We start from the raw sequence: 93,929 nt of genomic DNA on the forward strand, positions 1-93,929 counted from the left end.
GCACTCATCGACAGCGGGTGGTGGGACGCCTTCTGGGTCGTCGCCGCGTACTCGGTGCTCAACTTCATCATCCAGTCGATCATCCAGCCCAAGTTCACCGGCGAATCGGTCGGCGTCACCCCGTTCATGTCCTTCCTGTCGCTGCTGTTCTGGTACTGGGTGCTCGGCTGGATGGGCGCGCTGCTGGCGCTTCCGGCGACGCTGCTGCTCAAGGCCCTGCTCGTCGACGCTGATCCAAAGGCGCGCTGGATCAACAATCTCATCGCCTCGGACCTGTCGACGGGCTCGGGCCTGCCGGTCACCCGCTATCGGCGCAGAACACTGGAGCCGTCCCGTGCAGTGGTGTTCAGCAGCGGGCTCGGCCGCGACTCGGATGCGGCGACCTCCGACCCGTCCGCGGATGTGACGGCGACGGGTCCGGCAGCAGTCGGCCCGGCGGTGTCCGATGATGCAACGGCAGTGAGCCCGGCGGCGTCCGATGCAACAGCCCCGGGTCAGGCCGCACGAGGAGCCGAAGGAGACGCGCGCACCCTGTGATCGGCGCCATCTTCAGGGTTAGCATGACGTATGGCAGAAATCGTTGAGATCCATCCTGACAACCCGCAGCCGCGCCTCATCCGCAAAGTCGCGGAAGTGATCTCCGCCGGCGGGCTCGTCGTCTACCCGACCGATTCGTGCTACGCCCTCGGCTGCGCCCTGGGGAACAAGAAGGGCATCGAGACCATCATCCGCATCCGGAAGCTGGATTCGAAGCACCATTTCACCCTCATGTGCCGGGACTTCGCACAGCTCGGACAGTTCGTCATCGTGGACAACGCGGCCTTCCGCACGATCAAGTCGCTGACGCCGGGTCCGTACACCTTCATCATGAAGGCCACGAAGGAGGTGCCGCGGCGGATGCTGCACCCGAAGAAGAACTCGGTCGGGGCTCGGATCCCACAGAACAACACGGCGCTGGCCCTGGTCACCGAGGTCGGCGAGCCGATCCTGTCGTCGACCCTGCTGATGCCGGGCGACGACGACCCGCTGACGCGTGCCGATGAGGTGCGCGACGCGATCGGCAACGACGTCGATCTCATCGTCGATTCGGGCACCCCGGGAGTCATCCCGACGACAGTCGTCGACTTCACCGAAGGCCACCCGGTGGTGCGGCGGGTCGGCGCAGGCGACGTCTCACGGTTCGACACCATCGAGGCAGGCTGATCCGCTCACTGCAGATCGGATGACCGGGGCAGACCCAGCGCGTTCGTCCACAGCACCGATACTGTTCGGATGAGGTCCTCACGGCTGTCCTCCGACTGATAGCGAGCGTCGGGGACATCGACAAAGAGGTGGAAGCACAGCCTGCTCACCATCGCCGACAGCGCCTGAGCGAGGAGGTAAGGGTCCAGACTCGGGTCAACATGGCCCTGCTCCTGCAGCTCGGAGATGCTGCGGGCATTCCGTTCGAAGAAGGCTCGGGCCCGTCTGAGGCGCAGCTCGCGGATGCTGGCGTCCACGTGCGACACCTGGTCCATCAGGGCCATGAGATCGGCGTTCTCCTGGTAGGCCTCGATGTACTCGCGGTTGGCGCGTTCGATCCTGGCAACCGGATCGAACGGCTCCGCGCCGGGCGCCTGTGACGTGAGCATTCGCTCCTGGGCGCCCTCGATGATGGCGGTGAGCACGTCCTCGCGATTGCGGAAGTAGGTGTACAGGGTCCCGGTGGAGCAGCCGGCGCGCTCGGTGATGTCCGAGAGCTTCGTCTCGAAGTAGCCCTTCTCCGCGAACACCGAACGGGCGGCGGCGATGAGGGCGGCACGCGTCCGCTGGCCCTTGCTTCCGATCGGCACCGCCTCGGGCGGTCGATGCTCGGGGCGGCGGGGGGAGGAGCGCTCGTTCATCAACTGGTCCTTCTCGCAGGCCGGGCAGGGGCGGCTTCGGACTCAGCACGCCTGCGGGTCTCAGGAATTGACGCCGGTGTCAGATTCGCTGGGTCCGAGTCTGCCGATCGACGGGCGGGGTGTCAACGACTCGTCGTGATGACGAGTCGGCGAACCACTCGGGCACTGGCACAATGAGTGAACGATTGTTTGGCTCGACTTGAAACTGAATCCGATCTCAACTATGAATGGGTGGTGAGTTCGGTCACAAGGACGTCTCCGAGCCGACTGGAGGAGCCACATGGAAGTACGCGAGAAGACAGCCGTCGTCACTGGAGCAGCCAGCGGGATCGGCCGCGCAGTCGCGACGGCGCTTGCCGCGCGCGGCGCCCGCGTCATGGTCGCCGACATCTCCTCGGGGGTGCACGACGCCGGAGCGGAAATCGGTGCGGCCGCGTGGCAGGGCGATGTCTCCGCCCCGGACGGAATCCGGGACCTGCTCGCGGCTGCGGAGGCGCAGCTGGGACCCGTCGACCTCTACTTCGCCAACGCGGGAATCATCGGCCCTCCCGGGCTCAGCGGCGACGAGGCGGAATGGGATCGGGCGTTCGACGTCAACGTGCGCGCCCATATCCGCGCCGCGCAGCAGCTGATTCCCGGCTGGCAGCAGCGCGGGGAGGGCTACTTCGTGTCCACCGCCTCGGCGGCCGGACTACTGACGCAGATCGGGCAGGCCGCCTACTCCGTGACCAAGCACGCAGCGATCGGCTTCGCCGAGTGGCTCAGCGTCACCTACGGCGACGACGGGATCCGAGTCTCGTGCCTGGCGCCGATGGGCGTCAACACCCCGCTGCTGCGCGGCGGGGAGACCGCGGACTCGGACGCCGATCGCACCGCGAACCGGGCCGTCACCTCCGCCGGCAAGGTGCTCGAGCCCGCCGACGTCGCCGACGTTGTGATGGCCGCCGTCGAATCGGAGACATTCCTCATCCTGCCGCATCCCGAGGTGCTGGAGATGTACCGCATGAAGGGCTCCGACTACGACCGCTGGCTGCGGGGAATGCGACGCTACCAGCGCACCCTCGCCGAATCCGCTGCCCACTGAACCCCAGGTTTCCCACACAACAGGAGTGATGATGTTCGAAGAGACCGAGCGCGCCAAGAAGTACCGCGAGGACCTGCTGGCCTTCATGGACGAGTGCGTCTACCCGGCCGAGCCCGTCCACGACGAGCAGATGGCCGCTGCCCCCAGTCCTCACACCCAGCCCCAGATCCTCGAGGATCTCAAGGTCGAGGCGAAGAAGCGGGGGCTGTGGAATCTCTTCCACCCTCACCCGGACTGGGGACCGGGGCTGTCGAACCTCGAGTATGCGCCGCTGGCAGAAATCATGGGCCGCTCGATCCACCTCGCGCCGGAGGCCACCAACTGCAACGCGCCCGACACGGGCAACATGGAGGTCTTCACCCTCTTCGGCACCGAGGAGCACAAGGAGAAGTACCTGAAGCCGCTGCTGGAGGGCACCATCGCCTCCGGCTTCGCGATGACTGAGCCGGCGGTGGCCAGCGCCGACGCCACCAACATCGAACTGCGGATGGAGAAGGACGGTGACGGCTACGTCCTCAACGGGCGCAAGTGGTTCACCTCGAACGGGATGCACCCGTTCATCAAGGTCCTCATCGTCATGGGCAAGACGGATCCCAATACGGAGACGCACCGCCAGCAGTCGATGATGGTCGTGCCGATCGACGCTCCCGGCGTCACCGTCGAGCGCAACCTCTCCGTCTTCGGCTACCACGACCGTGAAGGCCACGCCGTCGTGAACTTCGAGAATGTCCGCGTCGAGGCCAAGGATGTCCTCAAGGGCGAAGGCGAGGGCTTCGCGATCAGCCAGGCGCGCCTCGGGCCCGGTCGCATCCACCATTGCATGCGCGCCATCGGGCTTGCCGAGCGTGCTCTGGAGCTGCTGTGCCGGCGCGCCGAGGAGCGCGTCCTGTTCGGCTCGAAGCTGTCCGAGAAGGCCAACATCCAGGACTGGATCGCCGAGTCCCGGGTCGAGATCGACCAGGCCCGCCTGCTCACCCTGCACGCAGCGGACATGATGGACAAGGTCGGCAACAAGGAGGCCCGCACCCTGATCTCGGAGATCAAGGTCGCGGCACCCCAGGCCGCACTCAAGGTCATCGACCGCGCAATCCAGGTCCACGGTGGCGGCGGCGTGACCGCCGACTTCCCGCTGGCCGAGATGTACGCCCACGCCCGCACGCTGCGGATCGTCGACGGGCCGGACGAAGTCCACAAGATGTCGATCGCCCGCCGCGAGCTCAAGAAGTACCGCACCGCCTGATCTCGGCCGCCGGCGCCGCACGCGCCGGCGGTCCCACCCACACTTCCCGTTCGACCTCAAGGAGAACAGACATGACCCAGCGCACTGCGATCGTCACCGGCGGCGCACGCGGAATCGGAGCGGCGATCAGCGAGCGCTTCGCCGCCGACGGCATGAAGGTCGCCGTCATCGACCTCAAGCAGGAGGACGCGGCCGAGGTCGCCGAGCGCATCACCGCCGCCGGGGGAGAGGCGCTCGCGATCGGTGCTGACATCACCGACGAGGCCTCGGTCGACAAGGCCGTCGGCGACGTCGCGGAGAAGCTCGGCCCGCCCACCGTGCTCGTCAACAACGCCGGCATCATCAAGGACAACATGCTGTTCAAGATGACGGCCGCGGAGTTCCAGGCCGTGCTCGCAGTCCACCTCACCGGCAACTTCCTCGTCACCAAGGCCTGCCAGCAGCACATGGTCGAGGAGAAGTTCGGGCGGATCATCTCGATGTCGTCGACCTCGGCGCTCGGCAACCGGGGGCAGGCGAACTACTCGGCCGCCAAGGCCGGGATCCAGGGCATGACCAAGACCTACGCCATCGAGCTCGGGAAGTTCGGGGTGACGGCGAACGCCATCGCACCCGGCTTCATCGAGACCGACATGACCCGCGCCACCGCCGAACGGATCGGTATGTCCTTCGAGGACTTCACCGCGGGAGCCGCAAAGCAGATCCCGGTCGCCCGCACCGGCAAGCCCGAGGACATTGCGCACGCCGCATCATTCCTGGCCAGCGAGGGCGCAGGCTTCGTGTCCGGTCAGGTCATCTACGTCGCCGGAGGGCCGAAGAATTGAGCACCGAGCAGCAGCGCATCGATGATGCAGTGGCGGCCGCGGCCGCCGCGACGACGGATGCCATGAACGACTCCGAGCGCTACGGGGTCCTCTACGATCACGGTCTCGCCTGGGTGAACTTCCCGGAGGGCTGCGGCGGGCTCGGCGTCTCGACCAGTCTGCGCGAATACGCCGCCCAGCAGGTCGCCGAAGCCGGCCTGCGCACACCGCCGCGCGGCAGCAACACCATCGGCTTCGGCATGGCCGCCCCGACCATCGTCACCTACGGCACTGCCGAGCAGAAGCTCATCCTGCGCGACATCTACACTCTCGATACGATCTTCTGTCAGCTCTTCAGCGAGCCGGGCGCCGGATCGGATCTCGCCGCAGTCGCCACCCGCGCCGTCCGGAATGGCGACGGGTTCCGCGTCACCGGGCAGAAGGTGTGGACCTCCGGTGCGCAGAACGCCGACATGGCGATCCTCGTCGCGCGCACCGACCCGAGCGTGCCCAAGCACCAGGGCCTGAGCTACTTCCTGCTCGACATGCACGCACCGGGAGTCGAAGTCCGCGGACTGCGGCAGATCACCGGCGAGGCGGAGTTCAACGAGGTCTTCCTCACCGATGTCGAGGTGCCGGAGGCCAACCTGCTCGGCGAGCTCGGCCAGGGCTGGAAGGTGGCCAACACGACGCTCAACAACGAGCGCGTGGCGATCGGGGGCGGCACTCCTCGTGAGGGCGGCATGATCGGCGTGGTCGCCGGTGCCTGGCGCGCCAACCCGGAGTACCGCGACCCGCTGCTGCACGACGAGCTCGTCCGCCTGTGGGTCGAGGTCGAGGTGGCGCGGATGATGGGGGAGCGGCTGAGCCAGAAGCTCGCCGCCGGCCAGCCCGGACCCGAGGGGTCGGGCGCCAAGCTGTCGTTCGCGCGCAACAACCATGAGCTCACCGGTCTGGAGCTGCAGATGACCGGGGTCGACGGGCTGCGCTACGACACCTATGCGATGCGCCGACCGAGCGAGTACTCGATGATCGGGCGCATCCCCGGATACCGCTATCTGCGCGCCAAGGGCAACTCCATCGAGGGCGGCACCAGCGAGATCATCCGCAACATCATCTCCGAACGAGTCCTCGGGCTGCCCGGTGAACACCGGGTCGACAAGGACGTGGCATTCAAGGACCTGCCGAAATGACTGATATCGATCTGCTGCCCCGCGAGCACGAAGAGGACCTGCGTGCCAGCGTCCGCCGACTGTTCGAAGCCGAATCCAGCGCGGAATTCGTGGCCGGACTCTACGACGATCCGACTGCGGACACCTCGAAGCTCGACCGCGCCTGGGCTCAGGAACTCGGTCTTGCCGCGCTGCTGGTGCCCGAGGAGCTCGGTGGAGCCGGCGCCTCGGCGTCCGAGGCGGCCGTCGTGAGCGAGGAGATCGGACGGGCCGTCGCCCCGGTCCGATTCCTGTCCTCGGCGGTGCTGGCCACAACGCTCGCAGTGCATCTCAAGGCCCAGTCGCTGCTCGCCGGGCTCACCGCTGGTGAGCGCTTCGCCGCGATCGCGTTCCCCGCGACCGCCGCTCGGATCGACTCCGGCATCGAGATCGCGGTGGAAGGCGGCAGCGCGACCGTGAGCGGCACCGTGCCCGGCGTGATCGACGGCGTGGGAGCGGACGACTACCTGGTCGTCGCGGGCGAGGGCGTCGACACCGTCGTGGTGCGGGTCTCTGCCGAGCACGTGCAGGCGGAGCCGTTCCTCGGCTTCGACCAGAGCCGCCAGCTCGCCGACCTGAGCTTCACCCACGCGCCGGCCGAAGTCCTCGGCCACGGGCTGGACGCCGCCGCTGCTGTCCGCGCGGCGGAGATCCTGGGACGCACCGTGCTGGCGGCCGAACAGGCCGGCCTCGCTCAGCGCGCCTTCGATCTCACGCTCGAGTACGTCAAGGGCCGCCGCCAGTTCGGCCGGACCATCGGCTCCTTCCAGGCGGTCAAGCACCGCCTGGCCGACCTGTGGCTCGAGGTGTCCCAGGCCGGCGCCGCTGCCATCTTCGCCGCGCGCACTGCCGCTGCCTCCGAGGCAGGGGAGGAGCTGCCGGACGAGGCCGAGCTGTGCTCGCTGGTGGCGGGGTCCTACGCCTCCACCGCAGCCGTCCACGCCGCCGAGGAGGCCGTGCAGCTGCACGGCGGAAACGGCATGACCTGGGAGTACCCGCTGCACCTCTACCTCAAGCGGGCGAAGGCCGACGAGCAGATCCTCGGGCACTCCCGGCGCCAGCGGCAGCAGCTCGCGCCGCTCATCGATCTGCCGACGGCCTGAGCCGGCTGTTCCGGTCGTCTGCCGACCGCACCACCACCGACCCCCTGAACACGAAGGACTGAGATGACAGACGCAGTGATCGTTTCGACAGCGCGCACGCCGATCGGCAAGGCCTATCGCGGCGCATTCAACAACACCCAGGCGCAGGAGCTGGCCGGGCACGCGATCAAGCACGCCGTCCAGCGTGCCGGGCTCGAAGGCGGCGAGGTCGAGGACGTCATCCTCGGCGCGGCGATCCAGCAGGGCAGCCAGGGCGGCAACGTCGCCCGGCAGGCGCTGCTGCGGGCGGGTCTTCCCGTCACGGTCTCCGGGATGACCATGGACCGCCAGTGCTCCTCCGGCCTGATGGCGATCGCGACCGCCGCCAAGCAGATCATCCACGACGGCATGGACATCGCCGTCGGCGGCGGTGTGGAGTCGATCTCCCTGGTGCAGAACGACAAGGCCAACAACTACCGCGCGCAGGATCCGTGGCTGGTCGAGCACATCCCGGAGATCTATCTGCCGATGCTCAACACCGCCGAGGTGGTCGCCGAGCGGTACCAGGTGTCACGCGACGCCCAGGACGAGTACGCATTCCAGTCCCAGATGCGCACGGCCGCCGCGCAGGCGGCGGGCCGGCTCGACGACGAGGTCGTGCCGCTGCCCTCGGTGCAGATCGTCGTCGACAAGGCGACCAAGGAGACCTCCGAGCAGGAGGTCACCTTGACGAAGGACGAGGGCAACCGCCCGCAGACCACGCTGGAGGGGCTCACCCAGCTGCAGCCGGTGCTCGCGCCCGGAGTGGCCTCGCAGAACCCGACCGTCACGGCCGGCAACGCCTCGCAGCTGTCGGACGGCGCCTCGGCCTCGGTGCTGATGTCGGACGCGGAGGCCTCCCGCCGCGGTCTCGAGCCGCTGGGCATCTACCGGGGAATCGCTGTGGCCGGCTGCGGGCCGGAGGAGATGGGGATCGGGCCGGTGTTCGCGATCCCGAAGCTGCTTCAGAAGCACGGACTGACGGTCGATGACATCGGACTCTGGGAGCTCAACGAGGCCTTCGCGGTGCAGGCGCTGTACTGCCGCGACCGGCTCGGCATCGACCCGGAGAAGTACAACGTCAACGGTGGCGGCATCTCGATCGGCCACCCCTACGGCATGACCGGCGCGCGCCTCGTCGGCCACGCCCTCATCGAGGGCCGGCGGCGCGGCGTCAAGTACGTTGTCGTGACCATGTGCATCGGCGGCGGCATGGGCGCCGCCGGCCTGTTCGAAGTGGCCTGACCCGGCCCACCGCGGGACAGGGCGAAACGCCCTGTCCCGCACCCGACGGTGCGCCGAGCACCTGCGGGCGACCATCACAGCGACGTGAAGGACGAGGAACATGAGCTTTTTCGACGAACGACCCTGGCTGCAGACTGCCGCCGCCGGCGGGCACGAGGTGCTCCTCGAGCCGATCGAGGAGACCACCACCCTGGCGCTGTTCGACCGCGCTGTCGAGAACTTCCCCGACCGGCCGGCCATCAAGTACTACGGCTTCGAGCCCACCTGGCGTGAGCTCGACAGGATGACCGACGCCTTCGCGGCCTACCTGGTCGATCAGGGATTCGAGGCGGGCGACCGGCTGGGCGTCTACCTGCAGAACGTTCCCCACTACTCGATCGCGGTCTTCGGCGCCTGGAAGGCCGGCGGCATCGTCGTCCCGCTCAACCCGATGTACCGCGACGAGCTCGACCACGTGTTCTCGGATGCCGAGGTCAAAGCCCTCGTGGTCTCCGCCGCCGCCTATCTCGACCGGGTCCGGCCCCACGCCTCGGGCCTCGAGATCGTCGTCACCTGCAACGAGAAGGACTATCAGGTCGACGGGGACGACCGGATCTTCGGGAAGTTCCAGGATTCCTACGACACGGGCCGCTCCGACTTCGCCGCCGTGGTCGAGCAGTACGCCGGCAAGTCCGCGCCCGCCCCGCAGCTGACCCCCGATTCGGCCGGCATCATCGGATACACCTCGGGCACCTCCGGCCGGTCGAAGGGCGCGGTCATCACCCACCGCGGGCTGTCGGTCAACGCCCAGATGCTGCGCGACTACCAGGGCTTCGACGAGACCGCGACGATCTTCACCCTCGCCCCGGTCTTCCACATCACCGGATTCGTGTGCCAGTTCCTCGCGGCCGTCGCCTGCGGGGCGGCCCTGTCGATGAACTACCGGTTCGAACCGGGTGCGGCCCTGTCGACCTTCCGCACCGACAGACCTCAGTACATGGCGGGCCCGGCGACTGCCTACATGGCGCTGCTGGCCCACCCCGACTTCACCTCGGACGCGTTCGACTCCTTCACCTCGATCATGTCCGGCGGTGCGCCGCTGCCGGAGGCGATCGTGGCCAAGTTCGAAGAGCGCACCGGCCACTACATCGGCCAGGGCTACGGCCTGACCGAGACCACCGCGCAGTGCGTCGTGGTGCCCCGCCACCTGCGCGCCCCCGTCGACCCCGACAGCGGAAACCTGTCCTGCGGGCTGCCGCTGTCGAGCGTGATGGTCAGGATCCGCGACGAGAGCGGCACCGAGGTCGGCCCGAACGAAGTCGGTGAGATCTGCGTGCGCGGCCCGATGGTGTCTCCGGAGTACATCAACAATCCCGAGGCGACCGCCTCGGAGATCCCCGACGGGGAGCTCCGGACCGGTGACGTGGGCTTCATGGACGAGGACGGCTGGGTGTACATCGTCGACCGGAAGAAGGACATGATCAACGCGTCGGGCTTCAAGGTCTGGCCGCGCGAGGTCGAGGACGTCCTCTACACCCACCCCGCCGTCCTCGAAGCAGCTGTCGTCGGCGTGCCGGACGAATATCGCGGTGAGAGCGTCGTCGCGTTCGTGAGCCTGCAGCAGGCCGCGCAGGTGACGGAGGAGGAGATCATCGCCCACTGCCGCGAGCACCTCGCCTCCTACAAGGCACCGCGCCAGGTCAACTTCATCGATGCCCTGCCCAAGACCGCCTCGGGCAAGATCCTGCGCAGGGAGATGCGCAGGGTGGGAACCGAGCAGGCAGCGCCGCAGCCGGCAGCGACCGGTCCGGCCGACCCCGGCGAGCAGGCATGAGCGGTTCGACTCGGACATGAGAACGCTGCTGGTCGCCAACCGCGGAGAGATCGCGGTCCGCATCATCCGCACCGCCGAGGACATGGGACTGCGGACCGTGGCGGTGCACCCGGCCGACGACGCCGACAGCCTGCACGTGCACCTCGCCGACTCCGCGGTGGAGCTGCGCGGCGTCGGCTCGCAGGCCTACCTGGACATCCTGCAGCTCATCGCCGCAGCGGTCGAGGAGGGCGCCGATCTCATCCACCCGGGCTACGGCTTCCTCGCCGAGTCACCCGAGTTCGCCCGCGCCTGCCACGAGGCGGGTCTCGGCTTCCTCGGGCCCTCTCCCGAGGCGCTCGAGCTCGCCGGGGCGAAGACGGCGACGAAGGAGCGAGCGGCCTCCCTGGGCATCCCGGTCCCGGAGTCGACCGGCGTCCTCGAATGCCCCGAGGACGCCCTCCGGCTGCTGGCGAGGCATCCGGCAGGCATCGCGATCAAGGCCGTAGCCGGGGGCGGCGGGCGAGGCATCGCCCTGGTGACCGATCCCGCGGAGGTGCCGGCCGTCATCGACCGCTGCCGGACCGAGGCGGAGCGCGGGTTCGGAGACGCCCGGGTGTTCGCCGAGACCTGGCTGCCCCGAGCCCGTCACATCGAGGTCCAGTGCATCGGCACGCCCGACGGCGTGCGCGTGCTCGGCGACCGGGACTGCTCCCTGCAGCGCAGGCGGCAGAAGGTCATCGAGATCGCACCGGCACCGGGCATCTCCCCCGAACTGCGGCGTGACCTGCGCCACGCGGCCGAGAGGCTGCTCGATTCGATGCACTACGTGTCGCTGGCGACGGTGGAATTCCTCGTCGACGGCGATGACTGGGTGCTGCTGGAGGTCAACCCCCGCATCCAGGTGGAGCACACCGTCACCGAGGCGGTCACCGGGCTCGATCTCGTCGCGCTGCAGATCGCACTCGGGCTGGGGGAGGAGCTCTCCGAGCGCGGACTGCCCGAGGCGGACTCGATCCCCGAATCGGGAGTCGCCGTCGAGGCACGCGTGTGCGCCGAGACCGTCGGCGCCGACGGCACTCCGGCTCCGAGCGCCGGCACGCTGGAGCGCCTGGATCTGCCGACCGGGGCCGGCATCCGCATCGACACCTGGGTGCGCAGCGGTGTCGAAGTGGGCACCCTGTACGACACGCTGCTGGCCAAGATCATCGCGCACGGCCCGGACCTCCCGACGGCGCGGCGCCGCCTGCGGGCCGCTCTGCGGGAGTTCAGCGGTGCGGGAATCGAGTCGAACGCCGACTTCCTCGCCGCAGTCCTCGAACTCTCCGGCTCCCGGGAGGGGGATGCGGCGCCGCACACCCGGTGGCTCGACGAACACCTCGGCGAGGTGCGTGACCGCCGCATCGCGCTCGCCGCGGAGCGGGCAGCGGCAGATGGTGCCGCGACGGGCGCCCGCGGCGGCGAGCACACCGAACCCGCGATGCGGGGCCGGGGCGGGCAGGCCGGTGATCCACGGGGCAGTGGGAAGCACCGCGCGTCGGGCAACGGCAGCAGCGGGGCGGGGATCGCGCTGCGACCCGGCGAGGAGCTGGTCCCGGCGCCCCTGAGCGGCACTGTCGTGTCCCTCGACAGCCGACCCGGTGAGCTGGGGCTCATCGAGGCGATGAAGATGCATCACCCGATTCCGGCCCCGCCGCACTCGCACGCGCGGCCGCTGGTCGAACTCGGACGCACGGTGACCGCCGGTCAGCCCGTGTTCGCTGTCCTGACCTCTGACACCGGCGCGCAGGCAGCCGCCGCCGGCGAGCAGCTCGCCCACCCGCTGGTCGATGAGGTCATCGAGCGGCACGAACAGGTGCTCGACGCCGCCAGACCGGACGCCGTGGCGAAGATCCGCGAGCGAGGGCGCAGGACCGCGCGGGAGAACCTGGAGGACCTGCTCGTGCCGGGCACATTCGTCGAGTACGGCCCGCTCGTGATCGCGGCCCAGGCGGCCCGCCGCCCCCTCGCCGATCTCATCGCGCGCACGAGCGGTGACGGGCTGATCGGCGGCATCGGAATGGTCGACACCCCGAGCGGCCCCTGCGAAGCAGTGGTGATGAGCTACGACTACATGGTGCTGGCCGGCACCCAGGGGTCGCGCAACCATGACAAGACCGACCGCCTCATCCAGCTCGCCGGAGCGAAGGGCCTGCCGGTCGTGCTGTTCGCAGAGGGCGGCGGTGGACGGCCCGGCGACACCGATCGCGCTCCCGGAGCTCACCTCAAAGTGCACACCTTCGCTGCGCTGGCAGCACTCCGGGGCCGGGTCCCGCTCATCGCCATCGCTTCCGGCCGCTGCTTCGCCGGCAACGCCGCCCTCGCCGGCCTGTGCGATGTCATCATCGCGACCGAGGACGTCAACCTGGGGATGGGCGGCCCGGCGATGATCGAGGGCGGTGGCCTCGGTCGGTGGGCTCCCGAGGACATCGGACCCGCTCACGTCCACACCGCCAGCGGAGCGATCGACGTCCTCGTGGCCGATGACGCCGCCGCAGTCAGCACGGCTCAGCAGTATCTGGGCTATTTCGCGCCTCATCCCGCTGCCGACGCCGAGGCGCCGGACCCCGAGCTCGCCCGCGCAGCAGTGCCCGGCGACCGATTGCGGGCCTACGAGATGCGTGCGGTCATCGGCAGCGTGGTGGATGCTGGCAGCTTCCTCGAGCTGCGGGCGGAGTACGCTCCCGGTGCGATCACCGGGTTCGCCCGGGTGAGCGGCCGGCCGATCGGCATCATCGCCAATGACAACCACCACCTCGGCGGGGCGATCGACGTCGACGCCGCCCGCTCCTTCGTCGAGCTGCTCGAGGTCGCCGAGTACCACGGGCTGCCCGTGGTGTCGTTCGTCGACACCCCGGGCTTCATGGTCGGACCGGAAGCCGAGCACGAACCGGGGGTGAAGACCTTCGGGCGGCTGTTCACCACCGGAGCCGGGCTCACCGTGCCGTTCGGCGCGGTGATCGTCCGCAAGGGCTACGGACTCGGCGCGATGGCGATGACTGCGGGATCCTTCGCCGCCACGCGGTTCACCGTCTCCTGGCCCAGCGGCGAGATCGGACCGATGGGGCTCGAAGGAGCCGTCAGGCTCGGGTACGCGAAGGAGCTGGCGACGATCGACGACCTGCAGCAGCGCGAGGCCCGTTACGAGGAGCTCGTCGCCGCCTCGTACGAGCAGGGCAGGGCGATGACCGCGGCGATGCTCTTCGACGTCGACGACGTCATCGACCCGGCCGACACCCGGAGGTGGATCGCCACCCTGTTCTGACGGCCGGTGAGCGCTGTTCCGCTGGGCAGCGCTCATCCGCTGGACGGCACACGTCCGGTGGCCGGCACTCGTCCGGTGGCCGGCACTCGCTGCTGCCGACCGAAAGCTCTCGCTCGGCGGCAGCCGGGGGAAGTATCGTCGGAGCATGGACCTTCCGCTGCTGCCGCCGGTCGCGCCGATGCTGGCCAAGTCCGTCAAGGACGTGCCGGACGGCGAGTACCTCTACGAGCCCAAGTGGGACGGCTTCCGGGCCATCATCTTCAAGGACGGTGACGACGTCGAGATCGGCAGTCGCAACGAGCGCCCCATGACGCGGTACTTCCCGGAGCTGGTCGAGAGCCTCCGCGCGCAGCTGCCCGAACGCTGCGTCGTCGACGGCGAGATCGTCATCATCGCCGACGGCCGGCTCGACTTCGAGTCCCTTCTCCAGCGCATCCATCCCGCCGACTCGCGAGTCCAGCTGCTGGCCCGGGAGACGCCTGCGTCCTTCGTCGCCTTCGACCTGCTCGCCCTCGGCAGTGAGGACCTCACCGGCCTGGCGATGGCAGAGCGGAGGAGTCGGTTGACGGACGCGTTCGGGACGGCGCGCGGGCCGATTCACCTCACCCGGGCCACCCGAGACACCGCAACCGCTCGCGACTGGCTCGATCTCTTCGAGGGCGCGGGCCTCGACGGCGTCGTCTCCAAGCCGCTGAGCCTCACCTACCAGCCGGGCAAGCGGCTCATGCTCAAGACGAAGCACGAGCGCACTGCCGACTGCGTGCTCGCCGGCTTCCGATGGCACAAGTCCGGCGGCGTCGTCGGCTCCCTGCTCCTCGGCCTCTACAACGAGGAGCGCCGCCTGCAGCACGTCGGAGTGGCCTCGTCGTTCTCGATGAAGCGGCGCGGGGAGCTCGTCGTCGAACTCGATCCGCTGCGCATCGCGGACGGCGAGGACCACCCGTGGGCCGACTGGGGAGACGCCGCCGCTCATGAGAAGGATCGGCTCCCCGGGGCGCAGAGCCGGTGGAACGCAGGCAAGGACCTGTCCTTCGTGCCGCTGCGGCCGGAGCGGGTCGTCGAGGTCGCCTACGACCACATGGAGGGCACGCGCTTCCGGCACAGCGCCCAGTTCCGCCGCTGGCGACCGGACCGGGAGCCGGAGTCGTGCACCTATGATCAGCTCGAGGAGCCGATGAAGTTCGACCTCGCGGACGTTCTCGGCTGAGCGGCGACCGGCCAGCGCCGCCGGAGCCTCCTCGGATCCGAGCCAGCTGACCGTGTCGGGGCGACGGCCGGGTCGGGGTTGCGGGCGGAACCGGCGGGGCGGGCCCGCGAGGCTGCTGGCTAGGATGGTGCGCATGCGTGCACTCGACCGGGACATCCTGGGACTGGCTGTCCCCGCGCTCGGCGCACTCGCCGCGGAACCGCTGTTCCTGCTGGCCGACACGGCGATGGTCGGCCACCTGGGGCCGTCCGCGCTCGGAGCGCTCGCGATCGCGTCGACCATTCTGCAGACCGTTCTGGGCCTGATGATCTTCCTCGCCTATGCGACCACTCCGCGGGTCGCCCGCAGACTTGGTGCGGGGGACCAGGCGGGTGCGATCAGCGCAGGATTCGACGGGATCTGGCTGGCGCTCATCACCTCGGCGGTCCTGCTCGTCGTCGGCCTGCCGTTCATCGACACCGCGGTGGGCTGGTTCAATCCCACCGCCGAGGTGGCAGCCGGCGCGGTCGGCTACCTCACCATCTCGTGGTGGGGGCTGCCATTCATGCTGACCGTGATCGCGGCCACCGGTCTGCTCCGCGGACTGCAGGACACGCGAACGCCGCTGTACGTGGCAACCGGGGGCTTCCTCGCCAACATCGGACTCAACGCCCTGTTCATCTACGGCCTCGAGATGGGGGTGGCAGGCTCCGCACTCGGGACCCTCATCGCCCATGTGGCCATGTGCTCGATCTACCTGGTCATCGCCGTTCGAGCCGCGCGGCGGTTCGGCGCCGGACTGCGACCCGACTGGCGCGGCGTGCTGTCCTCGGCCCGCACCTCGGGCTGGCTGCTGCTGCGCAACGGCTCCCTGCGCGCTGCCATGATCATCCTCGTCGTGCTCGCCACCGGTCTGGGCACTGTGCAGCTGGCGGCGATCCAGGTCATCCAGACGCTGTTCAACGCGCTGGCGCTGGTGCTCGACTCGCTGGCGATCGCCGGTCAGGCGCTCATCGGGCTCGAACTGGGGCTGCGGCGGCGAGATCGGGTGGCGGCGATCAACCGACGCCTCATCCAGTGGGGGATCGGGTTCGGAATCGTGGTTGGAGCCCTGCTCGCCCTGGTCTCGCCGGTCCTCGGCCGCGTGTTCACCCAGAACTCCGAGGTCGCCGGCCTGATCACGGGCCTCGCGCTGATTCTGGCAGTGGGAATGCCCTTGGCCGGGTACGTCTTCACCCTCGACGGCGTTCTCATGGGTGCCGAGGACTCGCGGTACCTGGCCGTCGCGCAATTCGGCGCCCTGCTGGCGTACTGCCTGCTGCTGGCGGTGGTCTTCCGAACATGGCCCAATGTCCACGTGCTGTGGGCGTGCTTCGGCATCGGCTTCGTCGCCTGGCGGGCGATCGGGCTGGGCTGGCGGGTGCGCAATGACAAGTGGATCATCCGCGCCGAGCAGCGCACCTGACCAGAACATCGATCCGGACCGCGAACCGCTTGAAAGGAGTGCCGAGATGAGAATCATCCCCGTACCCGCCGATGCCGAGGAGCTGCTGCTGCCGTTCCTGCAGCTGTGCGTCAACTGGTCGATCGACCGGCCACACCTCGATGTCGATGCCATCCGGGCCGACGACCAGCTCCTCCGCTATGTCACCGACTGGGGAAGGGACGGCGACCTCGGCGTAATGGCGATCCCCGACACCGCGCCGGGTGGCATTGCGCCCGGTGACACTGCACCCGGCGCCGCTGATGCTGCGTCCGCTGATGCGGCCGACGGTCCGCACGGCCGGTCAGCAGATGCCAGCGCGCCGGCCGCGCCGGCAGGTGCGGCATGGATCCGCATCTTCGCCGACGATCCCGGATTCGGGTGGGTCTCCGATTCGATCCCGGAGCTGTCGGTCGCGGTGCTCCCCGAACACCAGGGCGAGGGCATCGGCCGGCGCCTGATCTCGACGCTCATTCAGATGGCGCGACTCTCCGGAGTCGAGGCGATCAGCCTCGCGGTCGAAGAGGGCAACGGCGCGCGTCATCTCTATGACGAGCTGGGGTTCGTCGCGGTCGGCAGCAGCGGGAACTCCGTGGTCATGCTGCTCGACCTCGCTCCGGAGGCCTGATTCCCGGCCATCGCAACCAGTCGGTGATCGCCAGGAGAAGGTCGTGAATCGCGCGGGCGGGACGCGGGATTGCCGGTGATTCCGACGCGCGATCGCGGACGTCAGGGCCTCAGCCGAGACTGAACGGCATCCGAACCGCCTGCTGGGTCATGGCAGGTCGCGAACCGCCTGCTGGGTCACGGCAGGTCGGGGAGCTCCCGCTCGAACAGCCAACCATGGAGGACATCGGCAACCGGTCGAGCGCACACGTTCTCGGCGTGGATCAGGAACGTGTCGGTGCTCACCGTCCCGAACCGGTTCTTCTCGGTCCACGAGCGCAGGATCCGGAAGAAATCGTCGTCTCCCGTGAAGCTTCGCAGCGCGTGCAGCGCCAGCGCTCCGCGCTTGTACACCCGGTCATCGAACATGTCCTCAGGTCCTGGGTCGGTGAGCACGATGTCCTGGTCCTCGCGCGCAAGTCGGGAGTGGGCGGCGCGCGCCTGCTCGTCGGCGCTGTCCTTTCCCGCGGCCTCGGACCACAGCCACTCCGCGTAGCAGGCGAAACCCTCGTTGAGCCAGATGTCCGACCACTGCGCCGGAGTCACCGAATTGCCGAACCACTGGTGGGCGAGCTCGTGGGCGACGAGGCGTTCGGCCTCCCAGTCGTCAACCAGGTGGTTGGGGCCGAGGATCGACAGGGGCTGGGATTCGAGCGGGATCTCCAGCGGGTCATCCGTGACGACGACCCCGTAGTGGCCGAACGGGTAGTCGCCGAACAGCGATTCGAAGGTGTCCATCATCGCATGCTGCTTGGCCAGCGCCCCCTGGGCGCGCTGCCACTGGGACTCCCCGCAGGCCAGCATCAGCGGCACCCGTGAAGGGGGATGCGAACCGCTGTCGACGCGCCCCGACCGGTACTGACCGATCTGCACGGTGGCCAGGTAGGTGGTCAGCGGCTGGGCCGACTCCCAGGTCCAGGCAGTCCGTCCCGCCTTCCGCGTGGTGTTGACGAGCTCACCGTTGGAGATCGCCATGTATTCGGATTCGACCAGGATGGTGCAGCGGAACGTCGCCTTGTTGCTCGGGTGGTCATTGCACGGAAACCAAGTCGCCGCCCCGTTCGGCTGCCCCGCGACGAGCACGCCGTCCTCGAGCTCCTCCCATCCGACATCACCCCAGGTGCCCATCGCCGGTCCCGGGTTGCCCGAATAGTGGATGTCGAAGGTGATCTCCTCGCCGGCGGCGAAGCACTCCTGGGCTCGCACCACCAGCTTGGACCGGTGCATCCGGAATCGGTGGCGCCGGCCGTTGACGAGAACCCTGCTCGCCGCGAGCCCGATGAGATCCAGCTCGATCGCCTGAGCGTCCTCGAGCACGCGTCCGCGCAGCACCGCGTGACCGGCGAGCCGGTTGGGATTGATCTTGTAGTCGAGGTGGAGATCGTAGTGGTCGATCCGCACCGCTGCGGTGCCGGATGTGGGGGTGTAGGCGTCGAGTTGGCTCATCTGGCGGGTTCGGATCCTCACGGGTTCGGCTCGGCGATCGGGGTCTGCCGGATGGGCGGGGCGTCCGGGGCAGGCGGATTGGCCAGACTCGGGTCGGGCTTCAGACTTGACTGCGGCATCGGCGTGGGGCCGGCGACCGGGTCGCGCAGCGGCTGCGTCGAGGTCGGTTCAGCACCCGCCGGGCCGACTGCGTCTTCGGAACCCGAGCCCGAGGCGGTGTCCGAATCAGGGTCCGCATCGGAGCTCCCATCTGTGCCAGGGACGGTGTCCGAGTCGGGGCCTGCGCCCGAACCGGGTTCGAACGAGCTTTCGGGCAGCGCCGGGGCGTCGACCCACGGCACCACGGGATTGCCCGAGAAGTACGAGTCCGCGGGAACGTACTCCCCGCGCATCACCAGCGAGGCCGGACCGACGGTCGCTGCACGGCCGAGCTCCGCAGCCGGGAGGATGACGCTGTTCGGGCCGAGAGTCGCGCCCTCGCCCAAGGTCACCGTTTCCAGCGACATGACGCGATCGTGGAACAGGTGCGTCTGCACGACGCAGCCGCGGTTGACGGTGGAGTTGTCCGCAAGGCTCACCAGATCGGCTTCCGGCAGCCAGTAGGTCTCGCACCACACCCCGTGGCCGATCCGCGCACCGAGCGCGCGCAGGTACCAGACGAGAGCCGGCGTTCCGACTGCCGTGCGGGTGAACCAGGGCGCGGCGATGAGTTCGACGAAGCAGTCGGCGACCTCGCTGCGCCAGACGAAGGAGGACCACAGGGGGTGCTCACCGGTGTGGATCCGCCCGACGAACAGCCACTTCGCGATTACCGCCACCCCTGCGGCGACAGCCCCGGCCAGCATCATCACGAGTCCGGACAGGACGGTGATCAGCAGCGCGGGCACCACGCTGCTGATCCCGGCAGGAACGGAGGGGAGGGCATCAACGAGCTGTGACCCGAGCTGGAGCAGCCATTGCAGGGCTGCGAACACTCCCACAACCATCGCGCCGGCGGCCAGCACCGCGAGGATCCGGAGAGTCTCCCACGTTCCGCGCAGCACCTTCAGCCGGGTCGGCGGGTCATAGGTCAGGGATTCGTCCGCCGCCACTTCGGCGCGGCGCAGCTCGACCGGCGGTGAGCCGATCCACGAGCTGCCCTTCTTGGCCTTCTGCGGGGCGGCCGAGAGCACCGCGACGAGCGAGTTCTTGCGGACGCGACGTCCGGCGGCGGCCATGCCCGAGTTGCCGAGGAATGCTCGCTTTCCGACCTTGGCGCGTCCGATCCGCATCCACCCGTGGCCGAGCTCGTAGGAGGCGACCATGGTGTCGTCGGCGAGGAACGCACCATCGGCGATCTGGGTCATCTTCGGCACCAGCAGCACGGTGGAGGCCTCGACGGCGCGGCCGACCCGGGCGCCGAGGATGCGCAGCCACACCGGGGTGATCATGCCGGCGTAGAGCGGGAACAGCAGATCGCGGGCCATGTCCATGATCCGCTCAGTCGCCCAGACACGGTAGCCCATGGCTGACCGCACCGGGTGCAGTCCTTCCACCAGCCCGACAGCCAGGGTGCGCACCGCGATCACGATGAGCGCAGCGGTGAGCACGAACCAGACCGCAGCCAACAGCGGGGCCCAGGCCAGCAGCTGCAGGGGGGCGGCGAACACCTCGGGCCCGGAGACCGCGACCATCAGCGCCAGCGCGGGCACTGCGGCGAGATAGGGGATCGCCGCATGGAGCAGCGACCCCACCGCGTAGAGCAGGAACGGTGCCCGGCGCCGCTTCGCGGGCGGATCCGGCCACGTCTTCCTCGCCTTCCCCTGGCGCACCGCCGGGGATCCGGAGAAGACCTGATTCTTGCCGACCTTGCCGGTGACCGCAGACCCGGGCTCGACCTGGGCGCCCGCTCCGATCCTCGTTCCCGGCATCAGGGTCGAGCGGGCGCCGACGGTGGCGAACTCGCCGATGTGGATCTCGCCGATGCGCAGCAGATCACCGTCGACCCACCAGCCCCGCAGATCCACTTCCGGCTCCACCGCAGCACCTTCGTCCAGCGTGAGCAACCCGGTGACGGGCGGAATCGTATGCAGGTCGACATCCCGGCCGATCCGGTTGCCCAGCAGCCGCGCGTACAGGCTCACCCAGGGCGCCGAGGCGACGGAGACGGCGGCGGCGAGGTCAGCGATGTGCTCGGCCAGCCACAGGCGGATGTGCACGCTGCCCGAGCGCGGATAGACGCCGGGCCCCACGTTCCTCAGCAGGGTGCGGGCAGCGAGCGCGGAGATCAGCATCCGTCCCCAGGAGGTGACGAACACGAGGTAGAGCACGATGATCAGCCACCAGGGAGTGCTGATCGTGGGCGCGCCGAAGAACGCCGCCACGTTGCAGAGCACCAGCGTCAGCACCACCCAGCGCATCGCCGAGAGGATGTGGAGCGGAACTCCGAGCAGCGTCTGCAGGACTTGCATGGAGCGCCCGGTGCGCCGGACCCGCCGGGGTCGACGGTGGACGTTCTGGGGCGCGTCCGCGCCCGTGCACTGCTCCACCAGGGCGCCGAACCGGGGATAGGCGTAGATGTCGCCGACGGTCACCGAGTGGTGCCGGGCCCGGAGCCGGGACACGAGCTGGGCGGCGGCCAGCGAGCCGCCGCCGACGTCGAAGAAGTCGGTGTCCATCCCCGGGGCGGCGCCGAGGACTGCCGTCCACTGCTCGCCGATCCATTCCGCGTGGGCCGGCAGCGGCTCTGCGGAGTCGCCGGCGCTCAGCGAGGTCAGCGGCCAGGGCAGAGCATTGCGGTCGACCTTGCCCGAAGTCTTGGTGGGCAGCTCGTCGACGACGGCGAGGCGGGGGACGAGCGCGGGTGGCAGCACCTCGCGCAGCCGTTCGGTCCACTCGTGGATGAGATCCGACTCCGGCCGGTCGGCGGACTCCGGTGATGCGACGAGGTAGCCGATGAGCAGCTGGGTGCCGCTCGGGGTCGACTTCACCGCCGCGGCTCCGCCGGCCGCTCCGGGCAGCGCCTGCAGCGCGGCGTCGACCTCCCCGAGTTCGATCCGGCGGCCGCCGAGCTTGACCTGCTCGTCGGCACGGCCGACGAAGAGCATGCCGGCCGGATCGTTGACGACGAGGTCGCCCGACCGATAGGCCCGCTCCCAGCCCAGAGTGGGCATCGGCGCGTACTTCTCGGCGTCCTTGACGGGGTCGAGATAGCGGGCCAGGCCCACGCCGCCGATGATGAGCTCGCCGGTCTCGCCCTCGGCGACCGGCACACCGGCCGAGTCGACGACGGCCAGGTCCCAGCCGTCGAGCGGCAGGCCGATACGCACCTCGCCCTGGCCCAGCGGCGCCGCACAGGCGACGACGGTGGCCTCGGTGGGACCATAGGTGTTCCACACCTCGCGCGTGCCGTCGGAGAGCCGCTGCGCGAGCTCCGGCGGGCAGGCCTCACCGCCGAAGATCAGCAGGCGGACATTGTCGAGGGTCTCCGACGGCCACAGAGAGGCCAGCGTGGGGACGGTCGAGACGACCGTGATGTTCCGCTCCGACAGCCATGGCCCGAGGTCCATGCCGGACTTCACGAGCGAGCGCGGTGCAGGAACGAGGCAGGCACCGTGGCCCCAGGCCAGCCACATCTCCTCGCAGCTGGCGTCGAAGGCGACGGACAGGCCGGCGAGCACGCGGTCGCCCGGCCCGAGCGGCTCGTCCTGGCAGAAGATCCGTGCCTCGGCGTCGACGAAGGCGGCGGCCGACCGGTGGGTCACTGCGACGCCCTTGGGCTTGCCGGTCGAACCGGAGGTGAAGATCACCCAGCAGTCATCGTCCAGACCGGGGGCGCGCAGTGCCGGCGTCCGGTCGAGCGGTCGGTCCGTGTACCGGGTGACCGTGGGGCCATCGGTGACGACGGCGGCCACGGCGGCCTCCTCGAACACCGTGCGCGCTCGCTCATCGGGATCGTCGACATCGACGGGGACGTAGGCCGCGCCGACCATGAGGATCGACAGGATGGAGACGTACAGGTCGACGGTGCCGCTGGAGACCCGCACCCCGACCTTGTCGCCGGGGCCGACTCCGTGTTCGGCCAGCCGCAGCCCGAAGTCGCGCATCGCCGGCAGCAGCTGTGAGTACGTCAGAATGTGAGTTCCGTCGTCGATGGCGGGAGCGTCGGGATAAGACGCAGCCATCTCCAGGACGATGTCGATGAGAGTGCGCGCCGGCGGGGCGAGATGAGCCCCGGGGAACTGCGGAGGATACGTTGTCACAGGCCTTCAGTACGATCGTGGTAGCAGTGCGATGCGGAAAAGTTGACCTTTGGATGATAGTCCGAGTTTATGAGTTTCTCCGGGGAAGAGGTGGATCCGCAGGTGCTGTGGTCGTGTCGGATGGGCGAGGAGGCCGCCGCGGTCGTCCGGGACCTGGTCGTCGAATCCCGGCGGGTGCTCCCGGGTTCCGTCGAGGTGCTGCACGAGCGCGGAGTGCCCGAGGCGAGGCTCGGGGGCGTTCGGATCGAGGTGTCGATGGCGCGCAGCCACGGGTATGTCGCCGCCTGTGCCGCGCCCGACTCCTCGGTCGGCTGGCTGGGAATCGACGTCGAAGCCGTCGAGCCGTTCCTCGCCTCGGGGACCCGGGCCTCGGACTTCGCCGGGGTCGCCTTGGGGCCGGCGGAACTGAGCTGGTTCAGAGCGGCGGCGGGCGCCTCGGAGACCCAGCGGCTGCTGTGGCTGCTGCGCACCTGGGTGCGCAAGGAAGCGGTGCTCAAGTCGATGCACACCGGACTCGACACTGCTCGCGGGGGACTGGCGCCGAGCGCGGTCGCCCTGAGCGCGCCCTGGGAGAGCGCCGCCTGTCTCAGCCACCCGGACCTCACGGTGACCGACCTGTTCAGCGACGCGCACGGGGACGCCGTCATCCTCGCCGCCGCACAGAACCCTGCCGCCGCTCGTCCGCCCGCGAGGCCTGTGGACGGAGCAGCACCCGGCTGAGTCCGCTGAGCAGGCTGCGCCGTTCCCCCTCCATCCTGCCGGCCTGCCACGGAGCCGGATCGGTCAGCGGCAGCGAGCCGGACCTCGCTCCCAGGTCATCGGCGATCGCGTCGCCGATCCGAGCACACGCCTGCTCGCTGAGCCCGGTGTCGAGCACCGCGTTCCAGTAGTGGACGACCTCCCGGTGGTAATTGTGCCCGAAGCCGCCCGGCAGCTTCACGGATCGAGGCATGTCGGAGGTCAGCTGCCAGAACGTGATCCACGGCATCCAGTGCACGGCCGAGCTGACGTCGGTCCCGCGCCGCTCCTCGAGCCAATCCGGCCGGCGCCAGATCAGTCGCGGCTCCCACCACACGATCGGATCCGAGGCATGCTGGGCGTAGACGATCCGGGGAGACTCCCACTGCGGGTACGGCTCTCCGTGGGCGGCGGTGCGCAGGTCCGCAGGACGACTGACGAACCGCACGCGGTCGCCGCGGCCCACCACCGGCAGGATCTCGGGGGAGAAGCTGCGCCGGTCAGCTGTGAGCTGGGCGTGGATCCGCGTGGTCCGCGGGGTTCCGGTCCACACCGCACCGTCGATGCCGGCCTGCATGTGCTCGGAGCTGCGGAACGCGCCGTGCCCGCCGAGAGCACCCAGGGATTCTCCGGCCAGGTAGATGCGCGGCCGACGCTCGGCGGGGCAGCGTGCGATCCGCTCGGAGACCGCTCGGAAGAGCTCTCGGGAGGCGTCCTGGGCCTGCCTGCGGTGGATGAGGAACGCCAGCCACGAGCCGGCGAAGCTGTACTGCACGGCGGCCGTCGCACACCTTCCGCCGGTGAGGTATTCGAATGCCTCGACCGACCATTGGGGAATCCAGCCGGAGCCGGTGTTCGTCACCAGCAGGATCGCGTCCCGCTCGAACGCGCCGGCCCGCTCGAGCTCAGCGACTGCCGCATTGGCGGCCTCGGCGAGGTCGGGATGCCCGAGTCGGCCGATGAAGACCCGGATGGGCGTCTGCGTGGACAGTTCGACGCGCTCAGCGCAGCGGCCCTGGACGGCGGACAGCACCTCGGTGATGCGTGCGGCGCGCGGTCCGGCACTGACGAAGCCACGACCGTGATACCCGAGGGTGGCGAAGGGCTCGAAGGATGCCCGCGACCCGGTGCGCTCCGGTTCGGGCGGGGCGGTGCTGATCGACGGTCGCGCGAAGTCCGAGATCACGGCCTGGCTGCCGATCCGGTTGAGCGTCGAGGACAGCACCGAGCGCCAGGTGTAGGCGATCAGCCCGAGGACTGCGGTCGAGAGCACCGCCTCGGGCAGGAAGGGCAGGCGGCGGCGCAGCCTCCGCACGGCCAGCTGCCGGCCGCTTTCGGTGAGGGCCAGGAGAACGTCGATCGCCAGCCACCCGGCGGCCCCGACCACGTAACCGGCCAGCTGCTGCCGCGTCGTGTCGGAGTGGATTCCGGTGAGACGGCCGATCTCGGTCTGCCTGACCATCGAGCGGTCGAGCGCCACGGTGGTGCCGGTGACCGCCGCGGCGAGGATCAGGGTGTTGGTGCGCCAATGGAACTCGGTCTCCTCCGGAGGGCGCGTCGGCAGGCTCACTCGACGCCTGCGGCGCAGCGGGGAGAGGAAGGACTCGACCGCCTCGGCGATCTTCTGGCCTGCGAAGGCGTTGGCGGCGACATTCACCGCCGTCATCCACCAGGTGCGGGGAATCAGGCTCGGACTCAGTGCGGCCCAGGACGCTGCATGGGCGGCAGCGGCCGAGATCCTCTTCACGCGATCTCCTTCTCGCCAGGGACGTCTCCGCTCACTGTAGCGAAGCGCGCGGACGCGTTCCGCAGCGCTGCCATCGGACTCCGCGACCCGTGCCGCTATCCTCGGAGACCATGGAGACGAGAATCCACGAGGCCGCGAAGCGGCTGCAGCAGGCGGCGAGGACGGGCCGGCCGTGCATGCCGGTCCGTCACATCCCGGATATGACACTGGAAGACGCCTATGCGGTCCAGGAGCTCATCATCGCCGCGCTCGAGTCAGCGGACAACCCGCGGGTCGGGCGCAAGATCGGCCTGACGTCGGACGCGGTCCGGGCGCAGCTCGGGGTCGACCAGCCCGATTTCGGCGTCCTGCTGGCGGACATGGAGGTGCCCGAGGGGGAATCGCTGCCGTGGAGGCGGCTGATCGCCCCGCGGATCGAGGCGGAGATCGCGTTCGTGCTCGGCGCCGATGTCTCCGACACCTCGCCCGAGGCGGTCGCCGAGGCCGTCGATTACGCGGTGCCCTCGTTGGAGATCGTCGACAGCCGGATCGCCGGCTGGGACATCGGGATCGTGGACACGGTGGCCGACAACGCCTCGAACAGCCTGTTCGTCCTCGGCTCTGCCCGCCGAAGGCTGTCCGACTTCTCGCCTGTGGCCGCAGTGATGACCTTGCGGCGGAACGGCGAGATCGTCTCGGAGGGCACCGGGGCCGATTGCCTCGGTGATCCGCTGCGCTCGCTGACCTGGGTCGCTGCGCAGGCCGCCGACCACGGCCGGCCGCTGCGAGCCGGTGAGGTGATCCTCACGGGAGCGCTGGGACCGATGGTCCCGATTGCGCGGGGTGACGAGTTCTCCGCAGAGATCAGCGGCCTCGGCGCGGTGAGCGTGAGAGCCTAGCGATGGGCAGGCCGCGGGGGACCTCGCCGACGACATCGGCCTGGTGCTGCCTGACCGCGGCATCCCCCAACCGCAGTGGGCGTCCGGAACTTAAAAAATCCCGGAGCCGCAGGGCGGTTCCGGGACGAGCAGTCGGGCTAGCGGGATTCGAACCCACGACCTCTTGACCCCCAGTCAAGCGCGCTACCAAGCTGCGCCATAGCCCGATCGCATCGCGGTGAGGCGAAACGATCCTGGACCACTGTATACCTGCTTCTGCAGGCGAGCAAAACGGCTCGCGGCGCCTGTGGCACGATAGAAGCCCGTGTGGTCCCGCGAACCCTGGGGGAGGAGGAGAGCATGGCCGATGATCACCGAGATCGCCGCCGGGCGCGTCGATTCGCTGAGCGTCGGATCACCTCCCGCGAGTACGACCGGCCGCGCCAGTCGTACTCGTCATCCCTGCTCGAGTCCCTGTGGAACCGCACCCCCGAGCCGGACTACGCCATCGCGGCACGGAACCGGCAGCCGCGGACCAAGGCCTCGAAAGCGCGCTCCGGTGCGGCGGCCATCGTTCTCGGCGTCGTCTTCACCGCCTCGGCCGTGCAGGTGCTGCGCACCGAGCAGACCCAGCGGGGCACGACGGAATTCCTCCTCGAGCAGATCGAGACCCAATCCGCAGCGAACGAGGAGCTCGCCATCGAGAACGAACGGCGGATCGCGGAGCGCGCCGAAGCTCAACAGGCGGTGCTGAGTCCTGAGGAGGCGCAGAAGCTGACGGCGGTGGCGATATCGGCGGGTGCCGAGGAGCTCAGCGGACCGGGCGCGGTCGTCACCCTGCAGGACCGGCAGCAGGCTCGTGGGGACGGCGACCCGCGCGCGCTGGCGGGCACGGAGAACGCGGTGCAGGACACAGATCTGCAGACCGTGGTCAACGGGCTCTTCGCGCTCGGCGCGGAAGGCGTTGCCATCAACGGCCACCGGCTGACCAGCTGGTCGGCGGTGCGCGGGGCGGGCAGCGCGATCCTGGTGAACTATGACCCCGTCGAACCACCGTACGAGGTGGTCGCAGTCGGCTCGGAACAGCTCGGCGAGGAATTCCTCGACTCACCGACCGCCGACTACCTCGCCACCCTGCGCTCGGAGTTCGGGATCGTGACCGACGTGAGCAGCGAGGAGACCTCGATTCCCGCCGCCGAGGTGAGCGCGCCGCGCTATGCCGCGCCCGCCGACCAGGAGGATCTGCTGTGATCGCCATCATCGGGCTCATCATCGGGATCGTGCTCGGCATCATTCTCGACCCCTCGGTTCCCGCGGCCATCCAGCCCTACCTGCCGATCGCGGTGGTGGCGGCGCTCGATGCGCTCGCCGGCGGCCTGCGCGCCGTGCTCAGCGGCAACTTCGATGACCGGGTCTTCGTGATCTCGTTCTTCTCGAACTCGCTGGTCGCCGCTCTCATCGTCTTCCTCGGGGACAAGCTCGGTGTCGGCTCTCAGCTGTCGACCGGCGTCGTCGTGGTCCTCGGCATCCGGATCTTCACCAACGCCGCGGCGATCAGAAGGCAGCTGTTCCGCGCATGAGCGATGCAGAGGACCCCCGGCCCGACGCGCCCGATCAGCAGCGGCTGCGGACACGACGTGAGGCGATGGCACAGGAGAGGGCGGCCGAAGCATCCCCCGGTGAGTCGGATGGCGACCGAGGCGGGCGGCAGCGGACGACTCCGGGGCCCAATCCGGAGCCCGAGGACTCGGGAACGCGCGAACAGTCATGGCTGCGGCTGAAGTCCGCGCTGGTGCCCCGGCTGGGGCGCTCACAGCTGTTGGCTGCGATCCTGTGTGCGCTCCTCGGCTTCGCCCTCGTCGCTCAGATCCAGCACACGGAGGACTCCGGGCTGGCCACTCTCTCCGAGCGCCAGCTCGTGCGGGTCCTCGACGACGTCGACGATCGCAACGAGCGACTGGAGGCCGAGGCCGCCCAGCTGGCCCGGGACGAGGAGGAGCTGCAATCGGGAAGCAATCAGCGCGAGGCGGCCCGGCAGCAGGCGCAGAACCGGGCCGAGGCGCTGTCCGTCCTCGCGGGCACCGTGCCCGTCACCGGGCCCGGCGTCGAACTCAGGATCGCGGGATCGCCGGGGACGATCACCTCGACGAACCTGGTTGCTCTCGTGCAGGAGCTCAGGGACGCCGGTGCCGAGGCGATCGAGATCAACGGCGTCCGGATCGTGGTCGACACCTACTTCACGGAGGGATCCCGTGGGGACCTCTTCATCAACGACGAGCCGGTCAGCCTCCCGATCACGATCACCGCGATCGGGGACTCCGAGACGCTGGCGACTGCCATGCGCATCCCGGGGGGAGTGGGCGACACCATCGAGCAGCGGGGAGGTGAATTCACGGTCACTGCCCACGACGCCGTCGACATCGACAGTGTCGTCCCGCAGGTGACCGAGGAGTAGCGGCTGCAGTCCGGCAATGGGTACTCCGGGGCAGACTCGGCGCCCCGATGTCCTGCGCGGTGCTCGAGCGGTTATGCTGGTCTCACCACGTCGAACAGCAGGAGAAGACATGGCCACCTTGAACTACCCGGCTGATCTGAAGTACTCGCGCGACCACGAGTGGGTTGCCGAGACTCAGGATGATGCTGTCGTCCGAGTCGGAATCAGCGATTTCGCGCAGGACTCGCTCGGTGACGTCGTCTTCGTCGACCTGCCCGAAGTCGGTGACACGGTCACCGCTGACGAAACCTGCGGCGAAGTCGAGAGCACGAAGAGCGTCTCGGACGTCATCTCCCCGGTGAGCGGAGAGATCGTGACGGTCAATGACGACATCGTCGACGGCCCGGACTCCATCAACAGCGACCCGTACGGCGCCGGATGGCTGTTCGAGGTGCGGTTGAACGATTCTGCTGAGCTCGATGCGCTGATGGACGCAGAGAGCTACAAGAGAGAAGTCGAAAGCGAGGGAGCCTGATGTCGCAACAGCACCGTCCGGGGAACAACTCCGGAGAGCCGCAGGCCCCCTGGTACGGCGGCGAGGAGTCCGCGCAGGCCCCGAAGACCTTCCCCTTCGCCTCGCTGGAGCCTGACGATGGCCCCCAGGACGCCCAGGCCGGAACGCAGGGGCAGCCCTACGGCTCCCAGGGCCAGCCGTACGGGTCTCAGGGCCAGCCGTACGCTTCGCCGAACCAGCCCGCCAGCTTCCAGGGCCAGGGGCAGGGGCAGCCGTACGAGCAGCAGGCGCAGCCCTACGGCCGACCGGCACCGGAGCCCCAGCACGGGCAGCAGGGATACCCGCAGACCCAGGTCAACAATCAGCAGACTCAGTCCTACAAACAGCAGTCCGATCCGTATTACGGCCAGCCGCAGCACGGTTCCCAGGGGCAGAGCTACGGCCAGGCACCGTCTCATCCGGATCAGCAGCAGCCCGAGTCCGGCGGCTGGCATCAGCAGCCCGGACAGCCGCACTCCGGCCAGCCGCAGCCCGGTTCACAGGAGCAGTCCTACGGGGTCGATCGCGGAGCTCCGCGGCATGCTCGGCCGGCGGACGGCCGGACCGCCCAGGGCCAGCAGCCGTTCCACGGAGTCCTCGATCCGCACACCGGCGAGATCCACCCGGTTCCCGACCTCGAGAACCTGCAGGAGACCGACGCCCTGCTGATCGTGGTGTCCGGTCCGGATGCCGGGGCCCAGATCCTGTTGGACACGGACGTGGTCACTGTGGGACGCAGCCCGAATGCCGACATCTTCCTTGACGACGTCACTGTCTCCCGCAAGCACGCAGAATTCGTGCGGACTCCCTCGGGCTTCACCCTGCGGGACACGGGCTCGCTCAACGGCACGTACGTCGGGCGTCAGCTCATCGACTCGATCGAGCTGCAGAACGGCGCCGACGTGCAGATCGGCAAGTTCAGGATGATCTTCCAACAGCGTCCGCGTTCAAGCTGAGGCCGCGGAACTCTATGGCACGAATCGAAGTCGAGGTCGTCGGAGTCCGGATCGAGCTGCCTGCGAACCAGCCCATCCTGCTGCTCAAGGCGGTCAACCTGCCCCAGTACCTGCCGATCTGGATCGGTGCGGCCGAGGCGAACGCGATCGGCATCGCCCAGCGGGGCCTGACACCGCCGCGGCCGCTGAGCCACCACCTCATGGTCGACATCGTCGAGGCGTATGGCGACTCCCTGTCGGAAGTCTTCATCTCCGGCCGAGAGCACCACACCTTCCTGGCAGAGCTCCACACCGAGGGTGGTAAGGTGATCTCCGCCCGTCCGTCGGACGCGGTGGCGATGTCGCTCATCGCCGAATGCCCGATCTACGCCGACGAAGACCTCATCACCGAGAGCGGAATCGAGGCGCCGGCACCGGACGAGGAAGAAGTCGCGCAGTTCCGCGAGTTCCTCGATCACGTGTCGCCGGAGGACTTCGAAGGGCGCTCCTGAGGTCCTGGCGAATCCCATCTTCCAATCATTTCAATCGCAAAACCAGGTGAGAATTCGTGAGTCTGAATATCAGTCGTGTGTACGAAGCAGCGGGGCACGCAGAGGCCAGCGCCGAGACCGTGGAAGGTCTCGACGCGTGGCGCGGGATGAATCCTCAGCAGCAGCCGACCTACACCGACCCGGCGGAGCTCGCGGAGGTCCTGGAGCGGCTGCGGTCCGTGCCGCCGCTGATCTTCGCCGGTGAGGCGGACCAGCTCAAGGACCGCATCGCCGCGGCCTCCCGGGGCGACGCCTTCGTGCTGGCAGGGGGTGACTGCGCGGAGTCGTTCGCGGACGCCACAGCCGACAAGATCCGCAGACGAGTGCAGACCGTGCTGCAGATGGCAGCTGTTCTCACCTACGGTGCATCCGTGCCGGTGGTCAAGATCGGTCGGATGGCCGGCCAATTCGCGAAGCCCCGGTCATCGGATATCGAGACCCGCGACGGCGTCACGCTGCCGTCCTACCGCGGGGACATCGTCAACGACCATGAGTTCACCGCGGAGGCTCGGCGCCACGATCCGCACCGGCTCCTGTACGCGTACCAGGTGTCATCCTCGACGCTGAACCTCATCCGCGCGTTCACCACCGGCGGCTTTGCCGATCTCCGCCTGGTCCACGAATGGAACCGCGGCTTTCTTGCTTCGAACCCCAACTACCATCGCTACGAGCAGCTGGCGCGCGAGATCGACCGCGCACTCAAGTTCATGGATGCCTGCGGCGCCGACTTCGATGCCATTCGGTCGGTGGAGTTCTTCTCGGCGCACGAGGCGCTGCTGCTCGAGTACGAGCGGGCTCTGACCCGCATCGACTCCCGCACAGGCGATCCGTACGACGTGTCGGGGCACTTCCTGTGGATCGGCGAGCGGACTCGGCAGCTCGACTCGGCCCACGTGGATTTCCTGTCGCGCGTGAAGAACCCGATCGGAGTCAAACTCGGGCCCACCGCCACAGCGGCGGAGGCCCTGGCCCTTGCCGACAGGCTGGACCCCGAAGGCGAACCGGGCCGGCTCACCTTCATCACCCGCATGGGTGCCGGAGTGATCCGCGAACGCCTGCCCGTCCTGCTCGCCGAGATCGGCGATCGGCTGCCGCAGGTCACGTGGGTCTGCGACCCCATGCACGGCAACACCATCACCTCGAACACGGGCTACAAGACCCGGCGGTTCGAAGATGTGATGGGGGAGGTCGCCGGATTCTTCGACGCGCACCACGACGCGGGCACGATCCCGGGCGGCCTGCACATCGAGCTCACCGGCGACGACGTCACCGAGATCCTCGGAGGCGCCTCGGAGATCGACGAGGAGGGCCTGCGGCGGCGCTACGAGACGCTGGTCGACCCGCGCCTCAACCACGACCAGTCCCTCGAGATGGCATTCCAGGTCGCAGAGCATCTGGCGGAGCACCAGAGGACTCACGGCTGAACATGATCGATCTGCGCTCGGATACGGTGACCAGGCCGTCGCTCGGGATGCGAAGGGCGATGGCGGAGGCAGAGGTCGGCGACGACGTCTACCGCGAGGACCCCACCGTCAACTCCCTGGAGGAGAGGACAGCGGAGCTGCTCGGTCACGAAGCGGGACTGTTCTGTCCGAGCGGATCGATGACCAATATGCTGGGCATCGCAGCTCAGGTTCCGCGCGGGTGGGAGGTGCTCGCGGAGTCGCAGGCGCACATCCTGCGCGCGGAGTGCGGCGGGCACGCAGCCCTGGCCGGAGTCACCTCGCGCACGTGGGTTTCGGCTGATGGCACCTTCGACGCTTCGCAGGCGCTGTCGCTGGTCAGCCGTCCGCGCGGCTACAACCAGGTGGGGACGGCAGTCGTGTCGGTGGAGAACACCCACAACTTCGGCGGCGGCAGGATCGCCGACTTCGAGCAGCTGAGCATCCTGCGCAGCCGGACTCGCGAGCTCGGAGTGCGGGTTCACGTCGACGGTGCCAGGCTGCCCAACGCGTCCGCGGCGACCGGCATCAGCCTGTGCGAGTACGGCCGGCTGGCGGATTCAGTGTCGCTGTGCTTGTCGAAGGGGCTCGGCGCCCCTGTCGGCAGCGTCCTCGTCGGCTCCACGGACCTCGTCGAAGAGGCTCGCAGCCTGCGCAAGCGCTACGGCGGCGGTATGCGTCAAGCCGGAATCCTCGCCGCGGCCGGCCTGTGGGCGCTCGGCCACAACGTGGGTCGGGTCGCCGAGGACAATGCCGGCGCTTCCGCGATCGCTCACAGGATCGCCGAGGTCGATCCGACCGTCGTGGATCCGCAGACCGTGGAGACGAACATCGTGTTCCTCGACCTGAGCTCGACCGGGCTCGACGCCGAGGCGTTCGCCGCGTCCGCTGAGGCCGCGGGCGTGCGCGTGTCGGTCATGGGGGAGACATCGGTGCGCATCGTCACCCACCTCGATATCAGCGCCGACGACGTGCGGAGAGCCGGCGAAGTGCTTGCCCGGTGTGTGAGCGAGAACGCCTGAGGCGATCTTCCCGACTGAGAGGCGCGCTCCTCCCGACTGAGGAGATCGACCTTCTCGTTCCGCTGGAGGTTCGTCCCTGTCCCGGTCAGGAACTCAGCCCCGGTCTGGAACTCAGCTCTCGTCCTTCGCCTGCGCGTCGTCGGGCTTGTCCTCGTCCTTCTTGTCGTCTGCCTTCGCGTCCTTCTTGTCGTCGGCCTGCGCCGGCTCCTTGCCCTTCGAGACCTTGAGGATGACGAGCTCCCCGGGGCTGGTCTCAGCCTTGCCGCGCGGATACTGCGAGACGACTCGCCCCTTCTCGACCGAATCGTCGAATACCTCTTCCTTCGCGACCAGGAAGCCCAGGCGGGTGAGCTTGCCGAACGCAGTGTCGTACTCCAGCCCGGTCACGATCGGCACAGTCACCGGTGCGACGCCCTTGGAGACCACGATGTCGACGGCAGTTCCCTTGGTGACCTGATCTCCGGGCCCCACCGACTGCGAGATCACCACACCGTCAGCGACCGACCCGGAGTGCTCTCGGGAGACGCTGCCCACGGTCAGCCCTGCTGCTTCGATCGCGTCGCGCGCCTCGTCCTCGCTGCCCCCTGTCACGTCCGGCGTGCCGAACAGCTCCTCGCCCTTGGAAACCAGGATCGTGACCACCGCATCGGGCGCCAGCTCGGTCCCCGGGCCCGGTTCGGTCCCCACGACCCGTCCGGCGGGCACTGAGGTGTTGAAAACTTCCTTGGTGCGGATATCGAAGCCGGCGTCGGCGATGGTGCGGGAGACGTCCTGCTGGTCCTTGCCGACGGTCGACCCCGGAACCTCCGCCACGGGGTCGGTGCCGACGGCGAACCCCCAGCCGACAAGACCGAGCGCGACTGCGGCGCTCACGACACCGGTCAGCCGCTTGCGCTTCCGATGAGGGTGGGCGGCCGTCGCCCCGGACGAGAGGTGCCGGGTGCCGCTGCCACGGGAGGACCTGGGCGGCGCCCCGGCAGAATTCGCAGCGAGCGTCTCCTCGTCGCGGGATTCGCGAGACTCGGAGGCCTCACCCGCGGTGCGGCGTGCGGAGTCATCCCGGCCGAGAGCGGCCTCGTCATCGTCGGCCGGTTCGGAGTCGGCGGACGCGGCGCCGGCCGAACCGGCCCCTGCATTTCCGGAGGAGTCGCTGCGAGCGCCCGATCCAGCACCCCGAGCACCTCTCAGATACGGGATCTCATCGGTGCGGGCCTCGGGTTCCTTGGGCTCCAGTCGCTCCGGATCCTCGTCGACGACGATCGTGGCGGTGAGCACTGCCTGGCCCGTGGCGGGCACCTCCTGGTCGGAACCCCAATCGAGTTCGTCGTCGGTGAGGGAGGTGCGCGCCTCGGCCAGCGCTGTCCTGAGGGCGGTGGCAGACTCCGGCCGGTCATCGGGATTGCGGGAGGTCGTCCACAGCACGATCGCGTCGAGGAGGGGGCTGATCCCCGATGCCGCCTCCGACGGCGCCGGCACCGTATCGTGAACGTGACGGTAGGCCACCTGAATGGGCACCTCATCCGTGTAGGGCTGGCTGCCTGTCAGCATCTCGTAGAACATGATGCCGAGGGTGTAGAGATCGGTGCGGGAGTCGGCGCCGGTGCGCGTCACGAGCTCGGGAGCGACGTATCCGACGGTGCCGATGAGTGTCTTGGTGGTCGTCGCGTTGGTGACGGAGCGCGCCAATCCGAAATCCGCGAGCTTGATCTGGCCGTCGGTGCCGAGGAGGACATTGTCGGGCTTGAGGTCGCGATGGATGATTCCGACAGCGTGGACCGCCTCGAGCGCGGACAGCACGGCGTCCATGACGACGATCGCCTGCCGCGGGGTCAGCCGACCGCGGTGTCTGAGCTCCCTGCGCAGCGTGACGGATTCCAGATACTCCATGACGAGGTACACGACGTCGCCGTCGCGGCCCTGGTCGTGGACGGCCACCAGGTTCGGGTGGCTGAGCCTGGCCGCGTTGATGGCCTCGCGGCGGAAGCGCTCGACGAAGGACTCGTCAGCGGTGAGGTGCGCGTGCATCACCTTGATCGCGACCTCGCGATCCAACCGCAGGTCGGTGCCGCGATAGACCATCGCCATCCCGCCTCGGGCGACCACGGAATCCACTCGGTAGCGATGGTCGAGGACGACGCCGAGCAACGGGTCCTTGAGAGTCATCATGAGTTCTGCCCCTGTGCTCGGAAGCGTTCCTTGGTCACCTGGACGTTGCGCACGTAGCGCTGGGTGTCGGCGTAGAGCCCGTTCTCGCGCACCGAACCGAGTCCCTGGTAGTACCCTGCAAGCGCCTGCGACTCGGATTCGGCGTTGCGCTTGAGCCAGCGGAGGATCGCGACCCCGGCAACGATGTTGTCCTCTGTGTCGAGGAGATCCAGTTCGCGTCCCGTCAGGTTCTGCGCCCAGTCTCCCGAATCGGGGATCACCTGCATGACGCCGATGGCATTGGCCGGAGAGACGACGCGCTGATTGAATCCGGACTCCTGCTGGGCGACCGCCAGTGCGAGGCTGGGGTCGACACCCATCTGGCGGGCGGTGGCCCGCACCAGGTCCTTGACCTCGTCCTTGGACGGGGCGCTCCGCTCCAGCAGGATCTTCTTGTTGATGCGGGCGGCGCGGTGGACGTCCTCGGGGTATTCCCGGCCCTCGAAGCTCTTGGGCAGATAGGGCAGGTCCTCGTCCTCCGGAACGGGCGGACGACTGCTGGTGGCACCCGACCCGGAGAGGGCAAGCACCTCACCTTCGCGGATCACCGTCGAACTGCCCATCGCGTTGGCCTTCTGCAGGTCCGGAACGGTCGTTCCATGCGCCCGGGCGATCGAGGACAGGGTCTCTCCTGCTCGAACACGATGACCAGCTGGTGCCGTCGGCGCGCTCTGCTCCGGCAGGGACAGGATCTGTCCGGGCCTGATCGTCGCCCGACCGCGGAGGTTGTTGAGTTCGATGACGGCCGGGGCGGAGACCCCGTGCGCTGCTGCGATGGAGATCACGGTGTCGCCGGCCTTGACCCGGTAGGTGCGGCCGCCATGGGACACCGGGACGGCGTCCGTGGTCGTCCCCGAGGTGAAGCCGGGGCCATCGGCATGATCTCCCGGCAGCCGCTGCTGCCGGTCGTCGTCCGGGATGCTGCTGACATCCTCGCCCGCGGCTGATCCCGCAAGGAGCGCAGCGACCATCAGCGGAGCGGACGCGGCCGCGGCAGAGTACGCGCGGCGGGCCCGAGGCGACGTGGGACGCTTGGCTGTTTCACTCATGCGATGACCTGCAGTTCGTAGGGGGAAGGCAATCTGCGGATTACGTCACAACCAGCCTATCGGGGAGTCTGCTCATCGCAGTCGAGCGTGCGCGTCCGGCGTGTCGGGTCTAATCTGGTCAGGTGACCAATTCACTGAATCTCGTAGACGATTGGCTGACCCTGCCCGATATCGCTGATGCGACTGATGTCGGAATCTCCAAGGTCCGCCGCTGGGTCGAGGATCGCGCGATCGCCGGAATCAAGCACGGCAGTCCGAGCGTCTTCCAGGTGCCGGCCCTGTTCCTCAAGGAGGACGCTCCGGTGCCGCACCTCAGAGGGACCTTGGTGCTGCTCGCGGATGCAGGATTCGATGACGACGAGGCGATCGTCTGGCTCTTCACTCCCGACGACTCCCTGCCCGGCCGGCCGATCGACCTCCTGCGGGAGGGGAACAAGGGCGAGGTCCGGCGCCGCGCTCAGGCGCTCGCCTTCTGAGGTTCGGGAACCGAGCTCACGCGGTCCGGCGGGTCAGCCGCATAGCGTAATCGGCGAGGACTGCTCGATCCGCCGAGGACAGACCGAATTCCGCCAGGCGGTCGAGCGCCGCGTGAGCCCTGGCCATCTCCACGTCGATCTCGGCTTCGAACGCGGCCAGCGCGCCGGTTGAGCGCATGAGATCCTTCATCCGCTCGATCTCCGAATCCGACAGATCAGCCGCGCCCAGCCGGTCGGCGAACCAGGCGCAGGTTCGCTCGTCGAGCCGCGTCAGCGTATTTCCGACCAGGACCGTCTTCTTACCCTGCCGGAGGTCGTCGCCCGACGGCTTCCCGGTGATCGAGGGGTCCCCGAAGACCCCCAATTCGTCGTCCCGGAGCTGGAATGCGCGCCCCAGAGGAAGTCCGAACTCCGACAGCAGCGTGAAGAGTCCGGCGTCCGCTGCTCCCAGGGCCGCACCGAGCAGCAGCGGCTGCTCGACCGAGTACTTCGCTGATTTGTACGTCAGCACCTCGTGGGCACGATCGGCGATCTCAGCCGCGTCGACGGCGGCGGCCTGCAGCCGGATGTCGAGGAACTGGCCCACCATCACATCACGGCGGAAGTCGTCGTGCCGGCGCACCGCCTCGGGGTCGGCGATCCTGTCCAGTCCGGAGGCGGTGTAGATCTCCTCGCTCAACGATAGGCACAGATCACCCGCGATGATCCCGGCACCCACCCCGTACAGCTCGGGATCACCCTGCCATCCGCGCTCCCGGTGATCGGCGCGGTATGCGGCGTGGATGGCGGGCCGCCCGCGCCGGGTGTCGGAGTCGTCGATGATGTCGTCGTGGATGAGGGCCGCGGCATGGAGGAGCTCCACCGAGGTCGCCGCGCGGGCGATGCCGGGGTGCTTGCGGGCGTCTCCTCCTGCCAGTTCGAATCCCCACCAGGTGACGAGGGCTCGGATGCGCTTTCCGCGGGCGGTGAATCGTCGGATCGGCTCGATCAGCTCGGCGGCCGCCGGTGAGATCCCGCCGAGTCTGCCCGCGAGCCCTTCAAGATACTCGGCCAGCACGGTGTCGACCCGAGCGATCACGTCCTCGGGAGGGGTCAGAGCAGTCACCTGTTGACCACGCCGCCCACGGTGATCAGGCGCGCCGATTCGTCCTCGGGATCAGGACCGATCGACACGGAGACCGTCTGATTGTCCTCTTCCGCGTGGAAGGCCTGGGTCGTGACCCCGTCGCGATTGTCCGCTTCACCCACTGCGGCGAAGCCATGGCCTTCGAGCGATTCGGTGTAGAAGTCGAGGATCTCCTGCTCGTTCGCGCCGGTGCGCATCACAAGAGCTGCCGAGACCTGATCCTCACCGGGGGCGGGTTGATCGCCCTCGTCCTGGTCCGAAACCGGTTGGTCCGGGTCGTCGCCCTCCTGCTGTTCGGCCTCTTCGCCGTCGGCCGGCTCCTGCGCCGCGCCTGCGGTGCCGGAGCCCATGGAGGAGGACACGATCTCGCTGTCCGGGAACTGCTCGATGACTTCGGGGAAGCCCGGAAGCAGCTCCCCCTGCGTGGTCTGGACGTCCGGCTGCTCGTCTCCGGCTCCCTCGTCCTCGCCGCCGGTGGTCTCCGGGGCCGAGGCGGCGGGCGACTGCGGAGACTCCTCGGAGTCCTGCGGCTCCGGGGCCGTGCAGGCGGTGAGTACTGCTGCTGCCGCGATGCCGGCGGCGACCAGCGCAAGGCGTTGTATCATGCACTCCAGGGTACCGGGCGGGGGTGACATGAGTCGAAAGCAGCTGTCGCGCTCGGGGGGAGACCTCAGCGCGCTGGGCACCGACGACACGGGGTGCAGGATCCTCCATCTCGACATGGACGCCTTCTTCGTCTCGGTGGAGCTCCTCGATCGCCCCGAGCTCATCGGCGTTCCGGTGATCGTCGGTGGCAGGGGCGGCCGCGGGGTGGTGGTGTCGGCCAGCTATGAAGCCCGCGAGTACGGAGTCCATGCGGCGATGCCGATGGCACGCGCTGTCCAGCTCTGTCCGCAGGCCGTCGTGATCCCGCCGTCCAAGGGCCGCTACAGCAAGTACTCCCGCCAGGTCTTCCAGACCGTGGCCGAGGTCACCGACGACTACGCGCAGGTCAGTGTCGACGAGGGATACGTGGACGTCGGTTCGGCTCTGCGGCGTCTCGGACGACCGACGCAGATCGCGATCGCCCTGCGCTCCCGGATCCGGGAGCGCACCGGGCTGACAGCGTCGATCGGAGTCGCGGACAGCATGGTGGTGGCCAAGCTCGCGTCGACGCGGGCGAAGCCGGACGGATTGCTGGTCGTCCCCGTGAAGTCCGTGGCCGGTTTCCTGCGGCCGATGCCCGTGGAGGCGCTGCCCGGCGTGGGCCCGAGGACTCAGGACACTCTGGCCCGCTACGGCATCCGCACCATCGGCCAGGCGGCCGACGCGGACCCCGCATGGCTGCAGCGGGTGCTCGGCTCGATGGGGGCCACCGTGCACCGGTTCGCTCACGGGAAGGACGGCCGAACGGTGCACTCGACCGCGCGCGACCACACCATCAGCGCGGAGCACACGTTCCAGCACGATGTGTCGGTCCTTCCCGAGCTCGAGCGCGAGCTGCTGCGCCTGGCCGACACGGTGGCGTACCGGTTGCGGGCCGAGGGCAAGGCGGCAGGGGGAGTGGGGCTGAAGTACCGGCTGGCCGATTTCACCACGCTGTCGCGATCCGTCACCCTGACCGCTCCCACTGATGTTGCGGCGGAGCTGCAGGCTGCGCTGCTGCCGGCGCTGCGCACCCTCCACGGCACCAGTGCTCAGCCGGTTCGCCTGCTGGGGCTGCGCGCGGGCGATCTCATCGACTTCGATGCCGCCGGCAGGCAGCCGACTCTCGACCAGCCGGACCGGTCTCCCCGAGAGGCCGAGCTGGCGCTGGATGCGGTGCGCCGCAGGTTCGGAATGCAGGCGATCTCCCAGGCCTCGCTCCTGCGGGGGCCGGGACCCGAGGGAGGCGGCTCCGAGGGCGCCGACCGCGATGCCCACGGCGGTGAGTGAGCCGCGTCTCAGCAGGGCACTCGACCAGCGCGGTCCAGGGCTGGACGGTTCGTCAGAGATTCCGTCGAATCCCCCTCCCGGTATGCGTCCGGAGAGGAGAGAGGACTATGATAGTGGTACTCAGTCGTCCGCGTGCTAGTAGGGGGAATCGGCATGCCGCTCTCGGAACATGAACAACAGCTGCTCGACCAGCTCGAGAAGCAACTCCGCAGCGAGGATCCCCGGTTCGCGCAGAACATCACGCAGCCGCGTCCGGTGGGGCCGGGTTCCCTGTCGGCCAAGCGGTTCGTCGGCGGTGTCCTTGCTCTGATCGTCGGTGCGGCAGTTGCGGTAGCTGCGATCTACTTCCTTCCCGTTCCGTGGAACGCCATCGGCGGTGTTCTCGGATTCGCCATCATGGTGGCCGGTGGGTACTGGGCCATCGCCGGAAACGACAAGCCCTCCGGTGTTGATGTTCCGAAGCCAGGTTCTGCCAAATCCGGTGCGGCTGGGCCGGACAAGTCTCCCGGATTCATGAACCGGATGGAGGAACGATGGGACAAGCGGCGCCGAGGTGAGTGATTCGCCTCGACGCCGGTTCCCCATGACTTCGGCCCGCTGAGCTCGTCTCAGCGGGCCGAATCACATTCAGGCCGCCCGCCGGCTCAGGACTCCCTGCGATCCACGGCTTCGGAACGCACGGGTTCTCGGGACGAACCGGCGCACCGGGACGTCCAGGGCCGTCGGGGCGAACCGGCGCGTCGGTTCGAATCGGGCTGGTTCGAACCGGGTCTCAGCGAAGGCCGAACACGCTGGCCGGCCACAGTCGCGCAAGCAGAGCCCCGCGTCGTCCCGCCTGCTGGGCCAGCCCCTTCTGCAGCTCCTGCAGGGCGGTCTGCACCTCGCCTCTGTCGAGTGCGGTGCGCACGGTCCCCGCATACCGCGACTCGTCCACCGATCGGCCGACTTGGTGCAGCCCGGAGCCTGCCTCCGGGGCGATCCGGCTGAGGTTCTCGACGTGCTCGCGCACCGTGATGGTCGGGGCCAGACCCGCGCCATGGTCGAGCGCCAGCGCCCGCACCTCCTCCCACACTGCCTCGGGAGCCAGCGGTTCGCGCAGCCGACGCCCTCGCTGGCCTCGGCGGATGAGAGCCGGCAGAGCCAGCAGCACGAGGACTGCGAGCGCGACGACCCCGATCCAGGTCCAGGCGATCCCTGCCGCAGTCTGCGAGTCGGCAGCCTCTTCGGACTCCTCTGCGGCTTCGGCCTCGTCAGCGGATGCCTCGGGTCCTTCCGTCGGCGTTTCCTCTGTCGGAGTGGGGCTGGCCGTCTCCTCGGATTGCGCAGCCTCCGCGTCGGTCCAGGGCGGAGGATCTCCCGCCGGGCCTCCGGGCGTCGGCTCGAAGCGCACCCAGCCGGCACCCTCGAAGTAGAGCTCCGGCCACGCATGAGCCTGATTGATGCGCACTTCGTAGCTGCCGTCCCCGGTGGACGTGCCCGCTGCGAACCCCACGCCGATGCGGGCAGGGATCCCCAGTGTGCGGGCCATCGCCGTCATCCCTCCGGCGAACTGGACGCAGTACCCGCGTTTCTCCAGCAGGAAGTCCGCGAGTGCGCTGCCCGAGGCCTCCGGGGGAGCGTCGAGGGAGTACTCGAACTCCCCGGATCTGAAATAGGACTGCAGGGCGGTGGCCTTGTCCCATTCGGTTGCGGCCCCGGCAGTCACGTCATCCGCGGTCTCCGCGATGAGGTCGGGAGTGTCGTCCGGGAGCCGAAGGTAGTCCTCGAATTCCGTCGCGGACACCGGTTCGGCACTGCGCAGGGTCTCGACCGACGGCTCGATGGACAGGTAGTCGACGGAGTACTGGGCCTCCGCAGTGATCTCGCCGTTGCCGACGATCGTGAGTGTCTCCGGATCGTAGATCCACCGCCTCGACAGCCCGTCGATCCCCTGCGGGGCGTACGGCGTGGGCAGATGCTGCTGATCAAGGTCGGCGATATCGAATTCCGCGGCGCGATCGACAGTCCGGGTATCGGCGGTCACCCCCGGTGGAGTCGGGAGGCCTTCGACTGCGACCGCGAAGGGGTCGATGTCGAACTCCGCAGGCATCCACGTGGTGCCGTCGAACTCGCTGACGGAGGTCAGCCGGATGGGCGGGGCCAACGGGTCGTCGCTGGTGTAGGTGAAGGCGAGGGCGTCGCTGTCGGAGGTCAGGTCCGACTTCAGATCGAGGAAGGGATTGACCACGGTGAGATCGCCCTGGGGATTCTGCGCCCGATCCGGTCGCATCGACACATCCGGCAGCAGCACCGGAAGCCCGACGCCGATAGCGAGTGCCAGGGCTCCGGCGAGCACTGCTGTGGCCGGTGATCGCAGGTGCGCGGTCTCGAGGTAGGACGACAGCATGAGCAGCAGGAACGCCGCCGCGATCGCGGCGAAATGCCACCAGGCGAGCTCCCGGGGCGCCAGGAGCACAGGCACGATGTACACCAGCAGAAGCAGGATCCCGGCGACCTTCGGGGCCCTGATGTCCGTCACCAGGCCGTCGACGAGCATGGTGATGAGGCCGAATCCCGCCGTCAGGATGGTACGGAACCCTGGTGTGCTCGGCGCGGGAGCGGTCGTCTGATAGATGTCGTCGATGCCGTTGGCCAGCTGCGCGAACAGCTCGGTGAAGGAGGCTCCGGTCGGGAGCACCCCGCCGGCGAGGGTATGGGGCACACCCAGATACACCGCGGCGAGCGCTGCGACCACGAACTGTGCGGCGACCGTCATGCCGCTTGCGCGCAGCACCGGGACGGATCGGAACAGGGCACCGGTGACGACCACCAGCGTGATCATGACGATGACCTGGACGAACCACTCGGTGTCGGAGAACACTGCGGTCAGACTTACAGCCGTCAGCAGCATCGCGACGTACACGATGAGCGACGGCAGCCAGACCGCTCGGGTGCGCGGTGCGGGTGCAGTCGAGGACGCTTCGGGTCCGGCGGTCATCGGCTTCTCCTTGCGCTCCGCGTCCAGGTGTCCGGCAGGGCAGGTGATTCTCCGAACAGCTCGGAGCCCAAGCCTGCCGCCTCGGGCACTTCCTCGGCGACGAGCCGGCGCCTCGGGGTCTTGCGTGGCAGTTGGGAGCTGACCTGGTCTGCGCGTGCGCTCGTCTGCGCGCAGATGACGGCCTCGACCACGGCACCCAGTCGGGCCAGCTCGTCAGGCATCGCTGGTGATCCCGGCTCGTAGCGAGCGGATGCCAAGCGCAGCATGTCCTCGCCCCGCTTCCCGGAGAGGATCGTGCGCCGTCCGGAGGTGTAGAAGAGCAGGTCGTAGCCCGCGCGGAGGTAGGAGCTCGCCACTGAAGCGGCCCCGGAGATCAGCAGCTCCGTCGCCGGTCCCGAGAACTCGCGGACTCCGGTGTCGAGGATCACGGCAACGAAGGGCGTCTCCTCCTCGGCTTCCTGACGCACCATGAGCTCGCCCACCCGAGCCGTCGATGCCCAGTGGATGTGCCTGAGGTCATCACCTGGCACGTACTCCCGGGTGTGGAAGTCGCGGCTCGTGTCGCCGCGGACCAGTTGGGGGCTGTCGCTGAGGGGTCGCGCCGCACCAGCACTGCGGGGGGCCCTGACCGGTTGGATGGGGGTCGACACCGCCACGGAGTACTCCGAGTGGGCCGTCTTGGTCACGCCGGTCAGGCCGAAGGGCCCGGCGACGACGGTGCGCACGGACCGGAGCCCGCTCATGCCGCGGTGGCGGGGGAGGAATTCGGCATCGACCGAGACCTCTGCACCGGCCGTCATCCCGGGGACGTGTGCGACGGCGGTGTCACCGAATCCGTCCTGGGGCTCCAGAATGAGTTCGAACGGCCCGACTGGCAGCGGAGAGCGGTTGGTCACCGTCGTGCGGATCTCGAGCGCCTGGCCCACCTCGGTGACGGGTACCCGCTCGACGCGCCGAGTGCGTGCCTCGAGCGAGGCGGCCAGGCGGGCGCCGGTGAAGAAGGCCAGCGCCAGACTCAGCCCGACGAGCATGATGAGCAGGATGCCGGCCGGCAGGAGGCCGGGCAGCGCGAACCGGTAGGCGGCGATGCACAGGGTCACGCCGGCGATGAGGAAGACGATTCCGGAGGTCGTCAGGCGCATCAGCGGACTGGGGTGCGGGCGATGATCGCGCGGATGATGTCGGCGGAGACCTGCGCATCGTCGTGGTCCTTGGGGATCACCCGGTGGGCCAGCACATCCACTGCGAGCGCTTGGATGTCATCCGGCGTGACGTAGGAGCGACCGTTGAGGACTGCCAGCGCCTTCGCGGCCCGCAGCAGCTGCACCCCGCCTCTCGGAGAGGAGCCGAGCGCCACGGCGGGATCCCGGCGGGTGGCCTCGAGCAGCGCGACGACGTAGGTGCGCAGCTCCGGGGTCGCCGTGATGTGGCGGACGATCTCCCGTGCTTCGAGGATCTCCGCGAGCGAGGTGACGGGCCGCAGGCTTCCCAGCGGGTCGTGGTCGACGTGGTGGTCGAGCAGACCGATCTCGGCCTCAGCGCTTGGGTAGCCGATCGAGATCCTGGCCATGAAGCGGTCGCGCTGGGCCTCCGGCAGGCTGTAGGTGCCTTCCATGTCGATCGGATTCTGGGTTGCGACGACCATGAAGGGGTCCGGCATCCGATAGGTCGTGCCGTCGATGCTCGCCTGTGACTCCGCCATGCATTCGAGCATCGCGGACTGGGTCTTGGGGGAGGCGCGGTTGATCTCGTCGGCGATCACGATATTGGCGAACACCGGTCCGGCCCGGAACTCGAACTGGCGGCTCTCCTGGTTGAAGAGACTCACACCGAGCACGTCTGAGGGAAGCAGGTCCGGAGTGAACTGGATTCTGCGGACGGATCCGTCCACCACGCGACCCAACGACTTGGCGAGCAGGGTCTTTCCGACGCCGGGCACATCCTCCAGCAGCAGATGTCCGCCGGCCAGCAGGGCGAGGAGGGCGAGTCGGACAGCGTGGTCCTTGCCGTCCAGGACCGAATTCATCGCGGTGCGGGCCGCACCGGCGATCTGCTGGACGCGTGCGATCGCAGGCTCTGCGACGACGGCGCCGGCGGCGGTCGCGCCCGCCGGGTCGGCCGGCTGCGCGGGGGAGACGGTCGGATAAGCGGCGGACCGCGCCGCTCGGCGCGAGGTGGGCTGGGATGCATCGCTCGGCAGACTCATCTGCCCATTGTCTCGCAACCCGTCTGCGTACTCCACTTCCCGTGATCGCCATCTCCTGCCGCCGGCCTGCCCGCTCGGGCGGCAGCTCGCTCCACTTGGCTCCCCACTTCGCTCCACGCGGTCGCTCCACCTGACTCCACACGGTCGCTCCACCTGACTCCACACGGTCGCTCCACCCGACTCCACGCGGTCGCTCCACTTGGTTCCCCACTTCGCTCCACGCGGTCGCTCCACTCCGCTCCCCGGTGCCCTCCTCGGGCCGGATCCAGGCCCTCTGCAGGGCCGAATCGCGCCGTACCGAGCCGGAATCCGCGCCCCGCCCCCTCCCGGGTGAGCCCGCGACGGAAAAAATCCCCCACTTCTCACCACAGCGCTCACCAGGGCAGATGCTTGTTTGACCCAGCATTTCCGGCGTTGTGGGGTTGTCGGTGGTGCAAAGTGGAGTACAGTGGGGGCCATCGGAGCCGATTGGGGTTTCGAAGGGGGTGAGACGCCATGTTCCTGGGCACGCACATGCAGCGGCTCGATGACAAAGGCCGTCTCATCCTGCCCGCGAAGTTCCGTGAGGAGCTCGCGAACGGTTTGGTCATCACCCGGGGACAGGAGCACTGTCTCACCCTCTTCTCGACCCGGGAGTTCGAGACCGTTCACGAGCAGATGAGAGCAGCTCCGATGACGAGTAAGGAGGCCCGTGACTATCTGCGTGTGTTCCTGTCGGGAGCTTCGGCCGAACAGCCGGACAAGCAGGGGCGGATCACCATTCCGCAGATCCTGCGTCAGTACGCCTCGCTCGACCGGGACCTGGCTGTGATCGGAATGGGAAACCGCGTCGAGATCTGGGACGCCGCGACCTGGGAGCAGTATCTGGCCGAACGAGAGCAGGAGTTCGCCGAGCGCACCGACGAGGTGATTCCCGGCGTGATCTGAGAACTCGGTCGAGATCCTCGCCCGCCGCCGGTTTTGGGGCACTTCCCCGGTTCCAAAGCCGAACGGTCCTGACACTCTTCCCCGGTGCCAGGGCTCGGGCGGGCGAGGTTCTGGATCGAGTGGCAGATCACAGGCAGCAGAACGGACAGACGAGAGGAGGAGGCCGTGGACGATCATCCGGACGGGCACGTGGAGGAACCCCTGCATGTGCCGGTGATGCTTGAGCGGTGCGTGGAGCTGCTGGGTCATGGCGTCACCGCCGCGCGCGAGCTCGGTCTGCCTCCGGTCATCATCGACGCCACGCTCGGAATGGGCGGCCACAGCGAGGGTATCCTGCGCGAGTTCCCCGACGTCCGACTCATCGGCATCGATCGCGACCCCCAGGCCATTGCCGAGGCGTCAGCCCGCCTCGCATCCTTCGGGGAGCGCTTCACCGCCGTCCATACGACCGATGACGCGCTGCCCGAGGTGCTCTCCGCCCATCGGATCGAGCGCATCTCCGGGGCGCTCTTCGATCTCGGCGTCTCGTCCCTTCAGCTCGATGAGGACGAGCGCGGCTTCAGCTATTCGCGGCCCGCGCCGCTGGACATGCGCATGAATCCGCAAGACCCCCTGACGGCGGCCGACGTGCTCAACAGCTACAGCGAGTCGGAGCTCGCCCGCATCATCTCCGAGTACGGCGAGGAGCGCTTCGCCCGCAGGATCGCACGCATCATCGTCACCGATCGCGGTGAGCGCCCCTGGAGCACGTCCGACCAGCTGGCGGACATGCTTCAGCGGGTCGTCCCCGATTCCAAGTCCGCGCGCAAGCGCTCGCACCCGGCCAAGCGCACCTTCCAAGCGCTGCGGATCGAGGTCAACCGCGAGCTGGAGATCCTGGAATCAGCCCTCCCGGCGGCGCTGCGCGCCCTGCACATCGGCGGAGTGGTGGTCGTCGAGTCCTACCAGTCCCTCGAGGACACGATCGTCAAGCGGATCTTCCGCTCCGGCACCACCTCGGCGGCTCCTCCCGAGCTGCCGATCGTCCCCGACCACCTGCAGCCCTGGCTGACCGACCTCACCCGGGGTGCGGAGAAGGCCGACACCGCCGAGATCGAGATCAACCCGCGGTCCGCCAGCGTGCGGCTGCGGGCCGTCGCGAAGACGAAGGAGCAGCCGGCATGAGCCCAGTCGCACAGGCCGTCGAAACGGCGCCGGTTCGAAAGCACAGCACGGCACCCCTGCGGGGCAGCGAGGCGGCCCGGCTGCGCCTGGTCGTGCCGGAGATCGCGCGACGTCGGCTGCCGTTCTCCGCGGTGTGCATTCTCGCCCTCGTCATCGGAATCCTCGGGGTGCTGCTGCTGAACATCTTCATCTCCCACAGCACGTATCGAGTCGAGCAGCTGACGATCGAGCAGGACCGTCTGCACTCGGAGCGCGATCAGCTGACAGAGGACATCTCCTACCGCGAGAGTCCGCAGAACATCGCGGCCGCCGCCGAGGAGCTCGGGCTGGAGCGCGACCTGACACCCGAGTACATCCGGCTCTCCGATGGAAAGATCATCAGTCCCGGAGAAGTTCCGGGGAACACGCACAGAAATCCGGAAACCGTCCCGGGCCCGCGCGCCGATGCACGTCAGGACGTGCGACCGAACCTACGATCGGACGAGAAGCTGCCCGCGGTGGGCGGCGGGTCGGAGGAGATCCCGGCCCCCAGCCAGCGCAGTCCCGAATGAATGCGATGTGAGACCCAGGTGATCCCGGCGAGCTCGGCGAGGAAGTGGAATGACGACAGCGACACCGCAGCGCAGGAGCCGCTCGCGCTCGTCGGCTGCACCAGGGGTTCAGCAGGGCACACGTCGACAGGCGAGCAGCCGCAGACAGCCTGACCCCGCCCACCGGACAGGCAGGGGCACGGAGCCGAGCACTCGTCGGAAGCCCACGGCACGACGCGCTCCGCATGCCCGGTCGTCGGCCGGGGGCGGCAGCGGCCCGGTTCGCCGGAGACCCTCCGGACCGCCTGACCCACGGCACCGGATGCGGTGGCTGATCGTGGCCACCGCTGCGATATTCGTGATGATCACCGGCCAGCTCGTGGCCATCCAGGGCATGGACACCATGAGCCTGGCCCAGCAGGCTCTCGACTCCCGCCTCGTGACCAAGCCCCTTCCTGCCTCCCGCGGCGTCATCACCGCCGCGGACGGCACCGTCCTCGCCGACAACGCCATGCGGTACCGACTCGTCGTGGACCAGCAGAACGTGGCGCGGTTCAAGGACGACAGCGGAAATCTCATCGGCGCCTGGGGCGCGGCCGAAGCGATGGCGGGTCCGCTCGACACCGAACCCGGACTCCTGCTGCCGAAGCTCGCCGGCGACAAGCTGTGGAACCCGGTGGCCGACGGGGTCACCGCAGAGGTGTGGCACGAGATCGACGAGCTCGACATCCCCGGCGTCAGCGTCGAGGAGTACGCCATCAGGTCCTACCCGGCAGGGGCGGTGGGTGGCAACCTGCTGGGCTTCGTCGGATCCGACGGCCAGGCGCTGGCCGGACTGGAGCTGGAGTACGGCGAATCGCTGCAGGGCCGTGACGGCGAGCAGCAGTATGAGCGCGGCCTGTCCGGAGACATGATCCCGCTGGGCGACAACAACGTGACCCCGGCACAGAACGGCACAGGCCTGCAGCTGACGATCGACCCGACGATCCAGTACTACGCCCAGCAGGCGATTGCGGACCAGGTCAAGAAGCACGATGCGGAATGGGGCTCGATCGTCATCGAGGACGTGGGGACCGGCCGCATCATCACCGCGGCGGAGGCGCCCAGCGTCGATCCCAACAACCCCGGCGCAGTCGATGCCGAGGACCGGGGCTCGCGCATCTTCACCGGCATGTTCGAGCCGGGTTCCACCGCCAAGATGATCACGGCTGCGGCCCTCATCGAAGAGGGGCTGGTGACCCCGGAGACCGAGTTCATCGTGCCCGACACCTGGAAGGCTCCCAACGACGAGGAATTCCGGGACTCGAGCACCCACGATGATCAGAAGCTCACCTTCGCCGGCATCCTCATGAACTCCTCGAACACCGGCACCCTCCTCGCCGGCGACGAACTCTCCCTCCAGCAGCGCTACGACTACCTGCGGGCCTTCGGCTTCGGTCAGGACTCCGAGATCCCGTTCCCCGGAGCGACCGGCGGCATTCTGCATCCCTACCAGGAATGGGACGGGCGCACGAAGTACACGGTGATGTTCGGCCAGGGCATGTCCGGCACTGCGCTGCAGACCACCTCGGCGTTCGCCACCATCGCCAACGGCGGAGTGCGCATGCCTCAGCAGCTGGTCTCCGGAATGATCGACGACTCCGGCAAGGTCACCCCGGCGCCCAACGGCTCCGGCACCCGCGTCGTGTCCGAGGACACGGCCGCCCAGGTGATGTCGATGCTCGAAGCCACTGTCGTCGAGGGTACTGGCGGATCCGCCGCGATTCCCGGGTATCGAGTCGGCGGCAAGACCGGCACCTCTCAGGCTCCGGCCGATGAAGGAGGCGGCTATGACGGCTACACTGCTTCTTTCGTCGGTGTGGCTCCTGCGGAGGATCCGAAGCTCGCGGTCTCGGTGACCCTGCAGCGGCCTCGCAAGGGCTACTACGGTGGGTCAGCGGCAGCTCCCGTGTTCTCGGATGTCACAGGGTTCGCCCTGCGGCACCTGCGGGTCCCGCCGTCCACCGCGAAGCCGACGCTCCCGCCCGAGAAATGGAAGTAGATGCTGATTGCCGACCTGGCGCTCGACGCCGACATCCGCGTGCTCGGGGACCCGCAGGTTCCCGTGACCGGGGTGTCCCTGGACTCGCGTTCCGTCGAGCCGGGATTCCTCTATGCGGCGCTGCCCGGCGCCAATGTCCACGGAGCGCAGTTCGCGGCGCAGCTGATCGCGCGCGGCACCCGCGCGATCCTCACCGACCCGCCGGGGCTGGAGATGATCCGACAGGCAGCGCCGCAGACCGGTGAGACCACCGCGTACCTGGTTGCGGAGAATCCGCGGGCGCACCTGGGCGCGATCGCGGCGCAGATCTACGGCACCGACCCCGCACATCCCGTGCTGCTGGGAATCACCGGAACCAACGGCAAGACGACGACCGCGTACATGCTCAACGGCCTGCTGACCGCGCTGGGCCGGACCACCGGGGTGATCGGCACCATCGCCACCCTCATCGCCGGCACGGAGCAGCCCAGCGTGCGCACCACGCCCGAGGCGCCCGAGCTCCATGCGCTGCTCGCCCGGATGCGGGCGGCCGGCGTCGACTCGTGCGCGATGGAGGTGTCCTCCCACGCGCTGGCCCAGCATCGGGTGGACGGCGCGCGCTTCCGGGTCGCCGGGTTCACGAACCTGACGCAGGATCACCTCGACTTCCACGGCACGATGGAGGAGTACTTCCGGACCAAGGCACAGCTCTTCACCCCGGCCTTCTCCGATTCCGGGGTGATCGTGCTGGCAGACCACTGGTGCCGCCGCCTCGCTGCCGAGGCGGAGGTTCCGGTGGTGACGATCAGCACCGACCCCGGGGATGCTCCCGACTGGCTGGTGACGATGCAGGACCTCGGACGGTTCACCTTGGCGGGCCCGGCCGGAGTGCAGCTGGCAGGGACGTCACCGCTGCCGGGCGACTTCAACGTCATGAACACAGCGCTGGCGCTGGTCATGCTGGAGAGGGCGGGGACTTCGCCGGCAGACCTCGCGCGGTGCGCCGGCTCCTTCGAGGCCCCGGTTCCCGGGCGCATGGAGGTCATCAATCCGGCCGACCCACGGGCGATCGTCGACTACTCGCACACGCCCGACGCCATCGAGCAGGTGCTCGCCGGCCTCGACGAGGGCACCGGACCGCTGGTCATCGTGTTCGGCGCAGGGGGCGATCGCGATCGCGGAAAGCGCCGCGCCATGGGTCGGGCCGCCGCGCGAGAGGCCGATGTGGTGATCATCACCGACGACAATCCGCGCTCGGAGGACCCGGCAGAGATCCGCGCCGCGGTCCTCGCCGGCATCCGCGATGCGATCGCCGACGGCAGCGCCCGGACGCGCGCCGCCTCGGTCCTCGAGATCGGCTCCAGGTCCGAGGCGATCCGCACCGGCATCGACCTCGCAGGCAGCGGGGGGACCGTGGTGATCGCCGGCAAGGGGCACGAGACGGGGCAGGAGATCGCCGGCGTGAAGCATCATTTCGACGACCGCGAGCAGACACGCAGCGCGCTCGCATCGCGAGGGTCCCACACCGGACCCGGTAGAGTTCAGGATTGATATGAAGCAATTTGCAGCGCACGAGGTGGCGACAGCCCTCAAAGGCGAACTCTACGGAATCTCTCCCGACACACTGCTCACCGGGGGAGTCGTCACCGACTCCCGGGAAGTCCAGCCCGGCGACGTCTTCGTGGCCCGCCGCGGCGAGACCGCCGACGGCCTGGACTACGCTCCGGCGGCCATCGAAGCCGGTGCCTCGCTCATCATCGCGGAGGCGGTGCCGACCGTCGACGGGGAGCATCTGCCGTCCCTGCACGTGGCCGATGCGACGGTGGCGCTCGGGCAGCTGGCCCGGCTCAGCGTCGAGGCGCTCCGGGAGACCGGCGAGCTGACCGTGATCGCGATCACCGGCTCGGCCGGCAAGACCACGGTCAAGGACCTCACCGGTGATCTGCTCGCCGGCCACGCTGAGACGGTGTGGCCGCCCAACTCCTACAACAACGAGGTCGGCGTCCCGCTGACGGCGCTGCGCGCGTCCGAGACGACCCGCTTCCTGGTGCTCGAGATGGGCGCCCGCTCGATCGGCAATCTCAGCTATCTCACCTCCCTGGTGCGGCCGGACATCGCCGTCGAGCTGGGGGTGGGCACCGCGCATTCCGGAGTCTTCGGCTCGCTGGAGAACACTGCCCGCGCCAAGGCCGAGCTCGTCGAGTCGCTGGTCGAGGGCGGATGGGCGGTCCTCAACGCCGACGACCACCGGGTCGCGGCGATGCAGGAGGTGCTGGCCGCAGGCGTGAGCACGCTCTGGTTCAGTAGGGAGGCGGAACCCGAGCGAGAGCCCGCTGTCCGCGCAAGCGGCATCCAGGCGCACGCCTCGGGCCGCACCTCGTTCACCCTCCATCTCCCCGACGCCGAACCCGCACCCGTCGAACTCGCACTCCTCGGCGAGCACCACGTCGCGAACGCGCTGGCAGCTGCTGCGGTCGCCCACCTGTGCGGCATCCCGGCCCGCTCGATCGTGACCACGCTGGCGACCTCCGGAGCGGCCAGCCGGTGGCGAATGGAGCTCATCGACTCACCCTCGGGCATCACCGTGCTCAACGACGCCTACAACGCCAACCCGGATTCCATGCGCGCCAGCCTCAAGACGCTGGCGGCGATGGGACGCGGCGACGACACAACAGGTCCCCGCCGCACTTTCGCCGTCCTCGGGGAGATGCTCGAACTCGGCGAGGACTCGGTGGAGGCCCACGACTCGATCGGGCGGCTGGTGGTCCGCCTCAACATCGGACGGACGATCGTCGTCGGCGAGGGAGCCAAGCCCATCTTCCAGGCCGCGAACCTCGAGGGCTCATGGGGCAACGAGGCCGCGTGGGTGCCCTCGATCGCCGAGGCCCGCGAACTGCTCCAGGCCGAGCTGCAGCCCGGGGACATCGTGCTGTTCAAGTCCTCTCGGGACGCCGGCCTGCGGTACCTGGGCGATGAGATCGCAGGGGTGTCGGGGGCGCAATGATCGCAGTCGTCATCGCGGCGTGCCTGAGCCTCGTGCTCACCCTCGTCGGCACTCCGCTCCTGATCCGCGTGCTGGTCAAGCGCGGCTACGGCCAGTTCATCCGGGACGACGGCCCGGCCTCCCACGCCACGAAGCGGGGGACCCCCACCATGGGCGGGGTCGTCGTCATCGGGGCCACGCTCATCTCCTACTTCCTGGCCCACCTGCTCACCGGATCGCTGCCGACCGTGTCCGGCCTGCTCGTGCTGTGGCTGGCGGCGGGCCTCGGCGCGGTCGGCTTCATCGACGACTACATCAAGGTCTCCCGGCAGAGATCCCTGGGACTCCGGCCGGCGGGCAAGCTCATCGGACAGGGCTTCGTCGGCATCAGCTTCTCGGTGCTGGCCCTCCAGTTCCCCAATCAGTACGGCCAGACGCCTGCGTCGACAGCGATCTCGTTCGTCAGGGACACCAGTGTCGACCTCGCCTTCGCGGGCACGCTCGTCGGGCTGGTCCTGTTCGTCCTCTGGTCGAACCTCATCGTCACCGCAGTGTCGAATGCCGTGAATCTGACCGACGGGCTCGACGGTCTGGCTGCCGGGGCCGCCTCCGTGGTGTTCGCCGGCTTCGTCATCATCACGACCTGGCAGTCGACCCAGAACTGCGACCTCATGAGCCAGGCCCGGCAGGGCTGCTACGAGGTCCGCGATCCCCGCGACCTCACGATCGTGGGCGCCGCGATGGCGGCAGCCTGCATCGGATTCCTGTGGTGGAACGCCTCACCGGCCAAGATCTTCATGGGCGACACCGGCTCGCTGGCGATCGGCGGTGCCATCGCCGGGCTGGCGATCATGTCGCGCACCGAGCTGCTGCTGATCATCATCTGCGGTCTCTTCGTCATCATCACCCTGAGCGTCATCATCCAGGTCGTCTCCTTCAAGCTCACCGGCAAGCGGGTATTCCGGATGGCGCCGCTGCAGCACCATTTCGAGCTCCGCGGGTGGGCGGAGGTCACGATCGTGATCCGGTTCTGGATCATCGCCATCCTCTTCGTCGTCGCAGCTGTCGCGCTGTTCTACGCCGAGTGGGTGTCCCATCTTGACTGATGCCGGACTGCCGCCGATCGTGTCGCCGGGCGCCGAGCCCGTCGGCTATCCCCACGCCGAGGCGATCCCGGCCGCGCTGCACGGACCCACCTCATCACTGGCAGGTCTGACGATCCTCGTCACCGGACTGGGCGTGTCCGGGTATCCGGCGGCCGTTCACGTGGCGGAGCGCGGTGCCGAGGTGATCGTCGTCGACTCGGACACCGCCCGCGACCTCTCCGAGCGCGAGGCGATCCTGCGCGTCTTCGACGTCGACATCCGGCGCGGCGACGAACACGTCGCGGACATCCCGTGCAGCCGCTCGGGCAGGACTCCGGACCTGATCATCACCTCCCCGGGATGGCGGCCCGATCAGCCTCTCCTGGCGGCCGCGGACAGGGCCGGGATCCCGGTCATCGGAGAAGTCGAGCTGGCCTGGCGCGTGCGGGGAACCAACAGCGCGCCGTGGCTGGTGGTGACCGGAACGAACGGCAAGACCACCACCACGTCGATGCTCGCCGCCATGCTGCAGGCCGCCGGTCTGCGCGCGCGGGCCTGCGGCAACATCGGCGCACCGCTGCTGGAGGCCGTCCTCGACCCGGAGGCCGATGTGCTGGCGATCGAGCTGTCGAGCTTCCAGCTCCACTGGCAGTTCTCGATGTCCGCCCACGCCGCGGCCGTGCTCAACATCGCAGATGACCATCTCGATTGGCACGGAGACCGCGACTCCTACATCGCGGACAAGGCGAAGGCCTACTCGAACGTGGCGCGCGCCTGCGTCTACAACGTCGCCGACCCGACGACCCGCACGATGGTCGAGGACGCCGAGGTGATCGCAGGTGCCCGGGCCATCGGCTTCGGCACCGGGATCCCGCGTCCTGGGGAGTTCGGGCTCGTCGACGACGTCCTGGTCGACCGCGCGTTCGTCGCGGAGCGACGAACCTCGGCGGCCGAGCTGGCCTCGACCGCCGACGTCGCCGCCGCCTCCGGCAACCCTGATCGTCCCGCCTCGCCCCACCAGGTGGCCAATGCGCTGGCCGCGGCCGCGCTGGCACGGTCGCTCGACGTGCCGCCGATCGCGATCAGAGATGGTCTGCGTGCTCACACCACCGGCGGGCACAGGCTCGAAGTGGTCGGCGAGAGCGGCAGGATCCAGTGGATCGACGATTCGAAGGCAACCAATCCTCACGCCGCGGATGCGGCGCTGTCGGCGTTCGAATCGGTCGTGTGGATCGCGGGCGGCCTGGCCAAGGGGGCGCGCTATGACGAACTCGTGGCCGCTCACGCGCACCGGCTGCGCGCGGTCGTGCTCATCGGGACCGACCGGCAGCCGCTGCGCCGTGCACTGGGCGAACATGCCCCCGGGGTGCCGGTCCACGAGATCGACGAGATCGACGATGCGGAACTGCCTGCTGAACTGCGGGGCGCCGAGGTCATCGCCGAGGCAGTCGGTGCGGCCGGAACGTGGGCGCAGGTGGGGGACACAGTGCTGCTGGCGCCGGCGGCGGCGAGCATGGACCAGTTCCGGGACTACGCCTCCCGCGGCGAGCTGTTCGCAGAAGCGGTGTCGACATATCTGGAGGGCTGATGGGCTTCCTCGGAATTCCCACGCGCAGCTCCGAACCACGCGTGCGCCGGACCACGCCGGAGGACTTCATCCGCTCCGGCAGCGGGGTCTGGGCGTCGGTTCGGCGGCTCCTCGAGCTGCCCGTGACCAGCTACTACATCGTGCTGTTCGCCACTCTTGCGCTCACCGCGCTCGGGTTGATCATGGTCCTGTCCGCGTCGTCGATCGTCTCCTACGACGGGGGAGAAGGGTCGTCATTCACGCTGTTCAATCGGCAGCTGGTGTTCGCGCTGATCGGGCTGTTCATGATGTTCACCCTGTCCCTGGCGCCGTTGCGGTTCTGGCGATTCATCGCCGGACCTGCGATCATCCTCGGAATGCTGCTGCAGGTGCTCCCGTTCATCCCGGGTCTGGGACAGACGGTCAACGGCTCGACCAGCTGGGTCGAGATCGGCGGCGTCCAAGCTCAGCCCGCGGAGTTCGTCAAGGTGGCGCTGGCGCTGTGGCTGGGCGTGTTCCTCGCGAACAAGGCCACCAAGCTGCACAGCATCAGGGAGCTCATGCCTGCGGTCGCCGTGCTCGGGATCGTGCTGGGCTTCATCCTCTACGGCCGCGATCTGGGCACCGGAATCATCATCATGGGGCTGGCCCTCGGCGCGCTCTTCGTGGGCGGGGTGCCATGGAGATACTTCTTCGCCGCCCTTGCCGCGATCCTCGCCGTCGTCGCAGTGATGGTGCTGACCAGCGCCAATCGGATGGCCCGCATCAAGGCGATGTTCACCGGCGGCGACTCGGCGCAGATGGACGCGCTGGGGCAGCATTGGCAGTCGAACCACGGACTGTTCGCCCTGGCCTCGGGAGGCTGGTTCGGCGTCGGCCTGGGGGCCAGCCGGGAGAAATGGTCCTGGCTGCCGGAGGCGCACAACGACTTCATCTTCGCCATCATCGGCGAGGAGCTGGGGCTTGTCGGCTCCTTCATCGTGATCCTGCTGTTCCTGGTGCTCGGCTACGGACTGATCCGGATCCTCATGCGCACCGACGACCGCTTCGTCCAGGCGACCACTGCCGGCGTGTTCGTGTGGCTGATCGGGCAGGCCGCCGTCAACATCGGCGTCGTCGCCGGTGTGCTGCCGGTGATCGGGGTGCCCCTGCCCCTCGTCTCCTATGGAGGCTCGGCTCTCATCGCCACCCTGATCGCCGTCGGCATGATGCTGTCCTTCGCGCGCGCCGAGGCGGGGGCGCTGGAGGCGATGCGCGCCCAGTCGAGCCGAGTCCGCCGGTCCCTCGCAGTCCTTGCCCGCCGTCCCGCCCGCAGAAAGTGAAGAGACCTCAATGCCCCTGACAGTGCTGCTCGCCGGTGGCGGGACCACCGGTCACATCTCGCCGATGCTCGCGATCGCCGAGGACCTGCGTCGGCGAGAACCGGACAGCGAGCTCATCATGCTCGGAACCGAGGAGGGCCTCGAGACCACACTGGTCCCCGCCGCCGGCTTCGAGCTGGTGACGATCGACAAGGTGCCGGCTCCCCGCAGGCTCGATGCCTCTCTCCTCCGGTTCCCCGGTCGGCTGCTGGGAACCGTGAGGGCGGTGTCCCAGCTGATTCGCAGCCGCGGAGTCGATGTCGTCGTCGGTGTCGGGGGCTATGTGTCCACTCCCGCATATCTGGCCGCCAGACGCGCCGGCGTCCCGATCGTCATCCACGAGGCGAACGCGCGGCCCGGGCTGGCGAACCGCCTCGGCGCTCGGCTGACTTCCCCGGAGCTGATCGGCTACACCTTCGCCCGCACGCCGCTGCCCGGCGAGCACGTCGGCATGCCGATGCGCGAGGGCATCGAGGCCGTCGACCACCGGGACTCGTCTGCACGGGCCGCAGCCGCTGCCCGGCTGGGTCTCGACCCGAAGCTGCCGACCCTCGTCGTCACCGGTGGGTCACTCGGAGCACAGGCGATCAACGAGGCCTGTCGCGACGCGATGCCCGATCTGATGGCCGCGGGCTGCCAGATCCTCCACATCACCGGCCGGGGCAAGGGCGAGGAACTCATGGCGGCCGCGCGCGAGCACCGGGACTATCACGTCGTGGACTACGTCGACGGGATGGAGAACGCGTATGCCGCGGCCGATCTGGTGATCTGCCGCGCAGGCGCCGGGACCGTGGCCGAGGTGACCGCGGTTCGAGTTCCGGCCGTCTACGTGCCGCTGCCGATCGGCAACGGCGAGCAGCGCCTCAACGCCGCCGACGCGGTCGATGCGGGGGCAGCACTCGTCATCGACAATGCGGACTTCACGGGCGACGCCGTGCGCTCGACGGTGATTCCGCTGCTCGGCGACGAGCAGCGGCGGTCGGCGATGACGACTGCCGCTGAGAACATGGACTTTCCGCGCTCGGCGGCGCAGACCATGGTGCAGAAGGTGTATCGCGCCCTCGAACGACCCCTTCCGCCGCTGCCGTCCGGCGCCCCCACTCCGAATCACTCCGGTACCGCCGCCGGCGCTGCCGACGCCGCCGGTGCTGCCGGTGGTCGGGAACGCGTCGATCCCAGCCAGGAACGAGGACAGGAATGACAGACACCATCCCCAGAGCCGAGGAGCTCGGCCGCGTCCACTTCATCGGCATCGGCGGTGCAGGAATGTCCGGGATCGCACGCATCATGCTCATGCGCGGCATCCCGGTCAGCGGATCCGATGCGAAGGAGTCCAGCGTCGTGACGACCCTGCGCGCCCAGGGCGCGCAGGTCAGCATCGGGCAGCGTGCCGAGAACATCCGGGATGTGGACACCGTTGTCGTGTCCTCCGCGATCCGGGAGTCGAACCCGGAACTCGCCGCTGCCCGCGTCCGCGGCCTGCAGGTGATCCACCGGTCGCTGGCGCTGGCGTCCCTGATGGTGGATCGGCGGGCAGTGGCGGTGGCGGGCACCCACGGCAAGACCACGACCACGTCGATGACGACGGTGGCGCTGCAGGCGTGCGGCGCGGACCCGTCCTTCGTCATCGGGGGAGTGCTCACCGCGACCGGCACCAGCGCCCATGAGGGCACGGGGGATGTGTTCGTCGCGGAGGCCGACGAATCGGACGGCTCGTTCCTGCTCTACCGCCCGACCGTGGGAGTCATCACCAACGCGGAGCCCGATCACCTCGACCACTACGGGACCTGGGAGGCAGTCCGCGAGGCCTTCGTGGAGTTCTGCGCCCACGTCGGCGAGCAGAACGGGACGATCGTGGCCTGCGCGGACGACCCCGGTGCGCGGGAGATCGCCGAGCAGGCCGGGCAGACCGGCACGCGGGTCCTGCTCTACGGCCAGGCGCCCGAATCCGACGCCCGCATCGTCGGCTTCCGAGAGGGCGCCTCGGGCGCGGAGTTCAGCATCGAGCTCGACGGCCAGGTGCACGGCCCGATCAGCCTGCAGCAGCCGGGGGCGTACAACGCCGCCAATGCGACGGCCGCCGTGTGCGTCGCCCACGAGCTCGGGCTGTCGGTCACCGCTGCGATCTCCGGTGTCGAGTCCTTCGGCGGGACTCGGCGCCGCTTCGAGCTGCGCGGAGCGGGTCGCGGCGTGCGGGTGTACGACGACTACGCTCACCATCCCACCGAACTCACGGCGGTGCTGACCGCGGCGTCCTCGGTCGTCGATCCCGGCGGTCGAGTCCACGTGGTCTTCCAGCCGCATCTGTTCTCCCGCACCCAGAACTTCAAGGCCGAGTTCGGGACAGCCCTGGGCATCGCCGACGAGGTCGTGGTGCTCGACGTCTACCCCGCCAGGGAGGACCCGATCCCGGGGGTGACCGGTGCGATCGTGGCCGCCGAGGTGCCGCACGACAACGTCGCATTCCTCCCCTCGTTCGCCGATGTGGTGCCGTACGTCGTCGACCGAGTGCGGCCGGGAGACGTGGTCATCACCGCGGGGGCCGGCGACGTCACCCTGCTCGGGCCGGAGATCGTGGCAGCGCTCAGCACCGCATGACCACGCTCAGCCTCAGCGATCGCCTCGCGCAGCGCCGCCGCAGGAGGATGCTGCGATGGGGGATCGGCGCCGCCGTCGTCGCAGCCCTCGCGGCGCTGCTGAGCGTCGCGTGGTTCACCCCCGTGCTCGAGCTCAGATCCGTCGAGGTCACCGGCGGTGAGCTCACCGATCCGGAGGAGGTTCGGGAATCAGTGCTCAGCGCGCACGCCGGCACGCCGCTGCCGCGGATCCGACTGGGTGCGCTCGAGGGGCAGCTGCTCGACGACTATCCCAAGGCCGCCGAGATCCGGGCACGCTGGTCGGGTCCGAATTCCCTGCGAATCTCGGTCACCGACCGGCGGCCTGTGCTCGCCGTTCCTGATGCGGGTCGCTGGGACCGCTACGACGGCGAGGGCAACAGGATCGACAGCGTCACGGCGGAGCCTGAGCTGCCGGTGCTCGAGCTCGATGGTGTCGTCGACATTCCGGCTGCGATCACCTCCGCGGTGCAATTCATGGCAGCGGTGCCCGAGGCGGAGAGGGCCAATATCGTGTCGATGACTGCCGGCTCCCCGGAGGACCTGCGCATCGTGTACCTCCATGAGGAGGACGAGGTCACCATCGTCTTCGGTTCGCCGGAGGACGCCGCCCGGAAGTTCGAGGTCGCGCGAGCCCTGCTGGGCACCGGCCCGAAGACGATCGACGTGTCCGTTCCGGAGGTGCCGGTCACGAGCTGAGCCAGGGCCGGCTGTGAGGAGCGGCGGGCTGAGGAGCGTAGAGTGGGCGCGCAGGAACATCGCGAGACAACATCGCGAGACGCCGGCGTCGCGGTGAGACGAAGGGGACACACCATCTGCAGTGGTTGCACCGGGCGCTCGATAACCATAGCGTCTCTCACAAAGGCACAATCGCCAGTAGCCCAGTAGGGCCTGATGCGTCGAAAGAGGAACCGACTTGGCTGAATTCCCACAATCCGGAGCTGACATCAAGGTCGCCGGTACCGGCGGCGCCGGTGTCAATGCCGTGCAGCGGATGATCGATGTCGGGCTGCGCGGTGTCGAGTTCATCGCGATCAACACCGACGCCCAGGCGCTGCTGCTCTCGGAAGCAGACCTCAAGCTCGAGATCGGCCGTGATCTCACCCGTGGCCTCGGCGCAGGAGCCGACCCGGAGATCGGCCGCAAGGCCGCGGAGGACTCCGAGGAGGCGATCCGCGAGGCGCTCGAGGGCGCCGATATGGTCTTCGTCACTGCCGGCGAGGGCGGCGGCACCGGCACCGGGGCGGCCCCGGTCGTCGCGCGGATCGCCCGGTCCCTCGGGGCGCTCACGATCGGTGTGGTGACCCGCCCCTTCACCTTCGAGGGCCGGCGCCGATCCGCCCAGGCGGAGTCGGGCATCGCAGCTCTGCGCGAAGAGGTCGACACCCTCATCGTGATTCCCAACGACCGGCTGCTGTCGATCTCGGATCGCAACGTCTCGGTCATCGAGGCCTTCCAGTCCGCGGACGAGGTGCTGCGATCGGGCGTGCAGGGCATCACCGATCTGATCTCGACCCCGGGCATGATCAACCTCGACTTCGCGGACGTGAAGTCCGTGATGCAGGACGCCGGCACTGCGCTCATGGGAATCGGCTCCGCCGTCGGAGAGGATCGCGCCGTGCAGGCTGCGGAAGCCGCGATCGCCTCGCCGCTGCTGGAGGCGAGCATCGAGGGCGCCCACGGTGTGCTGCTGAGCATTCAGGGCGGCTCCGACCTCGGTCTGTTCGAGATCAACGAAGCCGCCCGGCTGGTCCAGGAAGCTGCTCACCCGGAGGCGAACATCATCTTCGGCACCGTCATCGACGACAACCTCGGAGACGAATGCCGGATCACGGTCATCGCCGCCGGATTCGACGCACCGATGGCCGGCGACCGCCCGGAGCCGCTGGCCGCACGCCCTGCGGCCGTCGAGCCGGAGCCTGTGCCGGCCCGCACCGAGGTCGAAACCGAGCAGCCGCTGTCGGCGGGCTACCAGGAGCCGACTCCGCTCCGCCCGGTCGCGGAGCAGGAGGTTCCCGCCGCGCTGCCGGAGGAGCGTGTAGCCCGCTTCGACAACAGCGATCTCGACATTCCCGACTTCCTCAAGTAGTAGGCGGTTCAGCAGTGCTCGCCAGTCGCTTCGTCCTGCCGGGGGAGCACTTCGTCGCCAATGCCGCCTTCACCGATCGGAGGGGCGGCTACAGCAGCCAGCCCTTTGCGTCATTCAACCTGGCCCACCACGTGGGCGACGACGAGGCGATGGTCGGGGCCAACCGCAGCATGCTCGCCACGGTGCTCGGGCTGCAGGCGGACCGGCTCAGCTACGTGTCCCAGGTCCACGGCACCGACGTGCACGAGGTCACGGTCTCAGCCGGCGCGGCTTCGCTGCCCCGGGAGACCGTGGTCGCCGACGCGCAGCTGACCACCACCCCGGGCGTCGGCCTGGTGGTCCTGGTGGCCGACTGCACACCGGTGCTGCTGGCAGACGTCCGGACCGGCGTCATCGCCGCAGTCCACGCCGGACGCAAGGGCATGGCCGCAGGAATCGTGCACAGGACGGTCGCGGCGATGCGCCGGGCAGGCGCCGACGACATTCGCGCGGCCATCGGGCCGGCGATCTGCGCGCGCTGCTATGAGGTGCCTACAGAGATGCGAGCCGAGGTGGCGACTCACGAGCCCGTGACCGCCTCGGTCTCGCGGAAGGGCATGCCGGCACTGGACGTGCCCGGAGGCGTTGCGGAGCAGCTCAGCGCCGAGGGAGTCGTGCTCGAGCACTGGGATGACCGGTGCACCTTCGAGGACGCCGAGCTGTTCTCCTACCGCCGCGACGGAACCACGGGACGCTTCGCCGGCGTCGTGTGGTTCGATCGTCGCTGAGGAAAACGCCTCCGACACGCCCGCGCGCCTGGTCCGATCCGACCGGCGCCTGCGATAGCTTCGAAGATGAGGGAAACCCGCTGCGGCCTGCTCACCGTCCGCGGCATCACCAGAGCCACAAGGAGACGATATGTCCGCTCTCAAGAAGATCGGCACCTATCTGGGCTTCGTCGAGGATGACATCGACGAGCCCATGCCGCGGAAGGCGCACGACCGTGATGAATACGTCGACGAGTACGAAGACGAAGACTTCGGCGACGACATCGAGGATCAGGTGCCGGCCGCGGTGACCCCTATCCGAGCGTCCGTCCGTCCCGTGGAGCACGCCCCTGTGTCAGCAATGCAGCGCATTCAGACGATCCACCCCCGCAGCTACAACGACGCGAAGGCGATCGGCACGGCGTTCCGGGACGGGATTCCCGTGATCATGAACCTCTCGGCGATGGACGAGACCAACTCCAAGCGCCTCGTGGACTTCTCCGCCGGACTGATCTTCGGGCTGCGCGGCTCGATCGAGAAGGTCACCAACAACGTCTTCCTGCTGACTCCTGAGAACATCGAGGTCACGAACGAGAGCGAGGCCGCTGCGGACACGCAGGCGAGCTTCTTCAACCAGAGCTGAGCTTCGAACTCACTGAATGTAAGGGTTTCGGTTCGGGTTTCCTGAGGACGGCGGTCTACTCTAGTGGGTAGGTCGCCGTCGGCAATTCATCGAAAGAGGTTCGACTTCCTCGTGAGTATCATCTTCTATCTGCTCGGCACGCTGGTGGGACTGTACGTCTATGTGCTTCTCGCCAGGGTCATCATCGACCTGATCCAGGTCTTCTCAAGGCAGTGGCGTCCGACCGGAGTGATCCTCGTGATCTGCGAGTTCGTCTACACCCTGACCGACCCGCCGATCAGGTTCGTGCGCCGGTTCATCCCGCCGCTGCGGCTCGGACAGATTTCGCTGGACCTCGGGTTCATCGTCGTGTTCATCCTGGTGCAGATTCTCTCCGGTGTCCTCTTCACCCTCTCGCACTCATTCGCGTGAGTCCGGATTCCCAGCTCGCCACCGCAGATTTCAGCGGCGTGCTGACCGTTTCAGCGGTGAGTCGACTGCGGAGTGTCGTCCCTGATCACGGGACAACCCGACTTGCGGTGGGGTATGGTGTGTGCGATCCCTGTCGTATGGCAGAGTTGTAAAGTCAAACATTGTCGACCGAAGGTGGCCTCATGGCGCTTACGCCTGAAGACGTAGTAAACAAGCGGTTCCAGCATGTGAAGTTCCGCGATGGGTACGATCAGGACGAGGTCGACGACTTCCTCGACGAGGTGGTTGTCGAGCTTCGCCGTCTGTACCAGGAGAACGACGAACTCCGTCAGAAGCTCTCCGCCTGCGAACAGCGTGTCAATGAGCTTTCGCAGGGCGGCGCGTCTCGGGCCACCCAGCAGTCGCCGGCCGTCGACGCCGATGCGACCCAGGCGATGCCCGCGGCAGTTCCCGCCAATGAGCCCAAGCAGGATCGCCAGACCTCTGAGCCTGCACAGACGCCTGCTTCGCCTGTCGTGGCCCCGCAGGCGCCGACGACCCCTGCCGCCTCGGCCCCCGCCCCGCAGCCCAAGCGCGAGGAATCGGTGCAGCCTCCTGCCGCGTCCGGTGCCGGGAAGTCCGGCGGGCCGAATATCGCCGCCGGCGGACAGGACGCCACCGGTCTGATCCAGCTCGCTCAGCGCCTCCATGACGAGCACGTTGCAGAAGGCGAGCGCAAGCGGGATCAGCTCGTCAGCGATGCCGAGAAGAAGGCATCGCAGATCGTCGGAGATGCTGAGCGCAAGCGTGACGACACTCTGCGGCATCTGGAGTCGGAGAAGGCCAACCTCGAGCGGGAGATCGACGGCCTGCAGAACTTCGAGCGCCAGTACCGCACCCGCCTGAAGAGCTACCTGACGGATCAGCTCCGCGAGTTGGAGAATTCCGGCTCGCTGGCCCCGGAGAGCCTGGGCGGAAACAAGCTGGGCAACAACTCGTCCCCGTCGATCTGACACCGCGGGCCCCTCTTCCGGCCGCCACCGCCGGAAGAGGGGCCGGAGTGGTGTTCGCTCGACATCCGCACCTCAGAGGCGCCGAGACCACGCGATGGTCGGCGCCTCTGCGGCGTCTGAGCGGGGAGTGCGCTCCTGAAGGTCTCGTCCGCGGCGCAGCTGCGCCCCTACTAGACTGTGAAGCCGACCCTGCACCACCGCCGATGAAACAGGAGACCCAGCACCAGTGAGCTCTGCACCGACGACCAGGAGGCGATCCGTCCTCATCGGAGTCCTGTTCGCCATCGCCGTGGTCGTCGTCGTCATCGATCAGGCGACCAAGCAGATCGCGATCGTCCTGCTGGAGGGGCGACCGGCCATCCCCGTGCTCGGAGAGCTTGCCGGGTTCACCTTCTACCGAAACCCCGGTGCCGCGTTCGGGATGGGGGAGAACGCCACGTGGCTGTTCGCCGTCATCGCGGTGGCCGTCTTCGTCGGGATTCTGATCGCCATGCGTCGACTCGGGTCACGGATCTGGGCCTGGGGTCTGGGGCTGCTGCTGGGCGGACTCACGGGCAACCTCATCGATCGACTGTTCCGCCCGCCGGGATTCATGCACGGCGCTGTCGTCGACTTCATCGATCTCAACTTCTTCATCTGCAATGTCGCAGATATCGCCATTTCCGCAGCCGCTGTGCTCATCGTGCTGGCCACGCTTCGCGGAATCGGCCTCGACGGCAGCCGGGACGGCGACCGCAGAGAATCCAACGACCTGGACGCGAAGGAGCAGGTATGACTGAACGGTCGATCTTCGTTCCCGAAGGTCTTGAGGGCGAGCGGGTCGACACCGCGCTGAGTCGGCTCCTCGGACTGTCGCGCTCGGCAGCCGCGGCGATGGCGGCTGCCGGCGATGTGCAGGTGGACGGAGTGATCGTCGGCAAATCGGATCGGCTCACCAGCGGATCGCGGATCGACGTCGTCATGCCCGAACCGGACAAGCCCCTGGAGATCGTTGCGGAGCCCGTTCCGGGGATGAGGGTGATCCACGACGACGCGGCGCTCGTCGTGGTCGACAAGCCGGTAGGCGTAGCCGCACATGCGGCCGCCGGGTGGGACGGTCCGACCGTGATCGGCGGGCTGGCCGCTGCGGGCTATGGCGTCGCGACCTCAGGCGCAGCCGAGAGACAGGGCATCGTCCACCGGCTTGACGTGGGCACCTCCGGGGTGATGGTGGTCGCGAAGGGGGAGCACGCCTACAGCGTGCTCAAGCGTGCGTTCAAGGAGCGCACTGTCGCGAAGACGTACCATGCGCTCGTCCAGGGCCTGCCCGACCCTGTCGTGGGAACCATCGAGGCGCCTATCGGACGGCATCCGCGCCGAGACGGTCTCTACGCGGTGCGCTCCGAGGGCAAGCACGCGGTCACCCATTACGAGGTTCTGGAGGCCTATCGCTCTGCATCCCTGGTCGAGGTGAATCTGGAGACCGGGCGAACCCATCAGATCCGCGTTCACATGGCCGCGACGAAGCATCCCTGCTGCGGCGATCTCCCCTACGGAGCGGACCCCGTGCTGGCCCGGAAGCTGGGGCTCGACCGCCAGTGGCTGCACGCGGTGCGGCTGGGCTTCACCCACCCGGAATCAGGCGACTGGGTCGAATTCGAGAGTGAGTACCCGCAGGATCTGCAGACCGCACTCGATCGGCTGCGGTCAGCCCAGGGATGACAGGCGATGATCCGACGGGCGCGGCGGAGTGACATGCGCGGCGGCGGGCCGAACTGAGCGGCCGAGGGGACCGATGTCCGAATGGGCAGATGTGCTTGGGCACACACTGCGGTCGGGCGTCGAATGCGCCGAACCTCCGCAGCGTCTGCCCCTGCCGCTAAGGTGATCTGAGCGTGGAATTGTGGAGGGAAATCACTCGTGGTGACCGATGACTTCGTGCATCTGCACGTGCACACCGAATACTCGATGCTCGACGGCGCCGCCCGAATCGGCGACCTCATGGCGGCGGCCAAGGAGATGGGCATGCCCGCCATCGCCACCACCGATCATGGGTACCTGTTCGGCGCATTCGACTTCTGGAGTCAGGCGACGAGCGCCGGGATCAAGCCGATCATCGGTGTGGAGGCGTACGTCACCCCGGGTACAGCGCGCACCGACAAGACCCGGGTGAAATGGCGGACCGACGAGAGCCAGCGCGGGGACGATGTGTCGGGCGGCGGCGCCTACACCCATATGACCCTGCTGGCGGAGAACAACACCGGCATGCAGAACCTGTTCCGGGCGTCGTCGACCGCGTCCCTCGACTCAGCGTTCGGCAAGTGGCCGCGGCTCGACAGGGAGCTGATCGAATCCCATTCGGAGGGACTGATCGCCACGACCGGGTGTCCCTCCAGCGAGATCCAGACCCGCCTGCGACTCGGCCAGTACGACGAGGCCGTCAAGGCTGCCTCCGAGTACAGGGACATCTTCGGCGCCGGAAACTACTACTGCGAGATCATGGACCACGGTCTGTCGATCGAGCGCCGGGTGATCAAGGATCTGCTGCGCCTGGCCAAGCAGCTCGACCTGCCGCTGGTCGCGACGAACGACCTCCACTACACCCACGAGTCGGACGCCAAAGCACATGAGGCGCTGCTGGCGATCCAATCGGGCTCGAAGCTCATCGAGCCGACGTACGACCAGGGTGGCAGCCGGTTCGCATTCTCGGGTTCGGGCTACTACCTCAAGTCGGCGGCGGAGATGCGCTCGCTGTTCAAGGAGATGCCGGAGGCCTGCGACAACACGCTCGAGATCGCCGAGCGGTGCGAGGTCTCCTTCGACACCTCGGCCAACTACATGCCGAAGTTCCCCTGCCCGCCCGGCGAGGACGAGAACTCCTGGCTGATCAAAGAGGTCGACAAAGGACTGCACTTCCGCTACCCGGGCGGAATCCCCGACGCGGTTCGTGCGCAGGCCGACTACGAACTCGACATCATCATCAAGATGGGATTCCCGGGCTATTTCCTGGTCGTGGCCGACTTCATCAACTGGGCGAAGGACAATGGCATTCGCGTGGGTCCCGGCCGCGGTTCCGGAGCGGGCTCGATGGTGGCCTACGCCATGCGCATCACCGAGCTCGACCCGCTCCAGCACGGCTTGATCTTCGAACGCTTCCTCAACCCCGACCGCGTGTCCATGCCGGACTTCGACGTGGATTTCGATGATCGCCGCCGCGGCGAGGTCATCGACTACGTGACGCGGAAGTACGGGTCCGAATACGTGTCGATGATCGTCACCTTCGGGACCATCAAGACCAAGCAGGCGCTCAAGGACTCCGCCCGGGTTCTCGGCAAGCCGTTCTCGATGGGCGAGCGGCTGACGAAGGCGCTGCCGCCGGCAGTGATGGCCAAGGACATCCCACTGGCCGACATCGAGGATCCGCAGTCCAAGCGCTACGGCGAAGCCGGTGAGTTCCGCGAACTGATCCAGTCGGACCCGGAGGCCCGCGAGACCTTCGAGACCGCCAAGGGCCTGGAAGGCCTGAAGCGGCAGTGGGGCGTTCACGCCGCCGGCGTGATCATGTCCTCGGAGCCGATCATCGACGTCATCCCGATCATGCGCCGCTTCCAGGACGGCCAGGTGATCACGCAGTTCGACTACCCGACCAGCGAGGGTCTCGGCCTGATCAAGATGGACTTCCTGGGGCTGCGCAACCTCACCATCATCTCCGACGCGCTTGCCAACATCGAGCTCAACCGGGGCGAGACGCTCGACCTGGAGAACCTCGGGCTGGACGACGAGGAGTCGTACAGGCTGTTGGCCCGCGGCGACACCCTGGGCGTCTTCCAGCTCGACGGCGGCGGCCTGCAGAGCCTGCTTCGCCTCATGCAGCCGGACAACTTCGAGGACATCTCGGCGACCCTGGCTCTGTATCGACCGGGGCCGATGGGCGCCGACTCCCACACCAACTACGCGCTGCGCAAGAACGGCCAGCAGGAGATCACACCGATCCATCCGGAGCTCGAGGAACCGCTCAGGGAGATCCTCGACACCACCTACGGTCTGATCATCTACCAGGAGCAGGTGATGGCGATCGCGCAGAAGGTGGCCGGCTACTCGCTCGGCCAAGCAGATATCCTGCGGCGGGCGATGGGCAAGAAGAAGAAATCCGAGCTCGACAAGCAGCGGGTGGGCTTCTTCGGCGGAATGGCGGAGCGGGGCTTCTCGAAGGAAGCCGCTCAGTCGCTCTGGGACATTCTGCTGCCATTCTCCGACTATGCCTTCAACAAGGCCCACTCCGCCGCCTACGGCGTGGTGTCGTACTGGACGGCCTATCTCAAGGCCCACTACCCCGCTGAGTACATGGCCGCGCTCCTGACTTCTGTGGCCGACAACAAGGACAAGCTCGCTGTCTACCTGAACGAATGCCGCAATATGCGCATCACCGTGCTGCCGCCCGACGTCAATGAGTCGGCGCAGAACTTCACTCCGGTGGGGACCGACATCCGCTTTGGCATGGGAGCGGTCCGCAATGTCGGCGCGAACGTCGTCGAGGGAATCGTCGGGGCTCGCACTGAGAAGGGCGCGTTCACCTCGTTCAACGACTTCCTCGACAAGGTGCCCAGTCACGTGTGCAACAAGCGGACCATCGAATCCCTCGTCAAGGCGGGTGCATTCGATTCGCTGGGGCACTCCCGCCGCTCTCTGGTCGAGGTCCACGAGGAGGCCGTCGACTCGGTGATCGGCGTCAAGCGACAGGAGGCGGCAGGGCAGTTCGATCTGTTCGCAGCACTGGGCGGAGCGGACGATTCGGAGACGAGCTTCTCGGTCACGATCCCCGACCGGCCCGAATGGGATAAGAAGGAGAAGCTGGCATTCGAGCGCGAGATGATCGGGCTGTACGTATCCGACCACCCGCTCAATGGGCTGGAGGGGATCCTGCACAGCGAAGCCGAGATCTCGATCGCCGAGCTCGTCGACCCGGAGAACTCGCGCCCCGACGGATCTTCGGTCAAGATCTGCGGCATGATCACCCAGGTCCTGCGCAAGGTCTCGAAGAACTCCGGCAAGCCCTATGGCATCGTCACCATCGAAGACCTCGAGGCCAGCGTGGAGGTGATGTTCTTCGGCGACGTCTACGAGCCGATCGCCACGCTGCTGGCCACCGATCTGGTGATCACGGTGACCGGCAGGATCCGGCGCTCCGATGATCGGCCCACATCCCTGATGGCGCAGTCGATGACGATCCCGGACGTCACGGATCCCGCCGATCGGCCGCTGAACATCAGCATGCCGGTCGAGCGATGCACTCCCGACCTCGTCGAACAGCTGCGTGAGATCCTGATCGCCAACTCCGGATCCACCGAAGTCCACCTCAACCTCACCCAGCCGGGACGCAGCATTGTGATGCGACTCGATCACAGTGTGAGGGTGAGCCCGGGCCCCAGCCTGTTCGGTGATCTCAAGGCGCTCTTGGGAGCGCAGTGCCTTCAGGCTGCGGGCGCGGCGATGTTCTGACTGCGCCGCAGTCGAAACCAACGTGCCGGTCCTGGCGGTCGGCCGCCCGGGCCGTCGAACTAGAATGAACGGGTGATGAACTTGATGAACCGCCTCGACTTCCGCACGACTCCGCTGGACCGCCGCACGCTGCGCAGTTCCGTTCCCCGCGTTTCCGTCGACATCTCCGACGCCGTGGCAGCTGTCGGCCCGCTGATCACTGATGTGCGTGAGCGCGGGCGCACAGCGGTGCTGGAGTATACGCGACGGTTCGACCAGGTGGAGCTTGAGTCGGTGCGCGTTCCGGCCGAAGCCCTCGGGCGTTCGCTCGCTGAGCTCGACCCGAACATCCGCGCCTCGCTCGAAGAGTCGATCGCCCGGGCTCGGCGAGTGGCTGCGGCCGACCGCCGCGAACCGTCGACCACCGAGTTCGACGGCGACGGCACGGTCACGACGCGCTGGCTGCCCGTGGACCGCGTCGGACTCTATGTGCCGGGCGGACTGGCGGTCTACCCCTCGACAGTGGTGATGAATGTGGTCCCTGCCCAGGAAGCAGGCGTACCGTCCCTGGCCATCGCGTCGCCACCGCAATCGGACGGTCTGCCGCATCCCACGGTGCTGGCTGCTGCCGCTCTGCTCGGCGTGGAGGAAGTCTGGGCGATGGGCGGGGCGCAGGCCATCGCGGCGCTTGCGTACGGCTTCGACGACGGTGAGGACCTGGAGCCCGTCGACCTGATCACCGGGCCGGGCAATGCCTACGTGGCCGCGGCCAAGGCGACTGTGCGGTCGGTGGTCGGCATCGACTCGGTGGCAGGGCCGACTGAGATCATCATCCTCGCTGACGACACTGCAGATCCCGGTTTCGTCGCTGCTGATCTGATCAGCCAGGCCGAACACGATCCATTGGCTGCGGCGGTCCTGGTGACGGACTCCGAGCAGCTCGCCACGGCAGTGGAGAGCCAGCTCGCGGTCCAGGTGCCGGCAGCGGAGCACGCCGAGCGCATCACCGAGGCGCTGTCGGGCCAGCAGTCGGGCATCATCCTGGTAGCCGACCTCGACGCCGGTGTGGCAGTGCTCAATGCCTACGCCGGCGAGCATGTGGAGCTGCTCGTGCGCAACCCCGAGGCGGTCGTGGATCGAGTCACCAGCGGCGGCTCGATATTCCTCGGCTCCCATTCCCCGGTCGCCCTCGGAGACTACTGCTCGGGTTCCAACCATGTGCTGCCCACGATGGGAACGGCATCACACGCCTCAGCGCTGGGCGTTCAGTCGTTCCTCAAGGGGAGCCAGATCATCGACTACCCCCCTGAGGCGTTGCACAAGGTGGCCGATCACATCATCAGCCTCGCGAACGAGGAGGCGCTCCCCGCGCACGGCGCGGCAGTCGCCATGCGCTTCGGCACTGAGGAGGGCGTTCGCTGATGCACTGTCCGTTCTGCCGGCATCCTGATTCGAGAGTGGTCGACTCGCGCATCTCCGAGGACGGGTCCGCGATCCGTCGCAGGCGCCAGTGTCCCAGCTGCATGCGCCGATTCACCACCATGGAGCACACGAGCCTGTCGGTCATCAAGCGCTCCGGAGTCTCCGAGGAGTTCTCCCGGCAGAAGGTCATCGCAGGAGTTCGCAAGGCATGCCAGGGCCGCCCGGTGGGGGAGGACGACCTGGCGAAGATGGCCCAGCAGGTCGAGGAGAAGATCCGCAGCCGGGGCGTGGCCGAGATCGACGCCGATGAGGTGGGCCTGGCGATCCTGGAACCGCTGCGGGAACTCGACCAGGTGGCGTACCTGCGATTTGCCAGCGTGTATCAGGGCTTCGATTCGCTGGAGGATTTCGAGTCGGCGATCGCCTCACTGCGGGCCGAAAGGGATTCGGGGCAGGACAGCCGGAAGTCCGATCCCGCGGGCTGACCGAGCTTGGCACATGACCGTCGGGTCGGTATATGATGGTGTCTGCGCACCTAGTGCGCCCGCCGCCGGTGGCATCGGAGGGGAAGCCGACGCCACCGGCGGTTTTTCAATTCAGTTTTCTCCTCATCTGCGAACGGCCGCCCCCGCGTCGAGGAACGGGCTGAGCACAGACGGTTCCACTCCGACCACTCGCAGTCGGGACGTCGCTCGTGTCAGCGCCACGTAGAGTTCGCCGATGCCCCGCGTATCGCCGGCCGGCGCGATTGCTGCCGGCTCCAACACGATGACACCGTCGAATTCCAGTCCCTTCGCCTCGAACGGCGACAGCACCGCGACCGTGTGGTCGATTCCGGCCGGGCCGCGTCCGAAGTCCACGTGCTGGGCGTTCGACAGCGCATGTTCGACGAGCTCGACATGAGCAGGGGTGGCGATGACCGCGATCCGGCCGCCGCCGATCGCTGCGAGCTCTTCACCGATCACATCGGGAAGCGCAGCGGATGCCGCAGCGAGGTCGGGCATGACATCGATCTTCGGATCCCACGACCCTTCCCTCACCGGCTCCGGTACGCGCAGGCCGGGGAAGTAGGTCGTGAGCAGGCTGTTCGCCAGGGTCATGATCCGTGCCGGCGTCCGATAGGAGACGCTGAGCTGCTCCAGGCTGAAGCGATCGCCGACGTGCGGCTGGAGCACTGATTGCCAGGTCCGACCGCTGTCGACGGTCGTCGCCTGCGCCAAGTCACCCACGAGTGTGGCCGACTTGCTCGGCACCTTGCGGAACAGCAGGCGGAGCTGCATCGGACTGAGCTCCTGGGCCTCGTCGACCACGAGATGGCCGTAAGTCCACTCTCGGTCCTCGGCAGCGCGCTCGGCGACGGTCAGGCTCAGCTCGCGAGATGCATATCGCTGCGCCAGCTGCTCGGCAGAGACCATGTCCCCGGTGCCGGTCATATCCAAGACCGCCTCGGCATACTCGATCTCCGCGGTGTCGCGGTCGGGAGCCGCCGCTTCCCAGGGTCCGATGAGTTCGGCCACCTCGTCGAGAAGGGGAACGTCCTCGACGGTGAGCGGCGAGCGTCGGTTGCGGCGCAAGCGGGCCATCTCCTCGAACGAGAGGATTCCGTCGGCGGCAGCCACCAGCTTCTGCGGTTTCGAGAACAGCGCGTCCAGCACGCCCGAAGGTGTCAGAGGCAGCCAGCACAGGTTGACGGCGACCTTGACGTCGCGGGAGTTCCGCAGGTCCTCGAGCAGCTCTGGCAGCTGCTCGTCCGTGCCTGCGAGTCCCTGCTGCTCGGCAAGCAAGGGAACGAGCTGCTTGAGCAGGGCGCTGACGAAGGTGTCGCGAGCCTGGTTGTGAGGGTTGCCGGTCCTGCGGGCGCGCTCCCGCGCCTGCTTGACCATCGCCGGGGTCATCACAATGGTGTGGCGGCCGACCACCAGCTCCTGGCTCTCCTTGGGCACGCGCTGGTAATTGCGGACGGACTTGGCGATGACCTGCACCATTCGCAGGTCGCCCTTGATCGCGGCCGTCGTGTCACGGTCGTGGAGTGTGGTCTCGAAGCCGGGCATGAGCTGGCCGGGAGTCAGAAGCACGGCACCGGTCTCGCCCAGCGACGGCAGCACCTGCTCGATGTACTTGAGGAAGACCGGCGAGGGGCCGACGAGCAGAACACCTGACTTGGCAATCCTCTCGCGGTGCTGGTAGAGGAGATATGCGGCCCGATGCAGGGCGACTGCAGTCTTGCCGGTGCCGGGACCTCCCTGGACGACGACCACTCCGGCGAGCGGCTTGCGGATGATGCGGTCCTGCTCAGCCTGGATAGTCGCGACGATGTCGCTCATCCGACCGGTGCGGTGGGAGCTCAGGGAGGCGATGAGCGCGCCTTCCCCGTGCAGCGACTGGATGTCCTCCTGATCCAGCGCGGTCAGATCGAGCACATCGTCCTCGATGCCGATCACCGAGCGTCTGCGCGTGGCGATGTGGCGGCGCCGGATCACCTCGCCCGGATCCGCGGCGGTGGCTCGATAGAACGGCTCGCTCGCCGGGGCGCGCCAATCCATGACGAGCTGACGGCGCTCGGCATCGGAGAGCCCGATGCGGCCGATGTAGGTGGTGTCACCGTCGGCTGCGTCGATTCGTCCGAAGACCAACCCCTCTTCTGCGTTGTTGAGTTTGACGAGCTGGTCTTCGTACAGCGTGGCGAATGCATCCCGCTCGGAGCGGTTCTGGTGATTTCCGCCGACGTTCGTACGCCGGACTGTGCTCAGTTTCGCCTGTGCTTCGTCGCGCAGCTCGTCGAGACGCTCATATACAACATCGAGGTTCTGCTGCTCGAGGTTGATCTCGGTTTGTTCGCTCACCTTCCACCTTTCCAATCGGCAATCAATTATGCCGTGTTTGCGACCGGTGCGCCCACCCGGAGGCGCCGTGGCGGCAAGATTTCGCTGAAACGTCACGGTCATTTCGCGATCGCGACCGGGAAATGCGGGATCAGGACACGTCAGTCGCCGATGAATGCGCGCAGCTGCCGGCCGGCGAGCACGGACGCGACTGCGGGACCGCGACGCATCACCTTCGCGATCGCGACCTCGTCGAGCGGCTGGTGGGCCGCGATCGCGACCACGTTGCCCCAGCGACGTCCGCGCAGCTGGCCCGGGTCGGCCACCACAGCCAACCATGGGAAGTGCTCGGCCATGCGCTTGAGCTCGGCACGGAGCCCATGATGAGGAGGACGATCGGCGACATTGGCCAGGTACAGGCCGTCCTCGGTCAGGACGCGGGAGACATCCCCGAAGAACTCGGGTGAAGCCAGCTGCTGCGGTGTCGTGTCGTGGTCGAAGGCGTCACGCACCACCAAGGTGATCGACTGATCGCGGAATGCTGCGATCTCGACAGCACCGTCGCCGATGCGCAGAGCCAGCGCCGGCGATCGCGGCAGGTCGAACCACCTGCGCACGAGCCTGGCGAGCTCGGGGTCGATCTCGACGGCGGTCTGGCGGGACCCGGGGCGAGCGGCATCGATCCACCGCGGCAGAGCACAGCCGGCTGCGCCGATGTGCACGGCGCGCAGAGTGGCCGGATGCGGGAACACGGTATCGACGACCCGCGACATCCAGTCGAGGTATTCGAAGTCCAACCGCAGTGGGTCACCGATCGTGATCGAGGAGCTGGGGACCCCGTTGACGTAGAGGACCCATGATTCTGCGTCACCGGGGACCGGCTCCAGGCGAGCAGTGCCCGTTGCGATGGGGACCTCGACCTCCTCCGGTGCCGCTTCCGCCCGCTTTCTTCCCATGGCCACACCTTAAGCCGGTCGAGAAACGCGCTCCTCGCGCACTCCTCGCGAACTGCCGACGCTGACTTTCGGATCCGGCTCCGGCGCTGCGGGGAAGGGGCGGTTGCCAACACTTCGGAGGTCACAGGCGAGCGCGTGTGGAGGTCACATCCGGGTGCCGGCACGGCCGCTCGGTCCACAAGGGGAAAGGCGGTGTTCCTCGGGCACTCCGACCCGCGCTGGACTCGGGTCATGAATGCATACACCGTTTCCAAGCCATTCGACCTCATCGGCGTCGTCCCTCACATCCTCGGCTACCGCCCCAACGAGTCCCTGGTCCTCGTCACCGGTTCTCGTGGGCCGGCCAACCGAGGAGAAGTCGGCCTCACGCTTCGCTTCGACTACGGTTTCGCCGACGCGGCGAAGCTCGACGATGACGACCTCGACGCGATCGCCGGAATGGTCCAACACTCGGAGGATGCCGCCGCCGTGTTCCCGATCGTCTTCTCCGACGAGATCCCGGCCGCTCTCGGGCTCACCGGGGAGGAGGCGAGTGACCTGCTGTTCGAGCACTTCCAGCTTCCGGTTCTGCTCATCTGCTCGGCTCTCATCGAGGCCGGCTACGAAGTCGTCGACCCGCTGTGGACGGGTGCCGGCTTCTGCGGAAGCCTCACCGACCGAACAGCGGTCTTCGACTCGACAGTGGGCACCGCGGCCGAGGTGTCGGTGCGGATGATCGCCGACGGCATGTCCCATGCCGATGACTTCACCGACGCGGTCAGCCATCCTCCCGCCGACGGACAGCTGCTTGCGGATCTCGATCTGATCCGCCGGGAGGAGCTGTCCGACGTCGACCTCTTCGACGCCGCGCTGAGTGACATCCTGCGGCTGCACGAGATCGCGCGCGGAGGGTCGCAGCACGGCAGCCTCGATGGGCTGCCCACAGCCCGTGGAGCGGTAGGCATCGAACGGATGTGTGAGCAGCTGTGGAGCAGAGACTGCATCCAGATGATGCTCGGCTTCGAACATCCCTCCTTCCTTCCCGCCGAGCTCGGCCGGCTGGGCCCAAGAGAATTCATGCACTATGCGCGTCCGATCTGCAGCTCGCACGAGGCCGCGGCCAGCATGATCGGACTGTCTCCGGAGCGGCCGGATTTCGCGCTCACCGGCTTCTCCGTCGCATATCTCTCCCGCCTCGTGTCCGTTGTCTCGATTCGACACCGGGCTGCGGTGCTGGCGATCCTGGCATGGATGGAGTGGTCGCGCGCTCGCAATTCCTTCGCCGCGCACTACGCATCCTGTGCGTTGGAGCTCGACCCCGATTACACGCTCGCGCAGCTCATGTCCGCTGCAGTGGCGCAGGGGATGCCGCCCGCCTGGATGGCCAAGCACCAGTGACGACAGCATCAGGGAGGAGCCTTCGGTGAGCAGCTCGGCGAGGCAGAGCGTTCGGTGAGCAGCTCGGCGGGGGAGGGGCGTTCGGGGAGTGGCGCCGGCCCGACGGGACAGCCTGACTGCAGGTCATGATGCAGAAGGAGCATGACCGGCATCACACCTTCGAGATCTTGCATCCGGTCCCCTCCGAGGTGTAGAGGATTCGCGCGATCTGGAATACCGTGCGAAGATTGGGTGTTGACCCATTCGTACTGGCGTTGTACCGCACTGTGTGTGGAGCCGTACTTGACATGGGTCTTACTGATGCCGTGACGACATCAGGAGGTCCGCAGCCATACTCCCCGAAAGGTGTACTCGTGCCGACAGAGAAGGATTCGAACGTCGCCGTCGAAACCGCTGTGCAGAAAGCTTCCGCACCCGAGGAAACCGCTCGGTCGAGTTCCCCCGCAGGGCCTTCCTCGGCGGGAGCCGACGAGGCCGGTACTGCGAAGACGGCTGCACCGAAGACGACAGCGCGGAAGACCGCTGCCCGCAAGACCGCCGCCGCGAAGACCGGCGCGGCCAAGACCACCGCTGCGAAGACCGGTGCGGCCAAGTCCGGCACCGCCGCGACGACTGGCGCCAAGCCGAGTACGGCCAAGACCGGCACTGCCAAGACGGCATCGGCGAAGTCGACGAGCGCTGCCGCCACGACTGCGAATACCGCCACCAAGAAGACCTCCGCCGCGTCAACCTCTGACGAGGAGGCGCAGAAGCCGAAGACCACCCGGCGCAGGGCGAGCACCGCCAAGACGACCTCGGCGAAGTCCACGAGCACGGCGGGAAAGGCCACTGCGGCCAAGGCCGGCAGTGCGAAGGCCGGGGGAGCGAAGACCACGGCCGCACAGAAGAAGGCGGCCGAGGAGGCTCCTGCGGAGAAGACCGCCGAGGAGATCGAAGCCGAGGCGGAGGCGCTGCGGGAAGAGACCGAGACGAAGAACGCGCAGGAGGAGAAGCGGGACGAGGTCGTCAAGGAGGCCGGCGGTTTCGTCGTCTCCGACGCCGACGACGACGATCAGCCTGCGCAGCAGGTGGTGTCTGCGGGTGCCACTGCGGACCCCGTGAAGGACTACCTCAAGCAGATCGGCAAGGTGCCGCTGCTCAATGCGGCAGAAGAAGTCGATCTCGCCAAGCGCATCGAAGCAGGCATGTACGCCGAGCACCTCCTCAAGGAGGGTGAGGTCACCGAGGCCCGCGCTGTGCGCGACTACAAGTGGATCGTCCACGACGGTCGGGTCGCCAAGAACCACCTGCTGGAGGCCAACCTCCGCCTCGTGGTGTCATTGGCCAAGCGCTACACCGGGCGCGGAATGCTGTTCCTCGATCTGATCCAGGAAGGCAACCTCGGTCTGATTCGCGCGGTGGAGAAATTCGACTACACCAAGGGATTCAAGTTCTCGACCTACGCCACCTGGTGGATCCGCCAGGCCATCACGCGTGCCATGGCGGACCAGGCCCGCACTATCCGCATCCCGGTGCATATGGTCGAGGTGATCAACAAGCTGGCCCGGGTGCAGCGGCAGATGCTCCAGGATCTGGGGCGTGAGCCGAGTCCGGAGGAGCTCGCGAAGGAGCTCGACATGACCCCGGAGCGGGTCGTCGAGGTCCAGAAGTACGGTCGCGAACCGATCTCGCTGCACACGCCGCTGGGCGAGGACGGCGATTCCGAGTTCGGCGACCTGATCGAGGACTCGGAAGCCGTTGTGCCTGCCGATTCTGTGAGCTTCACCCTGCTGCAGGAGCAGCTCCACTCGGTCCTCGACACCCTGTCGGAGCGCGAGGCCGGAGTCGTATCGATGCGGTTCGGACTCAACGACGGGCAGCCCAAGACCCTCGACGAGATTGGCAAGGTCTACGGTGTCACCCGCGAGCGCATCCGCCAGATCGAATCGAAGACGATGGCCAAGCTGCGCCACCCGTCTCGCTCACAGGTGCTGCGCGACTACCTGGATTGATTCTCGGATGATGCCGATGACCTGCCCCGGTCGCTGATTCCGTCGCGGGATCACGATCATCGCGGCCGGCTGACAGTCATCGTGGCCGGCTCGGGGTCAGTGTGGCTGGATCACGGTGAACGCGCCGTTCTGCGCATCGATGAACCGGCCCACTCGACCGTGGACGGAGTCGTGCGGCTGTGCCAGCCAGTCCCCGCCGAGCTGTCTCACCAGCCTGGCAGTCTCGTCCGTGTCCTCGACCTGGATGTAGGACTCCCAGTGGGCAGGGATTCCCACGCGTGAGGCATCCAGGACGCCCCCGGTGGCGCGGCCGTCGTGCATGAAGGTCGCATAGCGGAAGTCGTCGCTGTCGCTGACAGTCTCGAAGCTCCACCCGAAGACCGCCTCATAGAAGGTCCGCACGCCGAAGTCCTTGGTATGCAGCTCGAACCAGCTGGGGGCCCCGGGCATACCGGCTCCAGTGAAGCCCCGATCGTCGTCGTAGTCGAGAATTCCGAAGGCAGTGCCTGCGGGATCTGCGAGCAGTGCGACTCCGGCGGTGCCGTCGAATTCCGGGATCGCCATCATGGCCTGACCGTCGGCATCTTCGGCGCGGCTGAGCAGATCCGTCAGATCGTCTGCCCGAAAGTACACGGACCAGAAGGCCGGCTGTCCCGCCGGAGCCTGCTCCGGCTGCGGGCTGATTCCGGCCACAGCAGCCTTGCCGATCATGGCTTTGACGCCGAAGCCCATCGGTCCGGGCTCCGTGAAATCCCATCCGAACAGGGGGCCGTAGAATTCCTGGGCTGCGGTCGTGTCAGGTGAGCTCAGCTCGATCCAGCACGGGCCGTGGGGTGAAGGGTTGTACATTGTGCCTCCCGTTCCGCCTGGGCGGAGAGCATGTGGCGTCGACCCGTGAGTACGACTGGTATCCGGCGGCGCCTGCGCGGTCATTCGTTCTCCGAGAGTCTACGGGTGCGGCACACCGGGCATGCGTGAGGGAAGACGGCTCGCGCAGCCGAGCCGGCCTCCGGGCGGTTCACTGCTCGGTGAGGATGCTCTCGATTCCGCTGACGATTGCGTCAGCGTACAGTTCGCGACCTTCCGCGCTCTCCATGATCGCCGCATCCTCCGAGTTGCGCATCTCACCGCACTCCACGAGCACTGCGGGGACGGCAGCGTGGTTGAGCCCTGCGATATCGGTGCGGCGGACGATGCCATCGGTCCCATAGGCAGGATTGCCTTCAAACCCCGACGCCTCGAAAGCGTCGAACAGGTGGGCAGCCGCGGCGGCCGATGCCTCCTCGAGCCGTTCGTCCTCGGTGTCGCGAACGGTGATCATGTGGAAGCCCCTGGCTACGGGGTCCTCGCTGCCATTGGCATGGATGCTGATGAGGATGTCGGCGCCAGAGTCGCCGGCGAACTGCCCACGCTCATCGACGCACGGTCCCACGCCCTCGTCATCGGAACGTGACAGCACCACGTCCGCGCCCCGGTCCTTCAGCTCCAAGGTCACCTGCTGCGAGACGTCCCAGTTGAACGCATGCTCGGGGTATCCTGACTCAGTTGCGGTGCCGGTGGTGTTGCATGCCTTCGTTCCGCCTCGACCGTCAGGGACAGCTGCATTGATCCGATCGGGATTCGCGGCGTTGCCGCCGTTGTGGCCCGGATCGAGCGCGATGGTTCGACCTGCAAGCGCCTCGTCCGAGGAGCTGCCCGCCGGTGGTGACTGCTGCGCGTTGCTCGGACTCTCAGCCTGCACTGGGGTGGGGTCGGCCGACGCGCTCGGCTCAGCAGGTCCTGCACCACCGCATCCGGCCGGCAGGCCGAGCGCGGCGAGCAGCAGGAGTGCCGGCGCGACGGTGACGCGCTGGGGTGAGAGGTGAAGCATGCTGTCAGTATTCCACTGGCGCCCGGCATGCCGGTGCGCCTCCTCGGCGGGGAAATCGTAGACTGGTGGGGTGAATTCGAACGGGAGGACTGCTCTTGGCAGGGACGAGAACACGTACTGACGACTACGGCGCGCGACAGCTGTCCGTGCTCTCAGGTCTGGACGCAGTGCGCAAGCGGCCCGGCATGTACATCGGGTCCACGGACTCTCGGGGTCTGATGCACTGCCTGTGGGAGGTCATCGACAACTCGGTGGACGAGGCGCTGGCCGGTCACGGCGAGGACATCACGATCACACTCCACGCCGACGGCTCGGTGACGGTCGAGGACCATGGTCGGGGGATCCCGGTCGATATCGAGCCGAAGACCGGTCTGACGGGAGTCGAGGTCGTGATGACCAAACTGCACGCGGGCGGCAAGTTCGGCGGCGGCTCCTATGCCGCGGTGGGCGGCCTGCACGGGGTGGGCGCCTCGGTGGTCAATGCGCTCTCGTCGCGGCTCGATGTGGAGGTCATCCGCGGTTCGAAGATCTATCGGATGTCCTTCAAGCGCGGCAAGCCCGGCCGCTTCGACGATTCCGCCGGTGCTCCGGCCCCGGACAACCCGTTCACCCCGTTCACGAAGGCCTCGGAGCTCGACGTCGTCGGCAAAGCCAAGCGGGGAGTGACAGGAACGAAGATCCGCTACTGGGCCGACCCCCAGATCTTCCTCAAGGACGCGCGATTCAACTACGAGAATCTCGTCGACCGTGCGCGGCAGACCGCCTTCCTGGTGCCCGGCCTGGCACTCACCGTTCACGACGAGCGCGGAGTCCAGCGCGACGAGACCGGTGAGGTCATCGAATCCCGCACCGAGGAGTTCCGGTTCTCGGGAGGCATCTCCGAGTTCGTGGATCACCTTGCCCACGACGAGGCGGTCACCGACACCTGGCGGCTCATCGGGACCGAGACGTTCACCGAGACGGTTCCGGTGCTCGACGACCGGGGGCACATGGTCTCCACCGACGTTCCCCGCGAGGTGGGAGTCGACATCGCCCTGCGCTGGGGCAAGGACTACGAGACGCGGATCAAGAGCTTCGTCAACATCATCGCCACCCCCAAGGGCGGCACCCACATGGCCGGCTTCGAGCAGGCTCTGCTCAAGACGATGCGGAAGTCCGTCGAAGTCAATTCGCGCCGTCTCAAGGTGGGCAAGGACAAGCTCGAGAAGGACGATGTGCTGGCGGGCCTCACTGCTGTGGTGACCGTCCGGCTGGCCGAGCCGCAGTTCGAGGGCCAGACCAAGGAGGTGCTCGGAACCGCTGCTGTCCGGCAGATCGTCGCGCGCACCGTAGAACAGGAGCTCGGCGCGCTTCTCAACTCGCAGAAGAGGCACGAGAAGCAGCAGGCGAACCAACTGCTGGAGAAGGTCGTCGCCGAGATGAAGTCGCGCATCTCGGCGCGGACCCACCGGGAGAATCAGCGGCGGAAGACCGCGTTGGAGTCGTCCTCGCTGCCTGCGAAGCTCTATGACTGCCGCAAGAGCGACATCGAGAATTCCGAGCTCTTCATCGTCGAGGGCGACTCCGCGATGGGAACTGCCAAGGCCGCAAGGGATTCCGAGCATCAGGCGCTGTTCCCGATCCGCGGCAAGATCCTCAATGTGCAGAAGGCCTCCGTCGGAGACATGCTCGCCAACGCCGAATGCTCTGCTCTGATCCAGGTGATCGGAGCTGGAGCGGGCCGGTCCTTCGACCTCGACGCTGCCCGTTACGGCAAAGTCATCATCATGACCGACGCGGACGTCGACGGCGCCCATATCCGGACCCTGCTGCTGACGCTGTTCTTCCGCTACATGCGACCGCTGGTCGAAGCAGGGCGCGTATTCGCGGCGGTGCCGCCGCTCCACCGCGTCGAAGTGGTCAACCGGGGCAGAGCCAACGACGTGCTGTACACCTACTCCGAGGCGGAGCTGCACGCCCTGCTGAAAAGGCTGGAACGTTCGAAGAGGACCTACAAGGAGCCCATCCAGCGCTACAAGGGGTTGGGGGAGATGGATGCTGATCAGCTGGCGGAGACGACGATGGAGCCGGAGATGCGATCCCTGCGGCGGGTGACGATGCACGACGCCGAGGCGGCCGAGAGGACCTTCGGTCTGCTCATGGGATCCGAGGTGGCGCCTCGGAAGGAGTTCATCGTGTCCGGTGCCGCGGTGCTCGACGCGGAGAGAATCGACGCCTGACTCGCACAGCCAGGCGCTGGGTGTGCTCTCAGTCCAATGCTGGATGCTCGCACAGCTCGCCGCTAGGCGAAGAGCGGCCACGCCAGCAGCAGGGTGGGAAGCAGCAGGAGAGCGGCCGAGGCGACCAGATTGAGTACGCGGACCCGCCTGCGTGCCAGGGGAAGCGGCTCGGCCAGGCGCGCTGCGCGCGCCGCGGCCAGGGGCGCACTGTGCGAGCCGGAATCGACTGCTGCATTGGTCTTGATCGCCTCCGCCAGCGCGGCAGCGGGGACCACCGCGCGCGCCCGGTCGTCGGCCATGAACTCGATGAGGGCCGACACCGCTCCCAGCGCCGTCGATGTCGCCGGGACGAACGGCAGCGCACGATTCCAGGCTGCGAACGGCAGCACGAGAAGATCGTGGTGATATTCGAGATGGGCCTGTTCGTGAGCGACGACTGCCTTGCGCTGTCCGCTGGTCAGGACTTCGAGCAGCCCGGTCGACACCACGGTCGTGCCGGAGCGGCCGGGGAGGCAGTATGCCACCGGCTCGGCACTGGAGAGCACTCGGGTGTTGGGCAGTTCCTCGGAGGGTTCGGTCAGCAGCTCGACCAGGGCGACATGCTTGCGGCGGTGCCGCGCAACGCTGATCGACTGACTGATCAGCGAGCCGATCAGCCGGAGGCTCAGCAGCACCGCGACGATGAGCAGAGTCCACTGCCACCACTGCAGCACCGAGAGCACCTCCGCATCAACCAAGCCGACCAGGCCTGTGCCGATGGACTCGGCGAAGGGGGCGGTGGCGAATACGACTGCGGTGCCGATGAGTGAGAGGCCTCCCGCGAGCCCGATCGCCTGCCACAGTGCAAGCTGGGAGACGGGGTCGATGGTTGCCGCGCGACGAGCCAGAGCAAGGGGCACCGGCCATGCGAGGATGACCGCGAGGATCGCCAGGAGCGTGCCGGTGAGGAGCATATGTGACTCCGGAGCCGCGGGCAGCTCGTCGATCAGCGCTGGATCAGCTTGCGGTTGATGAGCGAGGAGAGGAACGCGGTGTCGGAGTCGGAGACGGCGCCGAGGAACCGGGCAAGCACTGCCTGCCGGTCGGGCGCCTGATCGAGCACTTCGGTCATGAGCTCGGCGACGTGGTCCTCGCGACTGGAGACAGCCAGGTAGCGATGAGGACGAGCGGCTCGATCACGTGAGACGAAGCCCTTCTTCTCGAGTCGGGTGAGAACAGTGTGAACTGTCGTCAGCGCCGGATCCCGATCGCTGAGCTCGCCGCGCAGTTCCGCGGCAGTGAGTCCCGAGGGGGTGTTCCACAGCGCATTCATCACGCTGCGTTCAAGTTCACCCAAAGTTGCCACGCCGGTAACTCCCTACTCGAAAGGTGGATCTTCGCGGCTCCCAGTATAGCGTGAGGCAGGGAAAGAGCCACCATTCGAGACAGCTTCGTATCACTTTTCAGGCCTTTCCCCAGCCCTGATCCCGTGAGGTATTCTACGATGCGTAGAATTAAGTTCTACAGTGCGTAGAAAACGGCCGTCGGCACTGGGGGCGACCGGTGAACAAGGAGGAATGAGTGGATCCGGTACTGATCGGCCGCTGGCAGTTCGGCATCACCACGGTGTACCACTTCTGGATGGTCCCGCTGACCCTGGGACTGGGCCTACTGGTGGCGATTCTCCACACCATGTACCACCGCACCGGCAACGAGGTGTGGCTGCGGGCGACGAAGTTCTGGGGAAAGCTGTACCTCATCAACTTCATCATGGGAGTTGCCACCGGCATCGTGCAGGAGTTCCAGTTCGGAATGGCCTGGTCCGAGTACTCCCGCTTCGTCGGCGACGTCTTCGGAGCCCCGCTCGCCATGGAGGCGCTCATCGCCTTCTTCCTCGAGTCAGTGTTCCTGGGCATGTGGACGTTCGGCTGGGGCCGACTGAATCCGAAGGTCCACCTCGGCGTGCTCTGGGCTGCTGTGACCGGCTCGTGGTTCTCGGCCTACTTCATCATCGTCGCCAACTCGTGGATGCAGCATCCCGTCGGAGTGGAGCTCATCGACGGCCGGCCCGTGATGACCGATGTCTGGGCGGTGCTGACGAACAACACCGCGCTGGCCGCCACCTCGCACGCGCTCGCCGGAGCGGTCTCGGTCGGAGCGGCGTTCCTGCTGGGCATCGCGTGGTATCACCTGTGGCGCCGCCGGGTCGACGGCATCGACACTGTCGACGAGAACGGGCGCGTCGTGGTCGGCGAGGCGCCCCTGGTCCCGGGCCGCGACAAGGCCGACTACAGCGTCTGGTGGAAATCGCTGCGGATCGGCGGCTGGACCGCGATCATCGCGTTCGCCGCGGTGTCACTCACGGGAGACATCCAGGCCAAGCTCATGTACGAGCAGCAGCCGATGAAGATGGCCTCGGCCGAAGCTTCCTGTCACGACAGCACGGCCTTCTCCGTCCTCACCATCGGAGACCTGAGCTCGAACAGCTGCGATGACGTCACCCCGATCATCGAGATCCCCGGCCTGCTGTCCTTCCTGGCCAATTACGACTTCACGACCGAGGTTCCGGGTGTCTCGAATCTGATCCCGGAGTACGAGGAGGCCTACGGCACGCACATGCCGGATGACCCGATGTACCGCGACTACGCGGGCCAGAAGATCGATTACCAGCCGTCGATGTTCGTCACCTACTGGGGCTTCCGCCTGATGATCGGCTTCGGTGCGCTCGCTGCCGGCGCCGCAGTGTTCGCGCTCTGGGTGACCCGCAAGGGAACCGTCCCGCGGGCGAGGTGGCTGGCCCACCTCGCGCTGTGGGGCATCACCGCTCCCTTCATCGCCAACTCGGCCGGCTGGATCTTCACCGAGATGGGGCGGCAGCCCTTCGTGGTCGCGCCGAACCCCGACCCGTCAGGTGTCGACGGCGTGTTCCTGTACACCGCCGCGGCGATCTCGCCGTCGGTCGGAGCCGGATCCCTGCTGTTCTCGCTGATCTCCCTGACGCTCGTCTACGGCGGGCTGATGGTGGTCGAGCTGATGCTCATCATCAAGTACGTGCGCGGAGGTGTCGTCTCCGCGATGCCGGAGATGGACACCAACTACACGCCGACGGTCAAGACGAGCGACGACGACGTGCTGTCGTTCGCCTACTGAGGAGTCTGAGTCGCAAATGGAAACACTGCCTACGATCTGGTTCGTCATCCTGGCCGTGATGTGGCTCGGCTACCTGTTCCTCGAGGGATTCGACCTCGGAGTCGGGATGCTGCTGCGGGGCTTCGCCAAGAACGAGCGGGAGCGCCGGCTCCTCATCAACACGATCGGCCCGGTCTGGGACGGCAACGAGGTGTGGCTGATCACCGCCGGCGCTGCGACCTTCGCCGCCTTCCCGATGTGGTACGCCTCGCTGTTCTCCGCGCTGTACCTCCCGCTCACCCTCGCTCTGCTCGCGCTCATCTTCCGCGCTGTCGCCATCGAATACCGCGGCAAGGCCGTCGGCAGGAGGTGGACCGAGTTCTGGACCTGGGCGATGTGGGGCGGGTCGCTGCTGGCGGCCTTCTGCGTCGGCGCGATGCTGGCACTGACGAGCACCGGCCTGCCGTTGAACGACAACGGAGACAACATCGGCGGACCGTTCGCCTGGGTCACCGCTGAGGCGTTCATCGGCGGACTGGGAGTCGTCGGCTTCAGCCTGCTGCACGGCCTGCTCTACCTCGGGCTCAAGACCGATGGCGAAGTCCGGCATCGCGCCCGGCGCTGGGCGGTGCGCGGCGGGCCGGTCATGCTGCTGCCGATCGTCGTCTGGGTGCTCATCGTCCAGCTCTCGAACGACAAGCCCTGGGGCTGGATCCTCATCATCGGGGCGGCCGCCAGCACCGTCATCGGCTGGCTGCTGGCCCGCCAGGGCCGCGAGCTGGGGGCGTTCCTGGCGCAGGCGGTCTTCCTCGTGCTCGGAGTCGCCTCGATCTTCTCCAACCTCTATCCGAACGTGCTTCCGTCGACGGTCAGCCCGGAGTTCTCGCTGACCGTGTCGAATGCCTCGTCCTCGGACTACACCCTCGGAGTCATGCTGATCGTGGCGGTGATCTTCCTCCCGCTCGTGATCCTCTACCAGCTGTGGGCCTACTCCGTGCACGGCTTCAGGCTCACTGTCGAGCACATCCCGCCTGCTCACGAGGTGCCTGTCGCCATTCGCAGCCACCACGAGCCGGTGGGAGCCCGGGACTCCGGCGGCGGACATCGCGATGCGCGCGATCGCCCCGAGTCGGCTGCCGGTGAGTGACCGGACTCCGCCGACAGCCGCAGCGCTGGCATCGCCGCAGGGGCGCCGTGCGCTGTGGCTGCTCGGCTTCATCGCCTGCCTGAAGGCGCTTGGTCTGATCCTCGTCGCCGAGGGCATCGCCATGGGTGTCGTCGATCTGATCCGCGACGAGCCGATCAGGACCGCTGTGACTCTGGGCGCGCTCGGGGCCCTCGTCCGCGCAGGGGCCGTCTGGGCGTCCCGGACGGTCGGCGCGCGGGCGGCAGTCGGTGTCAAGACCGAACTGCGCCGAGCGCTCGTCGGCCGCGTATTCGCGGGGTCCGGGCGGGACATGCCGTTGTCGGACGGGGCGCTGACCCTGGCGGCAACCCGATCGCTCGACGATCTCGATGACTACTTCACCTCGGTGCTGCCCGCGCTGACCGGTTCGGCGGCGATCCCATTGCTCATCACGGCCCGCATCGTCTTCACGGACTGGGTGAGCGCGGTGATCCTCGTCCTGACGCTGCCGCTCGTCCCGTACTTCATGGTGCTCATCGGCAAGTACACCGCCGACAGGGTCAGCGACGCGACGATCTCGCTGGACCGGCTGTCGACGAACCTGGTCGAACTCGCCCGCGGCCTGCCGGTGCTCGTCGGCCTGGGCAGGGTGGTGGCCCAGACCACAGCGCTGCGGGCGATGAGCCAGACCTACCGAGACACGACCATGCAGACGCTGAAAGTGGCGTTCATCAGCGCCCTCGCGCTCGAGTTCATCGCGACGATCTCGGTGGCCGTGGTCGCCGTCTTCATCGGTGTGCGGCTGGTGTACGGCCAGATGGAGCTGCAGGACGGTCTGTTCGCCCTCATCCTCGCTCCCGAGTGCTTCCTGCCGCTGCGTCAGCTGGGCGCGGCCTTCCACTCCACGGAGAACGGCATCGCCGCCTTCGAGCGGATCAAGGGCCTCATCGCGCGTCCCACGGCCCCCGCACGGACAGCTCCCGCAGAGGCCGGGGATGCCATCACGATCGATGACCTCTCGGTCCGCTATGCCGATCGGCAGGTGCCGGCCCTGGGGCTGCTGGACGCGAGGATTCCGTCAGCGGGGGTGACGGTGCTGCGCGGTCCGTCCGGCGCCGGGAAGTCGACTCTCCTCGGAGTGCTCGCGGGGCTGGTCCGGGAAGATGAGGGCTGCGCGATCACGGGAACGGTCCGCGGGGTGCCCGCCCCCGTCGCGTACGCAGGGCAGAACCCCCGCACCTTCGCGCCCACCGTCGGAGAGGAGCTGCGACTTTACGGGCCGCCCGAGTGCAGCGAGACTCAGCTGCAGCAGTGCCTCGACCGAGCAGCGCTCGCAGTGCCGCTGAGTGCCCCGTGTGCGGCGCTGAGCCCCGGCGAGCAGCGTCGGCTGGCACTGGCCCGGGTGTTCGCCGCGGTGGCCGCGGGCGCGCGCCTCGTCCTCGTTGACGAGCCCACCGCTCACCTCGACGCAGACTCCGCCCGGCGAGTTCGGGAGAGCCTCGGTGCCGTCTCCGCCGAGGTGCCCGTCGTGGCAGCCACCCACGATCAGCGGCTCATCGATGCGGCCGCTCATATCGTTGACATCGCTCCCGCCGCGGCCGCAGGCGCGCCGCTCGCGGACGCGGCCGAGGCGGCACCGCTTGCAGTGGCGATGCAGGCCCAGCCCAGCGGCACTGCCGGCAGCTCCGGCATCGTTGTGTCGACTCGTGCGGAATCGAGCAATGGTGCGACGACGCCGGACGGGTCGACACGGGACGCGACCCGTGGCGTCGGCGAGCGCGCCTCGGCAGACGCCGCTGCGTCCGGCGCCGCTTCGGCAGACGCCGCTGTGTTCGACGGATCCCGGGCATCCGAAGCTTCAGCCGCGGCAGTCTCGGGAGATGGAGCGGCGGCCCCGGCCGCAGTGCCGGCCGTCGGTCAGATGGGACCGGACACCGATCCAGCGGCACCTTCCGAGGAGTCGCAGTCGGTGCCGCTGGTGACCGCCTGGCGGCGGCTCGTCCGGGCAGTCGACCTGCGTTCGCCGAAGATGCTGCTCGCGGTGCTGTGCGGAGTCGCAGCCGTAGCGGCCGGGGCTGCTCTGACCGGCGTCTCCGCCTGGCTCATCGTCTACGCCTCCAGGCAGCCGCCGATCATGTACCTGCTGGTGGCGATCGTCGGAGTCCGCTTCTTCGGGCTGTCCCGCTCCGTGCTCAAATACCTCGAGCGGCTGGTGCTGCACGACGCGGTGCTGAGCTCGCTGGCCGACCTGCGGGAGCGGATCTGGCTGGCATTCGCCCGGATGGGAACCGCCAACCGGGCCCTGCTGCGCGGAGAGGTCGCCCTGAGTCGGCTGATCGCCGACGTCGACGACATCAGGGATCTTGCGCCGCGCGTGGTGCTCCCGCCGATCGTCGCCGTCGTTGTGGCCGTGGCCGCGGTGGTGACCCTGGGCCTGATCCACCCGGCCGCTGCAGTGCTGATGGCCGTTGCGGCGGTGCTGTGCCTGGTGCTCGCCCCCGCGCTGACGCTGTGGGCCGACGGGCACGCGACGAGCGCGCGTCTGCGCTCCCGCAATGTCGTGCTGTCGGATCTCGCGGCCCTGCTCTGGGCCCGCGAAGACCTGCTGGTCGGGGGCAGCGCACCGCGCGCCGTCCGCCGCTTCCTGCGCGCCGATGCGCTCGCCGGAAGCCAGGAGGCAGCAGCGCTGCGCGCAACCGGCATCGGTGAGGCGGTGATCACTCTGCTCGGCGTGCTGGCCGGCGTGCTGATGCTTCCGGTGCTGGCCGGATCGGTCAGCGCCGGTGAGCTCAGCGGAGAACTCCTGGCGGTCGCCGTCCTCTTGCCCCTGGCCCTCATCGACTGCTTCATCGACTCGCTGGCGGCACTGCAGCAGTGGCCGGCGCTGCGCCAGGTGCTGGGGCGGGTCACGGAGTTGGACGACACCACCGCACCGGAGGATCTCGGCGGTGACAACGGCCCCGATGAGATCGGCGACCTGGAGCTGCGTGATCTGGCAGCGCGCTGGCCGGGTGCGGAGGCCGAGGCGTTCAGCGGCGTCAGCACTCGCCTGGAGACCGGCGAGTGGCTGGCCGTCACGGGACCGTCCGGCTCGGGCAAGACGACGCTGGTCAGCGTCCTCCTTCGATTCCTGAACCCCAGCCGTGGGGAGTACCGGATCAACGGGGAGCCGACCGCCGAGCTGCTGCCGATGGATCTTGCCGGGCTGATCTCCTGGTGCCCCCAGGAGGCCCACGTGTTCGACTCCAGTCTGCGAGCGAATCTGCTGGTGAGCCGACCCAAGGACGACGCGCCCGACGAGGAGGAGCTGCACGCCGTGCTCGATCGAGTGGGCCTGGGTGAGCTGGCTGCGGATGTCGGCATGGATGCGAAGATCGGCGCCTCGGGGGCCCACCTGTCGGGAGGTCAGCGGCAACGGCTGGCCGTCGCCCGGACTCTCCTGGCTCGAGCGGATGTGATCGTGCTGGACGAACCGACCGCACACCTGGATCAGGAGATGTCGTCAGCGCTGATGGGCGATCTGCGGACCGGCCTCGGCGACACGAGCGTCGTGCTCGTCACTCACGACGAGGGGATCGTCAAGCCGGATGACCGGCGGGTCCGGCTCGGGTGAGGCAACCGGTCGCGCCCGCGTGCGGCAGCCGGTCGCGCTCGGGTGAGGCAGCCGGTCGCGCCCGCGTGCGGCAGCCGGTCGCGGGCGGGTGCGTCGGGCAGGCCGCGCCCGGACGAGGCGATCAGTCCCGCTTGGATCCGAACATGATCTCTTCCCAGCTGGGGACGGAGGACCGGCCCTTCTTGCGGGGGGCGTCGGAGTCCTCCGGGCGGGGTATCGGCTGGGTGGCGCTGTGGTCTCCGGAGACGCCCGGCTCGTCGAGCAGGGAAAGCTGATCAGCTCCGACTCCGTCCTCGTCCTGAACTCCGCCCTCGGCCCGAACTCCGTCCTCGTCCTGCATCACCGATGTGTGCGGGGCCGCCTGATGCGCACCGCCGGGTCCGCCTGATCCCAGCTCCGAGGCGTGCTGGAGGCCGGGCTCTGCCGGAAGCGGGAACACACCTGCATCCCTGGCCTCCTCGGGAGCGCTCAGAGCAGTGTGGGCGCCGTCGGGCTGCCGCTCGGGCGCCTCGGGAACGGCATGGAGCACGCCATGGCGCGACACCGCGGGAGCGTGGTGGGGACGGCCGTGCTCGCCGAGGGCGTCGGGGGACTCCGCAGCGGTCGTCGCGTGCCGACCCCGGCGACGCCTGAGACTTTCCAGAATCCGGTCGGTCTCCGCAACGTGGCTGCCGCGGGGCGATTCCTCGTGGAGCTGGGTGCGGCCCTCCTCGGCCTCGATGTTGTACACGCGTTCGGACCCCGTGCCGAAGTTCGGGATCGGGCCGGAATCGCTGGGGCCTGCATCCGACAGCCATCGCGCTTCGTCGTCGAGCGGCGAGATCGAGCCGCGTGCGTATTCCCACCCGGCGGCCCTCTCCTTGTCCGCAGCGATGAACCGCAGCTGGACGTACCAGGTTCCGGAGTCCTTCTTCCACGCGTCCCAGACCATGGTGCCCAGATTGACGTCGCGCATCCGGAGTCGCTCTTCGCACAGAGTCGTCAGCTGCTTCGGCTCGCCGCTGGGGTCGTTCTCCGGATAGACGAGGCAGCGCCCGGCACGGTGTGCGATGTGCGCCCGCTCGGCGAGCACCGGTCCTTCGTAGACCTGAATGTGCTCCAGGGCGGCGCCGGTGGTCTGAGCAACCTCCTCGGCGTTCATTCCCGACCGGATCAGCGCCTGGATGTCCTTGGGGCGCACCGGCTCGTCGGCGGCACGAATCTGCGCCAGACGAGCACGGTCCCGCCGAACAGCGGCATACAGGCTCTCATCGATGGGCAGCAGGTAGTCGTTGCCGGCTCCATCCGTGAGGAGGAGGTGCTCTTCGTCGTCGTGCACCCCGCGCAGCGTCAGCTCCGTCATTTGCCTCAACCTCCAGTCATGGCCTTTGAGAGATCGTTTCACGAACTCCGTGTGCTTTGTGGTAAGAGCACGGGCGAGTCGCTCGGGGGGCGGGGAGTCGAGCGGCTATTCAGTGGGGGAGCCCGAGGGGCGATTCACCGAGCGTTGCCTCACCGGGCGCCGGGGAGGTCATCGAGCGGGCAGCCGAGTGCTGAGACTCGACCTCTCGCCGACTTGCCCGAGGCGTCGGCCGGTCCCCGAATCGCTAGACTGGGCACCGTGAATGCTTCCAGTCTCGCGCCTTTCGACGCGCTCGTCCTGATGTCCTTCGGCGGTCCCGAATCCGAAGCGGAGGTGCTGCCCTTCCTGCAGAACGTGACTCGCGGCAGGGGGATTCCTGACGAGAGGCTCGTCGAGGTGGGCGAGCACTACTACATGTTCGGCGGCAAGTCACCGATCAACGACCAGAATCGGGCGCTGCTGGCGGCGATGAAGGAAGAGCTCGACGCCCGGGGCATCGACATCCCCGCTGTGTGGGGCAACCGGAACTGGGCGCCCTACCTCACCGACGTGCTGCGCGACGAGCATGCGAACAACGGCCACACCAGGTTCCTGGCCGTGGACACCTCGGCGTACTCCAGCTACTCATCATGCCGGCAGTACCGCGAGGACTATCACATGACCACCGAGGCGCTGGCCGAAGAGGGCATCCGAATCGAGATCGACAAGGTTCGGCAGTACTTCAACCACCCCGGGTTCGCGCAGGCCGAGCTCGAATGCGTCCGTGAGGGGATCGCCGACTTCACCGCCGAGGTCGGGACCCTGGACCGCAGCAAGCACCGTGTGCTGTTCGTCACCCACTCCATCCCGAACACGATGCAGGATGCTTCGGCGGTGATGACGCGCGGGTACCAGGCCCAGCACGAGGACCTCATCGAATGGATCGGCGGTCAGCTCGGTGACGAGCTGCCCCTGGCCTCGGAGCTCGTCTACTGCTCCCGTTCGGGTGCCCCGCACATCCCGTGGCTCGAGCCCGACGTCAATGACCGGATGGCCGAGCTCAAGGAGCAGGGCGTCGAGGGCGTCATGGTGGTGCCCATCGGCTTCGTCTCCGACCACATGGAGGTCAAGTACGACCTCGACACGGAAGCTGCTGAGACCGCGCAGGAGCTCGGTCTGGCGTACACCCGCGCCGCCACCGTCGGCACCAGACCGGCCTTTGTCGGCGGACTGATCGACCTGGCGCTGGAGCGCGCGGCCCAGGTGCGGGGCGAGGATGTCGAGGCGCCCGCCGTGACCAGCGAGGGGCCGCTCGGTCCCGGCAGCGGGGCCTGCTCGATCGAATGCTGCCGCGGCAAGTCGGACAAGCCGGTGCTTCCGCAGTGGGAGGCTGCTGCCGCTCGCTGAGCTGCAGTCGCCCGCTCAAGGGAGCGGCCCCGTTTGATGACCTTGAACTGCCCCCAGCGGTGACCTGGACCGGGCAGCGAAAGAGGCCGGAGCCTTCGGGGCTCCGGCCTCTTCTTCTGCGCCCTGCACGGCGGTGCGCGGGCCCGCGCAGGGGCGCGAGGCCTGGACGGGCCGGCAACGCCCAGGAATGGCGTGAGAGAACCGGAGCGGGTGCGGGCGAAACGTTGCCGTCGGGGTCACAGATCGACTGTGCTTCGCAGGTCGACTGTGCGCGGTGACCGCAGCCGTCGCTGCGGCGGCATCCACACCACCGCTGATGAATCGGCATCGATGCAGTGAGCTGGGGGCTGCTCAGGCGCGATCGTCCCCGACTTCGATGACGGGGATCGCGCCGGTCTCCACCTGGAGCACCCGCTGCATCTCCTCGGTGTCCACGTCGTTGCGCTCCGCGAGACCGATCAGTCCCTCGAGCTCACCGATGAGGGAGTCGACCGCAAGGTCGTTCTCCTCCCTGCGGGCCTCGGAGATGAGTGCGCGCAGGGCCGCAGTGTGCTTCTGCAGCTCGTCCTCGAAATGGCTCATGTCACATCCTCCATCGAGCGCGGTACCCGCTCATCGTCATCGTCCAACCGTCATTGTGAGTTATTTTTCCAGATTGCACGAACCCTCGGAGCGCGCTGAGGGGAACCTCACGAGGGCATGAGATATATCACCTGCCGGATGCCCAAATCCTCCTTGCCAAATCATCAGGGGCAATGCAAAATGCACTAGACATTGCACGGTGGTGCTCCACGGACCATCGCACCATCACGTACTCCCGGAGAGTGATTAGGCCACATGGCGACAGACTATGACGCGCCTCGTAAGCAGGACGAGGAACTCAACAGCGACTCCATCGAAGAGCTCAAGGCCCAGCGCACTCAGCAGCAGGCCAGCCAGGTCGACGAGGATGAAGCTGTTGCCGCCGAGGGATTCGAGCTTCCGGGGGCTGATCTCTCCAACGAAGAGCTGTCCGTCCGGGTTCTGCCCAAGCAGAACGACGAGTTCACCTGTATGGAGTGCTTCCTCGTTCGCCACCGCTCGCAGCTGGCGAGCGAAGAGGGCGGAGTGCCCATCTGCACTGACTGCGCCGGCTGAGGATTCCTCTGCCTGCCCGCCGGGGGGGGGGCG

75 protein-coding genes and 1 tRNA gene (1 of these 76 only partly in view) are annotated in these 93,929 nt (G+C 68.0%); 56 read left to right on the top strand and 20 right to left on the bottom strand.

Features of this window, described 5'->3' with window-relative positions:
• Both LXN01_RS02910 and LXN01_RS02915 read left to right on the top strand, forming a co-directional pair.
• On the top strand, positions 1 to 537 hold the final stretch of the coding sequence (locus LXN01_RS02910; RefSeq protein ID WP_236863026.1) for an AI-2E family transporter. It extends 825 nt beyond the left edge of the window; 537 of the gene's 1,362 nt are visible here — the last part of the coding sequence; the start codon falls outside the window, past its left edge; its stop codon occupies positions 535 to 537.
• Between the two features lie 30 nt (positions 538 to 567).
• Positions 568 to 1,203 carry an L-threonylcarbamoyladenylate synthase gene (locus tag LXN01_RS02915; RefSeq protein WP_236863027.1) on the top strand — a complete coding sequence of 212 codons (636 nt, stop codon included), beginning with the start codon at positions 568 to 570 and terminating at the stop codon, positions 1,201 to 1,203.
• A gap of 5 nt (positions 1,204 to 1,208) precedes the next feature.
• On the opposite strand, the gene LXN01_RS02920 is transcribed toward LXN01_RS02915, so the two are convergent.
• The gene (locus tag LXN01_RS02920) at positions 1,209 to 1,883 is read right to left on the bottom strand and encodes a TetR/AcrR family transcriptional regulator (protein ID WP_236863028.1); all 675 of its coding nucleotides are present in this window, start codon (positions 1,881 to 1,883) and stop codon (positions 1,209 to 1,211) included.
• 280 nt (positions 1,884 to 2,163) lie between these two features.
• On the opposite strand from LXN01_RS02920, the gene LXN01_RS02925 reads away from it, so the two are divergent.
• The 11 genes from LXN01_RS02925 to LXN01_RS02975 all read left to right on the top strand — a co-directional run bounded on the left by LXN01_RS02925 (position 2,164) and on the right by LXN01_RS02975 (position 16,980).
• Positions 2,164 to 2,967 (top strand): SDR family oxidoreductase, encoded by an 804-nt coding sequence (locus LXN01_RS02925; RefSeq protein WP_236863029.1) that lies wholly within the window; start codon positions 2,164 to 2,166, stop codon positions 2,965 to 2,967.
• Between the two features lie 31 nt (positions 2,968 to 2,998).
• A complete protein-coding gene (locus tag LXN01_RS02930) occupies positions 2,999 to 4,207 on the top strand; it encodes an acyl-CoA dehydrogenase family protein (RefSeq protein ID WP_236863140.1) in 1,209 nt (402 codons plus the stop codon).
• A gap of 71 nt (positions 4,208 to 4,278) precedes the next feature.
• Positions 4,279 to 5,031 carry an SDR family oxidoreductase gene (locus LXN01_RS02935; RefSeq protein WP_236863030.1) on the top strand — a complete coding sequence of 251 codons (753 nt, stop codon included), beginning with the start codon at positions 4,279 to 4,281 and terminating at the stop codon, positions 5,029 to 5,031.
• Positions 5,028 to 6,203, top strand: coding sequence for an acyl-CoA dehydrogenase family protein (locus tag LXN01_RS02940; RefSeq protein ID WP_236863031.1), 1,176 nt, complete (start codon positions 5,028 to 5,030; stop codon positions 6,201 to 6,203). The genes LXN01_RS02935 and LXN01_RS02940 overlap by 4 nt, the downstream gene beginning before the upstream one ends.
• Positions 6,200 to 7,324, top strand: coding sequence for an acyl-CoA dehydrogenase family protein (locus LXN01_RS02945; protein WP_236863032.1), 1,125 nt, complete (start codon positions 6,200 to 6,202; stop codon positions 7,322 to 7,324). Before LXN01_RS02940 ends, LXN01_RS02945 begins: the two co-directional genes overlap by 4 nt.
• A 63-nt stretch (positions 7,325 to 7,387) precedes the next feature.
• Complete coding sequence (locus tag LXN01_RS02950; protein WP_236863033.1) at positions 7,388 to 8,587, top strand: acetyl-CoA C-acyltransferase; 1,200 nt, start codon at positions 7,388 to 7,390, stop codon at positions 8,585 to 8,587.
• Between the two features lie 100 nt (positions 8,588 to 8,687).
• Positions 8,688 to 10,400 carry a class I adenylate-forming enzyme family protein gene (locus tag LXN01_RS02955; RefSeq protein WP_236863034.1) on the top strand — a complete coding sequence of 571 codons (1,713 nt, stop codon included), beginning with the start codon at positions 8,688 to 8,690 and terminating at the stop codon, positions 10,398 to 10,400.
• Positions 10,401 to 10,416: 16 nt separating this feature from the next.
• Positions 10,417 to 13,683 (top strand): acetyl-CoA carboxylase family protein, encoded by a 3,267-nt coding sequence (locus LXN01_RS02960; RefSeq protein WP_236863035.1) that lies wholly within the window; start codon positions 10,417 to 10,419, stop codon positions 13,681 to 13,683.
• A 145-nt stretch (positions 13,684 to 13,828) separates the two neighbouring features.
• Positions 13,829 to 14,890 carry an ATP-dependent DNA ligase gene (locus tag LXN01_RS02965; RefSeq protein ID WP_236863036.1) on the top strand — a complete coding sequence of 354 codons (1,062 nt, stop codon included), beginning with the start codon at positions 13,829 to 13,831 and terminating at the stop codon, positions 14,888 to 14,890.
• A gap of 133 nt (positions 14,891 to 15,023) precedes the next feature.
• Entirely contained in the window at positions 15,024 to 16,334 is a 1,311-nt protein-coding gene (locus tag LXN01_RS02970) for an MATE family efflux transporter (protein ID WP_236863037.1), read from the top strand.
• Between the two features lie 46 nt (positions 16,335 to 16,380).
• Entirely contained in the window at positions 16,381 to 16,980 is a 600-nt protein-coding gene (locus LXN01_RS02975; protein ID WP_236863038.1) for a GNAT family N-acetyltransferase, read from the top strand.
• 176 nt (positions 16,981 to 17,156) lie between these two features.
• On the opposite strand, the gene LXN01_RS02980 is transcribed toward LXN01_RS02975, so the two are convergent.
• Positions 17,157 to 18,464, bottom strand: a complete 1,308-nt coding sequence (locus LXN01_RS02980; protein WP_236863039.1) for a M1 family metallopeptidase — start codon at positions 18,462 to 18,464, stop codon at positions 17,157 to 17,159.
• Between the two features lie 17 nt (positions 18,465 to 18,481).
• A complete protein-coding gene (locus tag LXN01_RS02985) occupies positions 18,482 to 22,705 on the bottom strand; it encodes a Pls/PosA family non-ribosomal peptide synthetase (RefSeq protein ID WP_236863040.1) in 4,224 nt (1,407 codons plus the stop codon).
• Between the two features lie 69 nt (positions 22,706 to 22,774).
• On the opposite strand from LXN01_RS02985, the gene LXN01_RS02990 reads away from it, so the two are divergent.
• Positions 22,775 to 23,425, top strand: coding sequence for a 4'-phosphopantetheinyl transferase family protein (locus tag LXN01_RS02990; protein WP_236863041.1), 651 nt, complete (start codon positions 22,775 to 22,777; stop codon positions 23,423 to 23,425).
• Here the strand turns inward: LXN01_RS02990 and LXN01_RS02995 are convergent.
• Positions 23,349 to 25,190 carry an alpha/beta-hydrolase family protein gene (locus LXN01_RS02995; protein WP_236863042.1) on the bottom strand — a complete coding sequence of 614 codons (1,842 nt, stop codon included), beginning with the start codon at positions 25,188 to 25,190 and terminating at the stop codon, positions 23,349 to 23,351. The two genes, LXN01_RS02990 and LXN01_RS02995, sit on opposite strands and share 77 nt — an antisense overlap.
• 110 nt (positions 25,191 to 25,300) lie before the next feature.
• Between LXN01_RS02995 and LXN01_RS03000 the strand changes: the two genes are divergently transcribed.
• Positions 25,301 to 26,068: a 2-keto-4-pentenoate hydratase gene (locus LXN01_RS03000; protein WP_236863043.1), complete on the top strand. Its 768-nt coding sequence runs from the start codon at positions 25,301 to 25,303 to the stop codon at positions 26,066 to 26,068.
• A 132-nt stretch (positions 26,069 to 26,200) separates the two neighbouring features.
• Here the strand turns inward: LXN01_RS03000 and LXN01_RS03005 are convergent.
• Positions 26,201 to 26,274, bottom strand: a tRNA-Pro gene (locus LXN01_RS03005).
• 133 nt (positions 26,275 to 26,407) lie between these two features.
• On the opposite strand from LXN01_RS03005, the gene LXN01_RS03010 reads away from it, so the two are divergent.
• The 8 genes from LXN01_RS03010 (at position 26,408) to LXN01_RS03045 (ending at position 32,984) form a co-directional block, all read left to right on the top strand.
• Positions 26,408 to 27,298, top strand: coding sequence for a DUF881 domain-containing protein (locus LXN01_RS03010; RefSeq protein WP_236863044.1), 891 nt, complete (start codon positions 26,408 to 26,410; stop codon positions 27,296 to 27,298).
• The gene (locus tag LXN01_RS03015) at positions 27,295 to 27,627 is read left to right on the top strand and encodes a small basic family protein (protein ID WP_236863045.1); all 333 of its coding nucleotides are present in this window, start codon (positions 27,295 to 27,297) and stop codon (positions 27,625 to 27,627) included. The genes LXN01_RS03010 and LXN01_RS03015 overlap by 4 nt, the downstream gene beginning before the upstream one ends.
• Positions 27,624 to 28,502 (top strand): DUF881 domain-containing protein, encoded by an 879-nt coding sequence (locus LXN01_RS03020; protein ID WP_236863046.1) that lies wholly within the window; start codon positions 27,624 to 27,626, stop codon positions 28,500 to 28,502. Before LXN01_RS03015 ends, LXN01_RS03020 begins: the two co-directional genes overlap by 4 nt.
• A gap of 109 nt (positions 28,503 to 28,611) precedes the next feature.
• On the top strand, positions 28,612 to 29,016 hold the full coding sequence (gene gcvH / locus LXN01_RS03025; RefSeq protein WP_236863047.1) for a glycine cleavage system protein GcvH: 405 nt from the start codon (positions 28,612 to 28,614) through the stop codon (positions 29,014 to 29,016).
• Positions 29,016 to 29,990: an FHA domain-containing protein gene (locus tag LXN01_RS16490; protein WP_425547681.1), complete on the top strand. Its 975-nt coding sequence runs from the start codon at positions 29,016 to 29,018 to the stop codon at positions 29,988 to 29,990. The genes gcvH and LXN01_RS16490 overlap by 1 nt, the downstream gene beginning before the upstream one ends.
• A 14-nt stretch (positions 29,991 to 30,004) precedes the next feature.
• Entirely contained in the window at positions 30,005 to 30,481 is a 477-nt protein-coding gene (locus LXN01_RS03035; RefSeq protein WP_236863048.1) for a bifunctional nuclease family protein, read from the top strand.
• Positions 30,482 to 30,543: 62 nt separating this feature from the next.
• Positions 30,544 to 31,944 (top strand): class II 3-deoxy-7-phosphoheptulonate synthase, encoded by a 1,401-nt coding sequence (locus tag LXN01_RS03040; protein ID WP_272902160.1) that lies wholly within the window; start codon positions 30,544 to 30,546, stop codon positions 31,942 to 31,944.
• A gap of 2 nt (positions 31,945 to 31,946) precedes the next feature.
• Positions 31,947 to 32,984, top strand: a complete 1,038-nt coding sequence (locus LXN01_RS03045) for a threonine aldolase family protein (protein WP_236863049.1) — start codon at positions 31,947 to 31,949, stop codon at positions 32,982 to 32,984.
• A gap of 111 nt (positions 32,985 to 33,095) precedes the next feature.
• Here LXN01_RS03045 and LXN01_RS03050 read toward each other — a convergent pair whose 3' ends face one another.
• Both LXN01_RS03050 and LXN01_RS03055 read right to left on the bottom strand, forming a co-directional pair.
• A complete protein-coding gene (locus LXN01_RS03050; RefSeq protein ID WP_236863050.1) occupies positions 33,096 to 35,150 on the bottom strand; it encodes a protein kinase domain-containing protein in 2,055 nt (684 codons plus the stop codon).
• Complete coding sequence (locus LXN01_RS03055; RefSeq protein ID WP_236863051.1) at positions 35,147 to 36,238, bottom strand: lytic transglycosylase; 1,092 nt, start codon at positions 36,236 to 36,238, stop codon at positions 35,147 to 35,149. The genes LXN01_RS03050 and LXN01_RS03055 overlap by 4 nt, the downstream gene beginning before the upstream one ends.
• 122 nt (positions 36,239 to 36,360) lie before the next feature.
• Between LXN01_RS03055 and LXN01_RS03060 the strand changes: the two genes are divergently transcribed.
• Positions 36,361 to 36,714 carry an Rv2175c family DNA-binding protein gene (locus LXN01_RS03060; protein ID WP_236863052.1) on the top strand — a complete coding sequence of 118 codons (354 nt, stop codon included), beginning with the start codon at positions 36,361 to 36,363 and terminating at the stop codon, positions 36,712 to 36,714.
• 16 nt (positions 36,715 to 36,730) lie between these two features.
• On the opposite strand, the gene LXN01_RS03065 is transcribed toward LXN01_RS03060, so the two are convergent.
• Together LXN01_RS03065 and LXN01_RS03070 are read right to left on the bottom strand one after the other, a co-directional pair.
• A complete protein-coding gene (locus LXN01_RS03065) occupies positions 36,731 to 37,819 on the bottom strand; it encodes a polyprenyl synthetase family protein (protein ID WP_236863053.1) in 1,089 nt (362 codons plus the stop codon).
• Positions 37,816 to 38,562 carry a hypothetical protein gene (locus tag LXN01_RS03070; RefSeq protein ID WP_500676684.1) on the bottom strand — a complete coding sequence of 249 codons (747 nt, stop codon included), beginning with the start codon at positions 38,560 to 38,562 and terminating at the stop codon, positions 37,816 to 37,818. The genes LXN01_RS03065 and LXN01_RS03070 overlap by 4 nt, the downstream gene beginning before the upstream one ends.
• Between LXN01_RS03070 and dinB the strand changes: the two genes are divergently transcribed.
• On the top strand, positions 38,474 to 39,754 hold the full coding sequence (gene dinB, locus LXN01_RS03075; protein WP_236863055.1) for a DNA polymerase IV: 1,281 nt from the start codon (positions 38,474 to 38,476) through the stop codon (positions 39,752 to 39,754). The genes LXN01_RS03070 and dinB overlap by 89 nt on opposite strands.
• Positions 39,755 to 39,907: 153 nt before the next feature.
• Positions 39,908 to 40,315: a DUF3040 domain-containing protein gene (locus LXN01_RS03080; protein WP_236863056.1), complete on the top strand. Its 408-nt coding sequence runs from the start codon at positions 39,908 to 39,910 to the stop codon at positions 40,313 to 40,315.
• Between the two features lie 211 nt (positions 40,316 to 40,526).
• Here the strand turns inward: LXN01_RS03080 and LXN01_RS03085 are convergent, their stop codons facing one another.
• From LXN01_RS03085 to LXN01_RS03095, 3 genes are read right to left on the bottom strand one after another with little or no spacing between them, the layout of a single operon-like run.
• Positions 40,527 to 42,731: a transglutaminase TgpA family protein gene (locus LXN01_RS03085; protein ID WP_236863057.1), complete on the bottom strand. Its 2,205-nt coding sequence runs from the start codon at positions 42,729 to 42,731 to the stop codon at positions 40,527 to 40,529.
• Complete coding sequence (locus LXN01_RS03090) at positions 42,728 to 43,873, bottom strand: DUF58 domain-containing protein (RefSeq protein ID WP_236863058.1); 1,146 nt, start codon at positions 43,871 to 43,873, stop codon at positions 42,728 to 42,730. Before LXN01_RS03090 ends, LXN01_RS03085 begins: the two co-directional genes overlap by 4 nt.
• Positions 43,873 to 44,937, bottom strand: coding sequence for an AAA family ATPase (locus LXN01_RS03095; protein WP_236863059.1), 1,065 nt, complete (start codon positions 44,935 to 44,937; stop codon positions 43,873 to 43,875). The genes LXN01_RS03090 and LXN01_RS03095 overlap by 1 nt, the downstream gene beginning before the upstream one ends.
• A 495-nt stretch (positions 44,938 to 45,432) precedes the next feature.
• On the opposite strand from LXN01_RS03095, the gene mraZ reads away from it, so the two are divergent.
• The 22 genes from mraZ to nrdR all read left to right on the top strand — a co-directional run bounded on the left by mraZ (position 45,433) and on the right by nrdR (position 71,434).
• Complete coding sequence (gene mraZ / locus LXN01_RS03100; RefSeq protein ID WP_236863060.1) at positions 45,433 to 45,864, top strand: division/cell wall cluster transcriptional repressor MraZ; 432 nt, start codon at positions 45,433 to 45,435, stop codon at positions 45,862 to 45,864.
• 165 nt (positions 45,865 to 46,029) lie between these two features.
• Positions 46,030 to 47,028 (top strand): 16S rRNA (cytosine(1402)-N(4))-methyltransferase RsmH, encoded by a 999-nt coding sequence (gene rsmH / locus LXN01_RS03105; RefSeq protein ID WP_336885222.1) that lies wholly within the window; start codon positions 46,030 to 46,032, stop codon positions 47,026 to 47,028.
• Positions 47,025 to 47,579: a cell division protein FtsL gene (gene ftsL / locus LXN01_RS03110; protein ID WP_236863061.1), complete on the top strand. Its 555-nt coding sequence runs from the start codon at positions 47,025 to 47,027 to the stop codon at positions 47,577 to 47,579. Before rsmH ends, ftsL begins: the two co-directional genes overlap by 4 nt.
• A gap of 301 nt (positions 47,580 to 47,880) precedes the next feature.
• Complete coding sequence (locus LXN01_RS03115; RefSeq protein ID WP_236863062.1) at positions 47,881 to 49,599, top strand: peptidoglycan D,D-transpeptidase FtsI family protein; 1,719 nt, start codon at positions 47,881 to 47,883, stop codon at positions 49,597 to 49,599.
• Entirely contained in the window at positions 49,600 to 51,129 is a 1,530-nt protein-coding gene (locus LXN01_RS03120; protein WP_236863063.1) for a UDP-N-acetylmuramoyl-L-alanyl-D-glutamate--2,6-diaminopimelate ligase, read from the top strand.
• A 1-nt stretch (position 51,130) separates the two neighbouring features.
• On the top strand, positions 51,131 to 52,582 hold the full coding sequence (locus LXN01_RS03125; protein WP_236863064.1) for a UDP-N-acetylmuramoyl-tripeptide--D-alanyl-D-alanine ligase: 1,452 nt from the start codon (positions 51,131 to 51,133) through the stop codon (positions 52,580 to 52,582).
• On the top strand, positions 52,579 to 53,667 hold the full coding sequence (gene mraY / locus LXN01_RS03130) for a phospho-N-acetylmuramoyl-pentapeptide-transferase (protein WP_236863065.1): 1,089 nt from the start codon (positions 52,579 to 52,581) through the stop codon (positions 53,665 to 53,667). The genes LXN01_RS03125 and mraY overlap by 4 nt, the downstream gene beginning before the upstream one ends.
• Positions 53,660 to 55,234 (top strand): UDP-N-acetylmuramoyl-L-alanine--D-glutamate ligase, encoded by a 1,575-nt coding sequence (murD, locus tag LXN01_RS03135; protein ID WP_236863066.1) that lies wholly within the window; start codon positions 53,660 to 53,662, stop codon positions 55,232 to 55,234. The genes mraY and murD overlap by 8 nt, the downstream gene beginning before the upstream one ends.
• Positions 55,234 to 56,535, top strand: a complete 1,302-nt coding sequence (gene ftsW, locus LXN01_RS03140) for a putative lipid II flippase FtsW (protein WP_236863067.1) — start codon at positions 55,234 to 55,236, stop codon at positions 56,533 to 56,535. The genes murD and ftsW overlap by 1 nt, the downstream gene beginning before the upstream one ends.
• 10 nt (positions 56,536 to 56,545) lie before the next feature.
• Positions 56,546 to 57,775, top strand: a complete 1,230-nt coding sequence (gene murG / locus LXN01_RS03145; RefSeq protein ID WP_236863068.1) for an undecaprenyldiphospho-muramoylpentapeptide beta-N-acetylglucosaminyltransferase — start codon at positions 56,546 to 56,548, stop codon at positions 57,773 to 57,775.
• Positions 57,772 to 59,172, top strand: coding sequence for a UDP-N-acetylmuramate--L-alanine ligase (gene murC / locus LXN01_RS03150; RefSeq protein WP_236863069.1), 1,401 nt, complete (start codon positions 57,772 to 57,774; stop codon positions 59,170 to 59,172). Before murG ends, murC begins: the two co-directional genes overlap by 4 nt.
• On the top strand, positions 59,169 to 59,888 hold the full coding sequence (locus tag LXN01_RS03155; RefSeq protein ID WP_236863070.1) for a cell division protein FtsQ/DivIB: 720 nt from the start codon (positions 59,169 to 59,171) through the stop codon (positions 59,886 to 59,888). The genes murC and LXN01_RS03155 overlap by 4 nt, the downstream gene beginning before the upstream one ends.
• 217 nt (positions 59,889 to 60,105) lie before the next feature.
• Positions 60,106 to 61,278 (top strand): cell division protein FtsZ, encoded by a 1,173-nt coding sequence (gene ftsZ, locus LXN01_RS03160; protein WP_236863071.1) that lies wholly within the window; start codon positions 60,106 to 60,108, stop codon positions 61,276 to 61,278.
• Positions 61,279 to 61,292: 14 nt separating this feature from the next.
• A complete protein-coding gene (gene pgeF, locus LXN01_RS03165) occupies positions 61,293 to 62,045 on the top strand; it encodes a peptidoglycan editing factor PgeF (protein WP_236863072.1) in 753 nt (250 codons plus the stop codon).
• A 130-nt stretch (positions 62,046 to 62,175) separates the two neighbouring features.
• Positions 62,176 to 62,667, top strand: coding sequence for a cell division protein SepF (locus LXN01_RS03170; protein WP_236863073.1), 492 nt, complete (start codon positions 62,176 to 62,178; stop codon positions 62,665 to 62,667).
• A 111-nt stretch (positions 62,668 to 62,778) separates the two neighbouring features.
• Positions 62,779 to 63,078, top strand: a complete 300-nt coding sequence (locus tag LXN01_RS03175) for a YggT family protein (RefSeq protein WP_236863074.1) — start codon at positions 62,779 to 62,781, stop codon at positions 63,076 to 63,078.
• 182 nt (positions 63,079 to 63,260) lie between these two features.
• Positions 63,261 to 64,070, top strand: a complete 810-nt coding sequence (locus tag LXN01_RS03180) for a DivIVA domain-containing protein (protein WP_236863075.1) — start codon at positions 63,261 to 63,263, stop codon at positions 64,068 to 64,070.
• A 226-nt stretch (positions 64,071 to 64,296) separates the two neighbouring features.
• Entirely contained in the window at positions 64,297 to 64,845 is a 549-nt protein-coding gene (locus LXN01_RS03185) for a signal peptidase II (protein WP_236863076.1), read from the top strand.
• On the top strand, positions 64,842 to 65,771 hold the full coding sequence (locus LXN01_RS03190; RefSeq protein WP_236863077.1) for an RluA family pseudouridine synthase: 930 nt from the start codon (positions 64,842 to 64,844) through the stop codon (positions 65,769 to 65,771). Before LXN01_RS03185 ends, LXN01_RS03190 begins: the two co-directional genes overlap by 4 nt.
• A 246-nt stretch (positions 65,772 to 66,017) precedes the next feature.
• Entirely contained in the window at positions 66,018 to 69,548 is a 3,531-nt protein-coding gene (dnaE, locus tag LXN01_RS03195; RefSeq protein ID WP_425547687.1) for a DNA polymerase III subunit alpha, read from the top strand.
• Positions 69,549 to 69,623: 75 nt separating this feature from the next.
• Positions 69,624 to 70,949, top strand: coding sequence for a histidinol dehydrogenase (hisD, locus tag LXN01_RS03200; protein ID WP_236863079.1), 1,326 nt, complete (start codon positions 69,624 to 69,626; stop codon positions 70,947 to 70,949).
• On the top strand, positions 70,949 to 71,434 hold the full coding sequence (nrdR, locus tag LXN01_RS03205; protein ID WP_236863080.1) for a transcriptional regulator NrdR: 486 nt from the start codon (positions 70,949 to 70,951) through the stop codon (positions 71,432 to 71,434). Before hisD ends, nrdR begins: the two co-directional genes overlap by 1 nt.
• A 123-nt stretch (positions 71,435 to 71,557) precedes the next feature.
• Here the strand turns inward: nrdR and LXN01_RS03210 are convergent, their stop codons facing one another.
• Both LXN01_RS03210 and LXN01_RS03215 read right to left on the bottom strand, forming a co-directional pair.
• Positions 71,558 to 73,792, bottom strand: coding sequence for a HelD family protein (locus LXN01_RS03210; RefSeq protein WP_236863081.1), 2,235 nt, complete (start codon positions 73,790 to 73,792; stop codon positions 71,558 to 71,560).
• 140 nt (positions 73,793 to 73,932) lie between these two features.
• On the bottom strand, positions 73,933 to 74,727 hold the full coding sequence (locus LXN01_RS03215) for a spermidine synthase (protein WP_236863082.1): 795 nt from the start codon (positions 74,725 to 74,727) through the stop codon (positions 73,933 to 73,935).
• Positions 74,728 to 74,958: 231 nt separating this feature from the next.
• On the opposite strand from LXN01_RS03215, the gene LXN01_RS03220 reads away from it, so the two are divergent.
• Positions 74,959 to 76,104, top strand: coding sequence for a DUF4192 family protein (locus tag LXN01_RS03220; protein ID WP_236863083.1), 1,146 nt, complete (start codon positions 74,959 to 74,961; stop codon positions 76,102 to 76,104).
• Positions 76,105 to 76,457: 353 nt separating this feature from the next.
• Positions 76,458 to 78,095, top strand: coding sequence for an RNA polymerase sigma factor (locus LXN01_RS03225; protein WP_236863084.1), 1,638 nt, complete (start codon positions 76,458 to 76,460; stop codon positions 78,093 to 78,095).
• 96 nt (positions 78,096 to 78,191) lie between these two features.
• Here LXN01_RS03225 and LXN01_RS03230 read toward each other — a convergent pair whose 3' ends face one another.
• Both LXN01_RS03230 and LXN01_RS03235 read right to left on the bottom strand, forming a co-directional pair.
• Positions 78,192 to 78,944 (bottom strand): VOC family protein, encoded by a 753-nt coding sequence (locus LXN01_RS03230; protein ID WP_236863085.1) that lies wholly within the window; start codon positions 78,942 to 78,944, stop codon positions 78,192 to 78,194.
• Between the two features lie 169 nt (positions 78,945 to 79,113).
• Positions 79,114 to 79,965: an N-acetylmuramoyl-L-alanine amidase gene (locus tag LXN01_RS03235; RefSeq protein WP_236863086.1), complete on the bottom strand. Its 852-nt coding sequence runs from the start codon at positions 79,963 to 79,965 to the stop codon at positions 79,114 to 79,116.
• Positions 79,966 to 80,060: 95 nt separating this feature from the next.
• Between LXN01_RS03235 and LXN01_RS03240 the strand changes: the two genes are divergently transcribed.
• Positions 80,061 to 82,184, top strand: coding sequence for a DNA gyrase/topoisomerase IV subunit B (locus tag LXN01_RS03240; protein ID WP_236863087.1), 2,124 nt, complete (start codon positions 80,061 to 80,063; stop codon positions 82,182 to 82,184).
• Between the two features lie 62 nt (positions 82,185 to 82,246).
• On the opposite strand, the gene LXN01_RS03245 is transcribed toward LXN01_RS03240, so the two are convergent.
• Positions 82,247 to 83,137 carry a M56 family metallopeptidase gene (locus tag LXN01_RS03245; RefSeq protein WP_236863088.1) on the bottom strand — a complete coding sequence of 297 codons (891 nt, stop codon included), beginning with the start codon at positions 83,135 to 83,137 and terminating at the stop codon, positions 82,247 to 82,249.
• A 32-nt stretch (positions 83,138 to 83,169) separates the two neighbouring features.
• The gene (locus LXN01_RS03250; RefSeq protein WP_236863089.1) at positions 83,170 to 83,529 is read right to left on the bottom strand and encodes a BlaI/MecI/CopY family transcriptional regulator; all 360 of its coding nucleotides are present in this window, start codon (positions 83,527 to 83,529) and stop codon (positions 83,170 to 83,172) included.
• A 215-nt stretch (positions 83,530 to 83,744) separates the two neighbouring features.
• Here LXN01_RS03250 and LXN01_RS03255 point away from each other — a divergent pair, with 215 nt between their 5' ends.
• The 3 genes from LXN01_RS03255 to cydD are packed head-to-tail and all read left to right on the top strand — an operon-like array spanning position 83,745 to position 90,031.
• Positions 83,745 to 85,313, top strand: coding sequence for a cytochrome ubiquinol oxidase subunit I (locus tag LXN01_RS03255; RefSeq protein WP_236863090.1), 1,569 nt, complete (start codon positions 83,745 to 83,747; stop codon positions 85,311 to 85,313).
• 16 nt (positions 85,314 to 85,329) lie between these two features.
• Positions 85,330 to 86,439: a cytochrome d ubiquinol oxidase subunit II gene (cydB, locus tag LXN01_RS03260; RefSeq protein ID WP_236863091.1), complete on the top strand. Its 1,110-nt coding sequence runs from the start codon at positions 85,330 to 85,332 to the stop codon at positions 86,437 to 86,439.
• On the top strand, positions 86,402 to 90,031 hold the full coding sequence (cydD, locus tag LXN01_RS03265; RefSeq protein WP_236863092.1) for a thiol reductant ABC exporter subunit CydD: 3,630 nt from the start codon (positions 86,402 to 86,404) through the stop codon (positions 90,029 to 90,031). The genes cydB and cydD overlap by 38 nt, the downstream gene beginning before the upstream one ends.
• 121 nt (positions 90,032 to 90,152) lie before the next feature.
• Here the strand turns inward: cydD and sepH are convergent, their stop codons facing one another.
• Positions 90,153 to 91,373, bottom strand: a complete 1,221-nt coding sequence (sepH, locus tag LXN01_RS03270; protein ID WP_236863093.1) for a septation protein SepH — start codon at positions 91,371 to 91,373, stop codon at positions 90,153 to 90,155.
• 258 nt (positions 91,374 to 91,631) lie between these two features.
• On the opposite strand from sepH, the gene LXN01_RS03275 reads away from it, so the two are divergent.
• Positions 91,632 to 92,759 carry a ferrochelatase gene (locus tag LXN01_RS03275; RefSeq protein ID WP_236863094.1) on the top strand — a complete coding sequence of 376 codons (1,128 nt, stop codon included), beginning with the start codon at positions 91,632 to 91,634 and terminating at the stop codon, positions 92,757 to 92,759.
• 351 nt (positions 92,760 to 93,110) lie between these two features.
• Here the strand turns inward: LXN01_RS03275 and LXN01_RS03280 are convergent, their stop codons facing one another.
• Positions 93,111 to 93,341: a hypothetical protein gene (locus LXN01_RS03280; protein ID WP_236863095.1), complete on the bottom strand. Its 231-nt coding sequence runs from the start codon at positions 93,339 to 93,341 to the stop codon at positions 93,111 to 93,113.
• Positions 93,342 to 93,596: 255 nt separating this feature from the next.
• Between LXN01_RS03280 and LXN01_RS03285 the strand changes: the two genes are divergently transcribed.
• Positions 93,597 to 93,896: a DUF4193 domain-containing protein gene (locus LXN01_RS03285; RefSeq protein WP_236863096.1), complete on the top strand. Its 300-nt coding sequence runs from the start codon at positions 93,597 to 93,599 to the stop codon at positions 93,894 to 93,896.
• The last annotated feature ends 33 nt before the right edge of the window (positions 93,897 to 93,929 follow it).

This window comes from Brevibacterium daeguense (assembly GCF_021729135.1).
In the GTDB taxonomy this organism is placed as follows: domain Bacteria; phylum Actinomycetota; class Actinomycetes; order Actinomycetales; family Brevibacteriaceae; genus Brevibacterium; species Brevibacterium daeguense.

What these genes read in the sequence shown, in the direction of transcription:
- LXN01_RS02915 (WP_236863027.1), top strand. Translation starts at nt 568, where the DNA reads ATGGCAGAAATCGTTGAGATCCATCCTGACAACCCGCAGCCGCGCCTC.
- LXN01_RS02920 (WP_236863028.1), bottom strand. Translation starts at nt 1,883, where the DNA reads ATGAACGAGCGCTCCTCCCCCCGCCGCCCCGAGCATCGACCGCCCGAG.
- LXN01_RS02925 (WP_236863029.1), top strand. Translation starts at nt 2,164, where the DNA reads ATGGAAGTACGCGAGAAGACAGCCGTCGTCACTGGAGCAGCCAGCGGG.
- LXN01_RS02930 (WP_236863140.1), top strand. Translation starts at nt 2,999, where the DNA reads ATGTTCGAAGAGACCGAGCGCGCCAAGAAGTACCGCGAGGACCTGCTG.
- LXN01_RS02935 (WP_236863030.1), top strand. Translation starts at nt 4,279, where the DNA reads ATGACCCAGCGCACTGCGATCGTCACCGGCGGCGCACGCGGAATCGGA.
- LXN01_RS02945 (WP_236863032.1), top strand. Translation starts at nt 6,200, where the DNA reads ATGACTGATATCGATCTGCTGCCCCGCGAGCACGAAGAGGACCTGCGT.
- LXN01_RS02950 (WP_236863033.1), top strand. Translation starts at nt 7,388, where the DNA reads ATGACAGACGCAGTGATCGTTTCGACAGCGCGCACGCCGATCGGCAAG.
- LXN01_RS02955 (WP_236863034.1), top strand. Translation starts at nt 8,688, where the DNA reads ATGAGCTTTTTCGACGAACGACCCTGGCTGCAGACTGCCGCCGCCGGC.
- LXN01_RS02960 (WP_236863035.1), top strand. Translation starts at nt 10,417, where the DNA reads ATGAGAACGCTGCTGGTCGCCAACCGCGGAGAGATCGCGGTCCGCATC.
- LXN01_RS02965 (WP_236863036.1), top strand. Translation starts at nt 13,829, where the DNA reads ATGGACCTTCCGCTGCTGCCGCCGGTCGCGCCGATGCTGGCCAAGTCC.
- LXN01_RS02970 (WP_236863037.1), top strand. Translation starts at nt 15,024, where the DNA reads ATGCGTGCACTCGACCGGGACATCCTGGGACTGGCTGTCCCCGCGCTC.
- LXN01_RS02975 (WP_236863038.1), top strand. Translation starts at nt 16,381, where the DNA reads ATGAGAATCATCCCCGTACCCGCCGATGCCGAGGAGCTGCTGCTGCCG.
- LXN01_RS02980 (WP_236863039.1), bottom strand. Translation starts at nt 18,464, where the DNA reads ATGAGCCAACTCGACGCCTACACCCCCACATCCGGCACCGCAGCGGTG.
- LXN01_RS02990 (WP_236863041.1), top strand. Translation starts at nt 22,775, where the DNA reads ATGAGTTTCTCCGGGGAAGAGGTGGATCCGCAGGTGCTGTGGTCGTGT.
- LXN01_RS03000 (WP_236863043.1), top strand. Translation starts at nt 25,301, where the DNA reads ATGGAGACGAGAATCCACGAGGCCGCGAAGCGGCTGCAGCAGGCGGCG.
- LXN01_RS03010 (WP_236863044.1), top strand. Translation starts at nt 26,408, where the DNA reads ATGGCCGATGATCACCGAGATCGCCGCCGGGCGCGTCGATTCGCTGAG.
- LXN01_RS03020 (WP_236863046.1), top strand. Translation starts at nt 27,624, where the DNA reads ATGAGCGATGCAGAGGACCCCCGGCCCGACGCGCCCGATCAGCAGCGG.
- gcvH (WP_236863047.1), top strand. Translation starts at nt 28,612, where the DNA reads ATGGCCACCTTGAACTACCCGGCTGATCTGAAGTACTCGCGCGACCAC.
- LXN01_RS16490 (WP_425547681.1), top strand. Translation starts at nt 29,016, where the DNA reads ATGTCGCAACAGCACCGTCCGGGGAACAACTCCGGAGAGCCGCAGGCC.
- LXN01_RS03035 (WP_236863048.1), top strand. Translation starts at nt 30,005, where the DNA reads ATGGCACGAATCGAAGTCGAGGTCGTCGGAGTCCGGATCGAGCTGCCT.
- LXN01_RS03045 (WP_236863049.1), top strand. Translation starts at nt 31,947, where the DNA reads ATGATCGATCTGCGCTCGGATACGGTGACCAGGCCGTCGCTCGGGATG.
- LXN01_RS03050 (WP_236863050.1), bottom strand. Translation starts at nt 35,150, where the DNA reads ATGATGACTCTCAAGGACCCGTTGCTCGGCGTCGTCCTCGACCATCGC.
- LXN01_RS03055 (WP_236863051.1), bottom strand. Translation starts at nt 36,238, where the DNA reads ATGAGTGAAACAGCCAAGCGTCCCACGTCGCCTCGGGCCCGCCGCGCG.
- dinB (WP_236863055.1), top strand. Translation starts at nt 38,474, where the DNA reads ATGAGTCGAAAGCAGCTGTCGCGCTCGGGGGGAGACCTCAGCGCGCTG.
- LXN01_RS03070 (WP_500676684.1), bottom strand. Translation starts at nt 38,562, where the DNA reads ATGTCGAGATGGAGGATCCTGCACCCCGTGTCGTCGGTGCCCAGCGCG.
- LXN01_RS03080 (WP_236863056.1), top strand. Translation starts at nt 39,908, where the DNA reads ATGCCGCTCTCGGAACATGAACAACAGCTGCTCGACCAGCTCGAGAAG.
- LXN01_RS03085 (WP_236863057.1), bottom strand. Translation starts at nt 42,731, where the DNA reads ATGACCGCCGGACCCGAAGCGTCCTCGACTGCACCCGCACCGCGCACC.
- LXN01_RS03090 (WP_236863058.1), bottom strand. Translation starts at nt 43,873, where the DNA reads ATGCGCCTGACGACCTCCGGAATCGTCTTCCTCATCGCCGGCGTGACC.
- LXN01_RS03095 (WP_236863059.1), bottom strand. Translation starts at nt 44,937, where the DNA reads ATGAGTCTGCCGAGCGATGCATCCCAGCCCACCTCGCGCCGAGCGGCG.
- mraZ (WP_236863060.1), top strand. Translation starts at nt 45,433, where the DNA reads ATGTTCCTGGGCACGCACATGCAGCGGCTCGATGACAAAGGCCGTCTC.
- ftsL (WP_236863061.1), top strand. Translation starts at nt 47,025, where the DNA reads ATGAGCCCAGTCGCACAGGCCGTCGAAACGGCGCCGGTTCGAAAGCAC.
- LXN01_RS03115 (WP_236863062.1), top strand. Translation starts at nt 47,881, where the DNA reads ATGCGGTGGCTGATCGTGGCCACCGCTGCGATATTCGTGATGATCACC.
- LXN01_RS03120 (WP_236863063.1), top strand. Translation starts at nt 49,600, where the DNA reads ATGCTGATTGCCGACCTGGCGCTCGACGCCGACATCCGCGTGCTCGGG.
- LXN01_RS03125 (WP_236863064.1), top strand. Translation starts at nt 51,131, where the DNA reads ATGAAGCAATTTGCAGCGCACGAGGTGGCGACAGCCCTCAAAGGCGAA.
- mraY (WP_236863065.1), top strand. Translation starts at nt 52,579, where the DNA reads ATGATCGCAGTCGTCATCGCGGCGTGCCTGAGCCTCGTGCTCACCCTC.
- ftsW (WP_236863067.1), top strand. Translation starts at nt 55,234, where the DNA reads ATGGGCTTCCTCGGAATTCCCACGCGCAGCTCCGAACCACGCGTGCGC.
- murG (WP_236863068.1), top strand. Translation starts at nt 56,546, where the DNA reads ATGCCCCTGACAGTGCTGCTCGCCGGTGGCGGGACCACCGGTCACATC.
- murC (WP_236863069.1), top strand. Translation starts at nt 57,772, where the DNA reads ATGACAGACACCATCCCCAGAGCCGAGGAGCTCGGCCGCGTCCACTTC.
- LXN01_RS03155 (WP_236863070.1), top strand. Translation starts at nt 59,169, where the DNA reads ATGACCACGCTCAGCCTCAGCGATCGCCTCGCGCAGCGCCGCCGCAGG.
- LXN01_RS03170 (WP_236863073.1), top strand. Translation starts at nt 62,176, where the DNA reads ATGTCCGCTCTCAAGAAGATCGGCACCTATCTGGGCTTCGTCGAGGAT.
- LXN01_RS03180 (WP_236863075.1), top strand. Translation starts at nt 63,261, where the DNA reads ATGGCGCTTACGCCTGAAGACGTAGTAAACAAGCGGTTCCAGCATGTG.
- LXN01_RS03190 (WP_236863077.1), top strand. Translation starts at nt 64,842, where the DNA reads ATGACTGAACGGTCGATCTTCGTTCCCGAAGGTCTTGAGGGCGAGCGG.
- dnaE (WP_425547687.1), top strand. Translation starts at nt 66,018, where the DNA reads ATGCTCGACGGCGCCGCCCGAATCGGCGACCTCATGGCGGCGGCCAAG.
- hisD (WP_236863079.1), top strand. Translation starts at nt 69,624, where the DNA reads ATGAACTTGATGAACCGCCTCGACTTCCGCACGACTCCGCTGGACCGC.
- nrdR (WP_236863080.1), top strand. Translation starts at nt 70,949, where the DNA reads ATGCACTGTCCGTTCTGCCGGCATCCTGATTCGAGAGTGGTCGACTCG.
- LXN01_RS03215 (WP_236863082.1), bottom strand. Translation starts at nt 74,727, where the DNA reads ATGGGAAGAAAGCGGGCGGAAGCGGCACCGGAGGAGGTCGAGGTCCCC.
- LXN01_RS03220 (WP_236863083.1), top strand. Translation starts at nt 74,959, where the DNA reads ATGAATGCATACACCGTTTCCAAGCCATTCGACCTCATCGGCGTCGTC.
- LXN01_RS03230 (WP_236863085.1), bottom strand. Translation starts at nt 78,944, where the DNA reads ATGTACAACCCTTCACCCCACGGCCCGTGCTGGATCGAGCTGAGCTCA.
- LXN01_RS03235 (WP_236863086.1), bottom strand. Translation starts at nt 79,965, where the DNA reads ATGCTTCACCTCTCACCCCAGCGCGTCACCGTCGCGCCGGCACTCCTG.
- LXN01_RS03245 (WP_236863088.1), bottom strand. Translation starts at nt 83,137, where the DNA reads ATGCTCCTCACCGGCACGCTCCTGGCGATCCTCGCGGTCATCCTCGCA.
- cydB (WP_236863091.1), top strand. Translation starts at nt 85,330, where the DNA reads ATGGAAACACTGCCTACGATCTGGTTCGTCATCCTGGCCGTGATGTGG.
- cydD (WP_236863092.1), top strand. Translation starts at nt 86,402, where the DNA reads ATGCGCGCGATCGCCCCGAGTCGGCTGCCGGTGAGTGACCGGACTCCG.
- sepH (WP_236863093.1), bottom strand. Translation starts at nt 91,373, where the DNA reads ATGACGGAGCTGACGCTGCGCGGGGTGCACGACGACGAAGAGCACCTC.
- LXN01_RS03280 (WP_236863095.1), bottom strand. Translation starts at nt 93,341, where the DNA reads ATGAGCCATTTCGAGGACGAGCTGCAGAAGCACACTGCGGCCCTGCGC.
- LXN01_RS03285 (WP_236863096.1), top strand. Translation starts at nt 93,597, where the DNA reads ATGGCGACAGACTATGACGCGCCTCGTAAGCAGGACGAGGAACTCAAC.